At 52.4% G+C, this 99066-nt stretch carries 98 protein-coding genes, 16 tRNA genes, 1 rRNA gene and 2 riboswitches (2 of these 117 only partly in view); of the genes, 87 read left to right on the top strand and 28 right to left on the bottom strand.

Features of this window, described 5'->3' with window-relative positions:
• The 26 genes from E6C60_RS17295 to E6C60_RS17170 all read left to right on the top strand — a co-directional run.
• A 23S ribosomal RNA gene (locus E6C60_RS17295) occupies nt 1–1602 on the top strand; it begins 1367 nt to the left of the window's first position.
• Between the two features lie 114 nt (nt 1603–1716).
• Nucleotides 1717–1792: transfer RNA gene (locus E6C60_RS17290), tRNA-Asn, on the top strand.
• A gap of 3 nt (nt 1793–1795) precedes the next feature.
• Nucleotides 1796–1887 (top strand) — tRNA-Ser (locus tag E6C60_RS17285).
• A gap of 9 nt (nt 1888–1896) precedes the next feature.
• Nucleotides 1897–1971 (top strand) — tRNA-Glu (locus E6C60_RS17280).
• A gap of 96 nt (nt 1972–2067) precedes the next feature.
• A tRNA-Val gene (locus E6C60_RS17275) sits at nt 2068–2143 on the top strand.
• A 13-nt stretch (nt 2144–2156) separates the two neighbouring features.
• Nucleotides 2157–2233, top strand: a tRNA-Met gene (locus tag E6C60_RS17270).
• A gap of 28 nt (nt 2234–2261) precedes the next feature.
• Nucleotides 2262–2338 (top strand) — tRNA-Asp (locus tag E6C60_RS17265).
• Nucleotides 2339–2366: 28 nt separating this feature from the next.
• Nucleotides 2367–2439: transfer RNA gene (locus E6C60_RS17260), tRNA-Phe, on the top strand.
• Between the two features lie 29 nt (nt 2440–2468).
• Nucleotides 2469–2544 (top strand) — tRNA-Thr (locus E6C60_RS17255).
• Nucleotides 2545–2548: 4 nt separating this feature from the next.
• Nucleotides 2549–2634, top strand: a tRNA-Tyr gene (locus tag E6C60_RS17250).
• A 6-nt stretch (nt 2635–2640) separates the two neighbouring features.
• A tRNA-Trp gene (locus E6C60_RS17245) sits at nt 2641–2714 on the top strand.
• Between the two features lie 19 nt (nt 2715–2733).
• Nucleotides 2734–2809 (top strand) — tRNA-His (locus tag E6C60_RS17240).
• A gap of 27 nt (nt 2810–2836) precedes the next feature.
• Nucleotides 2837–2911 (top strand) — tRNA-Gln (locus E6C60_RS17235).
• A gap of 3 nt (nt 2912–2914) precedes the next feature.
• Nucleotides 2915–2989 (top strand) — tRNA-Gly (locus E6C60_RS17230).
• Nucleotides 2990–2998: 9 nt separating this feature from the next.
• A tRNA-Cys gene (locus tag E6C60_RS17225) sits at nt 2999–3072 on the top strand.
• Between the two features lie 12 nt (nt 3073–3084).
• Nucleotides 3085–3161: transfer RNA gene (locus E6C60_RS17220), tRNA-Arg, on the top strand.
• Nucleotides 3162–3164: 3 nt separating this feature from the next.
• A tRNA-Leu gene (locus E6C60_RS17215) sits at nt 3165–3244 on the top strand.
• A 305-nt stretch (nt 3245–3549) separates the two neighbouring features.
• A complete protein-coding gene (locus E6C60_RS17210) occupies nt 3550–3852 on the top strand; it encodes a LiaF transmembrane domain-containing protein (protein WP_138226962.1) in 303 nt (100 codons plus the stop codon).
• Between the two features lie 65 nt (nt 3853–3917).
• Entirely contained in the window at nt 3918–4586 is a 669-nt protein-coding gene (locus E6C60_RS17205; protein WP_138226961.1) for a PspA/IM30 family protein, read from the top strand.
• A gap of 2 nt (nt 4587–4588) precedes the next feature.
• Nucleotides 4589–5068, top strand: coding sequence for a PspC domain-containing protein (locus E6C60_RS17200; protein ID WP_138226960.1), 480 nt, complete (start codon nt 4589–4591; stop codon nt 5066–5068).
• Nucleotide 5069: 1 nt separating this feature from the next.
• A complete protein-coding gene (locus E6C60_RS17195) occupies nt 5070–5759 on the top strand; it encodes a PspA/IM30 family protein (protein WP_138226959.1) in 690 nt (229 codons plus the stop codon).
• 169 nt (nt 5760–5928) lie between these two features.
• The gene (gene liaF / locus E6C60_RS17190) at nt 5929–6573 is read left to right on the top strand and encodes a cell wall-active antibiotics response protein LiaF (protein ID WP_138226958.1); all 645 of its coding nucleotides are present in this window, start codon (nt 5929–5931) and stop codon (nt 6571–6573) included.
• Nucleotides 6574–6606: 33 nt separating this feature from the next.
• Nucleotides 6607–7695 carry a sensor histidine kinase gene (locus E6C60_RS17185; RefSeq protein WP_138226957.1) on the top strand — a complete coding sequence of 363 codons (1089 nt, stop codon included), beginning with the start codon at nt 6607–6609 and terminating at the stop codon, nt 7693–7695.
• A gap of 1 nt (nt 7696) precedes the next feature.
• The gene (locus tag E6C60_RS17180) at nt 7697–8341 is read left to right on the top strand and encodes a response regulator (RefSeq protein WP_138227874.1); all 645 of its coding nucleotides are present in this window, start codon (nt 7697–7699) and stop codon (nt 8339–8341) included.
• Nucleotides 8342–8745: 404 nt separating this feature from the next.
• Nucleotides 8746–10293: a glucose-6-phosphate dehydrogenase gene (zwf, locus tag E6C60_RS17175; RefSeq protein ID WP_138226956.1), complete on the top strand. Its 1548-nt coding sequence runs from the start codon at nt 8746–8748 to the stop codon at nt 10291–10293.
• Between the two features lie 137 nt (nt 10294–10430).
• Nucleotides 10431–12011, top strand: coding sequence for a peptide chain release factor 3 (locus E6C60_RS17170; protein WP_138226955.1), 1581 nt, complete (start codon nt 10431–10433; stop codon nt 12009–12011).
• Nucleotides 12012–12094: 83 nt separating this feature from the next.
• Here the strand turns inward: E6C60_RS17170 and sspI are convergent, their stop codons facing one another.
• Nucleotides 12095–12334: a small acid-soluble spore protein SspI gene (gene sspI / locus E6C60_RS17165; protein WP_138226954.1), complete on the bottom strand. Its 240-nt coding sequence runs from the start codon at nt 12332–12334 to the stop codon at nt 12095–12097.
• A 128-nt stretch (nt 12335–12462) separates the two neighbouring features.
• Here sspI and E6C60_RS17160 point away from each other — a divergent pair, with 128 nt between their 5' ends.
• The 3 genes from E6C60_RS17160 to yunB all read left to right on the top strand — a co-directional run bounded on the left by E6C60_RS17160 (nt 12463) and on the right by yunB (nt 15092).
• Nucleotides 12463–13125 (top strand): potassium channel family protein, encoded by a 663-nt coding sequence (locus E6C60_RS17160; protein WP_138226953.1) that lies wholly within the window; start codon nt 12463–12465, stop codon nt 13123–13125.
• A 37-nt stretch (nt 13126–13162) separates the two neighbouring features.
• Nucleotides 13163–13954, top strand: coding sequence for a TrmH family RNA methyltransferase (locus E6C60_RS17155; RefSeq protein WP_138226952.1), 792 nt, complete (start codon nt 13163–13165; stop codon nt 13952–13954).
• A 139-nt stretch (nt 13955–14093) separates the two neighbouring features.
• Nucleotides 14094–15092 (top strand): sporulation protein YunB, encoded by a 999-nt coding sequence (gene yunB / locus E6C60_RS17150; protein ID WP_233281049.1) that lies wholly within the window; start codon nt 14094–14096, stop codon nt 15090–15092.
• 21 nt (nt 15093–15113) lie between these two features.
• Here yunB and E6C60_RS17145 read toward each other — a convergent pair whose 3' ends face one another.
• Nucleotides 15114–16199, bottom strand: coding sequence for a M23 family metallopeptidase (locus E6C60_RS17145; protein ID WP_138226951.1), 1086 nt, complete (start codon nt 16197–16199; stop codon nt 15114–15116).
• A 196-nt stretch (nt 16200–16395) separates the two neighbouring features.
• Here E6C60_RS17145 and lipA point away from each other — a divergent pair, with 196 nt between their 5' ends.
• Both lipA and E6C60_RS17135 read left to right on the top strand, forming a co-directional pair.
• Entirely contained in the window at nt 16396–17292 is an 897-nt protein-coding gene (gene lipA, locus E6C60_RS17140) for a lipoyl synthase (protein WP_138226950.1), read from the top strand.
• A gap of 35 nt (nt 17293–17327) precedes the next feature.
• The gene (locus tag E6C60_RS17135) at nt 17328–17975 is read left to right on the top strand and encodes a YutD family protein (protein ID WP_138226949.1); all 648 of its coding nucleotides are present in this window, start codon (nt 17328–17330) and stop codon (nt 17973–17975) included.
• Between the two features lie 110 nt (nt 17976–18085).
• Here the strand turns inward: E6C60_RS17135 and E6C60_RS17130 are convergent, their stop codons facing one another.
• The gene (locus E6C60_RS17130; RefSeq protein ID WP_138226948.1) at nt 18086–18889 is read right to left on the bottom strand and encodes an NAD kinase; all 804 of its coding nucleotides are present in this window, start codon (nt 18887–18889) and stop codon (nt 18086–18088) included.
• Nucleotides 18890–18955: 66 nt separating this feature from the next.
• Nucleotides 18956–20179, bottom strand: coding sequence for a sporulation integral membrane protein YlbJ (gene ylbJ / locus E6C60_RS17125; RefSeq protein WP_138226947.1), 1224 nt, complete (start codon nt 20177–20179; stop codon nt 18956–18958).
• A 439-nt stretch (nt 20180–20618) separates the two neighbouring features.
• On the opposite strand from ylbJ, the gene E6C60_RS17120 reads away from it, so the two are divergent.
• Nucleotides 20619–20996, top strand: a complete 378-nt coding sequence (locus tag E6C60_RS17120) for a globin domain-containing protein (protein ID WP_138226946.1) — start codon at nt 20619–20621, stop codon at nt 20994–20996.
• Between the two features lie 35 nt (nt 20997–21031).
• Nucleotides 21032–21736: a DUF2225 domain-containing protein gene (locus E6C60_RS17115; RefSeq protein WP_138227872.1), complete on the top strand. Its 705-nt coding sequence runs from the start codon at nt 21032–21034 to the stop codon at nt 21734–21736.
• 21 nt (nt 21737–21757) lie between these two features.
• Here the strand turns inward: E6C60_RS17115 and E6C60_RS17110 are convergent, their stop codons facing one another.
• Together E6C60_RS17110 and E6C60_RS17105 are read right to left on the bottom strand one after the other, a co-directional pair.
• Nucleotides 21758–21988, bottom strand: coding sequence for a hypothetical protein (locus E6C60_RS17110; RefSeq protein ID WP_138226945.1), 231 nt, complete (start codon nt 21986–21988; stop codon nt 21758–21760).
• Nucleotides 21985–22167 (bottom strand): YycC family protein, encoded by a 183-nt coding sequence (locus tag E6C60_RS17105; protein WP_138227871.1) that lies wholly within the window; start codon nt 22165–22167, stop codon nt 21985–21987. Before E6C60_RS17105 ends, E6C60_RS17110 begins: the two co-directional genes overlap by 4 nt.
• A gap of 88 nt (nt 22168–22255) precedes the next feature.
• Between E6C60_RS17105 and E6C60_RS17100 the strand changes: the two genes are divergently transcribed.
• Both E6C60_RS17100 and E6C60_RS17095 read left to right on the top strand, forming a co-directional pair.
• Complete coding sequence (locus tag E6C60_RS17100; RefSeq protein ID WP_138226944.1) at nt 22256–24055, top strand: M3 family oligoendopeptidase; 1800 nt, start codon at nt 22256–22258, stop codon at nt 24053–24055.
• A gap of 249 nt (nt 24056–24304) precedes the next feature.
• Nucleotides 24305–24709 carry an O-methyltransferase gene (locus E6C60_RS17095; RefSeq protein ID WP_138226943.1) on the top strand — a complete coding sequence of 135 codons (405 nt, stop codon included), beginning with the start codon at nt 24305–24307 and terminating at the stop codon, nt 24707–24709.
• Nucleotides 24710–24811: 102 nt separating this feature from the next.
• Here E6C60_RS17095 and E6C60_RS17090 read toward each other — a convergent pair whose 3' ends face one another.
• From E6C60_RS17090 to E6C60_RS21025, 3 genes are all read right to left on the bottom strand, one after another.
• Nucleotides 24812–25051, bottom strand: a complete 240-nt coding sequence (locus tag E6C60_RS17090) for an alpha/beta-type small acid-soluble spore protein (protein WP_138227870.1) — start codon at nt 25049–25051, stop codon at nt 24812–24814.
• Between the two features lie 173 nt (nt 25052–25224).
• Nucleotides 25225–26205, bottom strand: coding sequence for an aldose 1-epimerase (locus E6C60_RS17085; protein WP_138226942.1), 981 nt, complete (start codon nt 26203–26205; stop codon nt 25225–25227).
• A gap of 105 nt (nt 26206–26310) precedes the next feature.
• Complete coding sequence (locus E6C60_RS21025; RefSeq protein ID WP_175415347.1) at nt 26311–26487, bottom strand: hypothetical protein; 177 nt, start codon at nt 26485–26487, stop codon at nt 26311–26313.
• 122 nt (nt 26488–26609) lie between these two features.
• Between E6C60_RS21025 and E6C60_RS17080 the strand changes: the two genes are divergently transcribed.
• Nucleotides 26610–26834 (top strand): alpha/beta-type small acid-soluble spore protein, encoded by a 225-nt coding sequence (locus E6C60_RS17080; protein ID WP_138226941.1) that lies wholly within the window; start codon nt 26610–26612, stop codon nt 26832–26834.
• Nucleotides 26835–27085: 251 nt separating this feature from the next.
• Complete coding sequence (locus tag E6C60_RS17075) at nt 27086–27706, top strand: SCO family protein (protein WP_138227869.1); 621 nt, start codon at nt 27086–27088, stop codon at nt 27704–27706.
• A gap of 42 nt (nt 27707–27748) precedes the next feature.
• On the opposite strand, the gene E6C60_RS17070 is transcribed toward E6C60_RS17075, so the two are convergent.
• The 3 genes from E6C60_RS17070 to E6C60_RS17065 form a co-directional block, all read right to left on the bottom strand.
• Nucleotides 27749–28129, bottom strand: coding sequence for a toprim domain-containing protein (locus E6C60_RS17070; RefSeq protein WP_138226940.1), 381 nt, complete (start codon nt 28127–28129; stop codon nt 27749–27751).
• Nucleotides 28130–28332: 203 nt separating this feature from the next.
• Nucleotides 28333–28446 carry a sporulation protein YjcZ gene (locus E6C60_RS21620; RefSeq protein ID WP_397332477.1) on the bottom strand — a complete coding sequence of 38 codons (114 nt, stop codon included), beginning with the start codon at nt 28444–28446 and terminating at the stop codon, nt 28333–28335.
• A gap of 114 nt (nt 28447–28560) precedes the next feature.
• Entirely contained in the window at nt 28561–29727 is a 1167-nt protein-coding gene (locus tag E6C60_RS17065; RefSeq protein WP_138226939.1) for an MFS transporter, read from the bottom strand.
• Between the two features lie 185 nt (nt 29728–29912).
• On the opposite strand from E6C60_RS17065, the gene E6C60_RS17060 reads away from it, so the two are divergent.
• The 6 genes from E6C60_RS17060 to E6C60_RS17035 all read left to right on the top strand — a co-directional run bounded on the left by E6C60_RS17060 (nt 29913) and on the right by E6C60_RS17035 (nt 36750).
• Complete coding sequence (locus tag E6C60_RS17060; protein WP_138226938.1) at nt 29913–30356, top strand: hypothetical protein; 444 nt, start codon at nt 29913–29915, stop codon at nt 30354–30356.
• A gap of 18 nt (nt 30357–30374) precedes the next feature.
• Nucleotides 30375–31535, top strand: coding sequence for a transglutaminase domain-containing protein (locus E6C60_RS17055; RefSeq protein ID WP_138226937.1), 1161 nt, complete (start codon nt 30375–30377; stop codon nt 31533–31535).
• A 105-nt stretch (nt 31536–31640) separates the two neighbouring features.
• On the top strand, nt 31641–33683 hold the full coding sequence (locus tag E6C60_RS17050; RefSeq protein WP_138227868.1) for a peptidoglycan D,D-transpeptidase FtsI family protein: 2043 nt from the start codon (nt 31641–31643) through the stop codon (nt 33681–33683).
• Between the two features lie 171 nt (nt 33684–33854).
• Nucleotides 33855–34613, top strand: coding sequence for a Cof-type HAD-IIB family hydrolase (locus tag E6C60_RS17045; protein WP_138226936.1), 759 nt, complete (start codon nt 33855–33857; stop codon nt 34611–34613).
• A 6-nt stretch (nt 34614–34619) separates the two neighbouring features.
• Nucleotides 34620–35099 (top strand): DUF456 domain-containing protein, encoded by a 480-nt coding sequence (locus E6C60_RS17040; RefSeq protein WP_138226935.1) that lies wholly within the window; start codon nt 34620–34622, stop codon nt 35097–35099.
• A 28-nt stretch (nt 35100–35127) separates the two neighbouring features.
• Entirely contained in the window at nt 35128–36750 is a 1623-nt protein-coding gene (locus E6C60_RS17035; RefSeq protein ID WP_138226934.1) for a putative polysaccharide biosynthesis protein, read from the top strand.
• On the opposite strand, the gene E6C60_RS17030 is transcribed toward E6C60_RS17035, so the two are convergent.
• On the bottom strand, nt 36751–38112 hold the full coding sequence (locus E6C60_RS17030) for a DUF2515 family protein (RefSeq protein ID WP_138226933.1): 1362 nt from the start codon (nt 38110–38112) through the stop codon (nt 36751–36753).
• Nucleotides 38113–38236: 124 nt separating this feature from the next.
• On the opposite strand from E6C60_RS17030, the gene E6C60_RS17025 reads away from it, so the two are divergent.
• The 10 genes from E6C60_RS17025 to E6C60_RS16980 all read left to right on the top strand — a co-directional run bounded on the left by E6C60_RS17025 (nt 38237) and on the right by E6C60_RS16980 (nt 47855).
• The gene (locus E6C60_RS17025; protein ID WP_138226932.1) at nt 38237–38581 is read left to right on the top strand and encodes a thioredoxin family protein; all 345 of its coding nucleotides are present in this window, start codon (nt 38237–38239) and stop codon (nt 38579–38581) included.
• Between the two features lie 170 nt (nt 38582–38751).
• Nucleotides 38752–39720, top strand: coding sequence for a COX15/CtaA family protein (locus E6C60_RS17020; RefSeq protein ID WP_138226931.1), 969 nt, complete (start codon nt 38752–38754; stop codon nt 39718–39720).
• A 245-nt stretch (nt 39721–39965) separates the two neighbouring features.
• Complete coding sequence (locus E6C60_RS17015) at nt 39966–40685, top strand: Cthe_2314 family HEPN domain-containing protein (RefSeq protein ID WP_138226930.1); 720 nt, start codon at nt 39966–39968, stop codon at nt 40683–40685.
• Between the two features lie 118 nt (nt 40686–40803).
• Nucleotides 40804–40948, top strand: a riboswitch (SAM riboswitch).
• Between the two features lie 116 nt (nt 40949–41064).
• Complete coding sequence (locus tag E6C60_RS17010) at nt 41065–42084, top strand: methionine ABC transporter ATP-binding protein (protein WP_138226929.1); 1020 nt, start codon at nt 41065–41067, stop codon at nt 42082–42084.
• Nucleotides 42084–42752 carry a methionine ABC transporter permease gene (locus E6C60_RS17005; protein WP_138226928.1) on the top strand — a complete coding sequence of 223 codons (669 nt, stop codon included), beginning with the start codon at nt 42084–42086 and terminating at the stop codon, nt 42750–42752. Before E6C60_RS17010 ends, E6C60_RS17005 begins: the two co-directional genes overlap by 1 nt.
• A gap of 49 nt (nt 42753–42801) precedes the next feature.
• On the top strand, nt 42802–43647 hold the full coding sequence (locus tag E6C60_RS17000; RefSeq protein WP_138226927.1) for a MetQ/NlpA family ABC transporter substrate-binding protein: 846 nt from the start codon (nt 42802–42804) through the stop codon (nt 43645–43647).
• Between the two features lie 224 nt (nt 43648–43871).
• Entirely contained in the window at nt 43872–45035 is a 1164-nt protein-coding gene (locus tag E6C60_RS16995) for a type III polyketide synthase (RefSeq protein ID WP_138226926.1), read from the top strand.
• Nucleotides 45022–45774 (top strand): methyltransferase domain-containing protein, encoded by a 753-nt coding sequence (locus E6C60_RS16990; protein ID WP_138226925.1) that lies wholly within the window; start codon nt 45022–45024, stop codon nt 45772–45774. The genes E6C60_RS16995 and E6C60_RS16990 overlap by 14 nt, the downstream gene beginning before the upstream one ends.
• Nucleotides 45755–46924, top strand: coding sequence for an NAD(P)/FAD-dependent oxidoreductase (locus E6C60_RS16985; protein WP_233281048.1), 1170 nt, complete (start codon nt 45755–45757; stop codon nt 46922–46924). Before E6C60_RS16990 ends, E6C60_RS16985 begins: the two co-directional genes overlap by 20 nt.
• A 154-nt stretch (nt 46925–47078) precedes the next feature.
• Nucleotides 47079–47855 carry an SDR family oxidoreductase gene (locus E6C60_RS16980; protein ID WP_138226924.1) on the top strand — a complete coding sequence of 259 codons (777 nt, stop codon included), beginning with the start codon at nt 47079–47081 and terminating at the stop codon, nt 47853–47855.
• Between the two features lie 64 nt (nt 47856–47919).
• Here E6C60_RS16980 and E6C60_RS16975 read toward each other — a convergent pair whose 3' ends face one another.
• Complete coding sequence (locus tag E6C60_RS16975) at nt 47920–48165, bottom strand: NifU family protein (RefSeq protein ID WP_138226923.1); 246 nt, start codon at nt 48163–48165, stop codon at nt 47920–47922.
• Between the two features lie 81 nt (nt 48166–48246).
• Between E6C60_RS16975 and E6C60_RS16970 the strand changes: the two genes are divergently transcribed.
• Nucleotides 48247–48483 (top strand): DUF1450 domain-containing protein, encoded by a 237-nt coding sequence (locus E6C60_RS16970; protein WP_138226922.1) that lies wholly within the window; start codon nt 48247–48249, stop codon nt 48481–48483.
• Between the two features lie 57 nt (nt 48484–48540).
• Here the strand turns inward: E6C60_RS16970 and E6C60_RS16965 are convergent, their stop codons facing one another.
• Complete coding sequence (locus E6C60_RS16965; protein WP_138226921.1) at nt 48541–49599, bottom strand: NAD(P)/FAD-dependent oxidoreductase; 1059 nt, start codon at nt 49597–49599, stop codon at nt 48541–48543.
• 111 nt (nt 49600–49710) lie between these two features.
• Complete coding sequence (mqnE, locus tag E6C60_RS16960; protein ID WP_138226920.1) at nt 49711–50817, bottom strand: aminofutalosine synthase MqnE; 1107 nt, start codon at nt 50815–50817, stop codon at nt 49711–49713.
• 436 nt (nt 50818–51253) lie between these two features.
• Here mqnE and E6C60_RS16955 point away from each other — a divergent pair, with 436 nt between their 5' ends.
• Nucleotides 51254–51613 (top strand): HesB/IscA family protein, encoded by a 360-nt coding sequence (locus E6C60_RS16955; RefSeq protein WP_138226919.1) that lies wholly within the window; start codon nt 51254–51256, stop codon nt 51611–51613.
• A 333-nt stretch (nt 51614–51946) separates the two neighbouring features.
• Here the strand turns inward: E6C60_RS16955 and E6C60_RS16950 are convergent, their stop codons facing one another.
• A complete protein-coding gene (locus E6C60_RS16950) occupies nt 51947–52156 on the bottom strand; it encodes a hypothetical protein (protein ID WP_138226918.1) in 210 nt (69 codons plus the stop codon).
• Nucleotides 52157–52384: 228 nt separating this feature from the next.
• Between E6C60_RS16950 and E6C60_RS16945 the strand changes: the two genes are divergently transcribed.
• Both E6C60_RS16945 and sda read left to right on the top strand, forming a co-directional pair.
• Nucleotides 52385–53047, top strand: coding sequence for a YheC/YheD family protein (locus E6C60_RS16945; protein ID WP_138226917.1), 663 nt, complete (start codon nt 52385–52387; stop codon nt 53045–53047).
• A gap of 301 nt (nt 53048–53348) precedes the next feature.
• On the top strand, nt 53349–53492 hold the full coding sequence (sda, locus tag E6C60_RS16940) for a sporulation histidine kinase inhibitor Sda (RefSeq protein ID WP_138226916.1): 144 nt from the start codon (nt 53349–53351) through the stop codon (nt 53490–53492).
• 131 nt (nt 53493–53623) lie between these two features.
• Here the strand turns inward: sda and E6C60_RS16935 are convergent, their stop codons facing one another.
• On the bottom strand, nt 53624–54622 hold the full coding sequence (locus E6C60_RS16935; RefSeq protein WP_138226915.1) for an NAD(P)/FAD-dependent oxidoreductase: 999 nt from the start codon (nt 54620–54622) through the stop codon (nt 53624–53626).
• Between the two features lie 358 nt (nt 54623–54980).
• Between E6C60_RS16935 and E6C60_RS16930 the strand changes: the two genes are divergently transcribed.
• Nucleotides 54981–56171 carry an NAD(P)/FAD-dependent oxidoreductase gene (locus E6C60_RS16930; RefSeq protein WP_138226914.1) on the top strand — a complete coding sequence of 397 codons (1191 nt, stop codon included), beginning with the start codon at nt 54981–54983 and terminating at the stop codon, nt 56169–56171.
• Nucleotides 56172–56420, top strand: coding sequence for a hypothetical protein (locus E6C60_RS16925; RefSeq protein WP_138226913.1), 249 nt, complete (start codon nt 56172–56174; stop codon nt 56418–56420). It begins immediately after the preceding gene.
• 448 nt (nt 56421–56868) lie between these two features.
• Here the strand turns inward: E6C60_RS16925 and E6C60_RS16920 are convergent, their stop codons facing one another.
• Nucleotides 56869–57885, bottom strand: a complete 1017-nt coding sequence (locus E6C60_RS16920) for an ABC transporter substrate-binding protein (RefSeq protein WP_138226912.1) — start codon at nt 57883–57885, stop codon at nt 56869–56871.
• 146 nt (nt 57886–58031) lie between these two features.
• Here E6C60_RS16920 and E6C60_RS16915 point away from each other — a divergent pair, with 146 nt between their 5' ends.
• Both E6C60_RS16915 and E6C60_RS16910 read left to right on the top strand, forming a co-directional pair.
• Nucleotides 58032–59069 carry a FecCD family ABC transporter permease gene (locus tag E6C60_RS16915; protein WP_138226911.1) on the top strand — a complete coding sequence of 346 codons (1038 nt, stop codon included), beginning with the start codon at nt 58032–58034 and terminating at the stop codon, nt 59067–59069.
• Complete coding sequence (locus tag E6C60_RS16910; protein WP_138226910.1) at nt 59070–60101, top strand: FecCD family ABC transporter permease; 1032 nt, start codon at nt 59070–59072, stop codon at nt 60099–60101.
• A gap of 269 nt (nt 60102–60370) precedes the next feature.
• On the opposite strand, the gene hemQ is transcribed toward E6C60_RS16910, so the two are convergent.
• Entirely contained in the window at nt 60371–61120 is a 750-nt protein-coding gene (gene hemQ, locus E6C60_RS16905; RefSeq protein ID WP_138226909.1) for a hydrogen peroxide-dependent heme synthase, read from the bottom strand.
• A gap of 195 nt (nt 61121–61315) precedes the next feature.
• Here hemQ and E6C60_RS16900 point away from each other — a divergent pair, with 195 nt between their 5' ends.
• The 3 genes from E6C60_RS16900 (at nt 61316) to dnaI (ending at nt 64334) form a co-directional block, all read left to right on the top strand.
• Entirely contained in the window at nt 61316–61615 is a 300-nt protein-coding gene (locus tag E6C60_RS16900; protein WP_138226908.1) for a YuiB family protein, read from the top strand.
• Between the two features lie 201 nt (nt 61616–61816).
• Nucleotides 61817–63322: a DnaD domain protein gene (locus E6C60_RS16895; RefSeq protein WP_138226907.1), complete on the top strand. Its 1506-nt coding sequence runs from the start codon at nt 61817–61819 to the stop codon at nt 63320–63322.
• Nucleotides 63323–63371: 49 nt separating this feature from the next.
• Nucleotides 63372–64334, top strand: coding sequence for a primosomal protein DnaI (gene dnaI, locus E6C60_RS16890; RefSeq protein ID WP_138227866.1), 963 nt, complete (start codon nt 63372–63374; stop codon nt 64332–64334).
• Between the two features lie 89 nt (nt 64335–64423).
• Here dnaI and E6C60_RS16885 read toward each other — a convergent pair whose 3' ends face one another.
• Nucleotides 64424–64579, bottom strand: coding sequence for a YqzM family protein (locus tag E6C60_RS16885; RefSeq protein WP_138226906.1), 156 nt, complete (start codon nt 64577–64579; stop codon nt 64424–64426).
• Nucleotides 64580–64803: 224 nt separating this feature from the next.
• Here E6C60_RS16885 and trxA point away from each other — a divergent pair, with 224 nt between their 5' ends.
• Both trxA and uvrC read left to right on the top strand, forming a co-directional pair.
• Nucleotides 64804–65121: a thioredoxin gene (gene trxA, locus E6C60_RS16880; RefSeq protein WP_138226905.1), complete on the top strand. Its 318-nt coding sequence runs from the start codon at nt 64804–64806 to the stop codon at nt 65119–65121.
• Nucleotides 65122–65218: 97 nt separating this feature from the next.
• Nucleotides 65219–67309 carry an excinuclease ABC subunit UvrC gene (gene uvrC, locus E6C60_RS16875; protein WP_138226904.1) on the top strand — a complete coding sequence of 697 codons (2091 nt, stop codon included), beginning with the start codon at nt 65219–65221 and terminating at the stop codon, nt 67307–67309.
• Nucleotides 67310–67458: 149 nt separating this feature from the next.
• Here uvrC and E6C60_RS16870 read toward each other — a convergent pair whose 3' ends face one another.
• Nucleotides 67459–69117, bottom strand: coding sequence for a CPBP family intramembrane glutamic endopeptidase (locus tag E6C60_RS16870; protein ID WP_138226903.1), 1659 nt, complete (start codon nt 69115–69117; stop codon nt 67459–67461).
• A 316-nt stretch (nt 69118–69433) separates the two neighbouring features.
• A riboswitch (cyclic di-AMP (ydaO/yuaA leader) is annotated at nt 69434–69578 on the top strand.
• 80 nt (nt 69579–69658) lie between these two features.
• Between E6C60_RS16870 and E6C60_RS16865 the strand changes: the two genes are divergently transcribed.
• On the top strand, nt 69659–70999 hold the full coding sequence (locus E6C60_RS16865; protein ID WP_233281260.1) for a TrkH family potassium uptake protein: 1341 nt from the start codon (nt 69659–69661) through the stop codon (nt 70997–70999).
• A 14-nt stretch (nt 71000–71013) separates the two neighbouring features.
• The gene (locus E6C60_RS16860; RefSeq protein WP_138226902.1) at nt 71014–71679 is read left to right on the top strand and encodes a potassium channel family protein; all 666 of its coding nucleotides are present in this window, start codon (nt 71014–71016) and stop codon (nt 71677–71679) included.
• Between the two features lie 111 nt (nt 71680–71790).
• On the opposite strand, the gene E6C60_RS16855 is transcribed toward E6C60_RS16860, so the two are convergent.
• Nucleotides 71791–72711 (bottom strand): LysR family transcriptional regulator, encoded by a 921-nt coding sequence (locus E6C60_RS16855; protein WP_138226901.1) that lies wholly within the window; start codon nt 72709–72711, stop codon nt 71791–71793.
• Nucleotides 72712–72967: 256 nt separating this feature from the next.
• Here E6C60_RS16855 and E6C60_RS16850 point away from each other — a divergent pair, with 256 nt between their 5' ends.
• The 5 genes from E6C60_RS16850 (at nt 72968) to E6C60_RS16830 (ending at nt 77911) form a co-directional block, all read left to right on the top strand.
• A complete protein-coding gene (locus tag E6C60_RS16850; protein WP_138227864.1) occupies nt 72968–73636 on the top strand; it encodes a succinate dehydrogenase cytochrome b558 subunit in 669 nt (222 codons plus the stop codon).
• A 16-nt stretch (nt 73637–73652) separates the two neighbouring features.
• The gene (sdhA, locus tag E6C60_RS16845; protein ID WP_138226900.1) at nt 73653–75395 is read left to right on the top strand and encodes a succinate dehydrogenase flavoprotein subunit; all 1743 of its coding nucleotides are present in this window, start codon (nt 73653–73655) and stop codon (nt 75393–75395) included.
• 15 nt (nt 75396–75410) lie between these two features.
• Entirely contained in the window at nt 75411–76175 is a 765-nt protein-coding gene (gene sdhB, locus E6C60_RS16840) for a succinate dehydrogenase iron-sulfur subunit (protein WP_138226899.1), read from the top strand.
• 132 nt (nt 76176–76307) lie between these two features.
• Nucleotides 76308–77009 (top strand): potassium channel family protein, encoded by a 702-nt coding sequence (locus tag E6C60_RS16835; protein WP_138226898.1) that lies wholly within the window; start codon nt 76308–76310, stop codon nt 77007–77009.
• Entirely contained in the window at nt 77006–77911 is a 906-nt protein-coding gene (locus E6C60_RS16830; RefSeq protein ID WP_233281047.1) for a metallophosphoesterase, read from the top strand. The genes E6C60_RS16835 and E6C60_RS16830 overlap by 4 nt, the downstream gene beginning before the upstream one ends.
• 173 nt (nt 77912–78084) lie before the next feature.
• Here the strand turns inward: E6C60_RS16830 and E6C60_RS16825 are convergent, their stop codons facing one another.
• Nucleotides 78085–78897 (bottom strand): histidinol-phosphatase, encoded by an 813-nt coding sequence (locus tag E6C60_RS16825; RefSeq protein ID WP_138226897.1) that lies wholly within the window; start codon nt 78895–78897, stop codon nt 78085–78087.
• A gap of 50 nt (nt 78898–78947) precedes the next feature.
• Complete coding sequence (locus E6C60_RS16820; RefSeq protein WP_138226896.1) at nt 78948–79850, bottom strand: LysR family transcriptional regulator; 903 nt, start codon at nt 79848–79850, stop codon at nt 78948–78950.
• Between the two features lie 386 nt (nt 79851–80236).
• Here E6C60_RS16820 and E6C60_RS16815 point away from each other — a divergent pair, with 386 nt between their 5' ends.
• The 5 genes from E6C60_RS16815 to E6C60_RS16795 all read left to right on the top strand — a co-directional run bounded on the left by E6C60_RS16815 (nt 80237) and on the right by E6C60_RS16795 (nt 85148).
• Nucleotides 80237–80695 carry a chemotaxis protein CheX gene (locus E6C60_RS16815; protein ID WP_138226895.1) on the top strand — a complete coding sequence of 153 codons (459 nt, stop codon included), beginning with the start codon at nt 80237–80239 and terminating at the stop codon, nt 80693–80695.
• A gap of 78 nt (nt 80696–80773) precedes the next feature.
• Nucleotides 80774–81547, top strand: a complete 774-nt coding sequence (locus E6C60_RS16810) for an SDR family NAD(P)-dependent oxidoreductase (RefSeq protein WP_138226894.1) — start codon at nt 80774–80776, stop codon at nt 81545–81547.
• Between the two features lie 192 nt (nt 81548–81739).
• Complete coding sequence (locus E6C60_RS16805) at nt 81740–83155, top strand: DEAD/DEAH box helicase (protein WP_138226893.1); 1416 nt, start codon at nt 81740–81742, stop codon at nt 83153–83155.
• A gap of 17 nt (nt 83156–83172) precedes the next feature.
• Entirely contained in the window at nt 83173–83928 is a 756-nt protein-coding gene (locus E6C60_RS16800) for an ABC transporter ATP-binding protein (protein WP_138226892.1), read from the top strand.
• On the top strand, nt 83925–85148 hold the full coding sequence (locus tag E6C60_RS16795; RefSeq protein ID WP_138226891.1) for an ABC transporter permease: 1224 nt from the start codon (nt 83925–83927) through the stop codon (nt 85146–85148). The genes E6C60_RS16800 and E6C60_RS16795 overlap by 4 nt, the downstream gene beginning before the upstream one ends.
• 203 nt (nt 85149–85351) lie before the next feature.
• Here E6C60_RS16795 and E6C60_RS21190 read toward each other — a convergent pair whose 3' ends face one another.
• Both E6C60_RS21190 and E6C60_RS16790 read right to left on the bottom strand, forming a co-directional pair.
• Nucleotides 85352–85474 carry a YjcZ family sporulation protein gene (locus E6C60_RS21190; protein WP_208203272.1) on the bottom strand — a complete coding sequence of 41 codons (123 nt, stop codon included), beginning with the start codon at nt 85472–85474 and terminating at the stop codon, nt 85352–85354.
• Between the two features lie 166 nt (nt 85475–85640).
• Entirely contained in the window at nt 85641–86939 is a 1299-nt protein-coding gene (locus E6C60_RS16790; RefSeq protein WP_138226890.1) for an aminotransferase class I/II-fold pyridoxal phosphate-dependent enzyme, read from the bottom strand.
• A 240-nt stretch (nt 86940–87179) separates the two neighbouring features.
• On the opposite strand from E6C60_RS16790, the gene E6C60_RS16785 reads away from it, so the two are divergent.
• Nucleotides 87180–87965 carry a helix-turn-helix domain-containing protein gene (locus tag E6C60_RS16785; RefSeq protein WP_138226889.1) on the top strand — a complete coding sequence of 262 codons (786 nt, stop codon included), beginning with the start codon at nt 87180–87182 and terminating at the stop codon, nt 87963–87965.
• A 308-nt stretch (nt 87966–88273) separates the two neighbouring features.
• Nucleotides 88274–89161: an SDR family oxidoreductase gene (locus E6C60_RS16780; RefSeq protein ID WP_138226888.1), complete on the top strand. Its 888-nt coding sequence runs from the start codon at nt 88274–88276 to the stop codon at nt 89159–89161.
• A 97-nt stretch (nt 89162–89258) separates the two neighbouring features.
• Here E6C60_RS16780 and asd read toward each other — a convergent pair whose 3' ends face one another.
• Nucleotides 89259–90059: an archaetidylserine decarboxylase gene (gene asd / locus E6C60_RS16775; protein ID WP_138226887.1), complete on the bottom strand. Its 801-nt coding sequence runs from the start codon at nt 90057–90059 to the stop codon at nt 89259–89261.
• Nucleotides 90060–90433: 374 nt separating this feature from the next.
• Between asd and E6C60_RS16770 the strand changes: the two genes are divergently transcribed.
• The 7 genes from E6C60_RS16770 to E6C60_RS16740 all read left to right on the top strand — a co-directional run.
• The gene (locus E6C60_RS16770; protein ID WP_138227862.1) at nt 90434–91057 is read left to right on the top strand and encodes an ECF transporter S component; all 624 of its coding nucleotides are present in this window, start codon (nt 90434–90436) and stop codon (nt 91055–91057) included.
• Nucleotides 91041–92666 (top strand): ABC transporter ATP-binding protein, encoded by a 1626-nt coding sequence (locus tag E6C60_RS16765; protein WP_407669169.1) that lies wholly within the window; start codon nt 91041–91043, stop codon nt 92664–92666. Before E6C60_RS16770 ends, E6C60_RS16765 begins: the two co-directional genes overlap by 17 nt.
• Nucleotides 92663–93469 carry an energy-coupling factor transporter transmembrane component T family protein gene (locus E6C60_RS16760; protein ID WP_138226885.1) on the top strand — a complete coding sequence of 269 codons (807 nt, stop codon included), beginning with the start codon at nt 92663–92665 and terminating at the stop codon, nt 93467–93469. The genes E6C60_RS16765 and E6C60_RS16760 overlap by 4 nt, the downstream gene beginning before the upstream one ends.
• A gap of 237 nt (nt 93470–93706) precedes the next feature.
• Nucleotides 93707–94966, top strand: coding sequence for an S-layer homology domain-containing protein (locus E6C60_RS16755; protein WP_138226884.1), 1260 nt, complete (start codon nt 93707–93709; stop codon nt 94964–94966).
• 128 nt (nt 94967–95094) lie between these two features.
• Nucleotides 95095–96339 carry an S-layer homology domain-containing protein gene (locus E6C60_RS16750; RefSeq protein ID WP_138226883.1) on the top strand — a complete coding sequence of 415 codons (1245 nt, stop codon included), beginning with the start codon at nt 95095–95097 and terminating at the stop codon, nt 96337–96339.
• Between the two features lie 138 nt (nt 96340–96477).
• A complete protein-coding gene (locus E6C60_RS16745) occupies nt 96478–97722 on the top strand; it encodes an S-layer homology domain-containing protein (RefSeq protein ID WP_233281259.1) in 1245 nt (414 codons plus the stop codon).
• A 577-nt stretch (nt 97723–98299) separates the two neighbouring features.
• Nucleotides 98300–99066: the 5' portion of a DUF5704 domain-containing protein gene (locus E6C60_RS16740; protein WP_233281045.1), read on the top strand. 2086 nt of this gene lie beyond the right edge of the window; 767 of the gene's 2853 nt are visible here — the first part of the coding sequence; its start codon is at nt 98300–98302; its stop codon lies beyond the right edge, outside the window.

Below are 99066 nucleotides of genomic sequence, written 5' to 3'. Positions count from 1 at the left end.
TGAGAATCTGATCCGCCGAAAGCCCAAGGTTTCCTGAGGAAGGCTCGTCCGCTCAGGGTAAGTCGGGACCTAAGGCGAGGCCGAAAGGCGTAGTCGAAGGACAACAGGTTGAAATTCCTGTACCACCGTAAACCGTTATGAACGATGGGGTGACGCAGGAGGGTAGTGACGCGGACTGATGGATGTCCGTCTAAGCAGTGAGGCTGGTGTGTAGGTAAATCCGCACACTTCTAAGGCTGGGCTGTGATGGGGAGCGAAAATTACAGTAGCGAAGGTCATGATCTCACACTGCCAAGAAAAGCCTCTAGTCAGGTGAAGGTGCCCGTACCGCAAACCGACACAGGTAGGCGAGAAGAGAATTCTAAGGCGCGCGGAAGAACTCTCGTTAAGGAACTCGGCAAAATGACCCCGTAACTTCGGGAGAAGGGGTGCCCCGGTAGTGTGAATAGCACGAGGGGGCCGCAGTGAAAAGGCCCAAGCGACTGTTTAGCAAAAACACAGGTCTGTGCGAAGCCGTAAGGCGAAGTATACGGGCTGACGCCTGCCCGGTGCTGGAAGGTTAAGGGGAGCGGTTAGGAGCAATCCGAAGCTGTGAACCGAAGCCCCAGTAAACGGCGGCCGTAACTATAACGGTCCTAAGGTAGCGAAATTCCTTGTCAGGTAAATTCTGACCCGCACGAATGGCGTAACGACTTGGGCGCTGTCTCAACGAGAGATCCGGTGAAATTTTAATACCTGTGAAGATGCAGGTTACCCGCGACAAGACGGAAAGACCCCATGGAGCTTTACTGCAGCTTGATATTGGATTTGGGTACGATCTGTACAGGATAGGTGGGAGCCGTTGAAGCAGGAGCGCCAGCTTCTGTGGAGGCGCCGTTGGGATACCACCCTGATCGTATCTAGGTTCTAACTTGGTACCGTGATCCGGTGCGAGGACAGTGTCAGGCGGGCAGTTTGACTGGGGCGGTCGCCTCCTAAAGAGTAACGGAGGCGCCCCAAGGTTCCCTCAGAATGGTTGGAAATCATTCGAAGAGTGCAAAGGCATAAGGGAGCTTGACTGCGAGACCTACAAGTCGAGCAGGGACGAAAGTCGGGCTTAGTGATCCGGTGGTACCGCATGGAAGGGCCATCGCTCAACGGATAAAAGCTACCCTGGGGATAACAGGCTTATCTCCCCCAAGAGTCCACATCGACGGGGAGGTTTGGCACCTCGATGTCGGCTCATCGCATCCTGGGGCTGAAGTAGGTCCCAAGGGTTGGGCTGTTCGCCCATTAAAGCGGTACGCGAGCTGGGTTCAGAACGTCGTGAGACAGTTCGGTCCCTATCTGTCGTGGGCGTAGGAAATTTGAGAGGAGCTGTCCTTAGTACGAGAGGACCGGGATGGACGTACCGCTGGTGCACCAGTTGTTCCGCCAGGAGCATGGCTGGGTAGCTACGTACGGAAGGGATAAGCGCTGAAAGCATCTAAGCGTGAAGCCCCCCTCAAGATGAGATTTCCCAATACGTAAGACCCCTTGAAGACCACGAGGTAGATAGGTTGGAGGTGGAAGTGCAGCAATGCATGGAGCTGACCAATACTAATCGGTCGAGGGCTTATCCTACAAGCTTTACGAAGTAAAGCTAGCTTCGGAAGCATTACGCTAATGATCATTCTCTAACAACGCACATTCGTTTCGTATCTAGTTTTCAGGTGATCAAACATCTGAATTCTTTATTCCCTGATAGCTCAGTTGGTAGAGCACTCGACTGTTAATCGAGTTGTCACAGGTTCGAGTCCTGTTCGGGGAGCCATTTGGAGAGGTGTCCGAGTTGGTCGAAGGAGCACGATTGGAAATCGTGTAGGCGCCAAAAGCGTCTCGAGGGTTCGAATCCCTCTCTCTCCGCCATTTAAATATGGCCCGTTGGTCAAGGGGTTAAGACACCTCCCTTTCACGGAGGTAACAGGGGTTCGAATCCCCTACGGGTCACCACTTTCTTTACTAGTTTAGGGAATGAGGATACCAAAGGTTCATCGGTAGCTTGCAATTTGCTTGATGATTTGGTAATATAGAGGTCGGTTTGTTTATGGAGGCTTAGCTCAGCTGGGAGAGCATCTGCCTTACAAGCAGAGGGTCGGGGGTTCGATCCCCTCAGCCTCCACCATATAATTTAATGACGCGGGGTGGAGCAGCTCGGTAGCTCGTCGGGCTCATAACCCGAAGGCCGCAGGTTCAAATCCTGCCCCCGCAACCAATTATATCGCATAGCGATCATGCCTCATGGAACTGTGGTGTAGAGGCCTAACATGCCTGCCTGTCACGCAGGAGATCGCGGGTTCGAATCCCGTCAGTTCCGCCATTCTTTTTTTAAACCGAAAGAGCTTTAAGGCTCGGTAGCTCAGTCGGTAGAGCAGAGGACTGAAAATCCTCGTGTCGGCGGTTCGATTCCGTCCCGAGCCACCTTAATGTAATACTGTAGTACTTTTCTTGCCGGTGTAGCTCAATTGGTAGAGCAACTGACTTGTAATCAGTAGGTTGGGGGTTCAAGTCCTCTCGCCGGCACCACCTTGGAGGATTAGCGAAGTGGCCAAACGCAGCAGACTGTAAATCTGTTCTCGTACGAGTTCGGTGGTTCGAATCCATCATCCTCCACCAGTTTTTAGGGGCATAGTTTAAAGGTAGAACAGCGGTCTCCAAAACCGTTAGTGTGGGTTCAATTCCTGCTGCCCCTGCCAGTTAAACTTAAAATATATGGCGGTCGTGGCGAAGGGGTTAACGCACCGGATTGTGGCTCCGGCATTCGTGGGTTCAAGTCCCATCGATCGCCCCATTATTTTAAAATTATGAATATGATTGTTGGGGATTAGCCAAGCGGTAAGGCAACGGACTTTGACTCCGTCATGCATAGGTTCGAATCCTATATCCCCAGCCATTTGCGGACGTGGCTCAGCGGTAGAGCATCGCCTTGCCAAGGCGAGGGTCGCGGGTTCGATTCCCGTCGTCCGCTCCATTTTTGTTTGGCGCCATAGCCAAGTGGTAAGGCACAGCTCTGCAAAAGCTTTATCCCCAGTTCGAATCTGGGTGGCGCCTCCATTATTATATCTTGTGCCCTTAGCTCAGCTGGATAGAGCGTTTGACTACGAATCAAAAGGTCAGGAGTTCGAATCTCTTAGGGCACGCCATTAGCCGGTGTGGCGGAATTGGCAGACGCGCGCGACTCAAAATCGTGAGGGAAACCGTGGGGGTTCGAGTCCCTTCACCGGCATCACAGAGGAACATGGGAAACCATGTTCCTTTTTTATATTTGCGGATGAGTGATATCTCATCCGCTTTTTTTGTATGCCCATTCTCTTCTCTGATAAATCATTAACAATCCAGAGGCAGCAGCAGGCTTCGACAAAGGTCGTAAGGCATCCCCGACTTTAGTCGAGGATGAAATACCGTCCTCAGTCTGTTTTAGGATTCCTGCTTTTTCTCTACAATAAGGACATAAGGTTGAAATTCAAAAACAACATCAACATCAACAGCAGCAACAAAGTACGACATGAAAATAAGAAGGGCGGTGAAACCTTGAGAAGCTCAAGAAATAAAGGATTGGCTGTACTACTGATCGGGCTAGGCGCATTAATTCTTCTGGGGGTATTCGGACCTCTGCTGGGCTGGCTGTTCAGTCTCTTGATTCCATTAGTCATGATTGGATTAGGCTACTATGGAATTAAGCGGGGCAACACACTTATTGGCTGGATCGTGATGGCGATTGGTATTATCTCACTGCTAGGCAAGCTGTCCTGGCTGTTCGGACCATTGCTGGGTATTGCATTGATCGTCTGGGGCGTGTCCCGATTGAAGCGAAGCCGGCGGCGTTATTATTAAGATAGAAGCAAGCAACAAGCAAAGACATCATGTTGAATATGAAGGAAGAGGAGGATTAAACGACTATGAGTGTGTTACGCCGTATTCGTGATATTACGATGGCTACTCTGAATGAAAAGCTGGAACAGAGTCAGGACCCTGTCAAGCTCATTGACCAGTTCTTACACTCTACCAGGCAGGACATTCTGGAAGCCGAAAAGCTTCAGCAGCAGTGTGAATCCCACACTCGTCATCTCAAGCAGCAGGTGGTTCAAGCCGATTCCATGCGAAGTAAGCGGGAAGAGCAGGCATTGCTAGCTCTAAAAGCTGGGGAGGATCATTTAGCGAAGCTGGCTCTGCAAGAGAAGCTGATATATGAAGAGAAAATCGAGCAGTATCAGGAGCTGTTAACAACAAGCCAAGAGGCTTTACGTGAGGTGGAGGTACAGCTGGGGGAGCTGCGTATGGAGTATCAGAGCGCATACAGCAAGCGCCAATACTACGCGGCCAGAATGGAAACCTTGCGCTTACAGCAGCGTATGAACGGCCGCAGCGGCGGATATCCCGGACAGGACGTTCCGCGAATGTTCAACAGGCTGGAGGATCGTATTACAGACTGGGAGCTTGAAGCCAAAAGTCTTCGGGATATCCGCCGAACGGATCAAGGCACCTCCCAGAGTGAAGGCATCTCCAGTATGCTAGAGCGAGAGCTTGCCCGGCTGAAACAGAAGCTGAGTGACAGCGGAAAGGAGTAATCATGACGAAATTATACCGCTCCTCCCGAGACAAGGTATTTACCGGATTGATCGGCGGGCTCTCAGACAAGCTTGGCTTTGACTCCACTGTGCTGCGCATCATTTTTGTAGTCAGTATCTTTATAACCTGCGGGACCACGCTTTGGATCTATCTGATTGCAGCTTTGGTCGTGCCCAAGGAGCTTAATCCTCGCGATCCATACCGGCGCGGAGGCCGGCGATCGGAGTACCAGGATGATTATGATGAAAGAGGTCGGCGCTATGGCCGTGGAAGGGACCGTAGATATGATCAGGATGACTATGATCGGTACGATCCGCCATTTCAAGATCCGGGCTTTACTACGACGAAGCAATCACCCGGCACACCGCCACCGGATGCGGAGCTGGATGCCATGTTGAAGGATATCGAGAAAAAAGCGTTAAAGAAAGAGATTGAAGAGCTAAAACAAAAATTATCCAAGTACGAGAAGGGAGATTTATAATATGGGAGTATTCAAAAGAATTAAGGACATGACAAAAGCGTCGGTGAACGAGCTGCTCGATAAGGTTGAGGATCCGATTGTAATGCTGAACCAGTATCTGCGTGACATGGAGGCTGAGATTCACGAAGCCGAGGTTACGGTTGCCAAGCAAATGGCGAATGAACGCCGGATGAAGCAGCGCGTTGAGGAAGCGGTGAAAATGGCAGGCCAGCGGGAAGCTCAGGCCGAGCTTGCCTTGAAAAATGGTCAAGAAGAGGTCGCACGGAAGCTGCTGGAGGAGAAGCTGTATTTTGACCAAAAGCAGGAGGAATACCAAGGGCTTCATGAGCAGTCTGATGCACAGGCGAAAGAGCTGGTTGCACAGCTGCACCAAATGAAGGATGAGTTCTATAAAATGCGCAACAAGCGCAACGAGCTGGTAGCCCGTGCCCAAATGGCCAAAGCGAAAAAGCAGATGTCTCAGGTCAGCAGCCTGCATAGCATTGAAAGCGGCAGCGCGTCTATGGGCTTCCACCGCATGGAAGAAAAGATTATGCAGCTTGAAGCGGAGGCAGATGTGATGAGAGCGCCTTATCCTTCACAGCATGCCGGCTACACCAATCCAGCGGATGCTGAGAAGCAGCTGAAGATTGAAGAGCAGCTGAATGCCATGAAGAACAAGATGAACGGCGGCTCCAAGTCCGAGCAGTAAAAGCGTGTTCGAAAAGAACGGAATATGATATGCTACTGGAGTGGCAAGGAGTCATCCAGGATCAGCGTGACTTATAGCTTACTGACCATACGGTGCGGATGATCCGCATCGTTTTGGTTTGTATAGCAAAATAATCAGTAGAGCAGCAGCCATCTGAAGGAGGTGCGACATGGAGAAAAATAGCGGAATTGCTTTTGTGCTCATCGGTCTGGGAATCTTTTTGCTGTTCGGCAAATGGATCGGATTTTTCACCGTGGTCGCTCTTCTGCTGGTGGCAGCAGGCATTCAGCAAATACGTGTGGGCTGGCCTAAACGGGGATATGTATTGCTGGGCGTAGGCTCAGTGATGCTCCTGCTGGATCATTTGATGCTGGTCATTGGAATCGGCTTAATCTCGCTCGGTTTCTTCTACGGAAAGGTGAAGAAGGCTCACCGAAATGACCGTTTCCACCAGCAGCAGACGTTTATGTCTAACTTTGATTGGGATCGGGCGCCTTGGGTCATGAAGAGCCTCAGTGTGTGGCATGTGCTGGGAGAAGCGGATGTGGATCTTTCACTTGCTTTACCGGAAGAGAAGGAAACGGTGCTTATGTTTCATGGTCTGCTTGGTGATATCGACATCGTCATTCCGGAATATTACGGAGTGGAGATTGAGGCATTTATTTTGTTTGGCTCGATCGACACCAGCTTAAAGCGGGAAACCGGCATTATGAATCGCCTGAATTGGAAATCTCCTAATTTTGAGGCGAGTGAGTATAAAGTGAAATTTATTGTTTTTTATCTTGGCGGAGATTTGAGTATCCGGATGGTGTAATGTACAAATATAGAGCTGCAGGAGGGCTGTCACTTGGAATCTGATAAGAAATCAAATATGATTACGCGGAGCATGCGTGAGGGCGCCCTTCTAGGCTTTGCCATATTGCTAATCGTCTTATATGTGCTATATACATACGGGTATCTTCGGCCCATGAACGATTGGGGAGACACGATCCAAGCCGGAATTACCATGGTATTAATGCCGATCGGACTCGGGGTAGGATACGGGTTCTTCCAGGGATACCGGGTGAGGCGGAAGCTGGACCGGGTAAGAGAAACACTATCTGACTGGGAAAAAAGCGGCGTTACCGCAGGCTCTATGCCGGATGTTGGAGATGATGAGGTGGGACGGCTGGGCGAGCAGCTGGATCGGATCAGCAAGCGCTGGGAAGAGCAGGTGACGTCGCTGCAGAGGCTGTCCACGAACAATGCCCAGCTGGCGGAGCAGGCCCGGATTACAGCCATCGTAGAGGAGAGACAGCGGCTGGCTCGGGAGCTCCACGATGCGGTCTCGCAGCAGCTGTTCGCGATATCCATGACTGCTACTGCGGTGGGACGAACGCTGGAGAAGGATTTTAACAAAGCGCAGCGTCAGGTGGCCTTGATCGAGGAAATGGCCTCTGTAGCGCAATCGGAGATGCGCGCGCTTCTGCTGCATTTGCGGCCCGTGTATCTGGAAGGAAAGGCGCTGGAGCAAGGGTTGAGAGAGCTGATCCGGGAGCTGGAGATCAAGGTTCCGATGGAAATTCAGCTGGAGATGGATGAAGGCTTGATGCTCGTGAAGGGCATAGAGAATCATCTTTTCCGCATTGTACAGGAGGCCATGTCGAACACGCTCCGGCATGCCAAAGCCGATAAAATGGACATCCGCATCCACCGTAAGCTCAATACCGTAAGGGTTATGCTTCGAGATAACGGTGTCGGATTTGAACTGGACGAGAAGAAACAGGCTTCCTATGGCCTTTCTACGATGGAGGAGCGGGTCATTGAGCTGGGGGGAGCCATTCAGATCATTACGGCGCCAGGGAAGGGCACGCGAATTGAGATTACGGTACCGCTGCTGGACGAAGAGCGCAATAAGACAGAGGAGGATGGAAATGCCGCAGGAAACGGAGTCTGACATGGAGACACCGATCAAGGTGCTGCTTGTTGATGATCATGAGATGGTTCGGATCGGCCTCGCTGCTGTGCTGGGCACGGAGGACGGGATTGAGGTTGTCGGGGAAGCGGGCAGCGGTGAGGAAGGCATTCGGCTTGCAAAGGAGTATGTGCCAGATGTGGTCCTGATGGATCTGGTCATGGAAGGAATGGACGGTATCGAGACCACGCGGGAGATCATCAAGCTGTTCCCTGACTGCAAGGTCATTGTGCTCACCAGTTATCTGGACGATGAGAAAATGTATCCGGTCATCGAGGCCGGTGCATTCAGCTACTTGCTGAAGACCTCGCGTGCATCCGAAGTCGCTGACGCGATCCGGGCGGCGGTGCGGGGACAATCTGTACTAGAATCACAGGTAGCCTCCAAAATGATGAACCGGTTTCGCCGCCCTCAGGCTGAAGCGCCTGCGCACAGTGAGCTGACGGACCGGGAAATGGAGGTGCTGCGCCTGCTTGCACAGGGTAAATCCAATCAGGATCTGGCGGATGAGCTGTTTATCGGGATCAAGACGGTCAAATTCCATGTGACGAATATCTTAGCGAAGCTTGGCGTTGAGGATCGGACACAGGCCGCCATTTACGCTTACAAAAACGGACTCGCTGAATAGAAATAGAGAAGCTCGGGCTGACAAGGCTGGAGCTTTTTTTGTCGCTTCCATACCTTCTGTTTCTATGCAGATTTCAGGCAGAAATGCCGGCGCAGCACACACTTCCTGAATGAAACAAGCTGGCTAAGGGCAATGTATGGAAGGGAAAGACAGGGAAATGAAAGGGAGGTTTCTCTGTGAGATATGCAGGGTAGAATGCATGAAGATTACATGAAGAAAAGGATGAGTTTGTCCATCGGAGCTCCGGCACTTCTGCTTAAAATGGACACAAGATCTTGAAATAACAATAACAAAAGTGTGAAATGAGATAGCATACTTGACACGGATATGCTAAAATGTCATCACATCGTGATAAACTTTGGTGCATAAAAATACACTATATTACATAGAAAGAATGAGGAGCCATGGCTGAAAATCTAAATTTCGATACACTAAATACACCGGGAGCGGTATTTTTTATATTCGGAGCGACCGGTGATCTGGCAAAACGCAAGCTGTTTCCCGCGATCTACAGTCTTTACCGTGAAGGCAAACTGTCGGAGGATTTTGCGGTCATTGGAGTAGCCCGCCGTCCGCGTACACAGGATGAATTCCGTCAGGATGTCTATTCATCCATTCAGGAATTCGGGCGTTACCGTTCTGATCTGAACGCAGAATGGGATGCCTTTGCACAGCATTTCGAATACAAGTCGCTCGATATTAATGATATTGACGGCTTCCGCGAGCTTCGGGAGCAAACGGAGCAGCTTGAGGCTAAATATGAAATCCCGGGCAACCGCCTGTTCTACCTGGCCCTTGCACCGGAGCTGTTCGGTAGCGTATCCTTCAATCTGATGAAGGGCGGCATGCTGGATGGTGCAGGCTGGAACCGTCTGGTCATTGAGAAGCCGTTCGGGTATGACCTGGAGTCCGCAGCGAAGCTGAATGAAGAAATTAACCAGGTGTTCAAGGAAGAGGAGATTTACCGGATAGACCATTACCTGGGCAAAGAAATGGTTCAGAATATTGAAGTCATCCGGTTTGCGAACGCGTTTTTTGAGCCGCTATGGAACAATAAGCATATCGCGAACGTTCAGATTACGCTGAGCGAAACGGTGGGCGTGGAGGAGCGCGGCGGGTATTACGACCATGCCGGCGCTTTGCGCGATATGGGGCAGAACCATATGCTCCAAATGCTCACCATGATTGCGATGGAGCCGCCTAGCCGTCTGCTGCCGGAGGATATTCGGGATGAGAAGGTGAAGGTGCTGCGTTCCCTGCGTCCGTACGCTTCGAGTGAAGAGGTTGCGGATCATGTTGTTCGCGCCCAGTACACGAAGGGCAGCAACGGCAGCAAGGAGCTTCCGGCCTACCGCGAAGAGGATAAGGTAAATCCGGAATCCAACACGGAAACATATTTTGCAGCCCGTCTGTTCGTCGATAACTTCCGCTGGGCGGGAGTTCCATTCTACATCCGTACAGGCAAGCGCCTGCCAGTCAAGACGACGGAGGTCGTGGTGGAATTCAAGCGGATGCCAGGCAATGTTTACCTGGGCCAGAAGCATTCACTGGAGCCGAATTTGCTCGTCATTCGCGTGAATCCGATGGAAGGCTTGTATGTGAAGATTAACGCCAAGAAGCCAGGCTCTGAATCGGAAATCGAGCCGGTAGCGATGGATTTCTGCCAAAGCTGCCTGGTGGGCATTAACTCGCCCGAAGCTTACGAGCGCCTGATCCATGATGCCGCAAGAGGCGACCATACCTACTTCACCCGCTGGGATGAGGTGGCTACAGCATGGTCCTTTGTGGACAAGATTGCGCAGTCCTGGAGAGACAACCAAGGCCCGCTGGAGAACTATCCGGCCGGTTCCTGGGGACCACAGCAGGCGGACGCTTTACTGGAAAAGGACGGCTTCCACTGGTGGCCTGTTAACGGGCAGGACGAGGACAAGGTTATCTGGACGAAGAGCTAACAGAGAACAGAGAACAGCAAGCCCTTTCTAACGTGATAAGAATAAAATCATCCCCATACGTACCTGGTATGGGGATGATTTGCGTATGGATTGTGGTACAATGATATACATGACTTTAGTACGAAGGGAACAGTGAAATGAGCAAACTCCAGAATGAGCTGCAGACCGAAGTCGATAAACGGCGGACGTTTGCAATTATATCCCACCCGGACGCCGGTAAAACGACACTGACGGAGAAGCTGCTGCTGTTCGGCGGCGCGATTCGCCTGGCGGGATCGGTTAAAGCAAGAAAAGCAAGCAAGCATGCCACGAGTGACTGGATGGAGATTGAAAAGCAGCGGGGAATCTCGGTAACCTCCTCCGTGATGCAGTTTGATTACCAGGGTCATCGGATTAACATACTGGATACACCAGGTCACCAAGATTTTAGTGAAGACACCTACCGGACGCTGACCGCAGCGGACAGCGCTGTCATGCTGATTGATGTCGCCAAGGGCGTGGAGGCCCAGACCATCAAGCTGTTTCAGGTATGCGCGAAGCGCGGCATTCCTATTTTTACATTCGTAAACAAGCTGGACCGGGAAGGACGCAGCCCCTTTGATCTGATGGAAGAGATTGAGCAGGTGCTCGGCATCCGCTCTGTCCCGATGAATTGGCCTATTGGCTCTGGACGTGACCTGTGCGGGGTATATGACCGTATGAAGAATCAGGTAGAGCTGTTCCAGAACGACGATCATTCTACCATTGCTGTCAAAAAAGTCGAGGATTACAATGATCCCATCATTCGGGATATGGCTGGAGAGTATTTGCACGATCAGCTGTGTCAGGACCTGGAGCTCCTGGATGTAGCGGGTGATCCGTTCGATTTGGAGAAGGTGCTGAAGGGCGAGCTGACACCGGTATTTTTCGGCAGTGCGGTCAACAACTTCGGCGTGCAGACGTTCCTCGAGAACTTCCTGCAGCTGGCTCCGAAGCCGGAGCCTCGCAGCAGCACCCAGGGCATGATCGAGCCCACGAATGAGAAGTTTACCGGCTATGTATTCAAGATTCAGGCGAATATGAATCCCGCCCACCGGGACCGGCTTGCTTTCCTTCGTATTGTGTCCGGTAAATTTGAACGCGGCATGAGCGTGAAGCATATACGTGCAGGCAAGGAGATCAAGCTGTCACAGCCGCAGCAATTTCTGGCTCAGGACCGTGATATTGTGGAGGAGGCGTACCCCGGCGACATTATCGGATTGTTCGATCCCGGCATTTTCCGTATCGGCGATTCATTGAGTCAAGGCGGTGAGATCGTCTTTAATGAGCTGCCTACCTTCTCGCCGGAGCTGTTTGCGAAGGTGACAGTCAAGAACGCACTGAAGCACAAGCAGTATCAAAAAGGTGTAGATCAGCTGACAGAGGAAGGTACGATTCAGGTATTCAAGACGATCAGCTTTGAGGATATGATTCTAGGCGTGGTAGGACAGCTCCAGTTCGAGGTTTTCGAATATCGGATGAAGGCGGAATATGGCGTGGAGGTTCAGCTTCAGCGTATGCCGTATCAGTTCGCCCGCTGGATTGTGGATGACAAAATCGATCCTTCCAAGTTCCGTATTAACTCTACGCTGGTGAAGGACAAAAAGGAGAATTATGTCGTCTTGTTCGAGAACGAATATGCTATGAGAACCGCGATGGATAAAAATCCGACGGCGCAATTCCTCGAAACGGCTCCTTAATTTAAGCGGTATCGCTGTATAAGCAAATGAAACAGCCATTCCCTCAACAAGCGAGGGGATGGCTGTTGTGCCTTGCGAGACGGCTACTGCGGTACAAGCTGCCCCGGGGTCACCGTCTTCAGGTGATCATGCAGAGAGGAAATCAGGTCGGCCTGCTCGGCTTCCTTCATATCCTTCCACATCATCTCGAACATAACGCCAAGTCCCGGAAGCGCAGCTTCGGGACCATCGACGGAACCCTCGATCATCGAGCGCAGCTGTTGTTCATCCTGATCATGGACCTTATGAATGACGGCCTGCCGCAGATCTAACAAAATGGACATGGGGTAAATTCCTCCTTGTTGTTAGGGTCGTTCTTAATGTGCCCCTCTGTCTGTCGTTAAATTCAACAAGCATCGGCGTTGTGCTATACTGGCAATATAGTATTTTATGGGGCTGTGGAGGTTAAAATATGGCGAAGAAGCAGTATGCCGTCATTGGCATGGGACGGTTTGGAACGAGTGTGGCCAAAGAGCTGAGCGAGATGGGCTTTGACGTATTGGCCGTGGATGCCAGTGAGCAGCGGGTGCAGGAGATTGCGGGCTTGGTCACACAGGCTGTATCCTCGGATTCCACGGATGAGGAAGCGCTGCGGGCACTCGGCATTCGCAATTTTGATGTGGTCGTGGTCGCAATTGGCGAGGATATCCAGTCCAGCATTTTGACTACCCTGATCCTCAAGGATCTGGGCGTACCGGTCATTATCGTCAAGGCGAAGAATGAGCTGCATGGCAAGGTGCTGCAAAAAATCGGCGCGGACAAGGTTATTTTTCCGGAAAGAGATATGGGGCTTCGGGTAGCGCATCACCTGATCTCCCCGAACATCCTGGAATATATCGAGGTGTCGGACGATTACAGCATCATGGAGATGAAGGTCGCGGCGGATATGATCGGAATGAACCTGATCGAGCTGGACATCCGGGCGCGCTTTGGCTGCAACGTGATGGGTATTCGCACGAATGGTAAAATGAACATCTCTCCCAATCCGCAGGACCGTCTTGCAGCGGGGGATGTGCTGGTTATTGTTGGGCAGAAGAATGATCTGACCAAGCTGGAGCTGGCGTACCCTAGATAATTATCGGTCTTATTTTGATAATAGAGCAGGTGTTAACATGGAAATTTCTTCTCTCCAAAATTCCCGCGTGAAGGGCTGGGCCCAGCTTCAGGACAAGAAGCATCGGGATCAGCAGCATAAATATGTCGTAGAGGGCATCCACCTCGTTCAGGAGGCCTTGAGCTTCGGGGCTGACATTGAGTGTGTGGCCTATGATAAAGACCGGGGGATTCCCGCGGAGCTTACGGAGCTTTTGGATCAGGGCAAACATGTGGAATGGATTGCGGTCACAGAGGGCATTATTGCAAAAGTATGTCAGGCTTCGACGCCGCAGCCGGTATTTGCGGTTGTACGCAAGGAAGCGGGCTCACTGGACAGATTGTTTGAGAATCCCTCGAAGCCGGTCATTGTGCTGGACGGATTGCAGGATCCCGGCAATGTAGGAACGATTATCCGCAGTGCAGATGCATCTGGAGCAGGAGGCGTTCTGCTGGGTACGGGCTGTGCGGATGTGTACAATCCCAAAACGCTGCGTTCGACCATGGGCTCGCTGTTTCACCTGCCGGTGATCGAAGGAAATCTGGAGGAGCTGCTGCCGCAGGCCAGGTCCCGGGGAGCGCGTCTGGTTACGACCTCTCTGGAGGGCAAGGCTTCGGCCTTTGAGTATGATTTTACCGGCAGCTGCTGGATGGTGATCGGCAGTGAGGGCAGCGGTGTCTCGCCTGCCGTATCCCGTCTCGTGGATGATGCGATCATCATTCCGATGCCAGGCAAGGCAGAATCGTTGAATGCGGCGATGGCCGCGACAGTGCTGCTGTTTGAGGCGTTAAGGCAGCGGCTGCAACGCTAAAAGCTATTGATGGAAGAACGGTGCCCAGTTGAGGCGACCGTTCTTCTTTTTTGGGCTTGGCTTGCATAGGCTGATGAAGAGGTGCAGCTTGGCTGCAATGGCTTGTTCGCGAACCTCCGGAGAGGGAGGAGAGAGTGAGATGTTTCGACGAAAAAAATGGGGAAGCCGCCGGCTGTCTTTATCCTGGCGGGGCTGGCCCAAGCGCAACCGGCATAAAAGCTACCGCAAATCGGCATACCGCCCGGTGCGAAGCCGACATGGAGGCAAGCCGGCGTCTGCCGGCTGGGCACCGCCGGACAAGGGAAAGGGATTGCGCCTGAAGGTGCGGCGCAGGTGGTGGGTCGGCGTTGTTTTTTTGGTGCTGTTCGGGGTGTTTCAGCTGTTTCTGTATGTTGAGCGGAATCTGAAGCCGCCCATCATGCACCTCGCTCAAATTCGGGTAAAGCAGATTGCGACAGAGGCGATTAACAAGGCGATTACGAGCCAGGTGACAGATGGCAAAACCTTTGATGATCTGGTGAACTGGAAGACAGACAGCACGGGTAAGGTGACCGGCTTTATGCTGAATTATGCGGAGCATTTGAAGATAACCTCGTTTACTACGGAGCTGGTGCAGGAGACGCTGGAGTCAATTCATGAGCAAAAAGAGCATATCCCGCTCGGGCAGGTGCTCAAAAGTCCGGTCGTTGCTTCCTTCGGACCGAAAATTCCGGTCAAGATTGAGCCCCAGGGCGCGGTCAAGGTGCAGCTGGACACCCGCCAGCAGGAAGCAGGCATTAACATGATTCTGGTTGAGGTGTTCGTTCATATTGTGACAGAGGTTGCCGTCGTTGTGCCCTTTGATATGGAGCCGCAGGTGGTGGAGACCGATATTCCGATCTCTTATATGCTGGTGGTCGGAGATGTGCCCATGTATTATTATGACGGTCAAGGCAAGCCGGTGGGCAATAATAGCGCAGGTGCTCCCAGCATTGCGATCCCGTCACCGGGGCTTACGTCACCGGATGCGGGGGATGTGAAGCCTTCAAGTCCTTCTGCTCCGTCAGGGAATGAGATCGTGCCGCAGCCAGAAGTCGAAGGCCAGACTGAAGGAACTGAAGGCAGCGGCGAAGTTGGAGGGAATCTGGAGCATGAATAGCAAACAAACGCGCAGCTGCTTCTAGCGGCGCGTTTGTTTGCTGTTCTGAAGTGCGCGGCGTTCCTGCAGCTCCCATTGCTTCAAGAGCGGGTAAGGATCAAAGGACCACTCGCTGAGGCCGGTATCCCGGTAGATGCCGTAATGAAGGTGAGGCGGGAATTTGCCGGAGGTACCGGGCTTTCCGTATCCCGAGCTGCCAACCCAGCCAATAGTTTGACCCGGCGTGACGACATCGCCGGCCTGAAGGCTTTTTTCAAATCCTTGCAGATGGGCGTAGTAATGATAATGATTGTTCAGATCGCGAATGCCGATTCTCCAGCCGCCGAAACGGTTCCAGCCCTTGAGCTCCACGATGCCGTAGCAGGTGCTTCTCACCGTCACGCCATAGCGGGCAAACAGGTCGGTGCCCTCATGGATCCGCCGCCCCCCGTAGCTTCTGCCCATACCGTAGGTGCTTCGATAGGAATAATCGCTTTTGACCGGAAGCGGGAAGGCATGGGCAAACAGATCGAGCTTGCCATGCGTCTCATACAGCTTTCCATACTGCAGAATCCGCTGGACGGCCCGTCCGTTTTGATAATAAGCCCACAGGCCATTGGCAAAGTCATCCTCATGTGGACCATAGGCGGCCAGACGAGAGGCAACGCTGTAAAGAAGGTCGGTATCATTATTGGGATCGGCGGCCCCGTCTCCGTCTCCATCCTGTCCAAGGCCGGAGTACATTTCAATGGTAAAGGGATGGGTGTCCTCAGGAACGGGATTAAGCGGCCCTGCCCAAGCGGTCAGCGGGACGAAGATTCCGATGTGTCGCTCGGGATGCTTCCGGTCCTTCGGATGGACAGCTGTCAGCGTTCGCTCATACTGGTCGATGGCCGCAAGGCGGTACCAGGGAACTTGAGTGACGGCAGCAATACGCTCGTAAAGCTGCATCCGGTACGTAAAGGGGTCATCCTTCGCGCTCGAAGGCGATGAGGACTGCGCTGCCGGCTTGTCCGGCAAGGCTGCCCAGCTTTCAGCCGGCCAGGCCGCTAAGGCTGTAGAGGCCATCACCAAGGCTGCAATCCGGCAGGTCCAGCGCCGTAAACGCCTATGAGTTGCTTTTTTCATGATCTGTCCTCCTGGTTCAATCGCGGTATACACGCATCCATGCCTGCCTGTAGGGTGTATCGATAGAGCTGATTTTATCCATGCCGGGGATAGATCAATCCTATAGCGACAAGGATAGGTAATCTAAGGGTTTTCATGATATAATATGTGAAAGTTCATGCAAACACTTAACCTTATATGAAAGAAGGTTTCTTTCTTGGCCAAAACGAAAGACAGCAAACCGAAGCCGGAATGGATCAAGATTAAGCTCACTACGGGCGATAACTATAAAGAAATTAAAAATATGATGCGCTCCAAAACGCTACATACCGTCTGCGAGGAGGCGCGCTGCCCGAACATTTATGAATGCTGGGCGAACCGAACCGCTACGTTCATGATCTTGGGGGACATCTGCACGCGAGCCTGCCGCTTCTGTGCCGTCAATACCGGCCTGCCGACGGAGCTGGATCTGCAAGAGCCGGAGCGGGTCGCGGAGGCCGCTGAACAGATGAATCTGCAGCACTGCGTCGTAACAAGTGTGGCACGGGATGATTTGAAGGATGGCGGTGCGATGATCTTTGCCGAGACGGTGAAGGCAATTCGCAAGCGTCTGCCGCTATGCAGTGTCGAGGTGCTCATCCCTGACTTTATGGGCGATGAGGAATCGCTGCGGATTGTCATGAATGCCAAGCCTGATATTTTAAATCATAATATTGAAACGGTGGAGCGCCTTTCGGATCGGGTGCGGGCGAAAGCGAAATATGAACGTTCTCTGGAGCTGCTTCGCCGGGCTAAAGCTATGCAGCCGAGCATTCCGACCAAATCCAGCATTATGCTGGGCGTAGGTGAGGAATGGGATGAAATTCTGGGAGCGATGGATGACCTCCGCGCTGCAGACTGCGATATTATGACCATCGGGCAATACTTACAGCCTACACAGAAGCATCTGGACGTTGAGAAATACTATACTCCTGAAGAGTTTGCGAAGCTGAAGGAAGAAGGCCTGAGCCGCGGCTTCAGCCATGTGGAGTCTGGTCCGCTCGTGCGGAGCTCATATCATGCTCATGAGCAGGTTCGCTCTGCAGAACGTCGAAAGGAAGAGACCGCCCTATAGATTAGGGGTCTGGCTGGGAAAGGCAGGGGAATAACGTGATTGTGATTGGGAACAAAAGCTACGAGCTTGTCATAGATTACCGCAGTGGCTGGAATCCGGAAGTGTTCCGGGATCGGTACAGCGAGGTGCTGGAACGGTATGATTATATTGTAGGGGACTGGGGATACAATCAGCTTCGGCTCAAGGGCTTCTACCGCGATAATCACCCCAAAGCGACCAGAGATTCCAGCTTCTCGACATTGTCGGATTATATTAATGAATATTGTAATTTTGGTTGTGCGTATTTTGTTCTTCACAAAAGCAAGGAGATTAAGGATCCCAAGGAATTAAGGGAGCTGAAGGAGACGCTGAACCAGGAAGCAGTGGCGGCTTCCAGTGAGGAGGAGCCGGAGGAGGCTTCGGCACCGCCGGCCAAGGTCATGGCAGCATCACCCCGGGAGGATTTATCGCGGGTGACTGAAAAACCCCCTTCCCGGAATCAGGAGCGGGAAGTAAAGGAGGGGACCGAGCCGCAGTCCCGCTCCAAGAATGGCAAGGAGCCACGGGAGGGACGAGAGTCCCGAGGCGGAAGGCCGCAAAAGCCCTGGAAAGATGCCAAGCCGAGGGAAGGCAAGGAACGACGGGACCGCAGAGAGGCGCGTTCTGCCTCCAAGCCGAGCCGGAGCCAGAATCCCCAGAACTAAAGCGAAGACGCATTGCCGCTGTCTGACAGTCCATAAATAAAATCACGAAACATAAAAGTGGAGATCCCGGGACAAGCCCGGGATCTCCACTTTTATGTCTGGCTGCCGTACTAGCCAAGGAATGCATCACGTACCCGATTCCAGAATGGAAACGGCCGGTAGCGGGCAAAGCTGACCTGCTGCTCGGCGACCTGACAGCGCACAGAGATGAGGTCATCAATCGGAATATTGTTATGATCCACCGTTAACAATAGCCGCTGGTCCTTGCGGGAGAAAATATCGCAATGATGGTGCTTTGGCAGCAGCAGCGGCGACCCCAGTGTGCGGAAAATCCGATTGTTAATAGATGCAATTTCAGCAATCTGCAAGGCATCGATGGAAGGATGCACCATGGCGCCGCCGACACTCTTGTTATAAGCTGTACTGCCGGATGGGGTGGATATACAGATGCCATCGCCCCGGAACATCTCGAACGTGACATCATTGATGTCGATCTGGGCAACGACCGTTCCATCGACACCCTTGAGCGTAAATTCATTCAAGGCAATATAAGAGGCAGAGCCGGATTTCTTGTGGATTTCCAGCTGAACCAAAGGATATTTAACGAAGCGGGGCTTCGTTCCCTTCGGCTCTCCTTCCCCGCTCATCATATCAACAAGCTTCTCGATTTCATCGGCTTTCCAGTCTGCATAGAAGCCCAGATGCCCAGTATGCACCCCGACAAAAGCGAGATCGGGAATCCGGTCAATGAACGTGTGAAAGGCATGCAGCATGGTGCCATCTCCACCGATAGAAACTACGATCTCCGGGGATTCCGCGTCCAGCTGAAAGCCCCGTTGTCCCGCCAGCTTATGAAATTGTTGACTTAATTCGACTGACAAGGGATCACCGCGGTCCAGAACATAGTATCTCAAGTCGATAAGCTCCTTTAAAAAGATTATATAACGATGATAATCAATCTTGTGAAAGAAAACAATGCTTCACGATTTCAATTTGCGCAATTTACGCGAGATCCAATACACCGCCTCTGTCATAATCACAACACCTAACAGCAATGTGAGCAGCAGGCTAAACCAGGCCATGTAATGGGTATAACCGCTCAGAGCCCCATCAGAAACAGGAACTGGCGTGAATACAGGCTCGGCTTCTCCCATAAATGGACCCCATAAGATCAGCACGGCGGTGAAAGCCATGGCCCCATGAAGAAGCCTGGCCCCCATAAAGGGCAAGTAACGCAGATTGGTGGAATGAAGGATACTGGCAATTTGGGCATGCACCGAAAGGCCTCCCCACGACAGCACGAAAGCAGCCACGGCAGCCTTATAGATCAAAGGTACAGCTTCGCCAGCGCCTCCAGCATATTTAGCCCCCAGTGTGACCTCGAATAAGCCTCCCATAAGGGCCATGCTGAGCTGCTCGGGAGCGCCCACTGCCAGCAGCAGCTGGCCAAGCACCGCATTGATCGCAGACAGAACACCAGCCTGGGTCCAAAGCTCCAAAAATACAGAAAAGAAAACGACGAGTCCGCCAACGACCACCATCAGCTGCAGCGAGGACTGAATGGCTTCTGTCAGCAGCACACCCAGCGGCCGACCGTCAGCGCTTCTGGCCGCATGCATGTCCAGGACGGCGCGCTTAAGGCGGCTGCCCTTCATGCTGTGCTTCTGCGCGGGAGAAGAGGACGAGCTTTGATCGCCATGAAATCGCATCAGCAATCCGACGAGCAGTCCGCTTCCGTAATGAGCGATCGCCAGAATGAGTGCCAGCTCGGTGCTGTGAAAAAAGCCGACAGAGACAGCGCCGATTAAAAAAATAGGATCTGAGGAGGTGGTGAACGCGACCAGGCGCTCTCCTTCTTCCCGCGTAATCATCTTCTGCTCCCACAGCTTGGCCGTCAGCTTGGCGCCTACCGGGTAGCCGGACACGTAGCCCATAGCGGCGACGAAGCCGCCGCAGCCGGGAATGCGGAATAAGGGCCTCATCCAGGGATCCAGAAGGGTGCCGATCAGATGGACCACGCCGAAGCCAAGCAGCACCTCCGAGATGACGAAGAACGGAAAGAGGGAGGGAAACAGAACGTCCCACCATATGGAAAGTCCGCGTACCGCAGCTTGCAGAGCAGACTCCGGAAATATTGCCATCAGAAGGATGAGGCTGAGCATCAAGGCCGTAAATATAGGAAATCCGAGCTTTTTAATAGGCATGATGCACTTGAATCCCCCCAATAAAGACAGTAATAGGTCCCATTGCAATCATGGGAGGCTCTGATCCACTGTATGCAGTTATGAGGACAAACAGTACAAAAAGACCTAGAAAGCGGTTACAAAAAAGCTTTATTTTTGTGAGTATTATGCTATAATTAAAACCATCAAAGCACATCTTAAGTAACGATGAAACAGAGATGGAGTGATGATTATGAGTATAGTGACCGGATTGCTGGTATGCGCGTTTGTTTATGTGATACGGGCTTCGCTGGGTCGTCAAAGTGAAGAAGACTGGAGAAGCTACTGATAAGGAGCAAGGGGCTAAACATTGAGTTTAGCTCTTTTTTTGTGTCTGGGGGTACGGTTAGACGTTTGCGGCAGGTTTGATATAATGGAGAAGCATAACGAGTTGTGTGAAAGACAGGAGATGATATATACCATGGATCCAAGTCTTAGTCTGTATGACCAGCTGGGAGGAGCAGAGGGAGTTCGTGCTTTAGTGGAGGCATTCTATCCTAGAGTACAGCAGAATGCCGTGCTGGCGCCTCTGTTTCCTGAAGATATCGAGCCGGTTATGGAGAAGCAATATATGTTTCTGAGCCAATTCTTTGGCGGGCCCGCTTTGTTCTCGGAAGCCTTTGGCCATCCTATGATGCGAGCAAGGCATATGAAGTTTACCATCACGGATGGACATGCTGATGAATGGCTGCATTGCATGGCTCATGCCCTGCGGGATGTAGGTATTCAAGAACCGCTGGCCAGCTTCGTGCTGGACCGGCTGTCCGGGCCTGCCCGGCATTTTGTGAACAGCTATTAATGCGCGAACGCGCGGGGGACAGGGATGTCATGAGCATGGCAATGGAGCCGCTGTATAAAATTAAAGTAGCATGTCCTTATTGTGAGCATGAGTTTGAGACCTCTAGGGTTCGGCCCAGCCTGAAGAAGGCGTACCGGAGTGATTCAGATTTCTGCGGTTATTACAAAAATGAGAATCCGGACTTCTACGTCGTCCGGGTATGCCCCTCCTGCGGATTCGCCTTTACCGAGCATTCTGTGACCAGTCTGAATGACGCGCAGCGAGCCGCATTTCATGATCAGGTCGGAAGGCGCTGGAATACGCGGGACTTCGGCGGGGCGCGGAGGCTGGAGGAAGCGCTGGAAACGTACAAGCTGGCTCTGCTGTGTGCCCAGGCCATCCGAGAAAAGGACAGGATTGTGGCGAGCCTGCTGCAGCATATTGCCTGGCTGTACCGGTATCAAAATGATGCGGAGCAGGAGCAGCGCTTCCTGGAGTACAGTCTGGAGGCGTATGTTCGCTGCTATGAATATGAAGGCTTTACTGGAAATGATGCGCGGCTGCTATATCTGATCGGAGAGCTTAACCGCAGGGTCGGCCGATACCGGGAAGCCGTGCAATGGTTCTCCAGAGTCGTACAGGATCAGAAAATTACCGATGCCGCGATGATCCGCGCCTCCAGAGAACAATGGGCTCTGCTCCGGGAGCAGATGATGGCCGAGGGGACACAGCGGGAGACGGATGCTCCGGCTTCGTCTTAATCTCGCGGTCGGTGCACGAGACTACCTTAGAGCCTGATCGGTTAGAATATAATCTCCATCGCTGTCCACCACGGTAACCTTATTGTGGCAGCAGGGGAAGATGAGCAGCTTCTTCTTGCCCTCCCGTACGCTGATGAGCTCCTTCGGCTTCATGGGCAGCAGCACATTGTCGGCTCCGCAGAAAGGACAGCTCTGGACATACACATCCTTGGAGACGACATCATAAGGCCATGTGTTGGAAAAAGGGATCATGATTCCTTCCCGTCCTTGTTCTCCGGGCTTTCTTGATCCGCCTCATTGTCGGATTGGGAGAGCTCGGCGATTTTTTGCATGAGGATATGCTGGGGCATATGCATCAGGTTCTCGAGCGGAATCCCGAGCTTTTTCGATAAAGCTAGCGCCGTTTCGGCGGATATTTGTAAGGGTCTCATCATGATCGCTCCTTCGTTGTTTAAGATTGCTAAGCACTTCTATTAGTTATACACTGATGAATCCAATTTGGAAAGGTTGATGAACAGGATGAAGCATCCGTTGCGCCAGACATGGGATCTGGATACGATATTTCCGGGAGGCTCAGCCTCCAGTGAGTTTGAAGCCTTTATCCAAGGGCTGGAGCAGGATATCAAGCTGCTTCAGGAGCAAGTGAAGTCGGCATCCATACCACAGACACTGGAGGAAGCAGCCGGACTGGAGGGCATTGTGGAGCTGCTGGAGCAGTGCACGGCCAAGGGCAGTGAAGCCCGCTCTTTTGTCAGCTGCCTGTCTGCACAGGATCAAAGCGATAAGAAGGCCAACCAGTTATCGGGCCGAATCACGGGTCTTCTTGCTTCCTTTCAGAGTGCTGCAGTACAGTTCAGTACTTTACTGCGTGATATTGACGATACCTTGTTTCATGACTGGATGGCTAAGGATAACATGGCACCGCTCTCTTTTACCTTAAGTGAAAGCCGCAGCCGGGCCCGGGAGAAGATGAGTCCTGAGCTGGAAAGCCTAGCTCTGTCTTTGTCTGTAGACGGCTATCACGGATGGGGAGATTTCTATAACACCATTGTGAGCCATATCCAGATTCCTTTTGAAGAGAATGGTGAACTGCGTAAGCTCTCCGCAGGCCAGGCTGCCAATAAGCTGAGCCATCCCGACAAGGAGGTTCGCAGGGAAGTATTCCAGAAATGGGAAGAGGCCTGGAGTGCCTCGGAAGACTATTGTGCTGATACATTAAACCATCTGTCCGGGTTCCGACTCAAGCTGTATGAGGCCCGCGGCTGGGACCAGGTGCTGAAGGAGCCTTTGGCAGTTAACCGGATGTCGCAGGAGACGCTGGATGCGATGTGGTCCGTCGTGCAAAGCACGAAACCGCTGCTGGTGGAGTTTCTGAACCGCAAGGCCCAGCTGCTCGGTATGGACCAGCTCTCCTGGGAGGATGTAGATGCACCGCTGCAAACCTCGGAAGTCAAGATCAGCTACGATGATGCTGCGGAAAGCATCGTCCGCCAGTTCCGTGCCTTTAGCCCGAGAATGGCGGATTTTGCCCAGATGGCCTTTGATAAGAACTGGATTGAGGTGGAGGATCGCCCTGGAAAGCGCCCTGGAGGCTTCTGCACCTCACTGAAGAACAGTAATCAGACGCGGATTTTTATGACCTACAGCGGCACGGCCTCCAATGTATCTACCTTGGCTCATGAGCTGGGGCATGCGTATCATCAGCATTTGATGACCGAGCTTCCAGTACTGAACCAGAGCTATGCCATGAATGTGGCTGAGACGGCCTCGACCTTTGCGGAGATGATTGTGTCCGATGCCCAGGTCAAAGGAGCTCAGCAGGAGGAGGAGCGTTTGGCGCTCTTAGAAGAAAAAATTAACCGCAGCGTGGCATTTTTTATGAACATTCATGCCCGGTTCTTGTTTGAAACCACGTTTTATGAGCAGCGCAAGCAGGGCATCCTGACGGCGTCCGAGATCAGCAATCTCATGGAGCAGGCTCAGAAAGAAGCTTACCTGAATGCATTGTCCGGCTATCATCCGCATTTCTGGGCCTCCAAGCTGCACTTCTATATTACAGGCGTGCCGTTCTACAACTTCCCGTATACATTTGGGTATATGTTCAGCGCCGGCTTGTACGCACTTGCTTTGGAGCAGGGCGAAGCTTTTGCTGAACGATATGATGCATTGCTGCAGGATACCGGCATACTGCCTGTGGAGGAGCTGGCGCAAAAGCATCTGGGCGTAGATCTTACACGTCCGGATTTCTGGCAAAAAGCAGCTTCATCTTGCGAGCAGGATATTCGTCAATTTCTGCAAATGACTCAGAATATGGTGTAGAATGATGATTTAAATATGAAAGCGGTATGCAGGAGAGGTCACAGGCTGGCCTCTTTTTTTTGTCATATTAAAGAATAAAATGACATAAAAAAACGAAATATGAATGTGTTAAATATGCAAAAGTAGGGATAAATACCCAATTATGTTGTAAATTGTTGATGGATTTTGAAGCTTGTCCTATAATGAGTCACAAGCCCTAGTAAAAGGCTGAAATACCTAATCATGATAGGAATGGAAAGGGGGAGGAAGATGATAAGATTAGAGCAGTTATCTCTTGCAAGGCAGCTGGATCTCGTGTTTAAGGAGCTGGAGGAGGAATTGGCCGGACTGAACTCAGGTACCGTGTTTGTGCAAATACGAAACAATGTCATTGGCAAATTCGGTATTCGCCATAATCCGCTTGCAGGCCGGAACGGTGTAATAATACCAGCGGGCTGCGGCTTGACACCGGTGCAGCAAAGCTCTTTTCGCAGCATGGCACTTGAGAGCCTGAATCATAAGCGTCGCTGGACCCATGGCGAGATCAGCTATGAGTTCACCATTCAGCAAGGCATCGTGCTCGTGGATGCGGTACTGGAATCTAATTACAACATGGCTAACATGATGATTCGTTATAGCAGGCCGGCTGTATCCGATGCAGCTGCAGAATATTGATTTAGCCCTTATTTCTTTTATAATGTACATACGAAAGAGGCGGATCTTTGGGGAGAAGACCGCCTCTTTCTCATTCTCATCATCTGGAGGGAAGAGAATCAATTACGAGTTAGAACGACCCGACAATTGCTGCTCTGCCATTTGTACCAGACGCTTTGTGATGTATCCTCCCAAAGAACCGGTTTCACGGGAAGTGTAATGACCCATGTAACCGTCTTGAGGAATACTTACGCCCAGTTCTTGTGCAGCCTCATATTTCATTTGCTGCAGACCCGCATTAGCTTGAGGAACAACCAGGTTGTTCGAGCTTCTGTTACGGCGACCTTGTCCGTTTTGACCCATGCCCATCTCTGTCACCTCCTTCATTGCTGATGAGGATATTATGGTTGAAAGTCCTGCTTCTCATGCGCTATAGAGAGAACCAGAAGTCTGGTAATATTAGCCGTTTCATCAAAAAAGCTGCCCTACGCGAGTGTGAGACCGCAAGGACAGCTAAATCGTTGAAAAGCTTCAGACTATGAAGAGGATTCCGGGCGGCGGATCTGAAGCGTGGTTACGAGCTCTACCGAAGAGCCGGGAAGAAGCTCAATCAGGCCTGTCTCTTCCTTGCTCAGTGGCAGGTTCGGTGCATTAGGCAGCCACGTATAGGGCTCTATACATAAGAAGTCCTGCGCTTCGCCCTTCGTATACAGCACCCAGTGCTTGAATAAGGACGAATCTCCAGAGTAGTGAAGCGTATACCCGTCATTTCGGGTAAGAACAGCTTCAGCAGGCTGATTCTCCTGAAGCTTGAATATCGTATCCAGATTCGAGCCGGCAAGGCTCATTCCATGTTGTAACTCGGCAAGCTCATGAAGGGGGACGGTGCCGCCGGTGGGAACCTGCTCTTCATCCAGCTCGCAAATATGATCTACCGGAAGCCTTAGCTGCCAGTTCTGGGGGCTTCCGTCCAGCAGAAACCACGTATGATATCCCATTCCGAAAGGAACCGGTGAAGTTCCCAGATTGCTCACGCGTAGCCGCTGCTGCAGCGTCGTTCCTTGAAGATGAAACACCATTTGCAGCTTCAGGGGCTCCGGGAGCTGCTGCAGCCAATGAGGGTCATCGCTGGTATGAAGCTCTGTTGTCACGGAGCAGCCTTCCTCGTCTTCCTCAATATCACTGACGCACCAGGCCTGAGTCCGGTGCAGGCCATGTATATGATTATCGTTGACTGTATTCTGATCAAACTGATAATCCTGCCCGGCATATTGGAAGCGTCCTTTGGATATTCTTCCGGGCGGAATCAGCAGGGGCATGCCGAAATGGTAAGGTTTTTGCAGATAAAATGCCAGCTCGCTTTCGTCAGGTCTGCGAATAATCTGGCGCTCTTCGTGCAGGTCATTGATTCCGATCACATTGTTTCCGAGTCTGGGCAGAATTGTAACCTCGAGACTGCCGCTGTTAAGAGTATAGGTATCATAATCATTCCACTGACCCTTGGTCACCTGATTCATATCGATGCTCCTTCACCACATGGTTTCTTGCTCATTATATTCATCATTGTTCCATCATAACAGATTCGTTAGAAATGGCGGAAGCCCAAATGCACGGCTGGAGGATTACTCTTTGCCGGACCGGCGCAATCTTGCTTTGACGATAAAGCCCCATCCAATGTTCAGGATGGTCAGCACCCCTAAGCCTAGTGCAGCCCATATATTATGACTGAGCATAATGGAGGCGGCAGCCATCAGAACGATGGAGGAAGATGCAAACCACAGCGACAATCCCTTTCCCATATCCTATGACCTCCCTATAAATAATAATGTGAATTTCCCGTATAATGCTGCGAAGAGCGAGACATAATAAGCTTGCAAGCTTGCAAAAGACACAGACATCATTGAAGGGAGATATGTACAACATGGCACAAAGAGGATCCCGCAGTAATAATCTGGTTGTTCCCCAAGCGAGCGCAGCCTTGCAGCAGCTGAAGATGGAGGCCGCGCAAGAGCTGGGCGTCACAATTCCACAAGACGGCTACATGGGTCATTACACATCCCGTGAGACTGGTTCTTTGGGAGGATATATCACCAAGCGCCTCGTCCAATTGGCAGAGCAATCGCTTTCCGGACGCAGCAGTCAGTAACTTTATCAGGACTTGTGCATACCGCCCGAAGCGTCACGCTTCGGGTTTTTTGCTGCCCGCTAAATTGGGCTGCCTAGACAAATTGTGCCGTAATAGAAACGTTCCGTCAAGGACGAAAGCGTATAAAAGATGTCACGAAATTGTCATAGGAAGTTTGTCCGCCGGACTGTTTTTCCTGCCACAGGCTGCCTCCGTTATGGTACACTTTAATCCGTACATATTGTCACTTTAACTATTAAGGAGAGCACATGATGTCGAATTTGCTTCAGAAATATAAATGGACCTGGCTTATTCTAGCTGTCTGTCTAATTGCGGCAGGGGCTTTATTGTTCAGTACTCTAGGTATTGGAAAAAGCAAGCTGCCGGTGATGGGGCAGGTAGCCGACTTCCAGATGGAGAATGTGGACGGATCGACGGTGACGCTGGATGATACGAAGGGTAAGGTGAGGCTGATGTATTTTTACTTCACCAGCTGCCCGGACGTATGTCCCCCAACCACCATGGTGTTATCTCAGGTTCAGAATGAGCTGAAGAAGGAGGAGGGCTTGTTTGGAGAGAAAGCTGCAATTCTGTCCTTCTCCTTCGATCCCGAGACCGATACCCCCGAAAAAATCAAAGCCTTCGGTGATCAGTTCTTCGCTGATTACAGTGGCTGGTATTTCCTGCGCGGCGACCAGGAGGAAACGCGGGATCTGATGCAGGGCTCGTTCAAAATACCGTTAATCGGGAACGAAACGAGTAATTTTTCTCATGGTAACCGCATTGCTCTGGTCGATGGAGATCACAATATCCGCAAGCTGTACGACGCCACTGATCCTATGCAGGTCAAGGTGGAGGACATCGTTAAGGATCTCAAGAGCCTCGTTCAATAAATGATAAAAGGACGGTTCCTTTAGAGGATCGTCCTTTTTCTCTTAATGGGAATCATGCTGGCTGTCCCACGAATTACCGGGCAGCATCTCGGGAGGATATACAATATACTCTTCAAGACCCGCCTTCTCCAGCTGGGCAACCAGGTACTCATCGGGAGTCCCCTCTACACCGGCATAACCTCTGCGGGTATAAATATGCTCAGCATCGGGGAAGGAATCCCTAAGTATGCCGCGAATTTTTTTGCCGGAGCTGTCATTATCCATAAACAGGTATACGTCCTCATGACGAATTTGCTTGTGAAGGGTTTCAAGCCTGGTTGTATTCAGGGTGCCAAAGGTGCATACAATTTCAATCTCCGGTGTCAGAAGGCGGCGAAGCCGGCTCCGGTCGTTCTTCCCCTCTACAATAATGAAAATCGGCAAGGCATCCACCTCCAATGATTATTTGGCAAGAAAATGGAAACACACATTCCCCGGGAAATGAACGATATATGTATATTGTAACGTTCTGCCTGTTTTTAATGCAAAAAAGGCAGCATGAAAGGCTGCCCCCAGGGGGACAGCCTGCAAAGCATGACTACCGTTCTGTTGATGAAGCAGAGGCCTCCATAAAGCTTAGGATCAGCTTAGTAGAACAGACCGCTCAAGATGATGACCAAGAGGATGTAGAGCACCAGGATCATGCCGACAGAAGTACCGACACCGCCGCAATAAGCAGCTGCTTTGTTGACGTGACTCATTTTGTTTCACCCCTTCATTCGGTTCGTAATCATGGTAGTAGTTATGAGCTGTACTTTATAGTATGAACAAGGCGCTGAGGCGACTGTGCTCCAGCCTAATAAAGCAAGAAGAAGCTACAGCTGTATCCCCGAGGGCATGACTTTGGCAGAATTCTGTTTGCCGGTTAATAAACCGATCAAAGCAGCCATTAACAGCAGAAAGGCTATAAAGTAAGGAGAAGTATGTCCCCGGAGCTGTCCGGCTGCCACAGGTCCTGCGAAGGAGCCAATCGACATGGCAATGGATTGATAAGAGAACACCCTGCCAAGCGCTGCTCCTCCGCTGCGTTCAATAAACAGAGAGGAAAGGGCTGGGAACAGAAGTCCCTTGGCCATCCCCAGCACTAGCAGGATGCCAATAAGCGGCAGTGTATGCGCGGCGGCCAGCGCGTAGAAGCAAAGCGCCAGGATGAACATGGCGACGGCCACTCTTTTGCCGGGGGAATATTGGTTCAGAAACAGCATGCTGAGTGTCACTAGTGCGCCCAGGCTGACGGCGGAGAATAAAATCCCGGTGGACAGAATGCTGGCATGCCCGCCGGAACGCAGCGAGATTTCAAAGAAGAGCATTCCCTGGCAGCAGGCAATGGTAAATGGAACCATGTACAGGCGGAGGCTGAAGGGAAAGCTTTCCTGCGGCAGCGGCTCGGCCTTTGCGGTCACTTTCTGCGGTAGACGTGCTTTCGTCGGGAGCCGGGCAGGACGCGGCACAGTCAGAAAGGCGATTACACCTGTAAAAATAAGCAGCCACCCGAGACCCACGAAGGTACCGCTATATCCGCTTTGGGCGACGATGATGGCCCCGGCAGCAGGAGAAAGCACAGAGGCGAGCGTATGGACGACCCCGTGCCCGGACATATATTTCCCCTGGGTTACGGGATTCACGGATAACGAGGCAAGGAGTGCCAGACAGGCTGGCGACAGAAAAGCAAGCACAAAGCCGCTGATCGACCGCAGCAGCAGCAGCTGCCAGGGCAGCTGGACATGAGCCTGAAACAGAAGAATGATTCCCGCTGCCGTCAAGCTGAAAATAATGTAGCGCCGGCTGCCATGGCGATCAATCAGGCTGCCCGCCAAGAGGTTGCCGGGCAGGTGAGTGAGTGCATAAATGCCCATCATCCAGCCGATGAAAGCCGGTGCCGCTCGCAATGACAGGGCAAAAGGTGTCAGCACCGGATGCTGGGCATGAAGATCGAAATAAGCCAGGAACAGAAACAGATATAGCCACAGGGCCGTTTTCACATTGAGGCACCTCCAAGCCGCAGGGAATAAAAAACCAAGCTGTACTACTTGTACGCGGAAATGTCCAGGCTTATGCCTCCCTCGCCGTTCCCTGTGTCTGGCTGACAGAGAGGGAGGCAATCATGTATACTAACATAAGTACGGCTCATAGGAAGATTACGGGCATACCGATAGGAGTGAGAGGGTTGGATACACAAGTGTGGCTTGAATTTCTAGAGCAGAACTGGCTAATTATTGCGATTGGCTTGATTGTGCTTCTGATTGTAGTGAATGTAGTCAAGACCATGGTGAAATGGCTGCTTGTGATTTTGATTGCTGGCGGGCTCTTGATTTACAGCGGAATATCGCTGGATCGAATCGGGGAGGTCGTGAGTACGGTCAAGAATGAGACCGTGGATACGGTCAAAGCCGAGGCCATGACGCTGATGATGAAAGAAGCGAAGGAAGCACAATATACATCGAACAAGGACGGCACCTACAGCATCAAATCCCCGAATCTGGAGCTGAAGGGAGAAAGCGGTGCAAATGAGGTCGAGGTGACCTTTCGGGGAGTGCCTGTGGGAACCTGGGACGTGAATCAAAGCATCCAGGAGTACATCGTTCAATCGAAATTAAACAGCACAGAATGAGGCAGAAGGAGGAAGGATATGCTTTCGGCTTGGAGTGACAGTCTGCGGGAAGGCAATGCCGTTACGATTTTGCTGCTGCTCATTGCTGTCTTCTCTCTGGTGCAGGGCTGGAACCGGGGAGCGTCGCGATCAGCAGGCAGGCTGGCTTTTTTTCTGGGAGATACGCTAATGCGTGTCGTGGGCCTGGGAATCTCGGTTCTGTTTACCCTGTCTGTATCTCCTCAGGCCGCAGCCTGGCTGCAGGATCTGGCTGAACGCATGCCGGCAAGGGAGCTCAGCTTCTGGGAGCAGATCTGGTTTACAGCCGTGCATTCTCTGGCGAGCTTTCCGCTGCTGCGGTTTGCGGTTCTGTTCATCATAAGCTACGGCATCATTCTATCTTTGCTGCGCCTGCTGGCAGCCTTAACCATTGGAGGCTTGTCGTCATCAGGCAGAGAGAACACCCGCAACAAAGAGGGCTCGTCCTCCCTGATCAGCCGCTCGGCGGGAGCGTTAATCGGGGTCCTGCTGGGGGCGGCGCGCGGAATGATTATTATTGCCCTGTTATTTATTTGCGTCAGCCTGAACCCGGCCAGCGAGTTCAGCCGCTATGTAGAGGCTTCGCCGCTGTATAAGCAAGGTGCGCAGGCAGTCATTGAGCCATTGTCCGGCTCCCTGGTGCAGCGTCAGCTTCCGGTGTTTAAGCAGTCCGTTCAGAAAGAGCTGAACGGTATTATGCAGAAGAAGTACGAGGTCATCGATCATGCTATCCCTGAAGGCATTGAACAGACGGCAGCTTACATCACTGAGGACGCAGTCACGGATGAAGAGAAGGCCAGGATGATTTATGACTGGGTAGGCACGAGAATATCCTATGATTATGATAAGGTTGAGATGTATGAACAGCAGCGGATCTGGAAAGAGCAGACCCCTCAGGATACGTATGACACGCGCCTGGGCGTATGCATAGACTATGCCCGCCTCTACGCGATGATGGCCCGTTCGCAGGAGCTACAAGTCCGCGTAGTGACCGGGGGAGGCTACAACGGAGAAGGCGGCTTTGGCCCGCATGCCTGGAACGAGGTGTATTTGTCAGAGCAGGACAAGTGGGTGCCGCTGGATCCAACCTGGGCACCGAGCGGAGATTGGTTTAACCCTCCGCGTTTCTCCGAAACGCATATCAAGGAGGAAGTGTTCTAAAGAACACAGGCTACAGCAAACAAAGGGGTGAGAGCAAAGGTGGGGCTTTTTAAACGGGACCCAAAGCGCAGAGAGGAAGAGGAAAATGCAGGGCGTCAATTTAACATGCGCATCAACATTTTTTTCTTCAGCACTTTTATTATTTTCAGCGTCATCATTGTACGCCTTGCATTTTTACAATTTGTCGAGGGGCCGGAGCTGACCCAGCAGGAGACGGGGGGACGAACGAAAAATTACCCGCTCAATCCGATCCGGGGCAGCATTCTGGATGCAGCCGGCACGCCGATTGCTTACTCCAAGCCATCCAATGCCCTGTACGTCACGCTCCTCAAAAACTATAACAAGAACTCTCCTGCCGGAGAAAAGAATCGTCCGGAAATCGAGGCGTTCGCAGAACAAATGGTAGAGGCATTCAACAAGCATGGCGAGCCGGATGCCAAGCTGACGGTGGAGGAGGTCATCGCTCTGCTCGATCTGGAGTCGAACCGGCAGCATGGTTACGAGCCCCGCCGTATCAAGGGTGACTTGACGGACAAAGAGGTTGCGTTCTTTATTGAGAACAAGCAGCAATTTCCGGGGGTGGAAATTGTAGAGGAGAATGTCCGCTACTATGACACCGATACGGTTGCGGTGCAGGCTGTCGGCTACCTCAAAAAGTTCAGTGGTCAGAAAAGCCTGGATAAATATGCAGCGATCGACAAGAAGAACAGTGATCGGGAACCAGGGCTCACCTATATGGAATCCGAGCTCGTCGGTGTCGACGGACTCGAGCTGATGTTTCAGGATGCGCTCCGCGGCAAAAGCGGCTATATGAGCATACCGATCAATCCCCAGAATATGATTGACGGTGTGCCGTCACTGATGCCGCCGGAGAAGGGGTATAATGTGTACACCACCATCCATAAGGATATTCAAATGGAGGCGGAGCAGGCGATTGTAGATCAGTTAAAATGGCTTCGCACGACGCCGTTCTCCGGTGAGACGCATCCGGAGGCCCAGACAGGCTATGCTGTGGCCATGGAAGTCGATACGGGAAACATTGTAGCCATGGCCAGTATACCTGACTATGATCCGAATGTATGGAAGGACGGAACCCAGGACTGGGACCATGTGATAGCTCATTACCAGAACGGGACTATTACCCCTTACGGCAGCGGGCGTTCCAAGAACGGTCTGGATTCCGTTCCTTGGCTAGGCTCTACGATTAAGCCGCTCAGTGTACTAATCGGCCTGCAAGAAGGCTTGTTTGCTGCCAACGATTATTATTACGATCAAGGCTATGCTCAAATCGGCAAGGATGAACGTAAGGTCAGAAACTCTCTTAGCAAGGTGCTGGGTTCGATTAACGGAGCGGTCGCTATCGAGAAGTCTTCTAACGCCTTCATGATTGATATGGTCGGAGAGAAGCTGTTTAATAAGTACGGCGCTTCGGGAATAGAGGTCTGGGATAATTATATGAAGCAGTTTGGACTGGGCGTCTCCACACAGTCCGGCCTGCCTAAAGAGTTTCTTGGCAAGATCGATTACGATAACATCGAACAGGCCGGCAGTGCGATGGCGGCTCTGTCTTTCGCCTCCTTCGGACAGTCCGGAGGGTATACAACGCTGCAGCTGGCACAGTATACAGCTACTATTGCTAATAAGGGAGAGCGCATCAAGCCGCAAATAGCGCTGAAGATCGAGAATCAGGACGGGCAGGTCATTCAAACCTTCAAGCGGCAGGTACTGAATACCGTCGAATTCGAGGATAAGCACTGGGATGAAGTTATTAAAGGCATGAATACGCAGGGGCTTTCCTCCTTTGAGGGCTTTGGTTATGATTTTGCCCGCAAGACAGGAACCTCGGAGATGTCCATAAAAGAGAACGGCGAGGCTAAGTTTACAGACAACGGTGTCTTTGTGGCCTTTGCCCCTAGAGACAAGCCGAAGCTCGCGGTGGCTGTCATCGTTCCGGAAGGCGGCTTCGGATCCTACAGCGCTGCACCTATCGCTCGCAAAATTTTTGACGCCTACGATGAGGTTTATGGCCTGGACGGCACCCCGCATCCCAAAGTGGAGGGGACCGAGGGAGAAGGTGAAGCGGCAGAAGAGCCGCAGGAAGAAGGAGCAGCAGCGGCAGAGGGAAATCCGCAGGAAGTCGCGGAGTAGCATCCCTTTACCCGCATAAGAGGATTCTTGCTCAGCGATGGGCAGGGGTCCTTTTTTGCTATGTTCCTGTGCGATGCACGGGGTGTCATTTGCAAGAGAGGCTCGGGTTTGTGATAAAATGTCCTTATGTTGAAGCAAGGAAGGAAGCTATTTGCGGAAAGGAGCGGTCATATGAGTTTAAAGTACCGGCTGCTGGCATTGGATATGGACGGGACGCTGCTGACGGATGAGCATGAGATTTCGAGGGAAACGGTAAAGTGGATTAAGGAAGCGGTCCGGCAGGGCGTGCATGTCTGCCTGTCTACCGGCAGAGCCTTCAAAAGCGCTTATCCCTATGCACAGCAGCTGGAGCTCGCCACACCGATGGTGACGGTCAACGGAAGTGAAATCTGGAAAGCTCCCTACGATCTGTACCACCGCTCGCTGATGGATGTCAGTCTGGTCCGACAGATGCATGCCTTGGCTATGAAGACCGGTGCCTGGTATTGGGCCTATACGGTAGAACAGGTGTATAACCGGGACAGCTGGAGTGAGGCTCTGCACCAAACTTTAGAGGAGCAGGAATGGCTGAAGTTCGGATATTACACGGAGGACGAGGAGGTCCGCCATCATATTTTAATGACATTGCAGGATATGGGCGGCCTGGAAATTACCAACTCATCACCGTTCAATCTGGAGATCAATCCGCTGGGTGTAAACAAGGCCGAGGGGATCAAGAAGGTGTGTCACCTGCTGGGGCTGGACATGTCGCAGGTGGTCGCCTGTGGAGACAGCCTGAATGACCTGGCCGCTATCCAGGCGGCGGGGCTCGGTGTAGCCATGGGCAATGCCCAGCAGACGGTGAAGGATGAAGCGGATCTCGTGGTTGCGGGTAATAATGAGGACGGCATCGCTGAGGTGATCCGAGATGTTATCCTGAGACAGGAGTGAGATCAGATGGATGTGTTAGGCTGGATTCTGGTAATTGCCTTGTTTGCCGTCGGCATGGCGGGGGCCGTATACCCTATTTTGCCGGGTGTGGTCGCCATTTATTTGGCACTGTTCGTATATGGCTGGTTCTTCACATTTCAGCATTACACCGTATGGTTCTGGGTCATTCAAACGCTGATTCTGCTCGTGCTGTTCGTGGCGGATTACGCCGTCAATGCCTGGGGCGTCAAAAGGCTGGGCGGCTCTAAAGCCTCCATTTGGGGCAGTACGATTGGCCTGATCATCGGTCCGTTCGTCATCCCGGCTTTCGGCCTGATCATCGGACCCTTTATCGGTGCGCTGATTGGAGAGATGCTTGCTGGCTCGGGACCGGGCAAAGCGATGAAGGTTGGGGCAGGGTCGGTGCTGGGTCTGTTTAGCAGCATTGTGGTCAAAGTTATTTTACAGCTGGCCATGATTGTCATATTTTTTATTTGGGTTTTTTGATACGCCGTGAGGAAGAAAGAAGGGTGCTATTTTGGCAAAAGACAGCTTTATTAAAGGGACGATTATTCTGGCAGCGGCTGCCTTGGTGGCAAGGGTGCTCGGCATCGCGCAGCGGATTCCGCTGGAGCACCTGCTGGATGATATCGGCCAATCTGCATTTGCAAGTGCGAACAACATTTATTTGATTCTGCTCGCTTTAGCGACCGCCGGCGTGCCGAGCACGCTGAGCAAGATGGTATCCGAACGCTACGCGATGAACCGCCCGGCAGAAGCCAAGCGGGTCTATCAGGCTGCACTGTATTTCTCCGCCGGGGTCGGGGTCGTCATTACGCTGCTGCTCTTTTTCTTCGCGCCATATTACGCCCGACTGACGAAGCTGCCGGAGGCAACTGCAGCGATCCAGGCACTTGCTCCGGCATTGCTGCTGTTTCCGACGATTGCGATGATGCGGGGGTATTTTCAGGGCCGCAACTTTATGACGCCCGGTGGAATTTCGCAAATTGTAGAGCAGATCGCCAGAGTGGTGACGGGCATCGGACTCGCATACATATTGATTCACTTTGGCTATAATGATCCGCTTGCTGCCGCGGGTGCTACCTTTGGCGGCGTGCTCGGCAGCCTGGCAGCCTTTGCCGTCATGCTGGCCTTTGCTCTGCGGCTGCGCCGTCAGGATAAGCTGAATCATGAGCTGGCCGCAGACACCACCATTCCGCTGGGAACGATCTATAAAGCGATATTTACGCTTTCCATTCCGATTGTGCTGTCCTCCGTGACGGTGCCCTCGGTGAACTTTCTCGATACCTCACTGGTCAAGCCGCTGCTAAACGGAGTCATTGGCCCGGAGGAAGCTACAGCAGCCCTGGCCGTGCTAGGCACGCGGGCTCAAAGCATTGCCGGAATCCCGCCCATCCTGGCAGTCGCGCTGGCGCAATCACTGATTCCGATTATTTCGGCTGCCTATGCCCGAAAAGACGAGCAGCATCTGCAGCATCAGGTTACGCTGGCGCTGCGGGTAGCGATTCTGTCCGGAATGCCGGTCGTGCTGGTTCTTGCCGCCGCCGCTTATTCCCTGAATGGATTGCTGTTTAGCTCCATCGAGGGCACCGGTATTATTATGATGCTTACGCTGACTACGATTTTTCAGATTACGATGGTTACCTCGGGCTCCATTCTGCTGGGAACCGGCAAAGCAAAAATCACAGTCAAGCACGTCATCGTCGGCCTGCTGGTAAAGCTGGCCGGCAGCTATCTGTTATCGCCGCTGCTCGGTATTTACGGCATCATTGCAGCTACGGCGCTCTGCTTCTTGGTGATCACGATTCTGAATGTGCGTACCATCAAGAGCATTGTCTCATTCTCCATTCTCGGCACCCGCTGGATCGCCTTTGGCATGACTGTGCTGATCGCTTTTGGCGCCGGCTACGGTACGGAAGGGTTTAGCCGCCAGCTGGTGAATGTGATGCCTGACCGCTTGGCCTTTTTGATTGTGTGCGCAATTGTTGGCATCGTGGTAGGTGCACTGTACCTGCTGCTCTTGATCATTCTCGGGGTTGTGCGGCAGGCTGAGCTCAAGGGGTATCCACGCGTGCTTCAAAAAGTACTGCGTCCGTTGATGCGGCTTGCGCCTTCTGCATTCCGCCAGAAAGGCTGATCAGGTATTTGGACCTTTCAGCCACCGGCCAGCGTCATGGGCCATGGAGGTCCGCTCCAGCGAAGAACGGTGGCGGTGGGTCATATCTACAAAATAGGGCAGTGACGGCTTGCTGACATGACGCAGCATATCCGGCTGCTGATACCAGTCATAACGGGGAATGCTTTCGTACTCCAGGTCTTCCCACACCTGAAGCAGCCGCGGGCTGTAGAGCCGCTGCCCGTCCGGCAGCCACTCGGACTGGAGCAGAGCCTGGCTTTCATCAGGGGCATCCATGGAGCCCTCAGCCTGATATGTGAATAGAGCAGGCCAATACTCTTCCCTAGAACCCAGGTGCGGGGTGCAGTTGACGAAATGCAAGGCACCTTCCAGCACACGCTTATATCCGAACAGCATGCCGTATAGAGATTTGCCGATCTTGATCCGCGAGGACGGGTCGGCAAAATGCTGCACGGTCAGGCCGATTAAAGGGCGCAGGGGAAGAATGGACTCTTTGTACAGCTCATGGCGGCAGCGACTGTCTCCCAGTGGAAACAGAATCTGATTCAGGCGGGTCCACTCATGAATTTTGAGGTAGGGATGCTGAAGTACCTGCTCACGGTAAAAAGGATGGGAGACCACCCGTCCTTCGATGTAGTTCTGCTCATTGATGATCAGGGCAACACTGAGCACTCCGCTGCTGCGTTCGATCCAGAACCGTTCCCAAAACGGCGTCATGAAGGCCGAAACATGAAACCAGGGCAGCAGGTGAAAGCAGCTCCGCTTCTGTTCACGGCTATATTTATACAACAGCAGCTGCGGATAGGCATCTTGAAAAATAAGCGCGTTGCACCGCTCCAGAAATCGGTACATGTTCAGCTTGAACGCGGCATCGGTCAAATCAGACATGAGCCCGCCCTTCAGATCCGTCATATTCCAGCCGGCATTTCTTGAAACCAGATGGGCCAGCAGAGCCCAGTGCAGCTCCGGAAATTCCAGATAGATCTCTAGATAAGCCTGCGTGCGTGTTACATTGCTTCGGTTCCGATCGGCAGTCATCTCCTGAATCCGCTGAATGAGCAGATGATCCGCCGTAACGAGGTCCTCTGCTTTGCTGCCCGGCAGCGGAGCATCGACTCCGGCCTGAAACCTTGAATGACGGGCGTCGCGTTCCCTCCGGCAGCCCTCAGCCGTGCGGTCGAGAATACACAGGATGCTCCTGACGCTTCCCTCGTTCCAATCCAGAGGAAGCTTGCTCCTGCGAAGCTCGCCGGAGTTGTGCCAGGATGCGGCTAAGCCGCTGACAGCCTCGGAAGCGGCATGAGGCAGGGCGCTCAGCATCGACCAAAGGGAGCCTGTCCGCTGTCTCCGCTGCTGTGGCATACCATGACCTTCTTTCGCAGTGTTCTTGAGTACCCATGTAGTATGCTCGCAAAATTTGACTTCCACTCTGACATTTGCTTCACTATTGTGGAGAGAGGAATTCACAGGAAAAGGGGAGTTACCTATGGAAAAAATCACGTCAAAAGCTGAGTTTCAAGTTGCGATCCAGCCCCCAAGACTGACCATTGCTGTTTTCAAGGCAGACTGGTGCGGTGACTGCAAATTTATCGATCCCTTCATGCCGGACCTGGAAGCCCAATACAGCGACCGCCTGACACTGGTAGAGGTTGATGTGGATCAGGTGGGGGATGTCAGTCAGGAGCAGAATATCCTGGGCATCCCGAGCTTTGTGGCTTACACGGATGGCCGTGAACTGGTTCGGTTCGTGAACAAGCTCCGCAAGTCCCGTGAAGAGATTGAAGCCTTCCTGCAGCGCGCCCTGGAGGTATACAACACGATCCACAAGTAAATGAGATACGAATAGAGCACTATTTCCTTGTAAAGAGGAGATAGTGCTTTATTTTTGAACATTTTGTCACAAACAAGCCATGACCCCAGCGCCATGATCCGCTATAATATAGATGGCGTGGGGAAACTTCATGCTCAGAATACGAAATATAAGGCAGCAGGTGAATAATTTTGAATAATAAACAGTTGAAATGGCTCAGTTATATAACGTGCCTCGTTATGTTTCTGGCGACCTTTGGCGGAATGGTGGTCACGAAGACAGACTCAGGCTTGGGCTGTGGGCAGGAATGGCCGTTATGCAATGGGAAATTTGTTCCCGCTTACACCCTGGCTTCTATGATTGAATACTCGCACCGCCTGATTAGTGGACTGGCTGGCTTGTCAGCGCTGGCTTCTCTGCTTGCCTTCGTTCGCTACAAGCGGCATCGCCGGGATCTGCTGGCGTACGTGGGGCTAACCTCCGTCTTTGTCATCCTGCAGGCTATTATGGGCGCAATGGCCGTAATGTCTCCGCAATCAGCGGCTGTGATGGCACTGCATTTCGGGTTTTCTCTCATTGCGTTCGCAAGCTCGGTGATGCTGGCCTTGGCTATGCGGCGGCTGGAGCATGAAGGTGATACGAAAGATTCCGAGCCATTGCCGCAGGTCAGCAAGAGGTTTCGGAATCTGGTATGGGCAACTGCAGTGTACTCCTACGTGGTAGTGTACATAGGGGCATTTGTAAGCCATACGGAATCCAGGGAAGGCTGCTCCGGGTGGCCGCTGTGTAACGGAGAGCTTATCCCGGAGCTTTCAGGCGGCGTTGGCATTGCCTTTATGCACCGCGTAGCGGCGGCATTGCTGCTGCTGACCATTGCAGTGATGGCGCATTTCGCTTTTTGGCGTCACCGCAATAATAAAGAAATTCAAATGCTGGGCGTTGCGGCCTTAGTGCTGTGCCTGCTACAGGTGCTGAGCGGCGGAGTGCTGATGTCTACGATGCAGAATGAGGAGCTGTACATTTTTGCCGCTTTGGGTCATACCTTGCTCATCTCAGCGCTCTTCGGGGTTCTGGCCTACCTTAGTGTCCGGGTGTGGCAGCTGAGCCGGTCACGTCCTGCCCAGAAGGCAGATCAACAGCTTGCAACGGCAGCCTCATAAGATGTAGAACACATGCACGGTACCCAATAATCAATACGACAAGTCCTCGAGCTCCTCGGGGGCTTGCTTGTTCACCTTACGAATGAACAGGGACCCCTTAAGGACATTTTAAAGGTGGGGCTCCATATCCTCTCTGCAGTGGTTTAGTTCCTCCAGAGATCTGTTTATATTTAATAAAACATCGCTCGATACGCCAGCTGCCGCGTCTTATATGAACTTGAACTTGAACGTAGGGAGGTTACGCCATGCTTCGAATACTGCTTGGGGAGGAGCCTAGACTTAATCACGGGCTCATGGAAGATGCGATAGAAACCATGGTAACAACCACACAGCTTCTGCAGAAGGAAATTGACAAGAACCAAGACCCCACGCATGATTTCCGCAAGCTGGAGATTTGGACGCGCGGCTTGATTGTGTCCCTGGATGAGCTGGAGCAAAGCTGCTTTGCAGCAGGACATTTTCGTAAATCGGTTAAGGCAGGATATGTCGATGAGCTGTCCATTCAGGAGCAGGGAGAGTACGGCCGTTACGTTTACTTTTACAAAAATGCATTTATCCGGGTCTTCTCCATTCTCGACAAGCTCGGAACCGTGCTGAATGACCTTTATGATCTCAATACGTCTAAGGTTAAGGCGCATTTCAGTTATTTTACGGTGCTGCGGCAGTTTAAATATTTGAAAACCCATGAGGATTTATCCCGAGAGCTGGAAGCCATCAAGGACAGCTATCGCAATCCGATGTCCGTGCTTCGCAAACGCCGTAACGCCGAGGTGCATTACATGAATTCGGAAATGCAGGATGATCTGTGGCAGCGCCATAAGGGTCTCAACGACAAGGTGGAGCTGGAGGATCTGGATCAGCATCTGGATGATCTGAAACAGGGGCTGGATATGGTGTGCAAGACACTGGCTGCGTCCTATCACTACACCAATAAGCTCTGGTCTGAAAGAGGAATGAAGGCGTAAAGCGGGTTTAACTTTCCTTAAAATTCCTTTTGACTTTAGAATGAAAACGGCATATACTAACTATTGCATTCATGAATAGTTTCTGAAAACGGTCAAATTATAATTTCATATCGATGTTTTCTTATCGAGAGAGGCGGAGGGACAGGCCCGATGAAGCCCGGCAACCGACTTCTGAGTCACGGTCAGCATACCGCGGGAATCAGAGGTGTCATGGTGCTAATTCCTTCAAGACTGAGCGACAGCGCAGTCTTGGCAGATGAGACAAGGCATCTTTCTTTCGTTAGCGAAGAGAGCCCTTTTTTGATTCTGCATCTGAGGAATCCATAGGGCTCTCTTTTTTTTTGGTTAAAATGAAGTGAAGGGAAGGAGTGTACAGCCTGTGATTGAGCTGAAGCAGCTTACGAAGCATTACGGTAAACCGGGTGCGTTGACAACCGCTTTGTCAGGCCTTGATTTATCTATACAGAAAGGCGAGATTTTTGGAGTGATCGGGCATTCCGGAGCTGGGAAAAGCACCTTGATTCGCTGCGTGAATCTGCTGGAGCGTCCGACCTCGGGAGAGGTCTGGGTGGGCGGTGTCGAATTAACAGCTCTCGGCAAAAAACAGCTGCAGGAGGAGCGCCGCCGAATCGGAATGATCTTTCAGCATTTCAATCTGCTCTCCTCAGCGACGGTGTATGACAATATTGCGTTTCCGCTTCGGCTGATCAAGACGCCCAAGGCGGAAATTGAACGGAAGGTCAGTGAGCTGCTGACGCTTGTCGGTCTGGAGGCGCACCGCAATAAATATCCCGCACAGCTGTCCGGGGGACAGAAGCAGAGGGTTGGCATCGCCCGAGCACTGGCCAGTGATCCTGAGGTGCTGCTATGTGACGAGGCCACTTCGGCACTGGATCCGCAGACGACGGATTCCATCCTGAAGCTGCTGCTGGACATCAACGAGCGCTTTCAGCTCACGATTGTTCTCATTACTCATGAAATGCATGTTATTCAAAGCATCTGTGACCGGGTTGCTGTTATTCATCAGGGCGGGATTGTGGAGCAGGGGCCGGTCACGGAAGTGTTTCTTCGACCTAAGCACGAGGTTACCCGTGATTTTATCCGGGAGGATCAAGGATTTATTCCGGAGGCGCTGTACGAGCAGCGAGCTTCTTCTCAAGGGTCCCACAGCCAGACAGTCAAAATTACGTTTCTGGGGCCAAAAACCTACGAGTCCACTCTATCCCAGACCGTGAAAGAAACCGGCGTCGCTTTTGCAATCCTGCAGGGCAAGATTTCAACGATCAAGGCAACCCCTTATGGCCAGCTGATCGTTCGATTTGAAGGCCAGACGGAGGCGGTAGCTGCCACGATTGCGGCACTTCAGGCAGAAGGACTTGATGTGGAGGTGGCAGGCTGATGCTCGGATTGGATTTTACCCTGGTGGATTGGGAAGAAGTACTGACAGCCACGCTGGACACCCTGCGAATGCTTCTAGCTTCCTCCGTGTTCGCGGTGCTGATCGGCCTGCCGATCGGTGTGATGCTGTACATGTGGTCAAGATCCTCGTCAGGATGGGCGAGAGCAGGACACAGTGTCCTCTCCTTCGTGGTCAATATTTTGCGCTCCGTGCCATTCATTATCCTGATCGTGGCCTTGATTCCGATTACGAAAGTCATTGTTGGTCAATCCTATGGGGTGCTTGGAACCATTCCCCCGTTGGTGATCGGGGCAGCGCCTTTCTTTGCAAGGCTTGTAGAAACCGCACTGAGCGAGGTGGATAAAGGCGTTATTGAGGCCGCTCAGGCAATGGGCTCCTCAACCAAGCAGGTTGTGCTGAGAGTGCTGCTTCCGGAGGCAAGGCCAGGCCTGATCGCGGCGGTGACCATTACGATCGTGACTCTGGTGTCCTATACCGCCATGTCCGGTCTTGTCGGCGGCGGCGGGCTGGGGGATCTCGCGATCAAATACGGCTATAACCGCTATGAAACCGAAGTGATGCTCGTAGCGGTTGTGCTGATGATTCTGCTGGTACAGCTGCTGCAGATGGCAGGCGACCGAATCGTCCGGCATTACACCCGGAAGTAGGCATAAGCAGAAAAAAGTGAAATTTATAAATATTGGAGGATATAACGAGATGAAAAAATGGAATGTAATGATCTTGACCCTGGCTATGCTTCTGGTGCTTGCGGCTTGCGGGACAGACACTGAAAAAGAAAGCACCGGCTCGGATGCCGGATCTAAAGACGGAGCTGCAAGTGAAACCGTCACTCTGCGTGTAGGGGCATCGCCACAGCCTCACTCGCAAATTCTGGAGCACGTCAAGCCGGTGCTGGAGCAAGAAGGCATTCAGCTTGAAATTATCGAATTCACGGATTATGTCCAGTTTAACCAGCAGACCGACCAGAAAGAAATCGATGCCAACTTCTTTCAGCACAAGCCGTATCTGGACGGCGAAATCGAGCAGCGCGGCTTCGATCTCGCTCCAGTTACTGCGGTGCATGTGGAGCCGATGGGAGCTTACTCCAATCAGGTAGAGTCTTTGGACGATCTGAAGGACGGTGCAGTCATTGCCATTCCAAACGATCCTTCAAACGGAGGACGTGCCCTGCTTCTGCTGGCCAAGCATGGTGTTATTCAGCTGGAGGATGACAGCAATCTGGCTGTAACCGCCAAGGATATTACCGGCAACCCGAAAAACCTGGAGTTTAAAGAGGTTGATGCAGCGATGCTGCCCCGGATGCTGGACGAGATGGATGCGGCAGTCATTAATACGAACTATGCGCTGGAAGCGGGCTTGAATCCGCTAGAGGATGCGCTGGTCATTGAGGACAAGGATAACCCTTATGCCAACCTGCTTGTTGCCCGCTCGGACAACAAGGATTCTGAAGCGATTCAGAAGCTGGCAGAGGCACTGACCTCGGCAGAGATGAAGACTTTTATCGAAGAGCAGTTCAAAGGATCTATTATCCCGGCATTCTAAAACGGCAAAAGCCAGATGTCGATCCAACAAATTCATGGAAATGAGCATACAGCGGCCCGGAAACTTTACGGAGTCGCTGTATTTTTTATAGTGGGTGAGATTCCTTTTAAGTGGTTCAGGGTAAATAGGTTCAATAACGGCATAATAAAGTCATTAGGCGGCTTATCGTTGGCGAAGAGCTTGTTTACGGTAACGACGAATTCATATTTCAGGAGGTCATTTTCATGAACCCTAATCCTCAAACAAATCCACAGCAAGCCTCAATCCTGGGATTCGGTACAGCGCTGCCGGCTCATCAGGTTCCTCAGCCTGACATCACCAATCTGCTAACTTCCCATCTGCAGGACAAGCCGGATCTGGCGCGCTTTGCAAGAAGGATTTTTAACTCCTGCGGAGTGGATAACCGATATACAGTAGAGCCAAGCTATACAGGAGCTGCCGAGGACTGCAAGTATCTTCCTACCGGAGATGCCAGCGGGATACCGACCACAGAAGAACGAATGGATACATATAAAAGAGAAGCGCCTCCGCTCGCCCTTGAAGCTGCTCAGAAAGCGCTGAAGGATGCAGGTACGCATCCGGAATCCATTACCCATCTCATTACAGTCAGCTGTACGGGGCAATACCTTCCGGGTCTTGATGTGACACTGATCTCGCAGCTGGGCCTGTCGCCAAGGGTTAATCGTTTGCCGGTTATTTTCCAAGGCTGTGCTGCAGGTCTCAAAGCAATTCAGATGGCAAGGGATGTCGTGCAGGGAGCACCAGGATCGACTGTGCTTGTCGTCTGTGTAGAGCTGTGTACCTTGCACTTCCAGCCTGTGATGGAGAAGGAAGCTCTGTTTGCGGCCTCCTTCTTCGGCGATGCTTCGGCATCCTGCGTCATTGGCCACGCAGATGAAAACAGCCGCCATTATTTCCAGCTGGGTAGAGGATATTCAGTGCTGCTGCCGGACACCACAGAGGATATGACCTGGGAGGTTGGCAATTTCGGCTTTGATCTATATCTGTCGCCGCGGATTCCGAGACTGCTGGGACAATATATTGCTCCGGAAATGGAGCGTCTCTTTGAAGGAGAGGAGCTTCCTGAACTGTGGGCCATTCACCCTGGCGGAAGAGGGATTGTGGACTCCGTGGAAGAGGTAATGAGTCTGCGGGAGGATCAAACCCGGTTCAGCCGCGAGATTCTGCGTACCGCCGGGAATCTGTCCTCCTGTACCATTCTCTTCGTACTGGATGCCATGCGCCGGGACCTTAAAGCCCAAAGCAGCGCCGCTCAGAACGGAGTAGCCATGGCGTTCGGCCCTGGCCTGACAGCCGAGCTTATGCGCTTTGAATATATTGCGGCAAAGGTGGCATCCGAGTCGGAGGCGGACCATGTCTATCTTTAGGAATTTATCGAGCCGGGCGAAGGAAGACGAGTTAATGGATGACTTCTCCATGGGCGGGGCAGAGCTGAGCGAGGCGCTGGTGCATTTAAGGCGCTTGAACAAAATATTCGCGGCTCCCGGACCGACACGCTATGGCGTGGAAAAGCTGTGGAGAATGATGGGCAGCCCGGCGTCCTTGAGTGTTCTGGATGTAGGCGCAGGCTCCGGTGACGTCAATCGGAAGCTGCTGGAATGGGCAGACAGCCGGGGAGTGGAGCTGCATATTATCCTCGTCGACCTCACCGAAGAGGCGTGTCAGGAAGCCGCGGCCTTGTTCAAGGATGAGCCGCGGATTCAGGTTCAGCGTGCGGACGTGCGCGATCTTCCGGATGCCTCGGCTGATATTGTTACTGGCTCCCAATTCGTACACCATTTTGACGGGGACGAGCTGGTAGACATCGTCTCTCATATGCTTCGCGCCTCCCGGTATGGTGTTGTGATCAATGATATTCACAGGCATCAGGTTTCCTACACTGCAGTTTGGCTGACAACCCGGCTGATTTCCCGTAACCGCTACATTCGGCATGACGGCCCGTTGTCCGTAGCCAAGGGATTTACTGCGAGAGACTGGAAGGAGCTGAAGCGCCGGCTGAACCATGAAACGATGACGTTCTCCTGGAAGCCTCTGTTCCGCTATGCGGTAGTCATTCCGCATCCCTTGAAGCCGGGAGGAAAGGAGAGTGGAATCGGATATGCATAGTTGGGACGCCGTTATTATTGGAGCAGGTATTGCCGGAGCCAGCACGGCTATACAGCTGGCGCAGCAGGGCCATCGTACGCTGCTGCTGGATCGTCAGGAATTCCCCCGGCATAAGACCTGCGGTGAATTTATGTCACCGGAAACGAAAGAGATGCTGGAGTATCTGGGGATTGTGCCCCAGCTGACAGTAATCTCACCAAGTCCGATCTCCAAAGCAAGAATCGTGATGCCCCAAGGCGGGGAGATGGAAGCCTCGCTGCCAGGTGAGGCCTGGGGCATCAGCCGCTATGAGCTGGATACATTGCTTCATGCAAGAGCGCTTGCTGCAGGCGCAGAAATACGGACGAAGAGTAACGTCACCTCCATTGTGCAGGACGCGGATGGAACTTACCAGATCGGCATCAAGACCGGTGAGGAGGAGGTGCTGTACCATACTCGCGCCGTGATTGCTGCCCACGGAACTAGAAAGCCGAAATTCGTTCCCAATACCGAGGATCAGTACAGAGATCAGACGGTCTATGTCGGTGTGAAATCACATTATACGGGGCTCACATTAGGACCGGAGGTAGAGCTGTATTTTTGCGAGGGGGGCTACACCGGAATCAATGCCATTGAGGGCGGAAAAGTAAACATCGCGGCATTGCTGACCCTGAAATCTGTGCAGGCTGCCGGTAAATCCGTGCAGGACATTCTGCAGGCTGCCGCCCAGTCTAATCCCAAGCTGGCAGCCAGGCTTCAGGAGGCCGTTCCCGTTGAAGGCACGCAGGTTTCCATTGCCCCCGTGCGGCTATCGGATGCCCCTGAGCCCTGGTCAGACTTTCCGCATGTCGGGGACGCTATGATGATGATTCCCCCCCTGTGTGGAGACGGTATGTCGATTGCACTGCGCTCCTCACTGCTGTGCAGCCGCTTGACCAGTCAGTATCTCAATGGGGAGCTGTCTCTGGAGGAATGGAGAAGCGGCTACACCAGAGAGGCCGAAGCCCAATTCGGCAGCCTGCTGCGGCGGGCGCGGATGATTCAACGGCTTGCATTTGCCAAAACGAATGTTTGGTATCCCGAGCTGGCGAAGAGATTTCCGGTTATCTCCTCCTATCTCGTTAAAGCGACCCGCTTGCCGGAAACCGGCTTGTTAAGCCGAAATGCATAGCAGGGATCTCATCAATCATAAAGGCATGAACTGGCCGGGAGCAGCAAGCCGGCAGTCATGCCTTTATTGACTTTATGGAGCGTTTGTTGAGCGTTCCAAGGAAATCTTTTATACTGAGAATGAAGAAGAGACTAAGCCGGAGGAGGAAGGACCTTTGAAGGGAAAAGTAGCGCTGGTTACGGGCAGTGCAACCGGTTTGGGAAAAATGACAGCATTATCCCTCGCCCGTCAGGGATGCCATATTGCTATCAATTATGTGAATAGTCAAGAACAAGCTTACGCCCTGAAGAGCGAGATCGAAGCTCTCGGTGTCAGAGCCATTGCAGTCCGGGCCGATGTCGCAAAGCAGGAGGATCTGGAGCATCTGGCTGAGGAAACTGAGCAGCACCTGGGTACGGTGGATATTCTGGTGAACAATGCGGGACCATTTATCCGCGAGCGGAGATTGTTCTCGCAATATACGTCCGAGGAAATTATTCATCTGGTGAACGGCAATCTGACGGGAGTGATGCTCCTGGATCATATGGTACTGCCCTCTATGCGGGAGAAGAAGTGGGGACGGATCATTCATTTCGGGTTTGGTCATGCCGGAGAAGCCCGTTCCTGGCCACACAGATCTGTATATGCAGCAGCGAAGGTCGGACTGGTTTCATTTACGAAAACGCTGGCGGTTGAAGAGGCTCCTTACGGGATTACCGTCAATATGATCTGTCCTGGAGATATTCGCGGAGCGAACAAAGAGAAGAGTATCGCTGAGGTGGCTGGCATTAGCGACAGTGATACCCCGCGCGGACGCTCTGGCAGCGGAGAGGATATCGCACGGGTGATTGAGTTTCTGTGCATGGATCATTCCGATTTCATTACCGGCAACATTATGGACATTTCCGGCGGTCTGGACCCCATTCGACCCAAGATTGCTTCACAGCCCTGATCCATACATGAGAATAAAAAAAGCCTTGATCCGTTATGGACCAAGGCTCTTCAGCTTATATGGATCAGAATACCTGAACAACTTCCTCAATGCCTTCCACTTCTTCAACCAGTGCACGCTCAATACCGGCTTTCAGTGTAATCGTGGAGCTTGGGCAGCTACCGCAGGCACCTACCAGCTTCAGCTTAACGATACCGTCTTCAACGTCGACCAGCTCAACGTCACCGCCATCACGCTGCAGGAACGGACGAAGCTTATCGAGCACTTCTGCCACTTCATCGTAAACGGTGGTTTGTGTGTTCTCGCTCATCTTGATCAACTCCTTTCCTCCATATATTATAGTACAAATAGATGAAAATTAAAATGCCAATCTGAAGGCAGGTTGTTACAAATGAAAAGAATTGTTGAATTTTGTGCCGGCAACACCAGTTATGGAACGGATCGAGCGTTGCGTCCGCTAGAAGAGCAGGGACTGTGCAGCGTCATTGAATACGGATGCCTGACGAGCTGCGGCCAATGTGACCAAACACCGTTTGCGCTTGTCAACAACGAGGAAGTAGAAGCGCCAACCGCGAAAGAGCTGTATGCTGCTGTCCTGAAACGGCTGCGGGAGCTGGAAACGAAATAACAGGAAGAGCTCCCTGTTCCTTGGCTTGGCGGCGCATTCAGCTGCGAAAGAGCCGAATTAGAAATGACGCTTGGACTTCCACAGCACGCCGCTCTTTAGCAGGCGGGGAACTCGTCCGATGACGGAGGTCTTGCCCATCAGGCCAAAGCCTGCACGCTTGCCCAGAGAGCCGAGGGTGCCCTTCAGCTTCAAAGGATGAACCTTGGGCTTCTCTTCATTCCACAGCGCTTTCAAAACATGGCCGATCTGTTCCGCCTGGGCGCCAGCGGCCTGAGCACTTGGCACGAACGGAAGGCTGGCACAGTCCCCAATGACATAAACCTCAGGGTGTGAAGGTACCTGGTACCATTCATTCAGCATAACACGCCCGCTTCGATCCTTCGGCAATGCCAGCTTCTGCACGACCTCGACCGGTTGGATGCCCGCGGTCCATACCGTAATGTCTGTGGCAATCGGCTGCTCAATGTTATATACCATGTTCGGTTCAACGCGTGAGACCGATACTCCGGACAGAATGTTCACGTCGTTCTCGGCAAACCAACGCTGAATGTAGGCCGACAGGCGATTCGGGAAAGAAGAAAGCACCCGGGCACCCCGGTCCAGAATGGCGATGTTCAGATCAGGCCGGCTCTCTCTCAGATCCGCAGCAACCTCGATTCCACTCAGTCCGCCGCCCACAATATGCACTTGGCTATAGGGCTTCAGGTTGTTCAAGCGAAGATAAGACTCTCTCGCCCCCGAGAAGGACTGGAGACTGCACGTATATTCTGCTGCACCCGGCACACCGTGGTATTGATCTGTACAGCCCAGCGCAATGGCGAGCTGATCATACTCCATCGGGTCCTCCTGGTGAAGGTGAATGCGTTTGTGCTCCAGATCAATGGAGGTAACCTCTCCGTAATGAATCGTGAGCTTATCGTATTCAGGGAACTGGACGCGGAGCTCGGTATCTGCAACGGTACCTGCCGCCAGTGCGTAATATTCCGTTTTTAGTCCCTGATAAGGCATGCGGTCAATGAGCACAACCTCCAGGTCATGAGGAAGATAGCTGCTGAATAATTCCTGAATCAAGGCAAGACCGCCGTAGCCTCCGCCGAGTATGACGAGCTTTTTCATATATGTCTTCCTTTCTGCCGGCCAGAGCTTGCAGTCATCATCCTGGTGCCTGTGCCTTGGCCGGGGTGTCCTTATACTTCTTCTTAACCGCATGAAGCAGCGATAAACGGCTTATTCGTAAACCATGATCTCATTGTAAAACGTATCGCGCTCCACCGGGATGCGGCCTGCACCCTTGATCAGCCAGACCAGCTCTTTGCGGGTCAAGCCTTCCGGGGTCAGGGCACCGGCTGCGTGGCTGATGCGCTCCTTCAGGATCGTACCATGCACATCGGAGGCTCCGAAGCTCAGCGCCACCTGGGTCAGCTGGGCACCGATATTAATGAAGTACGCCTTGATATGATCGATGTTGTCCAGCATCAGGCGGCTGATCGCGATGGTCTTCAGATCCTCATAAGCGGAGTTGCGGCGCATAATGCCCGCATTCTTATTCTTCGGCTGCATAGAGAGCGGAATGAACACCATGAAGCCGTTCGTTTCGTCCTGCAGCTCGCGAATTTGTATCATATGGCGAATCCGGTCCTCATGACTTTCGATCGATCCATACAGCATCGTCGTGTGCGTACGGATCCCAAGCTGATGCGCAGTCCGGTGCACCTCCAGGTACTGATCGACATTCGCTTTATCTACTTTCATTTTTTGACGGTATTGATCGGACAAAATCTCAGCGCCGCCGCCGGTCAATGACTTCAGCCCAGCTTTCTGGAGCTCTTGAAGCACCTCTGCAATGCTAAGTCCGCTGATTCGCGTGAAGAACTCAATCTCTGCAGCCGTATACGCCTTCAAGGTAACCTCTGGAAAACGCTCATGGAGGGCTTTCAAGGAATCGACATAGTATTGAAACGGAACATGGTTATTATGCCCGCCAACGATATGAAATTCCCGGATTCCCGGATGAAAATGCTGCTCGACGTACTCAATCATCTCCGGACCAGAGAGGGTGTACGAGCCTTCCTCGCCCTGATCTTTTCGGAAATTGCAGAAGGCGCAGTGAGATTCACACACATTGGTAAAATACAGGCTCATGTTCTCAATAAAATAAACCTTTTTCCCGTTTTTACGCAGATTGGCTTCGTTAGCCAGCTGTCCCAGGGTTAAAAGGTCATCCGTTTGGTATAAATATACACCGTCTTCCACATCGAGACGGATTCCGTTTTGAACTTTTTCTACGATCTCAGCCATTCTTTTGTCCATGGCCGGACTTATCAGGGTAGACATTCTATACCTTCCTCCTTATGACAGATCCCGAAGCATGCCTTCATGATGGAGATCTGTGTATCTTGGTGCGCGTCACGGGCGCGCTGCTGTCTAAGTACATCAACCAATGGGAGGCAGTCGTTATATTTACAATAATATGTGAAAAAATATACAACTATAGACCAGCCGCAGCCCATGGGCTCAGGGCAAACTGGGGAGCATAACGGCATGTAATCCAGCCTTCGACCTCTCAAGTTTCCTCCCTATTATAAACCCGACCTCTGCATGGAGCAATACAAACCAAGAGGAAAACGATGAAGAAGCTGGCTTGCCCGAAGGGAAGCATGATCCTTGTTTAAAGTCATTAGAGATGCCGTGTAGACAGGGAGACCCTGGCTTGAGGGATGTCGTAATCTGGAGTATACTAAGACATGAAACGCGATAAGGAGGGATACCTATGATTACAATCAGCGAATCAGCAGCAGAGCGACTGAAAGAGATGCTGTCTGAGCAGGAATTACCGAATATGTTCCTTCGTCTGGGCGTGACTTCCGGTGGCTGCAGCGGATTCTCCTATGCCATGGGCTTTGACGACGACGAGACGGAAAGTGATGTATATATGGATGTGCAGGACCTTAAAGTGGTGGTCGATAAGGAAAGCGTGAAGTATCTGAACGGCCTGGAAATTGATTTTGAAGAGTCGGGAATGACCGGCGGCTTCACCATTCATAACCCGAATGCCACCGTGACCTGCGGCTGCGGCAGCTCCTTCCGTACAGCAACCGATGCGGGCAAGCCGAGCGAGGAGCCTTGCTAGGACGCGCTTTCCGGGGAAGTGCGGATTGTACCTGTAAAAACGCAGTCCTCAATGGCGATTTGGTATAATAACAACCCTAAATTTAACGTTTAGGGATTGTGGATTACGGCCTTTATGACGGTAAAATAACCGTTATGGAGGTCGTTTTTCTGTCGTTAAAGAAGCGTACGAAGAGTGTTACTACTGGAAAGAACTTTCCGCACCTCTTACCTTTGAGCAAGCAATAATTCTTCAATAGATACTTTTTCAACGCAGGACGCAGTAAATGAAAACGACCCCCGAAGGATTGCGCTTCAGCCTTGAAGCATAATCCCACGGGGGTCGTATTCTTTCTTATGAAGCGAAGAAGAATTTCTCATTCAGCATAAAGATCACCATGGATGCAGCTACTAATGAAAAAGCGATGCAGCCCGCTCCGAGGCCTCTGCGCTTGTCCTTCAGAAATTTAAAGCCGATGGCAAAAATGAATACGGTAATGGCGGCCAGAGATAATGACATGCCAATCATGGCAATCCAGTATAGAACAGTGAAAAAAGCCTCCAATGTAAATGCCTCCCCTTACTAAAAATCCAGCATGATGCTCCGCGCAAAGCTTCCATAATACTATACGACAGATTGCAGGGTTTGGAAAGAGACAGCCTGATCCGCTGTGGTGATTAATTAGGGATAGCGGGACAATCATCCAAGAAGATGAGGGCGGGGCTGAGTAAAATATAGCATCAGCTTTCTAGCGTAGAGCAAGTCAGTCTACTTCAGAGGAGGTATCGGGGCATGGCAGCCAGACAATTGGCCAGCAAGTGGTTAAAGACTGAAGCGTTGCGGAGCGATCCGCGGTTAATTCCATATATCCCGGAAACGAAGTCATTATCCCCGGAGGCACTCAACTCCATGCTGCTAAAGCATGGGAAGGTGGTAATCAAGCCGGTCGTCGGTACAGGCGGGAACGGGGTGATCCTGATCCAGTCTAACGAAAAGGGCTACAGCGTCAGGCATCAGAGAGTAAGCCGCCATGTCAGCGCCTTCCCCCAGCTGCTTCGGCTCCTCTCCAGACTCCGGTTCAGGAGAGCCTATTTGATCCAGCAGGGCATTGAGCTAGCCACTATTCAGGGCCGGCCGCTGGACTACCGGGTCAAGGTGGTAAAAGACAGAGGCGCCTGGGCATGCCGCGCAATGGTAGGGCGCCTGGCACGGCGAGGGCTATTCGTGACCAATTTATGCAAAGGCGGAACGATGCTTCCTGGCAGGCGGGCTATCGCCCTTTCACTGCCGCAGGCTAACGTGCCGCAGATCAGAAAGGATCTTCGAGCATTGACACGGATCGGCACCGAAGTGATGGAGAAGCATTTTCCAGGCATAGGAGAGCTGGGCTTTGATTATGGAATTGATACCGAAGGACGCATCTGGATCTTTGAGGTAAATACTCGTCCGCACTGATGATTTCATCAAAAAATTCCAATTTTGTTTACTTGATTCCCCTTTCGGGTAATAACAAAAGAATACTAGCTTGCCGATATAATATATAAATCTATTATTTTTTTTGGAGACCCACGGACGGCCGCAGCCTGTGTATAAATAATATCCCCATAATCCACTTTAGTTCCATGCAGGTTGGGGATAGTTACCAACATTTTGTGCACAGGATTTCCACAATGCCTTGTGGATAGACGAACGGTTGTTCTGTCATCCAATGTCTGATATGATGAATTCAGGAAAATTGAGGAAGGGGTGTATTCTGATGGCTATGTTAACGGATGAGATGCTTTTGGATTCCTACTATATGGCGGTAGAACTGAAGCTTGAACGGGAATTCATATCTCTTCTGATGGCGGAGATCCAGAAACGGAACCTCAACACCGATTCCATCATGCTCCTGCATTAGTCCGCCGGCAGTCAACTACTATATATAGAGCAGCACCTATGGCAATAGCTCCATTCTGTTGCCTCATAGAAAAGGTATCTTTCATGCCGCTGGCCTTGGGCCTGCAGAAGAAAGATACCTTTTTTGTGTCCTTACATCTTCATATTGGTGCTGTGCCCCGGAGACAGCCGGGCGTCCGGATCAAAATAAACCTTCGCGTTATTTACAGCCGTCGGTGCCTCGCCAAAGCCAACTGCGATCAGCTTCACCTTGCCCGGATAACTGGTAATATCCCCGGCGGCGAAAATGCCGGATACGCTCGTTTCCATCCGGGAATCGACTACAATGGAATTGTTGTCAATCGCAATACCCCACTCTGTAATAGGGCCAAGCGAAGAGACAAAGCCGAAATTGACAATTACATCATCGACCTCAATATCCTGCTCTTCCTTGCTCTTAATATGAGTCAGGGTCACCTTCGTAATCTGGTCCTCACCGTGAAGCGCGGTAATCTCGGTAGGGGTAATGACTTGTACACTGGAGCTCATAAGCCGCTCTACGCTATGCTCATGGGCACGGAACTTATCCCGGCGGTGTACAAGGGTAACCTGCGCAGCCAAAGGCTCCAGCATCAAGGCCCAGTCAACGGCAGAGTCTCCGCCGCCGCTGATCAGCACTCTCTTGCCCTCAAAGCGTCTCAAATCGCTGACAAAGTAGTGCAGGTTGCGTTCTTCAAAAGCGGCTGCATTCGGCAGCTCCAGGCGCCGGGGCTCAAAGGCGCCAACCCCGGCCGTAATGATCACAGACTTACCGTGATGCTCGCCCTTATCCGTCTTGACGATAAAATGGCGTTCCGCGGCTTTCTCCACCGTATGGACCTTCTCATCCAGGCGGATATCGGTATCGAAATGATCCATCTGCTTGGATAGATTGTTAACCAGCTCCTGAGCGGTCACTTTCGGGAAGCCGGCGACATCATATATATACTTCTCGGGATATAATGCAGACAGCTGTCCCCCGAGCTGAGGCATGCTCTCGATCAGTTTCACCGAGGCCTGCCGCATGCCGCCATAAAATGCGGCGAACATGCCTGCCGGGCCTCCTCCAATAATGAGCAGGTCGGTCATTGACTCCTGCGGTATATCTGTCATGGGGGTACACCTCCGTTTTTTTTATAAACCATTCCAGCAATTCATCATTATTATAATGCTCTTTACCCCTCAAAGAAAGCCGAAGGAGCAGGGGAGGCGCTTTCACGGGATGGAAGCAGGCTTTCCTATAATGATAATCCGGCATATGCAAGCTGGGGTGGTTTTTCCTAGCTAAATTACCGCTTGATCTTTGTTCTGAAACTGTCTATGATTAACGTGATAACTTGCGTCATCATGTGTCAATCTCAGCGGGCTCTAATCCAGAGCTCTCTATTTTTTTATGTTTTATCACAGGGTACCAAACGTATTTTTCTGAAATCCAATTATATAGATAAGCAAGCTTGGAAGGAGCAGGAAGATGAGCAGCATACCGAAAATCGTAATCCTTGGAGCGGGTTACGGCGGCATTTTAACAGCGCAGCGGCTGCAAAAGGAATTGAATTATAATGAAGCAGATGTCACGCTGGTCAATCGCCATGACTATCATTATATAACGACCCATCTGCATATGCCCGCTGCAGGAACAGACAGCATCGAGAACACCAGAGTATCCATCTCGAAGCTGATCGACGAGTTCAAGATTGATCTGGTCAAATCCTCTGTACAGGAGATCCGGCTCCATGACAAGAAGGTCATTCTTGAGGATGGTACCCTTTCCTATGATTATCTCATCATTGCCTTGGGTGGTGAGCCCGAAACTTTCGGGATTCCAGGACTTGCAGAGCATGCCATGTCCATCCGCAGCATCAACTCGGTCCGGCTGATCCGCTCCCATATCGAGCATCAGTTCGCGCTCTACAAGAATGAACGCCGGCCGCAGGAGCGGATTAATTTCGTGGTGGGCGGTGCAGGCTTTAGCGGCATCGAATTTGTGGCGGAGCTTGCGGACCGCATCCCGAAGCTGTGTAAGGAATATGATGTCGATCCCGCACTGGTCAATATCTACAATGTCGAGGCGGCCCCTTCGGCCCTTCCGGGCTTCGCGCCGGAGCTGGTGGATTACGCGATGGAGCTGCTGACGCGTAAAGGCGTTACCTTTAAGCTCGGCACCGCAATTCAGGAGTGTACTCCGCATGGCGTCGTCTTAAGCACCGGAGAGGAGCTTCGTTCCAACACGGTCGTGTGGACGGGAGGAATCCGGGGCAACCGGCTTATTGAAGCTGCCGGACTTGAGACGATGCGCGGCCGGGTCAAGGTGGATGAATATCTGCGGGCACCGGGGCATGATCATATTTATATTATCGGTGACAATTCCCTGGTGTTGAACGGGGAGCGCCCTTACCCGCCAACGGCTCAGATGGCCATCCAGCAGGGCATCTGCTGCGCACAGAACATTGTGGCTACTATTCGCGGCAAGGTGCTGCGGAAGTTCCAGTACCAGCACAAGGGCACCGTAGCTTCCCTGGGCAAGGGACAGGGCATTGGCGTCGTGGGAAGCAAGCAGTATCAGGGCTGGAAGGCAGCGCAGCTGAAGAAGCTGGTGGATCTCCGGTATTTGTTTATGATCGGCGGCATTCCGCTCGTACTCAGAAAAGGACGGTTTCTATAAATGAGACATTGCAGTGTACAGGTACGCGGATTGCTGGAGCGGCAGGAGCTGGACCGTTATAACGCGCTCATGGAGGTCGGATCCTATCTGGAATCTCAGGAGCGCTATGACCTCGCCTACTCTATTCAGCAGGAGGTGGACCTGCTCATTGTGCCGGCGATCGAGCGGCTGAAGGAGAAGAGCAGGGCGAGGGATGCGGCTACCGCGGAATATCTTCAGTCTCTTCGTGATGACGAGGACGAGAATTAGAATGAACGTTGGTAAGCTATGATAAAGGGGCTGTCCCCAAAGTAGATTCTTGTGGCGGAGTCAGGGAGAGCAGCCGCGCGGCAAATTAATATTAGCTGCTCCGCTTGAGGTCAGCTCTATATAAGGCAAGGAGCCTCCTATCAAAGCAGACGTTATGCTCTGATAGGAGGCTTCTTGTTATTTGAGGCTGTTATGCAGCCATAAAAACAGCTTAGCCGCATTGTGCTTTCCTTCTCACCGATAAGCGGCCGCTGTAATCTTTTGTACTTTTGCAGAACTTTGTGCAGACCGGCACTGTGCTCGAAAAAAAGGCCCTGAGACACCTGCCTCAGGGCCTTAGAAGTTGTACACTTGCCTACTTTGCTTCACCCAAATTTCGGCTTACCACATTCGATGCACAGCAGCTTCACCAATCTCTACGCTGCGGCTGCAGCAGTCTCTATTGATACTACTTCACCAGGCTCTCGACAACATCGTCGATGATCTGGCTGTTTGCGATCGGGCCGGTATACAGCCAGCTTTGGCTCTTGTCGTACTCATGCACGTTACCAGCTTTGACCGCCGGAATGCTCTTCCAGAGCGCTCCGTTTAACACATCAGCGGCTGCACCGTCACTATTGATCAGGAAAAGATGCTCTGCATCCAGCTGTACCAGCTTTTCCAGGGAGATCTCGCTCCAGTTGCCTGCAGCGCTCGCGGAAATCTCCTTCACGACGGCAGGAACCTGAAGGCCGAGATCCTGATACATCACGCCGCCGCTGGAGACATTCTCACTGACAACAAAGAATTTGCCGCCAACCAGCCACACAGCTGCTGCGGACGGACTGCCGACAGCCTGTTCGATGGAAGCCTTGGCCTCGGCCGCTTTGGCATTATAGCTGTCCAGAACCTCCTTGGCTTTGTCTTCTTTACCCAACACTTCTGCGATCTTCGTCAGCTCTTCGCGCCATTCAACGTTAGCGTCATTGCTGACCACATAAGTCGGAGCAATCTGGCTGTACTGTTCATATTTACCGCCTTCCACCATGGCAGAGGAATCGACCAGAATCAGATCGGGCTTCACCTCTTGAACAGCCTCAAACGGTAGATCATACGAGATTTGAGGAACCTCAGCCAGGTCTCCCTGCAGATACTCCTGGACGCGGCCTTCACCAACGCTCCATTGAGCAACAGGCTTGACCTCCAAGGCAACCAGGTGATCTTCAAGATAGGAGGCCAGGACGCGCTCCGGGTTAGCCGGCACCTCTATTTCATGGCCCATGGCATCGGTAACGGTGCGGCTCTCGCCTTGTGCCGCTGTATCGTTATCTGCAGGAGCAGGCTGCTCCGCTGCCGGTGTCTGTTCTGCAGGCTCGCCGGCTGGAGCTGGCTCTGCTTCCTTCTCGCCGCAGGCGGCCAAGGACAATGCAAGCAGTCCCGATCCGATGGCAAGCATCCATCTTTTTGCAGTAAATGGTTTATTCATGCTTAAATCCCCCTGTAATTTCTGATTCTATTCATTGCCCATTTACGTCGTAAATGAGAATTGATTTCATTTAGATTAAAATATATAATAGACCCACTGTCAAATCTTATGTTTTAGAAAATTTTACATAGAAAAGAGTCTTTACCATGAATTCATCTAGGCCTGAAGACAGACCGCGCCGCCGAGAGAGAAGTTCCGTTTTACGCTTGGGCATATTATTGGCAGGATTAAGTGGATTAATGCTGTCTGTCATTCTCTCCATCCGCTTCGGAGCAGCCGATCTGACCTATAGCGATGTTGTGGATGCTTTGTTTTCATTTGATCCGGAGAACAGCTCTCACATTATCATCCGCGAGCTTCGTTTCCCCCGTGCCCTCGCCGCCATCTGTGTTGGAGCAGCCCTGGCCGTATCCGGCGCCATTATGCAGGGGATGACACGCAATCCGCTGGGCGACCCTTCGATTCTGGGTGTAACGTCAGGCGCATCCTTTTTCATTGCGATCGCTCTTGCAGCCGCACCTGCTGTTACTTACACCGGATTGATGTCCTTTTCGCTGGCCGGGGCGGGCCTCGGTGCTGCGCTTGTGTTTGGCTTAACCTCCCTATCCCGAGGGGGCGCTGCACCCGTCAAGCTTGCTTTGGCCGGGTCTGCCATCACCGCGCTGCTCAGCTCTTTATCTACTGCTATCGGAATCCGGTTTAACATTTCCAAGGATATCAGCTTCTGGTATGCCGGGAGTGTTTCTACCGTTCAGCCGCAGCATCTTTATTTCGCGCTTCCCTTCATTGCTGCAGGACTTCTGTTGGCACTGCTGCTGTCCCGCTCCCTCTCCATTCTGAGCCTCGGGGAGGAAACAGCCAAGGGGCTGGGGCAGAAGACTGCCCTGGTGAAGCTCGGGTGTACCATTGCCGTTCTTCTGCTCACCGGAGCAGCAGTCGCCATTGTGGGTATTGTCGGTTTTATCGGGCTGGTGGTCCCGCATATTACCCGTTTTCTCGTTGGGGTCGATTATCGCTGGATTATTCCATGCTCCGCTGCTCTGGGAAGCCTGCTGCTCATCTTCGCGGATATCATCGGACGTATGGTCAACGCGCCTTTTGAAACGCCGGTCGGGGCCGTTACCGCCATCATCGGTGTGCCTTTCTTTTTGTACCTGGCCCGCAGGGAAGGGAGAGGAATATAGATGCCGCCGTATCCATCGTTATCGCTGTTCAGCCGGAGGCTTGGGGTTTATCTCACCATTGTCACAGCGCTTACCATTCTTGTGCTGCTTCTCGGCATCAATGCCGGCCAGATCCATATTCCGCTATCAGATGTTTTTAAAACGCTGGCCGGAACTGGAACGCCGGAGAACGAGCTTACGATTTTCCAATTTCGCCTGCCGCGTATGGTGATGGCTATCCTTGTAGGCATGGGCATTGCTGTCTCAGGTGCCCTGCTGCAGGGCGTATCCCAAAATCCGCTGGCAGATCCCGGTATACTGGGCATTAATTCCGGAGCCGGCTTTGCCGTCGTACTGTATATGTTTTTCATTCAAGGCAGTATGGTTATTACGGGCTGGCTGTCGATCTTTATCATGCCGTTCGTAGCTCTCATCGGTGCATTTCTTGCCGCCATTCTCATCTATGCACTGTCCTGGATAAACGGCAGGGTCACCCCGGTCCGGCTCCTGCTTGCAGGGATCGGCATTAATGCCGCTTTCAGCGCAGGCTTGATCATTATCCAGATGAAAATGGAGCCGCTGGATTTCATGAAGGCCATCATTTGGCTGTCCGGAACCATTTGGGGCACGAACTGGACCTTTGTCCTTGCGCTCCTGCCGTGGATTATTATTCTGATCCCGATGGCGGTCTATAAAGCCCGCGTCCTGGACATGCTTCGGCTGGGAGACCCTATCGCTGCAGGTGTCGGTGTCTCTATTGAAAAAGAACGGCGTCTCCTGCTTTTCATTGCAGTGGCCCTCGCCGGTGCCTGTGTATCCGTCGGAGGAGGAATCACTTTCCTCGGACTGATTGCTCCTCATATCGCCAAACGGCTGATTGGCTGGGGACATGCAAGGCTGCTTCCCTTCTCAGCCGCACTCGGAGGCCTGCTGCTGCTGTCTGCAGATACACTCGGCCGCGTGGTGCTCACGCCAATGGAAGTGCCGGTAGGAATCGTCGTCTCGATTCTCGGCGCGCCGTATTTCATCTATTTGCTGCTGCGGAAGCTGTAGCTGTCGATGGGGCTGTATATCTAAAAAGACACCTGCAAAAGGCAATGTCATGAAGTCAGTCTTAGGGACTTAGGGACTTAGGGACATGATTCGGAATAAGAAAGGAATCTGAAACGGCATGGGAAAAAGTCCTATGTCGTTTGTTTTTGGTGTATGCCAGCAAAAAAATTGTACTTTCGTCTCGCGCATGGCATCTCGCAACAACAAACGAGGCCATCCCGCAAGACCCTAGATCTTTTGGGACAGCCTCTTTATAGTTCATGCAAGTGCTAAACCTTCATCAGCTGGTTAAAGTCATCGGCCTGAAGCAGGTTGCCGACGTAGAACGGACCGAACTCGCCGAAGCGCGCGCTGACTTCATCAAAGCGCATCTCATATACAAGCTTCTTGAACTGAAGTGCATCATCTGCGAACAAGGTTACGCCCCATTCCCAGTCGTCAAAGCCGACCGAGCCGGTGATAATCTGCTTCACCTTACCGGCATAGCCGCGGCCGATCAGGCCATGGCTCTGCATCATCGTGCGGCGCTCCTCCATGCTGAGCATGTACCAGTTGTCCTGCAAATCCCGCTTCTTGTTCATCGGGTAGAAGCAGATGTGCCTGGACTTGGGAAGCTCCGGCTTCAGGCGGGCAATCACATGCGGATTCTCCATCGGATCGCCGCCGGAGGATCCGGCCAGATAATTGCTGAGCTCCACTACGCTTACGTAAGAGTAAGCCTTGGTCGTATACTTGGCAAACGTCGTCTTGTTAAAGGCATTTTCGATTTCGTTCAGCTCCTCCAGCGTCTCGCGAAGGTGCATCAGCACGAAGTCAGCCTTTTGTCCAACGATCGTGTATACAGCAGTACTGCCTTGCTTGCTCTCCCCGGTGGCTTCCCAGGCGGAAAGAAATTCATTGAGCTCTTCCAGCGCAACTGCGCGCTCCTCTTCATCCGCGGCCTTCCAGGCCGGCCAATGGATGGAACGAAAATCATGCAGAGCGTACCAGCCCTCCAGGGTCATGGCAGCTTCATTCATATGATCACTCCTGTTTCATCGTGAAATGGTTAGGTCAGGCATATCTTCCTACATTGTAGCGAAGGAGGGGCTGAAGGGCAAACCCTGACACAATCTATTCATGGAATATTCGTTGATAAGCGACATTTTTTTTAGTAAACTACTAACTAGTCCGTCCGGTTTTGCGGCGGTATAAAGAAGAGGTGAAGGTCGGCAATGCTTGAATTGATCCCCGTGTTGGTACTGATGATATTATTTTTTGTAATGATGTTCGGGATTGGCTTTATATTGAACATGCTGATGAAGACGACCTGGTTTCCGTGCTATCTATTCGTGCTTGTCATTCTGCCGGTGGTAGTATACAGTATGTGGAACTCCAGCGAGACCACGTTCCTGAGCCATATCGGCTCGTACGGCCTGGTGGATTATTTGACCGGGATTGCGGGGCTGGCAGGTGCGGTGCTGAGCGGCTGGGCGATACATGTCCTGCGCGTCAAGGGCTTTAAGATGTTCTAAGGTTATGTTGGATTGTGTCTGATGTCATTGGCGGCTCACCCCATTCGGGCGGGTCGTTTTTGTTTCTTTTTTCACAGGTGGTTTCATAGAATTTAGTTGGATTTAACAGATATCGCCCTCTGTATTTATGATAGAATAGAGGCAGTCTATTTTCGGCCGGGACCTGTTCTTGGCGAAAAAGACGGGGAAGGAGCTTACACCATGCGCATGACTAATTTTTTGCATTATACCGAGAATCACCGTTACTGCGTGTACCGCGACTTCTGCCTGAGCGGCTTGGATGACAAAATGCTCAGTTCCATTTATCAACCGATGGTTGGCGCCTTCGCCATCAGTCTGTACCGCTTGCTGTGCACACATGTGCCGCTGGAAAAGGTGGGGTACTCCCCGATTGATCAGCAGCGCCGCCTGTTTCTGACGCTTGGCCTGGAGCCCAGCGAGAAGGGCCGCCGCTACCTGATTGAGCAAACCTCCAAACTGGAGGCGGTAGGGCTGCTGCAGACGAGCCGGCTTTATGCTCCGGAAAATGACGATTATATATATGAGTACGAGCTGCAGACACCATTGTCGCCCTCGGAATTTTTTAATACACAGCATCTGACACTGCTGCTGCGTGACAAGGTCGGCAAATTCGCCGTGCTTGCCCTGCGGGAGCAGCTGTGGAGCAAGGAACCGCAGGAGTGGACTGGGGTTTCCTTCAACAAGGAGAACATCTCGGTTCCTTTCTATGATATTTTTGAGCTGAATACGCATGTGATTGATTACGAGCTCGAGCAGGCGCTGACCGAGGTGGAGACGCCGCGCAAGCAGGCGGTTCCTGTAGTCTCTGCGGGAGAAGGCGGATTGAATTATGCGGACATTATTTTGCGCTTTCCGCGTGAATCGCGGAACCGCGTCTTTGTGGAACGGCTGCGCCATGACCATGAACAGCTCGGTGTCGTCAATTATGTAGTCCGCAAGTATGACCTGAATGTGCAGGATTTATGCCGTTTGCTGGATGAAGATGGGATTTTCTCCAGTCAGGGTGAGGTTATGCTCGATGATCTCCAGCACAAGGCAAGCCTTCATTTCCGTCAGGGCATGAAGCTGCAGGAGAAGCGTCAGGTGACCGCAGGCAAGGTGGTCGCTTTGCATCAGGAGCTGAGCGCCGATCAGGACGTGCCGGCAGAGGAGCATGCAGTCCAGAGCGAATATTATGTGGAGGTTCCGCTGCAATTTCAGTCCAAGTGTGATATTCACCAATACAATATGATGCTTCGCAATGAACCGTATACCCGGCTGCTGCAGACCTTTTTTCCGGGCTCGGTGCCGGCTCATTTCATGGATATGTTCGAGAAAATCGACCATAGCTACAAGCTTCCGGGCGAAGTTATTAATATTCTGATTCATTATCTGATGTCTTTAATTGCTGCAGGCGGCGACCAGCGGATCAACCGCAACTTTGTCGAGGCGATTGCCTCCAACATGCTGCTCAAGCAGGTCGACACCTATGAGAAAGCCGTCCAGTATATCCGCGACCAGGCCAAGAGCAAGGGCAAGCAAGCGGCTGCCGCTTCACGCACGCGTACATACGCCAAAGGGGGGAAGGGCAAGCCGGAGATTCCGGTTGCTCAGACCTCTGCCGGCGGAGAGAGCGTTACGGAAGAGGAGTATGAGGAAATGCTAAGACTGGCTGCCGAGATGCAGACCTCCAAGAAGAGAGGCTAGGGCGTTAGCTCAAATGCATGATATAAACCTATGAAAGAAGGTGATGACGATGGAATCCCTCGGACAGCTGCTCGACAGTATGAAAAGTCCGGCCTTCCGCCGCAGATCCGACGAGCTTCTGGGCCGGATTCTGAGTCATCCGCTGGTGCTCCGCCTGAAGGCCGAGCATCCAGAGCTGGATGAGCAGGCGATCAACAGGAACCTGAGCCGGATCTATCAATATACCAAGGACCATGACCACTGTCAGCATTGTCCGGGCCTGGAGCGTTGTCCGAATGATTTTCAAGGGCATTTCAGCAGCCTGGATATTCAGACGGTTAACGGCAAGGCAGAGATTTATGAGCGGAAGACGCCTTGTGCGCTTCAGATTTCCCGAATGAATGAGGAGCAGATCAAGAAGCGCGTCCGCAGCTTTTATGTGGACGAGCGGGCCCTGGAGGAAGGCTATAACGAGGTTGAGATTATGTCGAAGGATCGGCTTCGCGCCCCGGCGGTGAATCAGGTCTTCCGTTACATCCGGGATACGAAGGAGAACGGCTTGTCGCCCCGGGGGCTGTATCTGACCGGCTCCTTCGGAACCGGAAAGACGTTTCTCATGTGCTATCTGCTGCATGAGCTGGCGAAGGAAGGGCACACCGGTGTTATCGTATATATGCCTGACTTCGTGGAGGATATCAAGTCGATGCTGCAGGAGAGTGCGAAGCTGAAGGAAAGCATTGAGGTGATGAAGCATTGTGACCTGCTTATCTTTGATGATATCGGGGCAGAGAACCTGAGTCCCTGGGTCAGAGATCATGTGCTGGGCTCGATCCTGAACTTTCGCATGAACCGCAAGCCGACCTTTTATACGTCCAATTACCGGCTGGACGGACTGGAGCAGCATTTGAGCTTCACCAGCAAGGACGGCGAAGAGAGCCATAAAGGACAGCGCCTGATGAACCGGATTGCGCCGTTTGTTGATGAGGTACAGCTATTTGGTGAGAATCAGCGCGGAAATATGAGGAGATCTTAAGCGTTCCTGTCCATCCCCCCAAAAAAAGAAGGTATCCCGCAGGCCTGGATCAGGCCGGGGATACCTTCTTCTTTGGGACTCTTGAGCGTTTAGCTGATGATGAACTTTACAATGACCATTGCGAAGAATATAACGAGCATGAGGGCAAACATGCCCCCAAAGCCGAGCATCAGGTCGAAAAAGTCATTGCGGGGTTCTTCATTCACATGCTCCCGAGGATCTACTACGTGCACGTTAGCGTCCATGGTGCTGCCTCCTAAACTGCCGACGATGGCGGTCTCTCCGCCAGCATACGGTTGTTACTAGTAGTATACTGGGTGGGCAGCAAGTTTGTAAAGAATATCGGCACAGCCGGGTGCGTTTCCTGATTTCGCAATCGGCAGAAGAGTGTGGTATACTATGGGGGCCGGCTTAGACATAATAGTTTAAGCACCGACTGAAACGATATTACAGTAAGGAGGAGAAACTCATGGCTATCGTCAATGTATCCGACCAGACTTTTGCGAACGAAGTAGAAGGTCAAGGAACGGTTGTAGTTGATTTTTGGGCGCCTTGGTGCGGTCCCTGCAAGATGCTGGCTCCAATCCTGGATGAGTTGTCCCAGGACCTCGGTGATGATGTGAAAATTGCGAAGGTGAATGTGGATGAGAATCCAGAATCCGCATCCCGCTTTGGCGTAATGAGTATTCCTACGCTGATCTTCTTTAAAGACGGCCAGCCTGTCGATAAAGTAGTAGGGCTCAACTCCAAGGAAGCTCTGAAAGGCATTATCGCGAAGCACCAATAAGCATAACGCTGAGACTTGCAAGCACTCATACAGCGCCTTCGGTATTGATTTGCCGGAGGCGCTTTGTGTGATTTCCCCCTTGGAGAGGAGGAGAAGGATGGAGGACTTTGCGCGTAGGCTTCAGGAACAGGAGAAGGCCATGGAGAAGATTCGCAACAAGCTCGCACTGCTGCCTGACCAGTCAGGCTGCTATCTGATGAAGAACGGGGAAGGCACCATTATTTATGTGGGCAAGGCGAAGGTTCTCAAGAACCGGGTCCGTTCGTATTTCACCGGCAGTCATGACGGCAAGACCCAGCGGCTCGTTTCGGAAATCCGTGACTTTGAATACATTGTGACGAGCAGCAACATGGAGGCTCTGATTCTGGAGTGCAACCTGATCAAGACGCATCAGCCGCGTTACAACGTTCTGCTTAAGGACGACAAGACCTATCCTTATCTAAAAATAACTCACGAACCGCACCCCCGCCTCATTGTGACGCGGAAGGTGCTTAAAGATAAAGCAAAATATTTCGGCCCTTATCCGAATGCCTATGCGGCCCATGAAACGAAGAAGCTGCTGGACCGAATGTATCCGCTCCGCAAGTGTGACGTCATGCCAAAGGACGTATGCCTCTATTACCATATGGGCCAGTGCATGGCGCCCTGCGTGAAGGACATTCCGCAGCAGGCTTATGAGGATATTACGAACGACATTCGCGGCTTTCTGAGCGGAGGGCATGAGGAAGTGAAGAAGGAGCTTCAGCGGAAGATGCAGGAGGCTGCGGAGGAGCTGTACTTCGAGCGGGCCAAAGAGCTTCGGGATCAGATTATGCATATTGATGCCATCATGGAGAAGCAGAAAATTACGACCGCAGATACCCGGGACCGAGACGTGTTCGGCTATTGGACAGACAAGGGCTGGATGTGTGTGCAGATTTTTTATATGCGCCAGGGCAAAATGGTTCAGCGCAACACGTCGGCTTTCCCGTATTACGGCGAAGCCTACAGTGATTTCCTGTCCTTCGTAGCCCAGTATTACAGCGACAATCCGGCGCTGCCGCAAGAGATTCTGCTTCCTTATCCCGTGGAGGCCTCGGAGCAGGCTGGAGGAGAGCCTTCCGAAGGCGGGGAGGCGGCTGGCACAGCTGAAGCCTCTTCGGAGCAGCAGGCTGCAGCGTCTGTCAGTGCGGCGGCGCTGCAATCTATGGTTCCGGTTCCAAAGGAGCCGCTGGCGGCCGAAGCAGCATTAGAAGCGGAAGCAACGGAGAGTGAGGAGGACGCGCTGCAGGACAATCCGCTGCAGCAGCAGATCGCCCGTCCCGGTGCGGTGGAGCCCTCAGGAGCGGCTTTAGCACTGCAGCAGTGGATTGGTGTCAAGGTGTATGTGCCGCAGCGCGGCACGAAGCGTCAGATGGTTGGCATGGCGGTGGACAACGCCAAGGTCGCGCTGAACGAGAAATTCCGCTTGATTGAGCGGGATGAAGAGCGGACCACGATCGCTGCTGCCAATCTCGGTGAGGTCATCGGTATTGAGAAGCTGCACCGGATCGAAGCGTTTGATAACTCCAACATTCAGGGAGCAAATCCGGTCTCGGCGATGGTGGTATTCACTGATGGCAAGCCGGACAAAAAAGAGTACCGTAAATATAAGGTACGCTCCGTACAGGGGTCGGATGATTATGAGACGATGCGCGAGGTGATCCGGCGCCGCTATGAACGAGTGCTGAAGGAGAATCTTGCCATGCCGGATCTGATCGTTGTGGACGGTGGCAGAGGGCAGATCTCGGCAGCGTCTGACATTTTGCAGAACGAGCTGGGGCTCTTTATCCCGGTCTGTGGTCTGGTCAAGGATGCCAAGCATAAGACAGCTCAGCTGATGGTCGGTGACCCGCCGGAGCCAGTCTCGCTGCCGCGGGACAGCCAGGAGTTCTATCTCCTGCAGCGCATTCAGGATGAGGTGCACCGGTTCGCCATCTCATTTCACCGCGAGCAGCGGGGCAAGTCGATGGTCACCTCGAAGCTGGATGCCATTCCCGGCATTGGCGAGAAGCGGCGCAAGCTGCTGCTGAAGCATTTCGGCTCGGTGAAGAAGATCAAGGAAGCCAGTATTGAGGATTTCCGCCCGATATCGATTGGCGACAAGCTGGCGAGGCAGATTCTGAAGGCGTTGAATGACGAGATGCAGACCGATGGCGGAAACGAATAGAGAGGATGAATTCTCCTCGCAAAAGCAAGATTAATAATAAAGACATGGAAGAGTCAGGGCGGTTAGCCCAGCTCCTCCATGTCTTTATTTGGGTTGATTCAAAGAGAAAGCCTCTTTTATAGTGTCATCGCAGTGCTGTATGAATCGCTTTATGCTGCGGGGCCGGGAAGGATCCTCGGACGATGGAAGACATGGATCAGATACCCCACGATGGCTGGCAGCAGCATGTAGAAGATGCCTGTGAGCAGGTTCCCTGTTCCATTCATCATCGCCAGGCTGAAGCCCATCAGGATGCTGTTAAAGACGATATGGGAGAACATGACCGCCAAATATCCATACCGCAGAAAGATAAAGCTGAACAGTAAACCGATAACGATGAGCTCGATCGGCCTTGATATGATTGGGAAAATAGGATACAGCGTATGCCCCAGCGCCCAAATCAGGGACGAAATCAGACTTGCGGCCAGCGTGCTCCGGAATATCTTGGACAGCATCTTAATGCCAAACAGGCGGTATACGGTTTCTTCCATGATGCCGGCAAACCATGCCATCAGAGGGAACAGCCACGGATACAGCATATTGTAGGGAGATTGGCTGGCGTCAATGGTTGACCATGTGTTCAGTGTCAGCCCGAGAACGACAAAAATCATTGATTGCACGCCCATCAAGATAAACGCCCATACATAACCCAGCTTCATGCTCTGCAATACATAGCGGCCATAACCGGTCTCACGGACCTCGGGAAAAGGATTCAAGCCATCCTCTTTGAGCCACAGCCCTGTTCCCCCGGCAAGAGAGAAGTAGACCAGGGCCGAAAAGACCAGGGAGTAGCCGGCATAGAAGAGAAGCCGCCCGCCGATCATGGTCTCCGACATCCCTTGAGCTTCATAGGACGGCAGCATATTGTACACATTGAGCATTTGCGTTACAAACACGATGACTGCAAGCAGAACGCCTCGCTTCCAGGAGATGTACATCCGGGTTCTGACGCTGTAAATGACGGCCAGGATGCCTAGGAGAAGGGTGAACAGCCCGTAGCCCAGCAAGGTAAGCAGCACCGCAGCCATGGTCTGCTGATCGACATAAGCCAGATGAGATTCAGGAGCGGCAAAAGCCGGCTCGAAAGAACGAAGCTGTCCATTCTCAAAAGTAAAGGCAAGCTGCAGCATCGCATCCCCGGCCTTAGCATCAGGGTCCCGGTAGATCAGCCCGGGCTCACGTTTGCCTGTGACCATCGTCAGCTGCTCGGGATCATAGCCTGCGCGCTGTACCCAAGGGGCAGCTAAAGCCTGCTTCTCCGCAAGCGTCAGCTCTCCTTCGAGCAGGAGCAGCAGCTGCCGCTGCGCCCGGCCCTCCTGCAGCATGGCGCCCTCATAGCCGGAGTCCTGCGAATCGTAGGTGAAGCCGGCGATCGCTCCGGTATGCATATTGACATCGACATGGATGGCGTTGCTATTTCCTTGATCGAGAGTGACCCGGTACAGCTCATAAGGATATTTCTCCTTGAATTGTTCGTCATAGAGCTGCACCAGCTTCTCCTTCATCAGGTAGCCGTAAAGCTCAGAGCGCGCAGTATATGTCACTAAGGGCTCTTGGCTGCTGCCGGGACTGAGCGTCATCTGTTCGGTATAAAAGCGCTGTGCCGCCGCTGCTGCTTCGGATTTGTCGATGGGCTGGGGGGTTGACGCCCCGGAATATAGTGCAGGGTACACCTGCAGGGCGAGAAACAGTATACAGCCGGCCAAAGCCATCAGGAGCAAGGGCTTGAAATCTGGCCTAAGGACCAGCGGGGAGCCTGACCGATTCATGATGTCCCTCCTTATATTGCGAAATGGATTTTTCAGATTGGTGACTCTGTTGAAGGCTTTGTTATTTAGAAGTATATAGGCTGGGATGCCGGGAGCACAAATAAGGGCGCATGGTCCAAGGAAGGAAACCTTCAAATAGCTTGAAAAAAACTGAAAACACGGGAAAGATTTCGAAAACCTCAGAAAAGGGGATGCTGTGATTCTGGAATATGGCTAATTTGAACCTTTTTACATGGATTTCCGTCAAAAACGGTTTTGGATATTCCCTGGCTGCATGCGTTATAATCACATCATGTCAGAACGTCATGACGATAATTGAATAGATCAGCCGAGTTTCGATAAGAAAACGGGGGAACCATGTAATTGGGGTGAATTTCGCTTTTTGCAGGAGAAGCGAATAGGGCAGCCTGTGATATGCCCGAATCCGTCAGCTAACCTCGTAGGCTGTGTGCACAGGGACCCAAACGCGATAAAAAGGCATTGGATTTCCAGTGTCTTTTTTATGTGCCATTTTTAAGAGGTGAGCAAAGTGAAACGGAAGTTGAAATGGAAGCTGAAATGGCTCCGCTTGTCCCCGCCGCAGTTTCTGGTTGCGGGCTTTAGTGCCATTATTTTGACGGGGGCTTTTCTGCTGATGCTTCCCATAGCCAGCGAAAGCGGGGAAGGGCTCGGATTTATGGATGCCTTGTTTACGGCCACCTCTGCAACCTGCGTTACGGGTCTTGTCGTTGTGGATACAGAAACGTTCTTCAGCACGTTTGGGGAAATCGTCATTATGTGTATGATACAAGTAGGCGGCCTGGGCTTTATGACGATGGCTACCTTGATTGCGCTGGTTCTCAAGCGCCGAATCTCGCTCAAGGATCGGCTGATCCTGCAGGAGGCCATGAATCAGACCGCTATGGAAGGGATCGTGCGGCTGATCCGAAGAGTGCTGCTGTACTCCTTGTATATTGAAGGGGTGGCTGTAATCATTTATACGGCCAGATGGGCATTCGATATGCCCTTGGGCAAAGCGGCCTATTTTGCCGTTTTCCACGCGATCAGCCTGTTTAACAATGCGGGCTTTGATCTGTTCGGAGATTTCAGAAGCCTGACGGGTTATGTGAGTGATCCTTTTGTTAATCTTACGAGCCTATTTCTTATTATATCCGGCGGAATCGGTTTTATTGTAATGTCAGAAATCGTAGATTATAAAACCCGGCGGAAGCTGTCCCTGCACTCCAAGGTGGTGCTGTCCATGACGGGAGCGCTGATTGTGATCGGTACGGTCATTATATTTATATTTGAATTTACGAATGTCAAAACGCTGGGCGCACTGGGCTGGGACGGCAAGCTGTGGGGCTCCTTGTTCCAGTCCGTCACGCCGCGGACGGCAGGGGCCAACACCTTGAATATTCCGGATTTGCGCCAGGCCACTCAGTTTTTTATCATTATTCTTATGTTTATTGGAGCATCGCCGGGATCGGCGGGCGGGGGAATCAAGACGACGACCTTTACGATTATGATCGGTGCCGTCATTTCGATGATTCGCGGACGTGATGATATCGTGCTGTTCCGTCACCGGCTGGCGCAGGAGCGGATCTTTAAGGCACTGACGGTCTCTCTGCTGGCTCTGCTGTTTATTGTAGCAGTGGCTATGGTGCTGTCTACAACGGAGGATGCGAGCTTTTTGGCGATTCTGTTTGAAACGGCCTCGGCATTTTCTACGGTAGGATTGTCCATGGGACTGACGCCCGAGCTGTCCCTGCTCGGCAAGGTACTGATTACGGTGACCATGTTTGCGGGCCGGGTCGGCCTGCTGACACTCGTATTCGCGCTCGGGCCGAAGAAGGGAAAAGAGCTGTACCGGTATCCGGAAGGCAAAATGATTATTGGATAAGGGGATAGAAGGACATGAAACCAAAACAGTTTGCGGTGATCGGCCTTGGTCGCTTCGGCGCCAGTCTGGCGCTGGAGCTGATGGACCTTGGCTATGAGGTGCTGGGCGTGGACCGGGACGAAGAGATTGTGGAGGATATGAGCGATCTGCTGACACATACCGTTGTTGCGGATGCTACGGATGAAGAGGTGCTGAAATCGCTAGGCATCCGAAACTTTGACTGCGGGATTGTGGCCATCGGCGATGATATCCAGACGAGCATCCTGACGGCAATTCAGCTCAAGGAGCTTGGTGTGAAGACGGTCGTAGCCAAAGCGATCTCGGTGCTGCACGGAAGGGCTCTGGATAAGCTGGGCGTGGATCGCGTGATTTTTCCGGAGCGGGATATGGGCATCCGGGTCGCGCATCAGCTCGTGACTCCCAATCTGGTGGACTATATGGAGCTGTCGAAGGATTATTTGCTGGTGGAGATGACCGTAACCGAATGCATGGATGGCAAAACGCTCAGCGAGCTGAACACCCGGACGCGATACGGAGTGAGCGTCGTGGCTCTCAATCAGCATAAGGGTATTATTGTGGCGCCGACGGCGATGGACGTCCTCAAGGCGGGAGATATAATGGTCGTCATCGGAACTAAGAATAATATTGACCGCTTTGAAGGTGAAGTCGTTAACACCTAGGTGAAGCCTGCGGGCCAGGCCGGGCATGAAGCAGTATGTGAAATAGGCAGGCGGGACAGAATACTCTGTCCCGTCTGCCTATTGTCGTTCAGCAAGGAAAGCGGTGAAGCACTAGTTACCGGCTTGCCGCCGCTCTTCCGCGAGCTTGCGGAACAGTGCTTCGGTCTCTGCAATCCAGCGGCTGGCCGCGCTGCTAAGCTCGGAGGCTTCACCGTAGATAAGGCTGGTGGTGCGCCGGGTCTCGATGAGGACCGGAATATGGATATCTACAAGTCCGTTGTCGGCCAGCAGCTGCGGCCGAAGGTATGACTTGGGAAGCAGTGCGGCGGCTTTGCAGGTGGGCAGGAGCCGGACAATTGCTTCAAAGGAATCAATCTCCATGCGGATGTCCGGCATAATGCCCCACCGATGAAACAGATCATCGGTCAGCTTGCGGTACCAGGTGCCGGTCGAGAAGATGATCATCGGCAGCCCCTGCAGCTGCTCGATGCCCACCTCGGGCGCATCAGCCAGCGGATGGCCCTCAGGCAGTACCAGCTCCAGGTGGTCGTCAAAGAGCGGAATGCAATTAAGGCCCGCCTGGGAGATGGAGGAAGCGACAATTCCCACATCGACCCGTTTGTCCCGCACGGAGGACACGATTTCATGCGTTTTGCCGGTAATGAGCTTGATCTCCGCCGAAGGATGGCGCTCCATGAAGGCGTTCACCAAGGGGGGCAGCGTTGTTTGAAGAGTCGTGAGGCTGGCTCCCAGGGTAATTGTGATCTGTTCTCCCTCGCGGTAGTGAGCCAGGGTCTGCATGAAGCGAAGCTGGTTCTGCCGCTGTTCCAGGGCGTAAGTGTACGCCAGCTGTCCGATGGAGGTCAGCTCCAGCCGCTTGCCGCGCCGGTTAAACAGCTGTACCCCCAGCTCGTCCTCCAGCTTGGCAATCTTGCGGGAGAGGGCGGGCTGGGACAGATTCAGCAGCTTGGAGGCTTTGTTCAGGCTGCTCTGTTCTACCACAACAGCAAATACATCCAGTTCATCGAACAAGGGTTTCACTTCCTTATAAATGGGTAACGTCTCGTTATGCGTGTATATTATAACGTTTAATAATTATATTGCAATTCCATTATAAGAAAAAAAGGAGTAACATAAAATGTGACACATGATGTTCGCAGTCTGCCCTGTTTTGTAGAATCATGTCACAAACAGATCGCATTATGCTGTATCATGAAAGATGGGTTACTACCTCACAGTGATTTGATTCATGAAAACGCTATACACAATGAAAGGGGAACGTCCACTGATGAAAGGGTATTATTCCAGAAAGCTGCATTCCTTGCTAGGGGTCATCCCGCTCGGCGCTTTTTTAATCGAGCACCTGCTGACGAACTATCAAGCGTATGAAAGAGGGAAAGAGGGATTCGACAAGGCGGTTAACCTGTTGAACAGCATGCCGCTGGTTCTGTTCCTAGAAACGTTTCTGATCTGGCTGCCGCTGCTGTACCATGGAGTTTACGGCTTGTACATTGCCTATCAGGCGAACAACAACATCGACCGATACAACTACTCCCGCAATATTCGCTTTACGCTGCAGCGGATTACGGGCGTCATCACGTTTGTGTTTGTCATCTGGCATATGTACGACACCCGCTTCCAGGTGGCCATCGGCAAGATTACGCATGAAGAGCTGGGAGCTGCCATGCATGAGATGGTTACCAATCCGCTGATCTTCGTCCTGTACGTGATCGGGATCGTGTCGGCATCGTTCCACTTTGCAAACGGCCTGTGGGCGTTTATGGTCAGCTGGGGCATCACGGTCGGACCGCGTGCTCAGCGTGTATCCTCATACATCTGCATGGGCTTGTTCGTTATCATGAGCGTAATGTTCGTTATGGCGCTGAATGCATTCCGCGGCTCGGAGTTTGAAGAAGCTGCCGCAATGATTGATATGATCCAAACAGTTCTAAGCTAAGGGGAGTGACCTAAGAATGGCATCTAACATTATTGTTGTGGGCGGAGGCCTCGCAGGCTTGATGGCTACCATCAAGGCAGCAGAAGCCGGAGCACACGTTCATCTATTCTCGCTGGTACCGGTTAAACGTTCCCACTCTGTATGCGCGCAAGGCGGCATTAACGGAGCCGTGAACACCAAAGGGGAGGGCGACTCACCTTGGGAGCACTTTGACGACACCGTTTACGGTGGAGACTTTCTCGCGAACCAGCCGCCGGTAAAAGCTATGTGTGACGCGGCACCCGGCATCATTCACCTCATGGACCGCATGGGCGTTATGTTCAACCGGACGCCGGAGGGCTTGCTGGACTTCCGCCGCTTCGGCGGCACGAAGCATCACCGTACCGCGTACGCGGGGGCTACAACCGGTCAGCAGCTGCTGTACGCGCTGGATGAGCAGGTTCGCCGGTGGGAAACTGCAGGACTCGTAACGAAGTACGAGAACTGGGAATTCCTGAACGCCGTGCTGGATGACGACGGCGTATGCTGGGGCATCAATGCACAGGATCTGCGCACCATGGAGCTGCGCGCATTCCGTGCCGACGCGGTTATTCTGGCCAGCGGCGGTCCTGGTATTATTTTTGGCAAAACGACCAACTCGGTTATTAATACAGGTACAGCGGCAAGTGCTGTGTACCAGCAGGGTGTTCACTACGCCAACGGCGAGTTCATCCAGATTCACCCGACAGCGATTCCGGGCGATGACAAGCTGCGCCTGATGTCGGAATCCGCCCGCGGTGAAGGCGGCCGGATCTGGACCTATAAAGACGGCAAGCCATGGTATTTCCTCGAAGAGAAATATCCGGCTTACGGCAACCTGGTGCCTCGTGACATCGCAACCCGCGAAATCTTCTCTGTCTGCGTAGACATGGGACTCGGCATTAACGGCGAGAACATGGTTTACCTGGATCTGTCCCATAAGGATCCGAAGGAGCTGGATGTGAAGCTCGGCGGCATTATCGAAATCTATGAGAAATTCATGGGTGATGATCCCCGCAAAATCCCGATGAAAATCTTCCCGGCGGTCCATTATTCCATGGGCGGCATGTGGGTCGATTACAACCAGATGACGAGCATTCCGGGTCTGTTTGCAGCCGGCGAATGTGAGTATCAATACCACGGCGCGAACCGCCTGGGAGCGAACTCTCTGGTATCCGCCATCTACGGCGGAATGGTTGCAGGGCCGAAGGCAATTGAATATGTGAAGGGCCTGAAGAAATCGTCCGAGGATGTTTCCTCCAACGTGTTCGAGCGGGCAGTCAAGGAGCAGGAGACGAAGTTTAACGGTCTGCTGAACATGCAGGGTACCGAGAATGCTTATGTGATTCATAAGGAGCTCGGCGAGTGGATGACCAACAACATGACGGTGGTTCGCTATAACGACAAGCTGGAGCAAACGATCCACAAGATCAAAGAACTGAAGCAGCGCTACCAGAACATCAATATGACGGACACTTCCCGCTGGAACAACCAAGGGGCAGCGTTTACCCGCCAGCTGTGGAACATGCTGGAGCTGGCTGAGGCAATGACTCTGGGCGCCCTTATGCGGAACGAAAGCCGCGGTGCCCACTACAAGCCGGAGTTCCCAGACCGTAATGATGATGAGTTCCTGAAGACGACCAAAGCCGCGTGGACGGCGGATGGACCGCAGATCTCTTATGAAGAAGTGGATGTATCCTTGATTACACCGCGTATTCGCGATTATTCGAAAGATAAGTAAGAAGGGGGATTAGACATGGCTCAAACAACTGCGTCCTCGAAAAACGTCAAGTTTCGTATCACCCGTCAGGACAGCCCGGAGTCGAAATCCTACAGTGAGGATTTCGAGATTCCGTATCGTCCCGGCATGAACGTAATCAGTGCGCTGATGGAAATTCAGCGGAATCCGAGCAACGCTGAGGGGAAAGATACCTCTCCGGTATGCTGGGAAGCCAACTGTCTGGAGGAAGTATGCGGCGCCTGCTCGATGGTCATTAACGGGAAGCCGCGTCAGGCCTGTGCGGCACTGGTGGATAAGCTGGAGCAGCCGATCAAGATTGAACCGATGAAGACCTTCCCGGTCGTTCGTGACCTGGTTATCGACCGTAGCCGGATGTTCAACGCCCTGAAGAAGGTCAAGGCGTGGATTCCGATTGACGGTACCTATGACCTGGGTCCGGGACCGCGTATGCCGGAGAAGAAGCGCCAGTGGGCTTATGAGCTGTCCAAGTGCATGACTTGCGGCGTCTGCCTGGAAGCGTGCCCGAACGTGAACGAGAAGACCGATTTCATCGGTCCGGCAGCCATTTCTCAGGTGCGCCTGTTCAACGCCCATCCAACGGGTGAGATGAATAAGGAAGAACGCCTGGAGACGCTGATGCAGGACGGAGGCATTGAGGGCTGCGGAAACTCGCAGAACTGTGTCCGCTCTTGTCCGAAAGGCATTCCATTGACGACCTCCATTGCAGAAATGAACAAAGACACCACGAAGCAGCTTTTCAAGCGCTGGCTGGGCGTATAATCTGAATCTAAAGGCACCTGCGGCAGTTAACGCAGGTGTCTTTTTTTGAGAGCTGAAGCAGCCTCACGGAATAACGGGTAATAGATAGGTAGGTCTTAACGGAAGAGACCAGCAAAGGGAGGCGGAGAGGCTTTGAATTGGTGGATGTGGATTATAAATATCATCGGCTTGGCTTCTCTGATCCTGATCTTTTATAATGTGGACAAGAAATGGTCGAGCAGGCCGGTGCTGCTGGCACCGCTGTTGATTTATATCGCCGTGTCGCTGGAGGATCTGTTCGGATGGATTGATTTGATGTCGGTCGTGCCGGGAGAAGCAGGTGTTCGGGTGCTGGTTGTATTGTTTGTGCTGCTGTCTGTCGTGTTTTATATCATTTATATTTTCAATAAAATTGCCGAGTCGGTGCATAAGCATATTCTGATGCGGACGACGCTGATGCGGATCAGCTTTGCGGCGCTGACCTGCGTGCTGTTCTTTACGATCGTGTATATGTCGATTTACAAGCTGTTTGAGGGCTCATCCTTTGAGGGCACGAATCTGGGTGAAGACACACTGAGCCAGATGATTACGTTTCTGTACTTCAGTGTAGCCACTTTTGTCACTGTCGGGTACGGGGATGTGTCACCGGTGGATAATACGGCGCGGCTCGTCGTCACGATGCAAATGACCTTCAGCTTCATTACCGTGGGCTACGCCCTATCCATGCTCGGAACGCTACGGCAGATCTTTGATCCCGGCGATGAGAACGAACTGCCCATGGAGAAGAAGGGACCGTTTGATGAGCCGCCGGATGAGGCTCCAAAAGACCGGGAACAGGGGGGACCTACAGGATGAATACATCGGGATCACGATCCGGTACAGAGCCGGACTCCTCGCCATCCTTGTCTCCGCCTCTCGGACGGGGAATGACGCGGAGGCAGTTTCTGAAGCGCGGATTTCAGGCTGCAGCGGCCGCAGGGCTGCTTGGGGCAGGCTACGGGGCATTCTGGGAGCCGAATCATATCGAGCTTACCCGGCTGAATCTGCAGCAGCAGCGCCTGCCCGCTTCTTTTCACGGCATGAAGATTATACATTTCAGCGATCTGCATCTCGGATTTCCTCTTTGGTCTGACAAGACCGGGAAGGTTGTAGAGATGATTCTGCAAGAAAAGCCGGACCTGATCGTGTTCACGGGGGATATGGTGGACGGACGTGCTCAGGCCCTTGACGGCTCGCTGGAGGCGCTGTCCCGCCTGCAGGCTCCGCTGGGCGTGCTGTCGATTCTCGGAAATCATGATTATGAGAATGCCGGTGATTTGGTCTCGAAGCAGGCCTCTGCCGGCTTTACGGTGCTGCGCAACAGCCATGTGCTGCTGGAGCGGCGCGGTGAGGTCATCGCGGTAGCGGGGCTGGAGGACTGGCTGGAGGGAACCCCTGATGCAGAGCAGGCATTACAGGGCATTCCGGAGGGCATGTACACACTTATGCTGATGCACGAGCCGGATTATGCCGGTATCGTCTCAACTTACCCTGTAGACCTTCAGCTTTCAGGACACAGCCACGGGGGGCAGATTCGCCTGCCAGGCATTGGAGAGGTTGTGACGCCCCCTGGCGCACTTCGCTACGTGCAGGGTCTGTACAGCGTGGGTGAGCGTGGAATGCCGCTCTATGTTAACCGCGGGCTGGGGACGACGAGACTCCCGATGCGATTTCTGTGCAGGCCGGAAATTACCGTGCTTACGCTGTCCAGCCGCTAAGGCAAACCATTGTCACACAATTGAAATATAGCTGTTATCAAACTCTAACAGCGATCGGGTAAGCTTATCACATGACCCCCTTTTGAGAATATATAAATGCTTTGGGACCCGAATTGCTTCGGGTCCACTTTTTTTGTCCTCGATATGACCCACTATAAAAAAAGATTTCCGCCTCAAGGAAGAGGAACGGAAACCTTCTGCTTCTGCTTGTAATACACCCACTCTGTATAGCCGATCTCTTTAAGTACCGCAGCCACCTCCATCAGCTCATCACCGACCCGGGAAGGGACATGACTGTCAGAGCCGAACGTAACATTCACGCCATAGTGGAAGGCACGCTCCAGAATGGCGTGGGAGGGATACCAGCCGCCGCTGAGCTTGGTCTTCCCGGAGGTGTTGATCTCGATGGCAACGCCGCACTCGGCGATGACCTTCAGCGTCTCCTCCAGCGCCTCTTCCGTCATAATATCGGAGAACGAGGGGTAATTGCCCTTCATGGCGTCAATATGGCCGAGAATTTGAAACAGACCGTGCCGGGCGGATTGGCGGATCAAGGCATAATATTCTTCCTTATGCATCACTTTCTCTTGAGGGGACAGCCCTTTCCAGCGGTTCTTGTTGAAAATGCTGACGCCCAGGGTCTGATGGACCGAGCCGATAATGTAATCAAAGGGATATCGGGAGAGCGTTTCCGTATATAGAGCGCCGTGTTCGGGAAAAAAGTCGGATTCAATGCCGAGCAGGACATCAATACGCCCGTCATATTCTTTTTTGAGCTGAAGTACTTCTTCTACATAATGGGCGAGCTCGCTCTTCGCCATCGCAATGCCGGGGAATGGCTGCTCCTCTTCATGTCCGAAGAAAGGCGTGTGATCCGAGATGCCAATGACCTGAAGTCCAGCGGCGATTCCGGCCTCTATATAATCCCGAATGTTACCGTCCGCATGTCCGCAACGAAAATGATGGGTATGCAAGTCAAACTTCATGATGGGAATCCTCCTTGGAATATGATGTCCTGGTGTGCTCCGGCGGCACTTTATTCCGTGCTGATAAACTGTGTTTCCGGCATGCCCTTCAAGTCGCTCAGAAACTGGCGCATCGCGGAGCTCACATACCGGCCGCTCTTATAGATGACGCCGACAGGGTGACTGACCTCCAATTCAATTAAAGGAATAATGCGCAGAGAGCCGTTGCGCAGCTCTTTGGAGACAGACTGCTTGGATAATATGCCCGCTCCCATGTTGATTTCAACCATCCGCTTGATTTCTTCACTGCTGGACAGCTCCATAATGACCTGGGGCTCGATAGCATGCTTTCTCATGACTTCATCTGCAAAGCGCCGGCCTACAGTGTCCTGAGTCAGCAAAATCAAGGGAGTTTGGCCCAGCACTTCAATGCCGGCTTTACTTTGTTTGGCTAGCGGATGGTCAGGAGAGACGACCAGCTCGAAAGAATCATAGAACAGGATGGAGGAGCTTACATTGGGATTACGCTCAATGAGATAGCCAATACCGACATCAATCAGGTTGTTCTCGACACCGTGATAAATTTGTGAGGATGCCATGGATTGAATCGTCGTCTTGATATGAGGAAACTGATCCTGAAAATACGACAGCACGCGCGGCAGGATCTGAATCGCAATGGAGGTCGTAGTGCCGAGCCGGATATGCCCCTGCGGGGTCTGATCCAAATCGGAAAGCCGCTGCTTCATCTCATCCACAATGCGTAGAATCTGATCAGCGTGCTCTACAAATACTTGTCCACGGTCAGTTAACGTGACAGGCTGGCTGCGGTCTACCAGCACGGTTTTGAATTCTTCTTCCAGACTTTTGATTTGAGCCGAAACGGCAGGCTGAGTCAGGTTTAGCAGCTCTCCGGCTTTACGGAAGCTCATGGTTTTGGAAATCGTAATCAGCGTTTCCAGCTGGCTGATATTCATGGCCTTCCTCCTAGTCTAGATAAATTGATCACCGGTACACGAATCAGGGTCTTCTTGAATTATAGGGGATTCTGAAATAGGGGGCAAACGTATGCAGCATGAAAGATTGGAAAATGACGGCGTCTGCCGTAAAAAAATTTCAGCTGGTTTATTAAATGCAGACGAAAAAAACCGATAAATAGTAAGAGACTGTTCTTTTTGAACTACTACAAAAGACCCTCTTTAGAGAGGGTTTTATTCCGTTGACTCGGGCCCGTGATCTTGGCACAACGCTTCCAGACTTAATTTATGATGAATTATTACAGGGTATCTATTATAATGGCATTACACTATTACGTGGGACTTTAGGACCCTGACCAACAACCCAGACGAGGGGGCATTCGGGAATGAAAGCGGAAGTCATCAACCCATTTTTAGAATCAGCAAGGAATGTCATTGAGCAAGTCATCCAGATTTCGCCTTCAACCGGTACTCTTGGTGTGAAAGAAATCTCATCTCAGCAGGACCATATCTGGATCTTGATCGGCATGACAGGCCAAATGAAGGGCGATATCGTCTTTGGCCTCCACGAGCAGGTGGCACTTCGCATGGTGTCGATCATGATGGGAGGCTTTGTGATTACGGAGATGGATGAAATGGGCAAGAGCGCGATTTCAGAGCTGAGCAATATGATCAGCGGGAATGCCAGCACCATTTTATCCAATCAGGGGGTCAATGTGGACATTACGCCTCCGCAGGTGTACCACTCGGAAGGCTTTGCGGAATTTTCTTCACGAAAAGCGCTCAGTATCCCGCTGAAGATGGACGGCATCGGGGAACTGGATATTCAGGTCATGATTTCATAAAATAGAAGGATCACAGCCCATCACACCGAAGGCGAAGATCCAGCCTGCCCGGCGAGGCTGCAGGGAGGATAATTGATCATGCTTGAAAATAAAGTTGTAGTCATCACCGGAGCGTCCAGCGGAATCGGGGCCTTGACCGCCAAGAAGCTGTCCCAGCAGGGGGCCTATGTCATTTTGACCGGCAGATCCGAAGCCCGCTTGAAAGAAGCGGTCAGCGGAATGCCTGGCAAATACGAAACGATTCAGATGGACATTGGCAATGCCGAAGAGGTAAAGGCGGTCGTTCACGACATTGAGGCGCGGCACGGTGTTATTGATGTGCTCGTCAACAATGCGGGCTACGGCGTATTTGAGAATTTTTTGGATGCTCCGCCAGAGCGGTTTCAGGATATGATGGATGTCAATTACATGGGCATTGTCCGGACGACACAAGCGGTGCTGCCAGTTATGCTGAAGCAGGGCTTCGGACAGATCGTCAATATCGCTTCAATTGCAGGGAAGATGGGGATTGCCAAATCATCCGGCTATGCGGCCAGCAAGCATGCGGTTCTGGGCTTGACCAATTCGCTCCGCCAAGAGCTGAGAGGAACGGGGATTACGGTCTCCTCCGTAAATCCCGGTCCCATTGACACGCCGTTTTTTGACCAGGCAGATCCTTCAGGACAATATGTCAAAAATATTAGCTGGTTTGTCATGAAGCCGGACTACGTTGCTGACCGGATTGTGCACTTGATCAAGAAGCGGAAGGAAGAGCTCAATCTGCCGCGATCTGCGGCGGCGGGAATGAGAATCTATCAGCTGTTTCCAAGACTGATGGACAAGGTGCTTTATCGCTGGCTGGATATGAAGTAATGCTGCAACGACCCGCCCCGCTCCCGAGGGAAGCTAAATGCCCCCGGAAGCGGGGCGTCTTTTTTTGCGCGGCGGAGGCCGAAGACCTTAAAGGCGAGGGAATTTGTCTTTGACTTGGTGAGGGCGCCTTTTTTAGCATATAATGAATGAAACGAAACTCGGGACTCTCGAGATAAAGGATGGAGTAACATCATGACCTCTAATGGATTTCAAAGCCTCGGCATCGCCGGGGAATTTACAGAGCGGCTGGCAGAGCACGGAATTACAGAGCCTTCTCCGGTTCAGGCAGAAGCCATTCCGCCTATTTTGGAAGGCAAGGATGTGCTGGCCACCTCGCAGACCGGGACCGGTAAGACACTGGCCTATCTGTTGCCGGCACTGCAGGGCATTGACACGGACAGCAAGCATCTGCAGAAGCTGATCCTCGCGCCGACCCAGGAGCTGGCGATGCAGATTGTGCGGGAAGCGGAGCGGTACGGAGAAGCAAGAGGAATTCGGGTGCTCTCCTTGATCGGCGGCGCTGCTATCAAGCGTCAGCAGGAGAAGCTGAAGCAGCATCCCCAGCTGGTTGTGGGAACACCGGGACGGGTGCGGGAGCTGATCGAAATCAAGAAGCTGAAGATGCATGAAGTCAGCACCGTGGTTGTGGATGAGGTGGATCAGGTATTCAAGCTGGGAGGCGCCGGAGATGTGGACCGGATTCTGAAGAGCACGCTGCGTCAGCGGCAGCTCGTATTTCTCTCCGCCACCGTTAGTGCGGAAACAGCGCAGCTGGTCAAGCAGGAGATGGACAGGCCCGTCGAGATCGGCATTGATCCTGGTGCACGGACTCCGTCTACACTGGAGCATGTGTATTTTGTCGCGGAAGAGCGGGACCGGGTGGATATGGTGCGCCGGATTGTACGGCATTATAACCCGAAGCGCGTGATCGTATTTGTGAATCAGACGGAGGATCTGGCGGAGGTGGAAGCCAAGCTGAACTATGTCGGCTTATCCTCCGCCGCCCTGTACGGGGAGGCAGACAAGCTGACACGCAGCCGCGTGCTGAAAGCGTTCCGCGAAGGAAGCACCCAGCTGCTGGTTGCAAGTGATGTTGCCGCGAGAGGACTGGATATTGAAGGGCTAGAGATGGTCATCAATTATGATCCTCCTCTGAACGCGGAGAGCTATACGCACCGAGCCGGCAGAACCGGACGTATGGGAAAAAGCGGTATGGCCGTGACGGTAGTCACCGACCGCCAGGTGTTCATTATGCGGAAATTCAATCAGGAGCTGGGCATCTCCATTGGAGAGCGGGCGCTGTATGGCGGCAAGGTACGGACACCGCGCTCCAGCAGCTTTCCGGCTAAACGTCCGGCAGGCGGAAGCGGCGGGAAGGCGAAGACGGCTGGCGTACGCCCCGGCTCCGAACGTTCGCCGCGGCAGGGTGCCTCCTCAGAGACTGCTGGGAAGCCGGCGTCAGCGCGCAGTGAGAACCGGCCGGCGCGGCCGTCATCTGCTGCCGGTGCAAGTGAGAGTGTCTCCTCAAGATCGCAAAGCGAGCGTCTCAAGGACCGGAAGAACAAAGGAGCGCCGAAATGGCTGAAGAATAAATCCAAGGGTGAATAGAAGTTGGGGGTGAGGGAATGAAGGAGGTTTCCGAGATCCTGTCCGTGAGCGGACTGAGCGGAGGCTACAGCTTGAACCGTCCCGTGCTGCATGAGGTGTCTTTTCAGGTGCGGCCGGGAGAAATGGTCGGTCTGATTGGCCTCAACGGAGCGGGCAAGAGCACGACGATGAAGCATATTCTTGGACTCATGAACCCGCACAAGGGCGAGATCAGGGTGCAGGGCAGAACCCGCAGCCAGGATGCGGAGGGTTATCATGGAGCGCTCGGCTTTGTGCCGGAGTCACCGATTTTGTATGAGGAGATGACGGTGCGGGAGCATCTGGAATTTACAGCCCGCTCTTACGGGGTGAGTAAAGCGGATTATGAGGCCCGCTCAGCAGCCTTGTCCGGCATGTTCCGGATGGAGGAGAAGATGGACAGCCTGTCCTCGCATCTCTCCAAGGGGATGCGCCAGAAGGTCATGATTATGTGCGCCTTCGTGGCCCGGCCGTCGCTGTACATTATCGATGAGCCGTTTCTGGGCCTCGACCCGCTGGGGATTCGTTCACTGCTGGACTTCATGGTGGAGATCAAGCAGACCGGCGCATCCATTTTGCTGAGCTCCCATATTTTATCGACGATCGAGAATTATTGTGAACGCTTTGTCGTACTGCATCATGGCCGGATTATTGCCCAAGGCAGCTTGGAGGACATTGCGGAGCAGGCCGGAAAGCCGGGATTGCCGCTGGAGCAGTTATTTTATGCGTTGATTCAAGACGGGAGCCGCCGATGAACCTGAAGGAGCTGTTATCTAGCCGGCGCGGACAATTCTGGAGCCAGGTGCTGCCGTATCTGGGCTATGTCCTGCAGAGCGGTGTCGCCGTAGTGTTCCTGTTTCTATTGATTGCGTTCTCCGCATGGTATACGTCAATCCTTATCAATGTGCCAGAGGGATTGCCGATCCGCTGGATCATGCTTGGCATCCTGCTGCCGCTGACGATATTCAGCAGCGCCCGTACATATCTAAAGCCTGCGGATGTTGTCTTCTTGCTGCCTCAGGAATCCAGAATGGCCTCCTATTTCAGCAGTGCTGTTATTCGTGGCATCGTGTACAAGCTGATCCTGCTGCTGCTGGCGGTGACTATTCTATGGCCGCTGTACATCCGCAGTGACACGGATCCGCAGGGTCTGACTTTTACGGTGCTGTTGTTGAGCGGATTGAAGGTGCTGTCAGGCTGGGGAAGCTGGAGAGAGCAGCATATGGTGTACAAGCCAGCGGCTGCCGGATTTCGCCTCTTGAGATGGTCTGTCATTGGGCTGGCGCTGGCATCCTGGCTGTGGTATTCCCCGGTCAGCAGTCTGATCTTTGTCACGCTGCTGGCTGCAGCTTACCTCGCCGCCAGCCTGATTCCGGTACGTCACCCCGTTCCCTGGGAACGATTCATTCAGCTGGAGAAGCGGCATGCCGCAAAGGTTATGCTTATCTTGAGCTGGTTCGTAAATGTGCCTCAGGGGGAGCAGCGGGTGTATGCCCGTAAATGGCTGTCCCGATGGGGCAGCGGCATCCCCTGGAGCAAGGAGACGGCATACCGTTTCCTGCTGATCAAAAGCCTGTCCCGCAGTGAGTCCTTCGGGATTCTGCTGCGCGTTTTAGCTCTGGGCCTTGTTCTTATGATCATTACCGGGGGACAGCTTGCTTCAGCCGCAGTGTACCTGGTGGCCCTGATGATTGCGGGACTTCAGCTGTCGTCGCTGCGGAATGTGCACCGGGAATCGTTCTGGCTGATGGTTTATCCGCTTCCGGAGGGCTCCCGCTCCCGCAATGAAGTGAAGCTGCTGGTTCAACTGCAGCTGCTATGGGCGGTGCTTTTGTGGCTGCCCCTTCTGCCTCAGCTCCTCTCCCAGCCGGTCCGTGTGCTGGGAACGGGAGCAGCAGGCCTCGTGCTGGTGTGGGGCTTCCGCGCCGCTGCCATGCGCAAGGCCAAAAAGGAGCTGGAGGAGGACGACCTGTAGCTCAAGCGATGTCAGAATTCGGCGTCAAAGGCGAACGCGTCCGCTGGTCCGAAATCGCTGCATCCTTAAGCCAACAAAGAGAAATAACCAGCCAGGTATAATACCTTTGGCTGGTTATTTTGCCTGCTGCATGCTCTTTTCTTAAAGATGAGGCCATCCCTTGAGTCTACTCTTGCGACAGCCCCACGGAAGCGTCACCGGGATTATACCCAGAAAGCGCGAGTGATGATTACGAGCAGGATAAAGAGTACCAGAATCGCTCCAACGTTACCGTATCCACCGTATCCGTATCCTCCGCATCTTGCTGCACCTGCAACTGCACTCATGTTTCATTCCCCTTTCGGTTCGTAATTGGTTGTGGTTGCTTGATACATGGTATTGTATGATGCTCGTGGTGAACAGGTATGGGCGAGCGTGGAGGGTACATGAAATAAAAACAGGGCTGCTCCGGAATCTTCTCGGAAGATTCTTCGGAGCAGCCCTGCTGTCGCATTAGGAGGACTGCAAATCCTGAATGCCTTGATATACGAGATCGAACAGATCCTCCAGATGCTGCTCCTCAATGCAGGAGAAGGCGATCCGCAGATCATATTCACCCAGTGCGATCGTGCCCAAGCCGTACGCCTGAAGCAGATGAACGCGCAGGCTTTCGGCGGAGATGCCTTTCAGCTTCAGACACATGAAATATCCGGAGTTAAACGGATAGTAATCCCAGGCGCCATCGTATTTACCGCTGTCGAGCAGGAATTTCACCTTGTTCGCCCGGCCCTTCATAATAACGAATTTCTCCTGCTTCTGTGCCTCGAACTCCGGGGAGTTCAGCGCCTCTAGAACAAACGTCTGGGACGGGTGCGAGCCGCTGGAAATTGTGGCGCGGATGATGCCGAGCGTCTTCTGCTCCAGTGCAGTCAGCACACCAGCATCCTGAGAGGCATACGTGATGAAGCCGACGCGGAAGCCCCAGACAAATTCTTCTTTCGTAGCTCCGTCAATCTTCACAGCCAGTACGCGGGGATGGAGATCCGCCAGCTTCCCGAACAAGGATTCCTGGAGGGAATCCTCGAAGAAAAGCCCGAAGTACGCATCGTCTGTGACAGCGACGACATTAATGCCGGCTTCGGCTGCATCCTTGATGGCGGATACGATTTCTTCGCCTTCGGCTGCTCCTGGAGTATAGCCGGTCGGGTTATTCGGGAAATTCAGAATGACGACGGCCTTGCCTTTGTCCTTCTGATTCAGGAGTGCTTCGCGCAGCCCGGCGGCATTGAACTTCATGTCCTCTGTAAACAAAGGATAATTTACAGCTTCGCCATGCCGGCGGATGCCGAAGGTCAGCTCGTAGTTCTCCCAGTTCTTATCCGGGTAGATGACAGCGTCACCTGCATCCACGAACAGATCTGCTACGATGGAGAGGCCGTGCGTCAGCGCATTGGTAATAATCGGAGTGCTGATGCTCTTGCCTTCAAGGCTTGGATTCTCCTTCAGCATCTTCGTGCGCCAGGCACTGCGCAGCTCCGGCTTGCCGGCTGGCGGGGCATATGGATAGAGATCCTTCGGCGCATAGGCAGACAGCTTATCCTGGATCACGCCCAGGTGCATCGGTCCGCCACCCTCTGTGGCGATGCCGATCGTTGCGTTATATCGCTTGGCTTGGCTGGCGGCTTCCGCAGATTGGCTTAGAATGCCTTCCTTCGGGAAGTAAATCTCTCGGCCTAGATTGGACAGCATGTCATACACATGGCGGTTGCCCGCGGAAATGCTTTCATTCAATTGTGCAGCCAATGAATTCATGAGTTCATATCATCCTTCCGAATGCTTAGGGTTAAAATGGATTTACCTTCTGTTTACAATCATTGCCTAACATTATATCACTTCACCGCGTGAGCGTCACGAAAAATGAGCGCCATTACAAGTCATCTGCCCCAGGTAATAAGCTATCACGGAATGTCAGCTCCAGGGATATGCAAAACGGATGAAAAAAGAGTATGATGGGTAGTAGTGCGATTAATGAAAGACAGGGGGAATGACGTGATGCTGGACGCATCGCCGTCTTCTTTTGTAATCAAGCCCGCTTTGGCCAAAATTGTCTGCGAGCCCGGATGGAAATGGCAAAAGCGTGAGAAACCGATGCAAAATTATGACCTATTCTATGTTTGGAGCGGTGAGGGCACCGTAATTGTGAATGATGAGCCTTACGAGGTGTCCAAAGGAAGCTGCTTTCTTTTTTATCCCGGCGATTATACTAGTGCAACACATAACCCGCAGAAGCCGCTGGTCTTGACTTATATACATTTTGACGTCACCGAACCGGTTGAGGATATTCCTGCACGGTACCGCCAGCTGAAGGACACGATTGATTTCGAGTATTTGCTCGCCCGCTATGTGCGCTTGTACCTCGACCAGCCGTTCGGGGCAGAGGAGGAGGGGAAGCTCCTGCTCAAACAGCTGATGATCTTCCTGCTGCGGGAAGACCGCTCGGCCCCACACGTCAAAAAGGCCAGTCATCACTTGAGTGAGGCCATTCAGGAGATTGCCAATTATGTCCGTCTTCATCCCGGCATTTCTCACAAGGTGGAGGACCTGGCTGCCCGCGCCGGGCTGTCGCCGCGTTATTTCTCCATCAAGTTCAAAGAGCTGGTCGGCGTTCCGGTCCAGTCGTATATTATCAAGATGCGGATCGAACGGGCACAGCATCTGCTGCTGCACCAGGGCATGAACGTGACGGAGGTGGCAGATGCCCTGGGGTACCGCGATATTTTCTTTTTCAGCAGGCAGTTCAAGCAATACACCGGCAAAAGCCCGTCAGAGGTACGCTAGGGACTGCAGGATCCAGAAATTGACCGCATGCTTGGATCTGGTTCACCGCAATCCTGCCAGGGTAATATCAGGGAAGACAAGACATACAGAGAGGGGGTGCCGGCAATGAGCCAGAGAAGAAGAATGCGCAGCCTGAACGGCGGTCGAGGAGGCTGGAGCGTTTTTAGAAATCGCCTGCGTCGGTCCAAATTCGTTGATTCCAATCCCGAAGTGGATATGTGGTTCTAATACAGCTTAAACTCAGCAGCACCTTGAAGCGCTTCACGGTTCAGGGTGCTTTTTTGATGTGTTATAAAGGAGAGTAGAATATGGCAAGGAACAACAAGCCTGCTGACGGGGTAAAGCCGCGCAGCGGCAAGAGCGCGCTGGTTACCGGTGCATCCAGCGGCTTCGGACAATTGATCGCATTGGAGCTGGCTTCCAGAGGCTATGAGGTTATGGCCGGGGTCCGTAGAGAGGAAGCACGGGCGGAGCTGATGGATCTGGCGCTGGCAGCCGGTGTCGAAACACGCATCCATGCCGTGCTGCTCGATATTTGTTTGGAGGAGCAGGTCCATGCTGCAGTGGAAGAGGCGAGTGACCGCTGGGGACGGCTCGACGTGCTCGTGAACAATGCCGGAGAGGCGGTGGGCGGGTTTGTGGAGGAGCTGTCACTAGAGAGCTGGCGGAGACAATTTGAGGTTAATGTGTTCGGAACGATCTCCATGACCCGTGCGGCGCTGCCGCTGCTGCGGAAAAGTGAGGGAGCCAAGCTCATTCTGATGAGCAGCATCAGCGGGGTGATCGGCTTTCCAGGATACGGTCCGTACGCTGCCTCAAAGTTTGCGGTAGAAGGGCTGGGAGAGAGTCTCGCGATGGAGCTTGAGCCGTTTGGCATTCATGTGGTTCTGGTGGAGCCGGGCGCCTACGGTACGCCGATCTGGGACAAGGGCTTCCGCGGAATCCAGCCCGCCGCAGAGTCGCCGTACCGGGAGATGCTGGAGGACGTGCTGGCCTTCTCCAGCCAGACCGCAGGCGCAAGCGGCGATCCTCTTGAGGTCGCGGTACAGGTAGGAAATATTGTTGATCAGAAGTCTCCCAAGCTGAGATATATGCTGCCGTCCTCCAGCCGCTGGACGCTTGCGGCCAAACGTCTGCTTCCGCACCGCCTGTTTCGGAGATTGGTGCTGTCAGCGATCCGGCGCAGACGGACATAACGGGTGCTAACGGGTGCGTTTATAAACAGATCAAAGCGGCAGCTCACGTGGGTGGGCTGCCGCTTGGTTATACAGATATGTGACAGGACAGGGGCCGCTAGCCTTTGCTCGCAGGAGGGTGCAGCAGGCCAAGGAGCTCTCCCATTCGGACCTTATCGCCGACTTTGAGATCGCCGCGGGGGGTAAAGGTTCCGTTCTCGGTCAGCAGGACAACGGTGGAACCGAATTCAAAATAAGCCAGCTCGTCCCCGATGCTCCACTGGGTGCGTGATTCATCCGCATAGCGGATGCTGCTGACGTTCATGGCACCGACCTTCACCACAGCAACCTCGCCAAATCCATGGGCAATGTATGTGATCAGCCGCTCGTTCCGGCTCAACACTCCCCGGATATGCGTCATTGCAAAATCATTGACAGGATACACCTTGCCTTTGAGATATTCACTTTCCGATTGGGTGCCGGTAACGGGGGAGTGAATGCGGTGATAATCTGTCGGGCTCAGGTACAGGACATACATATATCCATGCATGTAATTTTCCATGCGGGGAGACTGCGCGAGCAGATCGCCCACGGTATAATCCTGGCCCTTCACATTTAGAATGGTTCCTGCATGAATTTCTCCCATGCCGGTAATAATGCCGTCCACGGGAGAGGTCATCGCGTCCGCCGTCGTATCAATCTCGCGCATGCCGATCTTTAGCCGGCGGGAGAAGAACTCGTTCAGCGACCGGTATTCCTGAATTTCTTTTTCCGCCTCGTGGGCTGGAATTTGATAGGCTTTAATAAATGTCGGGATCAGATAACGGCTTAGCCCGCTGTGTGAAAAGCGTCCCATTACCCGGGATACCCATCGGCGGGAGGAAAGCTCGGTCATCAGTCTCAGTAATGTTTTGGCCATAATATTCTCCTTTAACCTTAAACCGCGTGTGTCAGGCGTTTACGAAGCATTCCTATTCTGAACTATATTGACATAGAACAAGGGTGAAATCAATAAGACGCAGCGCTGTGAAAAAAACTCTTGCAAATTGTTGGAAATCTGTGTATTTTTAAGTCAGCCAAAAACCGAATATGGACTACGGGGGCTTGAGTGAATCAGGCTGAGATTGCAGATAAGATCCTGCTGCTGACCGTTAATCTGAACTGGGTAATGCCAGCGTAGAGAATATCCGCGTCCCTTTGTGTCTATTGGGTCTGTTTTCCGTCTGCGCTTGTGTCCAGGCGGTTTTTTGTCGTTCTTGCAAGTTATTCTAGGAAGAAGAGAGGATGAAGGACATGCAAAGCAAGACATTGGGAGGTTTACCGGTAAAAAAGGGGCTTCGCCTCAGTGACATTCTCGTCACCGTATTAATTTCGTTAGTATTTGGAGTGGTGTATCATTTCTGGGCATCGGTGTACAGCTTGTTCAAGCCGCTGTTTCCTGAGGCGGGCGAGCTCATGTACGGCATGTGGTTTGCGGCGGCGACGCTTGCGTTTCTGCTGATCCGAAAGCCCGGAGTCGCTGTCATTGCCGAGCTCGCTGCTGCGCACATCGAGGTACTGTTCGGAAGCGGGTGGGGCTTGAATCTGCTGCTGTACGGCTTGATTCAGGGACTAGCTTGTGAGCTGGTATTTGCCGCATTCCGCTATCGCAAAACGGGGGCCTGGGTGGTTGCCCTGGCCGGGGCTGCAGCAGCCTTCGGCTCTATGTTCATGGACTTCTACTTAAGCTATACCGATGATTATGCACTGTGGATGTTCATATACAAGTATTCCATGCGCGTCATCAGCGGTGTGCTGATTGCGGGCCTGGCCATGCTGGCGCTGGCGAAGGCGCTGGAGCGGACCGGGGTGACCTCGCTGCTGAATCCGGCCTCCTCCAAAGACTATGCGGCTCTGGATGATGCACGGAATGGCTGAGCCGGCTGCAAGGGTGCTGGATACGGCGGAAGCGGTGGAGCCGATTGCCGCATCCGTTCGGGATCTCCGGCTGAAGTTTCCGGGAGACGGTCCGCTGCTGTTCAGAGATCTTAGCTTTCAAGCAAAGCGGGGGGAAAAGATTCTGCTGCTGGGACCGAGCGGCTGCGGTAAATCTACGCTCATTCAGGTGCTGAGCGGAATGATTCCGAGAGCCGTAGAAGTGCCGATGAAATGCGCGGACCAACTGCATCCGTCTTCATGGGCATATGTGTTTCAGGATCCAGACACGCAGTTCTGTATGCCTTATGTCGATGAAGAATTAGCGTTTGTGCTGGAAAATTTACAGGTCCCGCGAGACCATATGAGAGATCGGATGCGGGAAGCCCTTGACGCTGTCGGGCTGAAGCTGCCCGACATGCATACACCGATCTCCACACTGTCGCAAGGTATGAAGCAGCGCCTGGCGCTGGCATCAGCTCTGCTGCTGGAGCCGGAGGTGCTGTTCCTGGATGAGCCCTCAGCTTTGCTTGACCCGGAAGGGCGGGAGCAAATCTGGGAAGCTGTTAAGGCGGTTTCAGGGGACCGAACGCTCGTTATCGTGGAGCACCGGATCGACGAGATGCTTCATTACGTGGACCGGGTGGTGCTGTTTGGACCGGAGGGCCAGATTCTGGGCGATGGGAGACCGGATTTTATTTTTGGTGACTATCGTCAGGAGCTGAAGCAGTACGGCATCTGGCACCCGGGAGTATGGCAGGAGTTTCGGTCCACGCAACCGGAGCGGTCATCGCGCTTGGTGGAAGGCAGAGTCCCGGGTCAGCTGAAGGGAGGACCTCTGACAGAGACAGGCAATCCTGCACCTGTGCTGGAGTTGAACCAATTTCAGGTGCTGCGAAGAAAGCAGCCTATTGTTCATGTTGATGAAGCGCGGGTGTATCCAGGGGATTTCACAGCCATTATCGGACATAATGGTGCTGGCAAAAGCTCGCTGTTACTCGGCCTGATGGGTCTGCTGCCCTTCACCGGCATGTATCGGCTTGGAGAGCAGGTCATACCGGCGGGCAGTCAGCGGCGGGTGCGCAAGCAGCGGGAGCAGGCGCTTCGCCGCATCGGATTTGTGTTTCAGAATCCGGAGCTGCAATTTGTGTGCGAGCGGGTGCTCGATGAGGTTGCTTATTCCTTGATCGTGGAAGGGTACACTCCAGAGAAAGCGATGCAGGAAGCGGAGGTCTGTCTTGCCCGTTTCGGCTTGAAGGGACTGGAGGATCGGCATCCGTACCAGCTGTCCACCGGACAGAAGCGAAGGCTGAGCGTCGCAACGGCGATGGTCCGCAAGCCTGACGTTCTGCTGCTGGATGAGCCGACCTTCGGGCAGGATGCCCGGAATACCTTTGCCATCCTCGAGCTGTGCCAGGAGCTGAATGAGGCGGGAACCGCCATTTTGATGGTCACCCATGAGATGGAAATTGCTCATCAGGCGGCCCGCGAGATCTGGGAGATCGGTCAGGGGCGGCTGCTGTCCCGGCAGACAAGCCGCGGCATGTATGATAAGGAAGCATGTGCGGCCAAGGCCGAATCCTTCAGCAGTGTCGTGGAGGTGGGGGTATGAATGTATGGGGACAGGATCGAATCACATGGCTGCATAAAGCTAACCCTGTAGTCAAGCTGGGTATTCTGCTGCTGCTGTTCACCATGACGGTGCTGACGCACAATCTGGATTTTATAATGTATCAGGCTGCGGTGTTTACGGTTTGTCTGGTACTGCTCTGCGGCTTGAAGCTGTGGAAGATCGGGCTGTTTTCACTGCCCTTTCTGATCGCGTTTGTTTCCTCGGCTTCCACGATGATGCTGTTCGGGAAGGGAGAGACCATCTGGTGGGAGTGGGGGCTGTTTAAAGTGTCGGAGGAAAGCTTCTACCGCGGTTTGCATCTTGGATTTAAAGGGATTGCGTTTGCTGCGGAAGGGCTGTTATTCGTAACGACCACGTCTTCGGTAGCCCTCTTCTATGGACTGATGCAGAAGCTGAAGCTGGCTCCTAAGTTTGCGTACAGCTTTATGGCCTCCATTCGGCTGCTGCCGATGGTGTGGGAAGAGTTTCTGATTCGAAGACAGGCCCTTCAGGTGCGCGGTATGCGTCCGGTAAAAGGAATTCGCGGCCTGGCGGAGCGGGCCAATATGTTCGCGGTGCCGCTGCTGGCTCAAAGCATCCGCCGGGCCCACCGCGTCGCGGCGGCGATGGAAGCCAAGCAATTTGACGGGGATCAGGGGAAGGGCAGAACCTTTTTCTACGAATCCCGATATTCCAGATATGATCTGGTCATTATGCTGCTGCTGGCAGCTGCAGCAGGTGCTGCGTATTTGTTCTCCATCTGGGCCCCGGGCTTCGGGATTGGAGACGTACGTTTCAATTGATTTTATACAGGGTCCGTGCTACACTGACTGTAAATACTTACCTGCTGCCGTATAAAGCGGAGCTTGCCGAGACATTGGGCGGGCTCTGCTTTTTTTGGTACTTGAGGACTTCATAAGGAGGAAATAGCAATAGATGGGTAGAATTTCCTGTAGTGCGAGTTTTGTCGCTTGCTGACTAAGAGGAGGGGAGGATTTCAATTTCAGAAGGAGCGGAGCTGGTCGAGGAGGACAAGGCAAATGAAGAACACGTGGAGACCATTTATGGCAGGCGCACTATGTATGGGGGTGTTCCTAGGGGGCGCTGAGGTGGTGGGAGCAGCCAAAGCTTCATTTAACGACGTGCCAGCAAGTCACTGGGCTAAAGCTTCTATTGAGGGTGCCGTAGCTAAAGGGTATTTCAAAGGATATGCCGACGGGACGTTTCGGCCGCAAGCCCATATCACGCGGGCGGAATTTGCCGTACTGCTGTCACGGATTTCGAGCAATGTGGTAGAGAATGACTCTAGCACATTTGCAGATATTGCAGGTCACTGGGGAAGATCTGGCATTGAACAGTCTATCGGGATGGGCTTTCTGACGCCGTCAGATTACTCGGGCGGCTTTAAGCCAGACGAGGCATTAACCCGCCGTGAGATGGCGAAGTGGATGGCGTCAGGGCTTGCAGCCAGAAATGAGGGATTTAAACAGGCGCTGTCGGATACGAAGGATACGCTAGTACCAGTGGCTGAGTACTATAAGGGTGGATTGAACCCGAGCGATTACTCTTATCTATCGGTGGTGCTTGGCACAGGATTGATGACGGGTTACCTGGACGGCACCTTCGGTCCATCCCAGCCAACGACCCGGGCAGAGGTTGCCGTCATACTGTCTCGATACCAGCAGGTACAGATTAAAGAGGCGTCAGATTATCAGGATCTGGAGGAGATGCGTGAGGTTGGATTGACGGGGACGAATTTGTTGTCGGCGACGCCGCATGAGTATCATACCATTTATGGATCAAATAAAATTACCAGTTTTGACAATTTTGCCAACAAACCTTACCCCATGCTATATAATCGGGGAACGATGACTGTACATAGAATGATCGTAGTCGATGCAGTGAGCAAAACAGAATCTAAGAATTTATATGGCAAGATGTTTATGGATAGTGATTTTACGTTTCCGGTACAAAACCGATTTTACAACGTGTTCTTAGAAACAACGGTTGTTCCAAATGACAACACATCTTTAACGAGCGCAGCTTTTCCTAATTCGACCCTTTATAACTTCACGACTGGGAGGGGATTCCAAAGTAGTAGCACGTTAAGGTATGGATTAACTACTCTTCCGGAATCAGGCAACTTCCTAAAGACCGGATTTTTTAAAAAGGATGTGCCCCGACGTTTTTGGATGCATCAGTATTTAAACAAAGATACAAGCACTAATGACAATGGTGGGGATATGGGTAGAATTGGAAATGGTACCTTGACTTCGTGGTCCATCCCACTATCTAGATAAAGAAGTCCATAACAAAATACTTATCCGTGGTAAAAGATTGAATCTTTTACCGTTTATCAAAAGCAATGTTGTTATACATAGTTGTAGTTGAATCTGGAAAGAAATACCGAATTTAACGGGAGAAGAGAATGAAGAACACGTGGAAAGCATTTATGGCAGGCGCGCTATGTATGTGGCTATTCCTAGGGGGCGCTAAGGTGGTGGGAGCGACCAAAGCTTCGTTTAACGATGTGCCAGCAAGTCACTGGGCCAAGGCTTCTATTGAGAGTGCCGTAGCTAAAGGGTATTTCAAAGGATATGCCGACGGGACGTTTCGGCCGCAAGCCCATATCACGCGGGCGGAATTTGCCGTGTTGCTGTCACGGATTTCGAGCAACGTGGTAGAAAATGACTCTAGCACTTTTGCAGATATTGCAGGTCACTGGGGAAGATCTGGCATTGAACAGTCCATCGGGATGGGCTTTCTGACGCCGTCAGATTACTCGGGCGGCTTTAAGCCAGACAAGGCATTAACCCGCCGTGAGATGGCAAAGTGGATGGCTTCAGGGCTTGCAGCCAGAAATGAGGGATTCAAACAGGCACTTTCGGATACGAAGGATACGCTAGTACCGGTGGCTGAGTACTACAAGGGTGGATTAAACCCGAGCGATTATCCCTATCTATCGGTGGCGCTTGGCACAGGATTGATGACGGGTTACCTGGACGGCACCTTCGGTCCATCCCAGCCAACGACCCGGGCAGAGGTTGCTGTCATTCTATCTCGATACCAGCAGGTACAGATTAAAGAGGCGTCAGATTATCAAGACCTGGAGGAGATGCGGGAGGTTGGGTTGACGGGGACGAATTTGTTGTCGGCGACGCCGCATGTGTACTCGAAGTTGCACGGAACCACGGAACCACTCAGTTTTGAGAATTTTGCGAACACGCCCTATTCGATGCTTTACAATCGGGGAACAATGACCGTGCATCGAATGATCGTTGTGGATGCAGTTAGCAAAACAGAATCCAAGAATTTGTACGGAAGGATGTTTTTGGCGGGTGATTTTACCAGACCGATTAAAGACAAATTCTATAATGTATTTATAGAATCTACTATTATTCCAAACGATAATGCTTCTTTGACGAATGCTGCCTTTCCTAGTTCTACTCTATACAATTTCACAACTGGAAGAGGATTTAAAAGTTCAACTTCTGATCACTTCGGAACGACAGTCTTACCTGCCTATGATGATTATTTGAGAACCGGATTCTTCAAAAAAGATGTTCCACGTCGTTTTTGGATGCATCAATACTTAAATAGAGATAAAGAAGTAAGTGTTAATGGAGGAACTATGGGCAGAAATGGAACGTTAACGCATTGGTATATACCTTAAAAAGTATATCAATCATTTTTTGAAAACTGTGTTCATTAGCATCAAATGTGAGAACACTGCTTGTCGCTTGCTGATTGAGATACACAAGATTCTCGGTGCAGGCAAAATGGATTGAGGAGGAGAAAGAGTGTGAAGAAAATGTGGATGACGCTTATGGCAGGTGCAATGTGTATAGGTGCCATACTGGGGAACGGGGAGTCAGCGGAAGCAGCCAAAGCTTCGTTTAACGATGTGCCAGCAAGTCACTGGGCTAAAGCTTCTATTGAGGATGCCGTAGCTAAAGGGTATTTCAAAGGATATGCCGACGGGACGTTTCGGCCGCAAGCCCATATCACGCGGGCGGAATTTGCCGTACTGCTGTCACGGATTTCGAGCAACGCGGTTGAGAATGACTCTAGCACTTTTGCAGATATTGTAGGTCACTGGGGAAGATCTGGCATTGAACAGTCCATCGGGATGGGCTTTCTGACGCCGTCAGATTACTCGGGCGGCTTTAAGCCAGACGAGGCATTAACCCGCCGTGAGATGGCGAAGTGGATGGCGTCAGGGCTTGCAGCCAGAAATGAAGGATTTAAACAGGCGCTGTCGGATACAAAGGATACGCTAGTACCAGTGGCTGAGTACTACAAGGGTGGATTAAACCCGAGCGACTATCCCTATCTATCGGTGGTGCTTGGCACAGGACTGATGACGGGTTATCTGGACGGTACTTTCGGTCCATCTCAGCCAACGACCCGGGCAGAGGTTGCTGTCATTCTGTCCCGATATCAGCAGGTACAACTTAAAGAGGCGTCAGATTATCAGGATCTGGAGGAGATGCGTGAGGTTGGGTTGACGGGGACGAATCTGCTGTCGGCGACGCCGCATGAGTATCCTAAAATATTAGGCACCACTGAAATTGCGGACTTCACTAGATTTTCAAACAAATCCTATCCAATGTTGTACAACAGTGGGACTATGACCGTTCATCGAATGATTGTTACAGATGCAAAATCCTCAACTCAACATAACAATTTGTACGCAAGGATGTTTATAGACTCGGATTTCAGTATTTCGGTAAGGGGTGACATGTACAATGTCTTTCTCGAGGCCACAGTGGTTCCAAACAACAATACATCGTTATCAAATGCCGCTTTTGCGTCAGCAACTGTTTATAACTTCACCACAGGAAGAGGATTTGAAAGTGGAACAATCAAAAAATTTGGTCTGACGGTCCTTCCAAGAGATGATAATTACCTGACATCAGGATTCTTTAAAGAAAAAGTCCCGCGAAAATTTTGGATGCATAAGTTTTTGAATAGAGAATGGAAGGCTAGCAGTAATGGTGGTTCGATGGGGAGATACGGTACCCTTACAACTTTCTCTATTCCAAGACCTGAATGATTGAGGAGAAACATATGTAATGAGGAAATTATATGTTTTATGTACAGTAATTTTAGTGTTTACAGTGTCATGGAACACGCACGTAGTAGCAACCCCCTTAAATGTGGTTAGTTCTGATATCGAAGATAACAAACCCTTAGTCTCACCCGAATTTAAACCCTCGCCTTCTAAAGGACCCACTTCGCATCAAATAAAAGTGACCCAGGTAGAAGGATTGAGAGAGTCTACTCCAGGAGTGTACTGGACACAAATTGACGACGGAAGATTCCGCGCAACTAGCTATCGCGCATCGGGTGGATATGTATTTACTAACAACATTGGCAGTGAGTCTACGCCATGGCCAGCTACGAATGAAGTTGTAGACAAAATTGAAATGAAAAATAATCCCTTGTACAAGCCTCATGAGTATAAAGATTATCAAGGCTTGCCTGCGCATCCCGTTAAAGTCAAGAATCCTATCATTGTTAAAGTTGAAACGGTGGATGGGAGACAAGATGAAGAATCAAAAATTACTTCACTGGAAATTACAGATCTAAAAACTGCTGTTATGATTACCTCTAGAACCGGCAGAATTTCTATGAGTTCTAATAAATATAATCAATTTATGAGAGAAGACACCGGCAACAAAGCCTGGAGCGATGCTTGCGGCTGCTATTTGGACTGGAGCAAGTGGACCTTTGGCTACTACACCCCCATCAACATCTACTGGCGTGGGGACGTAATCGAGGAGAAAAAAATCACCCTCACCGGTAAGGCCACGCTGGATATCGGTGAGGAGACGAGTCTGGCCGCCGCGGTTTCGACCTTGTCTCCCGGGCAAGTCGATTTCAGCGCGCCGGTGAATATCTCCTACGCTGCCGATTGGAGCACAGACAAGCAGTCTGTTGTTAGCCTTGTCGGAAGCTCGGGCAAGGTCAAAGGCGTCAGCCCGGGGACGGCGACCGTCACCGCGGTTTGGCGGAAGCAGGAGACCCCGAATGATGAGGGCTACGTCCTGACCGCCTCGCTCACCCTGACCGTTCAAGACGGCGGGTGCGTGGGAGACTGTGGTCCGCCGCCCGCGCCGGGAGGCGGCTGCACCGCGCCCGTTCCAGGCGACTCGGTGACGGGAAGTGTTATGGACCCGTCGGCGACCGCCGTAATTCGGGCAGATCCACGGGGGCAGGAGCGCTTTGACGTGCTTCAGGGCATCCCGACCTCGGAATCTCTCTACGGCAACGTGATGGCGCGGTCATATCTATATCAAAATGAGTTTGTGAACATGCACGGAACGTGTACATACACGGTTCCGGTCACACAGCCGTATCTGCTTCAGTGGGATGAGGAAGAAAATGGGCCGCCGGA

This window comes from Paenibacillus algicola, from assembly GCF_005577435.1.
GTDB classification, from domain to species: Bacteria; Bacillota; Bacilli; order Paenibacillales; family Paenibacillaceae; genus Paenibacillus_AQ; species Paenibacillus_AQ algicola.
The sequence above is the reverse complement of the archived record's forward strand: the minus strand, read 5'-3'. Positions and strand labels throughout refer to the sequence as shown.

Coding starts and splice junctions, on each gene's coding strand:
- E6C60_RS17155 (WP_138226952.1), top strand. CDS start 13,163: ATGGAAATTTCTTCTCTCCAAAATTCCCGCGTGAAGGGCTGGGCCCAG.
- E6C60_RS16900 (WP_138226908.1), top strand. CDS start 61,316: ATGCTTGAATTGATCCCCGTGTTGGTACTGATGATATTATTTTTTGTA.
- E6C60_RS17055 (WP_138226937.1), top strand. CDS start 30,375: ATGCTTTCGGCTTGGAGTGACAGTCTGCGGGAAGGCAATGCCGTTACG.
- E6C60_RS17080 (WP_138226941.1), top strand. CDS start 26,610: ATGGCACAAAGAGGATCCCGCAGTAATAATCTGGTTGTTCCCCAAGCG.
- E6C60_RS17050 (WP_138227868.1), top strand. CDS start 31,641: ATGCGCATCAACATTTTTTTCTTCAGCACTTTTATTATTTTCAGCGTC.
- E6C60_RS16795 (WP_138226891.1), top strand. CDS start 83,925: ATGAACCTGAAGGAGCTGTTATCTAGCCGGCGCGGACAATTCTGGAGC.
- E6C60_RS16810 (WP_138226894.1), top strand. CDS start 80,774: ATGCTTGAAAATAAAGTTGTAGTCATCACCGGAGCGTCCAGCGGAATC.
- E6C60_RS17195 (WP_138226959.1), top strand. CDS start 5,070: ATGGGAGTATTCAAAAGAATTAAGGACATGACAAAAGCGTCGGTGAAC.
- ylbJ (WP_138226947.1), bottom strand. CDS start 20,179: ATGCCTATTAAAAAGCTCGGATTTCCTATATTTACGGCCTTGATGCTC.
- E6C60_RS17000 (WP_138226927.1), top strand. CDS start 42,802: ATGAAAAAATGGAATGTAATGATCTTGACCCTGGCTATGCTTCTGGTG.
- mqnE (WP_138226920.1), bottom strand. CDS start 50,817: ATGTCTACCCTGATAAGTCCGGCCATGGACAAAAGAATGGCTGAGATC.
- E6C60_RS17160 (WP_138226953.1), top strand. CDS start 12,463: ATGGCGAAGAAGCAGTATGCCGTCATTGGCATGGGACGGTTTGGAACG.
- uvrC (WP_138226904.1), top strand. CDS start 65,219: ATGGAGGACTTTGCGCGTAGGCTTCAGGAACAGGAGAAGGCCATGGAG.
- E6C60_RS16910 (WP_138226910.1), top strand. CDS start 59,070: ATGCCGCCGTATCCATCGTTATCGCTGTTCAGCCGGAGGCTTGGGGTT.
- E6C60_RS16770 (WP_138227862.1), top strand. CDS start 90,434: ATGCAAAGCAAGACATTGGGAGGTTTACCGGTAAAAAAGGGGCTTCGC.
- E6C60_RS16925 (WP_138226913.1), top strand. CDS start 56,172: ATGAGACATTGCAGTGTACAGGTACGCGGATTGCTGGAGCGGCAGGAG.
- E6C60_RS16975 (WP_138226923.1), bottom strand. CDS start 48,165: ATGAGCGAGAACACACAAACCACCGTTTACGATGAAGTGGCAGAAGTG.
- E6C60_RS16870 (WP_138226903.1), bottom strand. CDS start 69,117: ATGAATCGGTCAGGCTCCCCGCTGGTCCTTAGGCCAGATTTCAAGCCC.
- liaF (WP_138226958.1), top strand. CDS start 5,929: ATGGAGAAAAATAGCGGAATTGCTTTTGTGCTCATCGGTCTGGGAATC.
- zwf (WP_138226956.1), top strand. CDS start 8,746: ATGGCTGAAAATCTAAATTTCGATACACTAAATACACCGGGAGCGGTA.
- E6C60_RS16815 (WP_138226895.1), top strand. CDS start 80,237: ATGAAAGCGGAAGTCATCAACCCATTTTTAGAATCAGCAAGGAATGTC.
- asd (WP_138226887.1), bottom strand. CDS start 90,059: ATGGCCAAAACATTACTGAGACTGATGACCGAGCTTTCCTCCCGCCGA.
- E6C60_RS16970 (WP_138226922.1), top strand. CDS start 48,247: ATGAAAAGAATTGTTGAATTTTGTGCCGGCAACACCAGTTATGGAACG.
- E6C60_RS16965 (WP_138226921.1), bottom strand. CDS start 49,599: ATGAAAAAGCTCGTCATACTCGGCGGAGGCTACGGCGGTCTTGCCTTG.
- E6C60_RS16895 (WP_138226907.1), top strand. CDS start 61,817: ATGCGCATGACTAATTTTTTGCATTATACCGAGAATCACCGTTACTGC.
- E6C60_RS16780 (WP_138226888.1), top strand. CDS start 88,274: ATGGCAAGGAACAACAAGCCTGCTGACGGGGTAAAGCCGCGCAGCGGC.
- E6C60_RS17110 (WP_138226945.1), bottom strand. CDS start 21,988: ATGATCCCTTTTTCCAACACATGGCCTTATGATGTCGTCTCCAAGGAT.
- E6C60_RS16850 (WP_138227864.1), top strand. CDS start 72,968: ATGAAAGGGTATTATTCCAGAAAGCTGCATTCCTTGCTAGGGGTCATC.
- E6C60_RS16755 (WP_138226884.1), top strand. CDS start 93,707: ATGAAGAACACGTGGAGACCATTTATGGCAGGCGCACTATGTATGGGG.
- E6C60_RS16745 (WP_233281259.1), top strand. CDS start 96,478: ATGTGGATGACGCTTATGGCAGGTGCAATGTGTATAGGTGCCATACTG.
- E6C60_RS17120 (WP_138226946.1), top strand. CDS start 20,619: ATGGATCCAAGTCTTAGTCTGTATGACCAGCTGGGAGGAGCAGAGGGA.
- E6C60_RS17145 (WP_138226951.1), bottom strand. CDS start 16,199: ATGAAAAAAGCAACTCATAGGCGTTTACGGCGCTGGACCTGCCGGATT.
- sda (WP_138226916.1), top strand. CDS start 53,349: ATGGCTATGTTAACGGATGAGATGCTTTTGGATTCCTACTATATGGCG.
- E6C60_RS17090 (WP_138227870.1), bottom strand. CDS start 25,051: ATGGGTCAAAACGGACAAGGTCGCCGTAACAGAAGCTCGAACAACCTG.
- E6C60_RS16830 (WP_233281047.1), top strand. CDS start 77,006: ATGAATACATCGGGATCACGATCCGGTACAGAGCCGGACTCCTCGCCA.
- E6C60_RS16935 (WP_138226915.1), bottom strand. CDS start 54,622: ATGACAGATATACCGCAGGAGTCAATGACCGACCTGCTCATTATTGGA.
- trxA (WP_138226905.1), top strand. CDS start 64,804: ATGGCTATCGTCAATGTATCCGACCAGACTTTTGCGAACGAAGTAGAA.
- E6C60_RS17040 (WP_138226935.1), top strand. CDS start 34,620: ATGGATGTGTTAGGCTGGATTCTGGTAATTGCCTTGTTTGCCGTCGGC.
- yunB (WP_233281049.1), top strand. CDS start 14,094: ATGTTTCGACGAAAAAAATGGGGAAGCCGCCGGCTGTCTTTATCCTGG.
- E6C60_RS16800 (WP_138226892.1), top strand. CDS start 83,173: ATGAAGGAGGTTTCCGAGATCCTGTCCGTGAGCGGACTGAGCGGAGGC.
- E6C60_RS16955 (WP_138226919.1), top strand. CDS start 51,254: ATGATTACAATCAGCGAATCAGCAGCAGAGCGACTGAAAGAGATGCTG.
- E6C60_RS17005 (WP_138226928.1), top strand. CDS start 42,084: ATGCTCGGATTGGATTTTACCCTGGTGGATTGGGAAGAAGTACTGACA.
- E6C60_RS16805 (WP_138226893.1), top strand. CDS start 81,740: ATGACCTCTAATGGATTTCAAAGCCTCGGCATCGCCGGGGAATTTACA.
- E6C60_RS16765 (WP_407669169.1), top strand. CDS start 91,041: ATGCACGGAATGGCTGAGCCGGCTGCAAGGGTGCTGGATACGGCGGAA.
- E6C60_RS17100 (WP_138226944.1), top strand. CDS start 22,256: ATGAAGCATCCGTTGCGCCAGACATGGGATCTGGATACGATATTTCCG.
- E6C60_RS17075 (WP_138227869.1), top strand. CDS start 27,086: ATGTCGAATTTGCTTCAGAAATATAAATGGACCTGGCTTATTCTAGCT.
- E6C60_RS17085 (WP_138226942.1), bottom strand. CDS start 26,205: ATGAATCAGGTGACCAAGGGTCAGTGGAATGATTATGATACCTATACT.
- E6C60_RS16885 (WP_138226906.1), bottom strand. CDS start 64,579: ATGGACGCTAACGTGCACGTAGTAGATCCTCGGGAGCATGTGAATGAA.
- E6C60_RS17200 (WP_138226960.1), top strand. CDS start 4,589: ATGACGAAATTATACCGCTCCTCCCGAGACAAGGTATTTACCGGATTG.
- E6C60_RS16995 (WP_138226926.1), top strand. CDS start 43,872: ATGAACCCTAATCCTCAAACAAATCCACAGCAAGCCTCAATCCTGGGA.
- E6C60_RS16990 (WP_138226925.1), top strand. CDS start 45,022: ATGTCTATCTTTAGGAATTTATCGAGCCGGGCGAAGGAAGACGAGTTA.
- E6C60_RS16820 (WP_138226896.1), bottom strand. CDS start 79,850: ATGAATATCAGCCAGCTGGAAACGCTGATTACGATTTCCAAAACCATG.
- E6C60_RS17015 (WP_138226930.1), top strand. CDS start 39,966: ATGCTTCGAATACTGCTTGGGGAGGAGCCTAGACTTAATCACGGGCTC.
- E6C60_RS17095 (WP_138226943.1), top strand. CDS start 24,305: ATGATAAGATTAGAGCAGTTATCTCTTGCAAGGCAGCTGGATCTCGTG.
- E6C60_RS21190 (WP_208203272.1), bottom strand. CDS start 85,474: ATGAGTGCAGTTGCAGGTGCAGCAAGATGCGGAGGATACGGATACGGT.
- E6C60_RS16915 (WP_138226911.1), top strand. CDS start 58,032: ATGAATTCATCTAGGCCTGAAGACAGACCGCGCCGCCGAGAGAGAAGT.
- E6C60_RS21620 (WP_397332477.1), bottom strand. CDS start 28,446: ATGAGTCACGTCAACAAAGCAGCTGCTTATTGCGGCGGTGTCGGTACT.
- sspI (WP_138226954.1), bottom strand. CDS start 12,334: ATGTCCATTTTGTTAGATCTGCGGCAGGCCGTCATTCATAAGGTCCAT.
- E6C60_RS16825 (WP_138226897.1), bottom strand. CDS start 78,897: ATGAAGTTTGACTTGCATACCCATCATTTTCGTTGCGGACATGCGGAC.
- E6C60_RS17115 (WP_138227872.1), top strand. CDS start 21,032: ATGGCAATGGAGCCGCTGTATAAAATTAAAGTAGCATGTCCTTATTGT.
- E6C60_RS16930 (WP_138226914.1), top strand. CDS start 54,981: ATGAGCAGCATACCGAAAATCGTAATCCTTGGAGCGGGTTACGGCGGC.
- E6C60_RS17025 (WP_138226932.1), top strand. CDS start 38,237: ATGGAAAAAATCACGTCAAAAGCTGAGTTTCAAGTTGCGATCCAGCCC.
- E6C60_RS17030 (WP_138226933.1), bottom strand. CDS start 38,112: ATGCCACAGCAGCGGAGACAGCGGACAGGCTCCCTTTGGTCGATGCTG.
- E6C60_RS16945 (WP_138226917.1), top strand. CDS start 52,385: ATGGCAGCCAGACAATTGGCCAGCAAGTGGTTAAAGACTGAAGCGTTG.
- sdhA (WP_138226900.1), top strand. CDS start 73,653: ATGGCATCTAACATTATTGTTGTGGGCGGAGGCCTCGCAGGCTTGATG.
- E6C60_RS16920 (WP_138226912.1), bottom strand. CDS start 57,885: ATGAATAAACCATTTACTGCAAAAAGATGGATGCTTGCCATCGGATCG.
- E6C60_RS16790 (WP_138226890.1), bottom strand. CDS start 86,939: ATGAATTCATTGGCTGCACAATTGAATGAAAGCATTTCCGCGGGCAAC.
- E6C60_RS17170 (WP_138226955.1), top strand. CDS start 10,431: ATGAGCAAACTCCAGAATGAGCTGCAGACCGAAGTCGATAAACGGCGG.
- hemQ (WP_138226909.1), bottom strand. CDS start 61,120: ATGAATGAAGCTGCCATGACCCTGGAGGGCTGGTACGCTCTGCATGAT.
- E6C60_RS17205 (WP_138226961.1), top strand. CDS start 3,918: ATGAGTGTGTTACGCCGTATTCGTGATATTACGATGGCTACTCTGAAT.
- E6C60_RS16785 (WP_138226889.1), top strand. CDS start 87,180: ATGCTGGACGCATCGCCGTCTTCTTTTGTAATCAAGCCCGCTTTGGCC.
- E6C60_RS16760 (WP_138226885.1), top strand. CDS start 92,663: ATGAATGTATGGGGACAGGATCGAATCACATGGCTGCATAAAGCTAAC.
- E6C60_RS17105 (WP_138227871.1), bottom strand. CDS start 22,167: ATGAGACCCTTACAAATATCCGCCGAAACGGCGCTAGCTTTATCGAAA.
- E6C60_RS16750 (WP_138226883.1), top strand. CDS start 95,095: ATGAAGAACACGTGGAAAGCATTTATGGCAGGCGCGCTATGTATGTGG.
- dnaI (WP_138227866.1), top strand. CDS start 63,372: ATGGAATCCCTCGGACAGCTGCTCGACAGTATGAAAAGTCCGGCCTTC.
- E6C60_RS17180 (WP_138227874.1), top strand. CDS start 7,697: ATGGAGACACCGATCAAGGTGCTGCTTGTTGATGATCATGAGATGGTT.
- sdhB (WP_138226899.1), top strand. CDS start 75,411: ATGGCTCAAACAACTGCGTCCTCGAAAAACGTCAAGTTTCGTATCACC.
- E6C60_RS16860 (WP_138226902.1), top strand. CDS start 71,014: ATGAAACCAAAACAGTTTGCGGTGATCGGCCTTGGTCGCTTCGGCGCC.
- E6C60_RS21025 (WP_175415347.1), bottom strand. CDS start 26,487: ATGGGAAAGGGATTGTCGCTGTGGTTTGCATCTTCCTCCATCGTTCTG.
- E6C60_RS17045 (WP_138226936.1), top strand. CDS start 33,855: ATGAGTTTAAAGTACCGGCTGCTGGCATTGGATATGGACGGGACGCTG.